The organism is Sorangium sp. So ce176 (genome assembly GCF_051519835.1).
Classification (GTDB): Bacteria; Myxococcota_A; Polyangia; order Polyangiales; family Polyangiaceae; genus Sorangium; species Sorangium cellulosum_G.
The window spans coordinates 806620-921962 of sequence record NZ_CP150371.1; the positions used below are offsets into that span (position 1 = coordinate 806620).

At 72.6% G+C, this 115343-nt stretch carries 83 protein-coding genes and 2 tRNA genes (1 of these 85 running past the window's edge); 40 read left to right on the forward strand and 45 right to left on the reverse strand.

What is annotated here, in order from left to right; all coding sequences use genetic code 11:
- The 3 genes from drmD to WMF42_RS03040 form a co-directional block, all read right to left on the reverse strand.
- Positions 1–2187, reverse strand: the 5' portion of a protein-coding gene (gene drmD / locus WMF42_RS03030; protein WP_437690036.1) for a DISARM system SNF2-like helicase DrmD. The gene continues 1173 nt to the left of window position 1, outside the view; 2187 of the gene's 3360 nt are visible here — the first part of the coding sequence; it begins with the start codon at positions 2185–2187; the stop codon falls past the left edge of the window.
- A gap of 749 nt (positions 2188–2936) precedes the next feature.
- Positions 2937–3308: a DUF1304 domain-containing protein gene (locus WMF42_RS03035; protein WP_437690038.1), complete on the reverse strand. Its 372-nt coding sequence runs from the start codon at positions 3306–3308 to the stop codon at positions 2937–2939.
- A gap of 246 nt (positions 3309–3554) precedes the next feature.
- A complete protein-coding gene (locus WMF42_RS03040) occupies positions 3555–3815 on the reverse strand; it encodes a hypothetical protein (protein ID WP_437690040.1) in 261 nt (86 codons plus the stop codon).
- Positions 3816–4127: 312 nt separating this feature from the next.
- On the opposite strand from WMF42_RS03040, the gene WMF42_RS03045 reads away from it, so the two are divergent.
- Both WMF42_RS03045 and WMF42_RS03050 read left to right on the forward strand, forming a co-directional pair.
- Positions 4128–4454: a hypothetical protein gene (locus WMF42_RS03045; RefSeq protein ID WP_437690042.1), complete on the forward strand. Its 327-nt coding sequence runs from the start codon at positions 4128–4130 to the stop codon at positions 4452–4454.
- 60 nt (positions 4455–4514) lie between these two features.
- On the forward strand, positions 4515–5654 hold the full coding sequence (locus WMF42_RS03050) for a D-alanine--D-alanine ligase family protein (protein WP_437690044.1): 1140 nt from the start codon (positions 4515–4517) through the stop codon (positions 5652–5654).
- A 122-nt stretch (positions 5655–5776) separates the two neighbouring features.
- Here the strand turns inward: WMF42_RS03050 and WMF42_RS03055 are convergent, their stop codons facing one another.
- From WMF42_RS03055 to WMF42_RS03065, 3 genes are all read right to left on the reverse strand, one after another.
- Complete coding sequence (locus tag WMF42_RS03055) at positions 5777–6313, reverse strand: hypothetical protein (protein ID WP_437690045.1); 537 nt, start codon at positions 6311–6313, stop codon at positions 5777–5779.
- 294 nt (positions 6314–6607) lie between these two features.
- Positions 6608–7702 carry a GHMP family kinase ATP-binding protein gene (locus WMF42_RS03060; RefSeq protein WP_437690049.1) on the reverse strand — a complete coding sequence of 365 codons (1095 nt, stop codon included), beginning with the start codon at positions 7700–7702 and terminating at the stop codon, positions 6608–6610.
- 304 nt (positions 7703–8006) lie between these two features.
- Positions 8007–8525, reverse strand: a complete 519-nt coding sequence (locus WMF42_RS03065; RefSeq protein WP_061610825.1) for a hypothetical protein — start codon at positions 8523–8525, stop codon at positions 8007–8009.
- A 281-nt stretch (positions 8526–8806) separates the two neighbouring features.
- Between WMF42_RS03065 and WMF42_RS03070 the strand changes: the two genes are divergently transcribed.
- The 4 genes from WMF42_RS03070 to WMF42_RS03085 all read left to right on the forward strand — a co-directional run bounded on the left by WMF42_RS03070 (position 8807) and on the right by WMF42_RS03085 (position 16246).
- On the forward strand, positions 8807–11146 hold the full coding sequence (locus tag WMF42_RS03070) for an ATP-binding domain-containing protein (RefSeq protein WP_437690052.1): 2340 nt from the start codon (positions 8807–8809) through the stop codon (positions 11144–11146).
- A gap of 136 nt (positions 11147–11282) precedes the next feature.
- Positions 11283–11359 (forward strand) — tRNA-Met (locus WMF42_RS03075).
- A 983-nt stretch (positions 11360–12342) separates the two neighbouring features.
- Entirely contained in the window at positions 12343–14271 is a 1929-nt protein-coding gene (locus WMF42_RS03080; RefSeq protein ID WP_437690054.1) for a globin domain-containing protein, read from the forward strand.
- Between the two features lie 88 nt (positions 14272–14359).
- Positions 14360–16246, forward strand: coding sequence for a protein kinase domain-containing protein (locus WMF42_RS03085; RefSeq protein WP_434045428.1), 1887 nt, complete (start codon positions 14360–14362; stop codon positions 16244–16246).
- An 87-nt stretch (positions 16247–16333) separates the two neighbouring features.
- On the opposite strand, the gene WMF42_RS03090 is transcribed toward WMF42_RS03085, so the two are convergent.
- The 3 genes from WMF42_RS03090 to WMF42_RS03100 form a co-directional block, all read right to left on the reverse strand.
- Complete coding sequence (locus tag WMF42_RS03090) at positions 16334–17011, reverse strand: glutathione S-transferase family protein (RefSeq protein ID WP_437690056.1); 678 nt, start codon at positions 17009–17011, stop codon at positions 16334–16336.
- Positions 17012–17302: 291 nt separating this feature from the next.
- Entirely contained in the window at positions 17303–17932 is a 630-nt protein-coding gene (locus tag WMF42_RS03095) for a hypothetical protein (protein WP_437690058.1), read from the reverse strand.
- Positions 17933–18260: 328 nt separating this feature from the next.
- Positions 18261–19544 (reverse strand): MFS transporter, encoded by a 1284-nt coding sequence (locus WMF42_RS03100; RefSeq protein ID WP_155798644.1) that lies wholly within the window; start codon positions 19542–19544, stop codon positions 18261–18263.
- A gap of 282 nt (positions 19545–19826) precedes the next feature.
- On the opposite strand from WMF42_RS03100, the gene WMF42_RS03105 reads away from it, so the two are divergent.
- Positions 19827–19964: a hypothetical protein gene (locus WMF42_RS03105; protein WP_155798645.1), complete on the forward strand. Its 138-nt coding sequence runs from the start codon at positions 19827–19829 to the stop codon at positions 19962–19964.
- 87 nt (positions 19965–20051) lie between these two features.
- Here the strand turns inward: WMF42_RS03105 and WMF42_RS03110 are convergent, their stop codons facing one another.
- From WMF42_RS03110 to WMF42_RS03120, 3 genes are all read right to left on the reverse strand, one after another.
- Positions 20052–20975, reverse strand: coding sequence for a glutamate--tRNA ligase family protein (locus tag WMF42_RS03110; RefSeq protein ID WP_434045432.1), 924 nt, complete (start codon positions 20973–20975; stop codon positions 20052–20054).
- A 93-nt stretch (positions 20976–21068) separates the two neighbouring features.
- The gene (locus tag WMF42_RS03115; RefSeq protein ID WP_437690061.1) at positions 21069–22931 is read right to left on the reverse strand and encodes a glutamate--tRNA ligase; all 1863 of its coding nucleotides are present in this window, start codon (positions 22929–22931) and stop codon (positions 21069–21071) included.
- Positions 22932–23052: 121 nt separating this feature from the next.
- Positions 23053–24702: an adenylate/guanylate cyclase domain-containing protein gene (locus WMF42_RS03120; protein ID WP_437690062.1), complete on the reverse strand. Its 1650-nt coding sequence runs from the start codon at positions 24700–24702 to the stop codon at positions 23053–23055.
- Between the two features lie 544 nt (positions 24703–25246).
- Between WMF42_RS03120 and WMF42_RS03125 the strand changes: the two genes are divergently transcribed.
- Complete coding sequence (locus tag WMF42_RS03125; protein ID WP_437690064.1) at positions 25247–25987, forward strand: hypothetical protein; 741 nt, start codon at positions 25247–25249, stop codon at positions 25985–25987.
- Positions 25988–26043: 56 nt separating this feature from the next.
- On the opposite strand, the gene WMF42_RS03130 is transcribed toward WMF42_RS03125, so the two are convergent.
- From WMF42_RS03130 to WMF42_RS03140, 3 genes are all read right to left on the reverse strand, one after another.
- The gene (locus WMF42_RS03130) at positions 26044–27702 is read right to left on the reverse strand and encodes a hypothetical protein (RefSeq protein WP_437690066.1); all 1659 of its coding nucleotides are present in this window, start codon (positions 27700–27702) and stop codon (positions 26044–26046) included.
- A 184-nt stretch (positions 27703–27886) separates the two neighbouring features.
- Positions 27887–28267: an Hsp20/alpha crystallin family protein gene (locus WMF42_RS03135; RefSeq protein ID WP_437690068.1), complete on the reverse strand. Its 381-nt coding sequence runs from the start codon at positions 28265–28267 to the stop codon at positions 27887–27889.
- A 95-nt stretch (positions 28268–28362) separates the two neighbouring features.
- Complete coding sequence (locus tag WMF42_RS03140) at positions 28363–28827, reverse strand: Hsp20/alpha crystallin family protein (RefSeq protein ID WP_437690070.1); 465 nt, start codon at positions 28825–28827, stop codon at positions 28363–28365.
- Between the two features lie 407 nt (positions 28828–29234).
- On the opposite strand from WMF42_RS03140, the gene WMF42_RS03145 reads away from it, so the two are divergent.
- Complete coding sequence (locus WMF42_RS03145) at positions 29235–29816, forward strand: YtfJ family protein (RefSeq protein ID WP_061610099.1); 582 nt, start codon at positions 29235–29237, stop codon at positions 29814–29816.
- Between the two features lie 52 nt (positions 29817–29868).
- On the opposite strand, the gene WMF42_RS03150 is transcribed toward WMF42_RS03145, so the two are convergent.
- Positions 29869–30750 (reverse strand): MerR family transcriptional regulator, encoded by an 882-nt coding sequence (locus tag WMF42_RS03150; RefSeq protein ID WP_434048834.1) that lies wholly within the window; start codon positions 30748–30750, stop codon positions 29869–29871.
- A 181-nt stretch (positions 30751–30931) separates the two neighbouring features.
- Between WMF42_RS03150 and crtI the strand changes: the two genes are divergently transcribed.
- Genes crtI through WMF42_RS03165 form a run of 3 tightly spaced genes read left to right on the forward strand, consistent with a single transcriptional unit; the run spans position 30932 to position 34939 of the window.
- Positions 30932–32524, forward strand: coding sequence for a phytoene desaturase family protein (gene crtI / locus WMF42_RS03155; protein WP_437690072.1), 1593 nt, complete (start codon positions 30932–30934; stop codon positions 32522–32524).
- Entirely contained in the window at positions 32505–33461 is a 957-nt protein-coding gene (locus WMF42_RS03160) for a phytoene/squalene synthase family protein (RefSeq protein ID WP_437690074.1), read from the forward strand. Before crtI ends, WMF42_RS03160 begins: the two co-directional genes overlap by 20 nt.
- On the forward strand, positions 33458–34939 hold the full coding sequence (locus WMF42_RS03165) for a lycopene cyclase (RefSeq protein ID WP_437690076.1): 1482 nt from the start codon (positions 33458–33460) through the stop codon (positions 34937–34939). The genes WMF42_RS03160 and WMF42_RS03165 overlap by 4 nt, the downstream gene beginning before the upstream one ends.
- On the opposite strand, the gene WMF42_RS03170 is transcribed toward WMF42_RS03165, so the two are convergent.
- The gene (locus WMF42_RS03170) at positions 34924–35466 is read right to left on the reverse strand and encodes a beta-carotene hydroxylase (RefSeq protein ID WP_437690077.1); all 543 of its coding nucleotides are present in this window, start codon (positions 35464–35466) and stop codon (positions 34924–34926) included. The two genes, WMF42_RS03165 and WMF42_RS03170, sit on opposite strands and share 16 nt — an antisense overlap.
- 65 nt (positions 35467–35531) lie before the next feature.
- On the opposite strand from WMF42_RS03170, the gene WMF42_RS03175 reads away from it, so the two are divergent.
- Positions 35532–36419, forward strand: coding sequence for a lysophospholipid acyltransferase family protein (locus WMF42_RS03175; RefSeq protein ID WP_437690079.1), 888 nt, complete (start codon positions 35532–35534; stop codon positions 36417–36419).
- Here WMF42_RS03175 and WMF42_RS03180 read toward each other — a convergent pair.
- The 3 genes from WMF42_RS03180 to crtD are packed head-to-tail and all read right to left on the reverse strand — an operon-like array spanning position 36376 to position 40063.
- Positions 36376–37599, reverse strand: coding sequence for a glycosyltransferase (locus WMF42_RS03180; protein ID WP_437690081.1), 1224 nt, complete (start codon positions 37597–37599; stop codon positions 36376–36378). The two genes, WMF42_RS03175 and WMF42_RS03180, sit on opposite strands and share 44 nt — an antisense overlap.
- The gene (locus WMF42_RS03185; protein WP_437690082.1) at positions 37596–38480 is read right to left on the reverse strand and encodes a carotenoid 1,2-hydratase; all 885 of its coding nucleotides are present in this window, start codon (positions 38478–38480) and stop codon (positions 37596–37598) included. Before WMF42_RS03185 ends, WMF42_RS03180 begins: the two co-directional genes overlap by 4 nt.
- Complete coding sequence (gene crtD, locus WMF42_RS03190; protein ID WP_437690084.1) at positions 38477–40063, reverse strand: 1-hydroxycarotenoid 3,4-desaturase CrtD; 1587 nt, start codon at positions 40061–40063, stop codon at positions 38477–38479. Before crtD ends, WMF42_RS03185 begins: the two co-directional genes overlap by 4 nt.
- A 99-nt stretch (positions 40064–40162) precedes the next feature.
- Between crtD and WMF42_RS03195 the strand changes: the two genes are divergently transcribed.
- The 5 genes from WMF42_RS03195 (at position 40163) to WMF42_RS03215 (ending at position 47292) form a co-directional block, all read left to right on the forward strand.
- Positions 40163–41074, forward strand: a complete 912-nt coding sequence (locus WMF42_RS03195) for a polyprenyl synthetase family protein (RefSeq protein WP_437690086.1) — start codon at positions 40163–40165, stop codon at positions 41072–41074.
- A gap of 320 nt (positions 41075–41394) precedes the next feature.
- On the forward strand, positions 41395–43164 hold the full coding sequence (locus tag WMF42_RS03200; RefSeq protein WP_081426706.1) for an acyl-CoA dehydrogenase family protein: 1770 nt from the start codon (positions 41395–41397) through the stop codon (positions 43162–43164).
- Between the two features lie 86 nt (positions 43165–43250).
- On the forward strand, positions 43251–44339 hold the full coding sequence (locus WMF42_RS03205; RefSeq protein ID WP_437690089.1) for a MaoC family dehydratase: 1089 nt from the start codon (positions 43251–43253) through the stop codon (positions 44337–44339).
- Between the two features lie 108 nt (positions 44340–44447).
- On the forward strand, positions 44448–46583 hold the full coding sequence (locus WMF42_RS03210; RefSeq protein WP_437690090.1) for an ATP-binding protein: 2136 nt from the start codon (positions 44448–44450) through the stop codon (positions 46581–46583).
- Between the two features lie 163 nt (positions 46584–46746).
- Entirely contained in the window at positions 46747–47292 is a 546-nt protein-coding gene (locus WMF42_RS03215) for a hypothetical protein (protein ID WP_061609962.1), read from the forward strand.
- A gap of 42 nt (positions 47293–47334) precedes the next feature.
- On the opposite strand, the gene WMF42_RS03220 is transcribed toward WMF42_RS03215, so the two are convergent.
- Positions 47335–48792: a cyclic nucleotide-binding domain-containing protein gene (locus WMF42_RS03220; RefSeq protein WP_061609960.1), complete on the reverse strand. Its 1458-nt coding sequence runs from the start codon at positions 48790–48792 to the stop codon at positions 47335–47337.
- Between the two features lie 195 nt (positions 48793–48987).
- Entirely contained in the window at positions 48988–49995 is a 1008-nt protein-coding gene (locus WMF42_RS03225) for a retropepsin-like aspartic protease (RefSeq protein WP_437690092.1), read from the reverse strand.
- A gap of 485 nt (positions 49996–50480) precedes the next feature.
- Between WMF42_RS03225 and WMF42_RS03230 the strand changes: the two genes are divergently transcribed.
- Together WMF42_RS03230 and WMF42_RS03235 are read left to right on the forward strand one after the other, a co-directional pair.
- Positions 50481–53270 carry a VWD domain-containing protein gene (locus WMF42_RS03230; protein ID WP_437690094.1) on the forward strand — a complete coding sequence of 930 codons (2790 nt, stop codon included), beginning with the start codon at positions 50481–50483 and terminating at the stop codon, positions 53268–53270.
- Between the two features lie 149 nt (positions 53271–53419).
- Positions 53420–53941 (forward strand): DUF2505 family protein, encoded by a 522-nt coding sequence (locus tag WMF42_RS03235; RefSeq protein ID WP_061611839.1) that lies wholly within the window; start codon positions 53420–53422, stop codon positions 53939–53941.
- Here WMF42_RS03235 and WMF42_RS03240 read toward each other — a convergent pair.
- On the reverse strand, positions 53895–54764 hold the full coding sequence (locus tag WMF42_RS03240) for a PfkB family carbohydrate kinase (RefSeq protein ID WP_437690096.1): 870 nt from the start codon (positions 54762–54764) through the stop codon (positions 53895–53897). The two genes, WMF42_RS03235 and WMF42_RS03240, sit on opposite strands and share 47 nt — an antisense overlap.
- A 554-nt stretch (positions 54765–55318) precedes the next feature.
- On the opposite strand from WMF42_RS03240, the gene WMF42_RS03245 reads away from it, so the two are divergent.
- On the forward strand, positions 55319–56452 hold the full coding sequence (locus tag WMF42_RS03245) for a substrate-binding domain-containing protein (protein WP_437690098.1): 1134 nt from the start codon (positions 55319–55321) through the stop codon (positions 56450–56452).
- A gap of 44 nt (positions 56453–56496) precedes the next feature.
- Here the strand turns inward: WMF42_RS03245 and WMF42_RS03250 are convergent, their stop codons facing one another.
- The 4 genes from WMF42_RS03250 to WMF42_RS03265 form a co-directional block, all read right to left on the reverse strand.
- On the reverse strand, positions 56497–57621 hold the full coding sequence (locus tag WMF42_RS03250) for a glycosyl hydrolase family 18 protein (RefSeq protein ID WP_437690100.1): 1125 nt from the start codon (positions 57619–57621) through the stop codon (positions 56497–56499).
- 455 nt (positions 57622–58076) lie between these two features.
- Positions 58077–58832 carry a hypothetical protein gene (locus WMF42_RS03255; RefSeq protein WP_437690102.1) on the reverse strand — a complete coding sequence of 252 codons (756 nt, stop codon included), beginning with the start codon at positions 58830–58832 and terminating at the stop codon, positions 58077–58079.
- A 45-nt stretch (positions 58833–58877) separates the two neighbouring features.
- A complete protein-coding gene (locus WMF42_RS03260; protein WP_437690104.1) occupies positions 58878–61997 on the reverse strand; it encodes a TonB-dependent receptor in 3120 nt (1039 codons plus the stop codon).
- 200 nt (positions 61998–62197) lie between these two features.
- The gene (locus tag WMF42_RS03265; protein WP_437690106.1) at positions 62198–64033 is read right to left on the reverse strand and encodes a vWA domain-containing protein; all 1836 of its coding nucleotides are present in this window, start codon (positions 64031–64033) and stop codon (positions 62198–62200) included.
- Between the two features lie 429 nt (positions 64034–64462).
- On the opposite strand from WMF42_RS03265, the gene WMF42_RS03270 reads away from it, so the two are divergent.
- From WMF42_RS03270 to WMF42_RS03280, 3 genes are all read left to right on the forward strand, one after another.
- Positions 64463–65281 carry an SIR2 family NAD-dependent protein deacylase gene (locus WMF42_RS03270; RefSeq protein ID WP_061610530.1) on the forward strand — a complete coding sequence of 273 codons (819 nt, stop codon included), beginning with the start codon at positions 64463–64465 and terminating at the stop codon, positions 65279–65281.
- Positions 65282–65412: 131 nt separating this feature from the next.
- Complete coding sequence (locus WMF42_RS03275; RefSeq protein WP_061610531.1) at positions 65413–65652, forward strand: DUF378 domain-containing protein; 240 nt, start codon at positions 65413–65415, stop codon at positions 65650–65652.
- A 279-nt stretch (positions 65653–65931) separates the two neighbouring features.
- On the forward strand, positions 65932–67284 hold the full coding sequence (locus WMF42_RS03280) for an erythromycin esterase family protein (RefSeq protein WP_437690108.1): 1353 nt from the start codon (positions 65932–65934) through the stop codon (positions 67282–67284).
- 96 nt (positions 67285–67380) lie between these two features.
- On the opposite strand, the gene WMF42_RS03285 is transcribed toward WMF42_RS03280, so the two are convergent.
- Positions 67381–68229: an alpha/beta fold hydrolase gene (locus tag WMF42_RS03285; protein WP_081426781.1), complete on the reverse strand. Its 849-nt coding sequence runs from the start codon at positions 68227–68229 to the stop codon at positions 67381–67383.
- Positions 68230–68427: 198 nt separating this feature from the next.
- On the opposite strand from WMF42_RS03285, the gene WMF42_RS03290 reads away from it, so the two are divergent.
- On the forward strand, positions 68428–69300 hold the full coding sequence (locus tag WMF42_RS03290; RefSeq protein ID WP_061610534.1) for an isocitrate lyase/PEP mutase family protein: 873 nt from the start codon (positions 68428–68430) through the stop codon (positions 69298–69300).
- Between the two features lie 10 nt (positions 69301–69310).
- Positions 69311–70486, forward strand: coding sequence for an acyl-CoA dehydrogenase family protein (locus WMF42_RS03295; RefSeq protein ID WP_437690111.1), 1176 nt, complete (start codon positions 69311–69313; stop codon positions 70484–70486).
- 114 nt (positions 70487–70600) lie between these two features.
- On the opposite strand, the gene WMF42_RS03300 is transcribed toward WMF42_RS03295, so the two are convergent.
- A complete protein-coding gene (locus WMF42_RS03300; RefSeq protein ID WP_061610536.1) occupies positions 70601–71221 on the reverse strand; it encodes a glutathione S-transferase family protein in 621 nt (206 codons plus the stop codon).
- Positions 71222–71244: 23 nt separating this feature from the next.
- Positions 71245–71907 (reverse strand): glutathione S-transferase family protein, encoded by a 663-nt coding sequence (locus tag WMF42_RS03305; protein ID WP_061610542.1) that lies wholly within the window; start codon positions 71905–71907, stop codon positions 71245–71247.
- Between the two features lie 987 nt (positions 71908–72894).
- Between WMF42_RS03305 and WMF42_RS03310 the strand changes: the two genes are divergently transcribed.
- Positions 72895–73470 carry a GNAT family N-acetyltransferase gene (locus WMF42_RS03310; RefSeq protein ID WP_437690113.1) on the forward strand — a complete coding sequence of 192 codons (576 nt, stop codon included), beginning with the start codon at positions 72895–72897 and terminating at the stop codon, positions 73468–73470.
- A gap of 77 nt (positions 73471–73547) precedes the next feature.
- Here the strand turns inward: WMF42_RS03310 and WMF42_RS03315 are convergent, their stop codons facing one another.
- On the reverse strand, positions 73548–74036 hold the full coding sequence (locus WMF42_RS03315; protein ID WP_061610538.1) for a GNAT family N-acetyltransferase: 489 nt from the start codon (positions 74034–74036) through the stop codon (positions 73548–73550).
- A gap of 489 nt (positions 74037–74525) precedes the next feature.
- Here WMF42_RS03315 and WMF42_RS03320 point away from each other — a divergent pair, with 489 nt between their 5' ends.
- Complete coding sequence (locus tag WMF42_RS03320) at positions 74526–75671, forward strand: hypothetical protein (RefSeq protein WP_437690116.1); 1146 nt, start codon at positions 74526–74528, stop codon at positions 75669–75671.
- Positions 75672–75859: 188 nt separating this feature from the next.
- Positions 75860–77365, forward strand: coding sequence for a serine/threonine-protein kinase (locus WMF42_RS03325; RefSeq protein WP_061610540.1), 1506 nt, complete (start codon positions 75860–75862; stop codon positions 77363–77365).
- 285 nt (positions 77366–77650) lie between these two features.
- On the opposite strand, the gene WMF42_RS03330 is transcribed toward WMF42_RS03325, so the two are convergent.
- Entirely contained in the window at positions 77651–81970 is a 4320-nt protein-coding gene (locus WMF42_RS03330; protein WP_437690118.1) for a tetratricopeptide repeat protein, read from the reverse strand.
- Between the two features lie 391 nt (positions 81971–82361).
- Between WMF42_RS03330 and WMF42_RS03335 the strand changes: the two genes are divergently transcribed.
- The 5 genes from WMF42_RS03335 to WMF42_RS03355 all read left to right on the forward strand — a co-directional run bounded on the left by WMF42_RS03335 (position 82362) and on the right by WMF42_RS03355 (position 94890).
- Entirely contained in the window at positions 82362–82961 is a 600-nt protein-coding gene (locus WMF42_RS03335) for a peptidyl-prolyl cis-trans isomerase (RefSeq protein WP_434045474.1), read from the forward strand.
- 51 nt (positions 82962–83012) lie between these two features.
- Positions 83013–83309 carry a polyhydroxyalkanoic acid system family protein gene (locus WMF42_RS03340; protein WP_061611500.1) on the forward strand — a complete coding sequence of 99 codons (297 nt, stop codon included), beginning with the start codon at positions 83013–83015 and terminating at the stop codon, positions 83307–83309.
- 442 nt (positions 83310–83751) lie between these two features.
- A complete protein-coding gene (locus WMF42_RS03345; protein WP_437690121.1) occupies positions 83752–88485 on the forward strand; it encodes a hypothetical protein in 4734 nt (1577 codons plus the stop codon).
- On the forward strand, positions 88482–94313 hold the full coding sequence (locus WMF42_RS03350; RefSeq protein WP_437690123.1) for a hypothetical protein: 5832 nt from the start codon (positions 88482–88484) through the stop codon (positions 94311–94313). Before WMF42_RS03345 ends, WMF42_RS03350 begins: the two co-directional genes overlap by 4 nt.
- Positions 94314–94473: 160 nt before the next feature.
- Positions 94474–94890: a YkgJ family cysteine cluster protein gene (locus tag WMF42_RS03355; RefSeq protein WP_061611459.1), complete on the forward strand. Its 417-nt coding sequence runs from the start codon at positions 94474–94476 to the stop codon at positions 94888–94890.
- A 19-nt stretch (positions 94891–94909) separates the two neighbouring features.
- On the opposite strand, the gene WMF42_RS03360 is transcribed toward WMF42_RS03355, so the two are convergent.
- The 5 genes from WMF42_RS03360 to WMF42_RS03380 all read right to left on the reverse strand — a co-directional run bounded on the left by WMF42_RS03360 (position 94910) and on the right by WMF42_RS03380 (position 99528).
- Complete coding sequence (locus tag WMF42_RS03360) at positions 94910–96592, reverse strand: phytoene desaturase family protein (RefSeq protein WP_437690125.1); 1683 nt, start codon at positions 96590–96592, stop codon at positions 94910–94912.
- Positions 96593–96701: 109 nt separating this feature from the next.
- A complete protein-coding gene (locus tag WMF42_RS03365; protein ID WP_233562340.1) occupies positions 96702–97097 on the reverse strand; it encodes a hypothetical protein in 396 nt (131 codons plus the stop codon).
- A gap of 68 nt (positions 97098–97165) precedes the next feature.
- On the reverse strand, positions 97166–98020 hold the full coding sequence (locus WMF42_RS03370; protein WP_437690127.1) for an MlaE family ABC transporter permease: 855 nt from the start codon (positions 98018–98020) through the stop codon (positions 97166–97168).
- 34 nt (positions 98021–98054) lie between these two features.
- A complete protein-coding gene (locus WMF42_RS03375) occupies positions 98055–98609 on the reverse strand; it encodes a hypothetical protein (protein WP_061611455.1) in 555 nt (184 codons plus the stop codon).
- Between the two features lie 136 nt (positions 98610–98745).
- Positions 98746–99528, reverse strand: a complete 783-nt coding sequence (locus WMF42_RS03380; RefSeq protein ID WP_061611454.1) for a rhomboid family intramembrane serine protease — start codon at positions 99526–99528, stop codon at positions 98746–98748.
- A gap of 62 nt (positions 99529–99590) precedes the next feature.
- Between WMF42_RS03380 and cysS the strand changes: the two genes are divergently transcribed.
- The 4 genes from cysS to WMF42_RS03400 all read left to right on the forward strand — a co-directional run bounded on the left by cysS (position 99591) and on the right by WMF42_RS03400 (position 105049).
- Complete coding sequence (gene cysS, locus WMF42_RS03385; protein ID WP_061611453.1) at positions 99591–101156, forward strand: cysteine--tRNA ligase; 1566 nt, start codon at positions 99591–99593, stop codon at positions 101154–101156.
- A 150-nt stretch (positions 101157–101306) separates the two neighbouring features.
- Positions 101307–102284 carry a DnaJ C-terminal domain-containing protein gene (locus WMF42_RS03390; RefSeq protein ID WP_061611452.1) on the forward strand — a complete coding sequence of 326 codons (978 nt, stop codon included), beginning with the start codon at positions 101307–101309 and terminating at the stop codon, positions 102282–102284.
- A 45-nt stretch (positions 102285–102329) separates the two neighbouring features.
- Positions 102330–103427: an AgmX/PglI C-terminal domain-containing protein gene (locus tag WMF42_RS03395; protein WP_437690130.1), complete on the forward strand. Its 1098-nt coding sequence runs from the start codon at positions 102330–102332 to the stop codon at positions 103425–103427.
- Positions 103428–103582: 155 nt separating this feature from the next.
- Entirely contained in the window at positions 103583–105049 is a 1467-nt protein-coding gene (locus WMF42_RS03400) for a serine/threonine-protein kinase (RefSeq protein WP_437690132.1), read from the forward strand.
- 30 nt (positions 105050–105079) lie between these two features.
- Here WMF42_RS03400 and WMF42_RS03405 read toward each other — a convergent pair whose 3' ends face one another.
- A complete protein-coding gene (locus WMF42_RS03405; protein ID WP_437690134.1) occupies positions 105080–106297 on the reverse strand; it encodes a chorismate-binding protein in 1218 nt (405 codons plus the stop codon).
- 77 nt (positions 106298–106374) lie between these two features.
- Here WMF42_RS03405 and WMF42_RS03410 point away from each other — a divergent pair, with 77 nt between their 5' ends.
- Positions 106375–107049: a TlpA family protein disulfide reductase gene (locus WMF42_RS03410; protein WP_437690136.1), complete on the forward strand. Its 675-nt coding sequence runs from the start codon at positions 106375–106377 to the stop codon at positions 107047–107049.
- Positions 107050–107088: 39 nt separating this feature from the next.
- On the opposite strand, the gene WMF42_RS03415 is transcribed toward WMF42_RS03410, so the two are convergent.
- Positions 107089–107697 (reverse strand): response regulator, encoded by a 609-nt coding sequence (locus WMF42_RS03415; protein ID WP_020732843.1) that lies wholly within the window; start codon positions 107695–107697, stop codon positions 107089–107091.
- Positions 107698–108143: 446 nt separating this feature from the next.
- Between WMF42_RS03415 and WMF42_RS03420 the strand changes: the two genes are divergently transcribed.
- Positions 108144–108217 (forward strand) — tRNA-Pro (locus tag WMF42_RS03420).
- A gap of 273 nt (positions 108218–108490) precedes the next feature.
- On the opposite strand, the gene WMF42_RS03425 is transcribed toward WMF42_RS03420, so the two are convergent.
- From WMF42_RS03425 to WMF42_RS03450, 6 genes are all read right to left on the reverse strand, one after another.
- Positions 108491–111238: an ATP-binding protein gene (locus WMF42_RS03425; RefSeq protein ID WP_437690138.1), complete on the reverse strand. Its 2748-nt coding sequence runs from the start codon at positions 111236–111238 to the stop codon at positions 108491–108493.
- A 191-nt stretch (positions 111239–111429) separates the two neighbouring features.
- The gene (locus tag WMF42_RS03430; protein WP_061611472.1) at positions 111430–112437 is read right to left on the reverse strand and encodes an electron transfer flavoprotein subunit alpha/FixB family protein; all 1008 of its coding nucleotides are present in this window, start codon (positions 112435–112437) and stop codon (positions 111430–111432) included.
- Between the two features lie 92 nt (positions 112438–112529).
- On the reverse strand, positions 112530–113357 hold the full coding sequence (locus WMF42_RS03435) for an electron transfer flavoprotein subunit beta/FixA family protein (RefSeq protein WP_437690141.1): 828 nt from the start codon (positions 113355–113357) through the stop codon (positions 112530–112532).
- A gap of 341 nt (positions 113358–113698) precedes the next feature.
- On the reverse strand, positions 113699–114019 hold the full coding sequence (locus tag WMF42_RS03440; protein ID WP_437690143.1) for a hypothetical protein: 321 nt from the start codon (positions 114017–114019) through the stop codon (positions 113699–113701).
- A gap of 252 nt (positions 114020–114271) precedes the next feature.
- Positions 114272–114895 (reverse strand): sigma-70 family RNA polymerase sigma factor, encoded by a 624-nt coding sequence (locus WMF42_RS03445; protein WP_437690145.1) that lies wholly within the window; start codon positions 114893–114895, stop codon positions 114272–114274.
- Positions 114896–114957: 62 nt separating this feature from the next.
- Complete coding sequence (locus WMF42_RS03450) at positions 114958–115275, reverse strand: hypothetical protein (protein WP_437690146.1); 318 nt, start codon at positions 115273–115275, stop codon at positions 114958–114960.
- Between the last annotated feature and the right edge of the window lie 68 nt (positions 115276–115343).

Genomic DNA, 115343 nt, shown 5'->3' on the forward strand with positions numbered 1-115343 from the left:
GCCCACGGCGACGCGATCGGCGTCCTCCAGGTCCGCGAACCGGCGCTGGAAGGCGGCGTCGAAGACCTCGCCCATCGAGCCGAGGTCCTCGCGGATGGCGTGGACCTTGGCCACGACCTTCCCGAGGAACTGGAGGTCGGCGTCGTTCTCGCTGGTGAAGTGATAGACGCTGACGTCGCGCGCCTGGCCGTGCCGGTCGAGGCGGCCGTTGCGCTGCTCGAGCCGCGCCGGGTTCCACGGGATGTCGTAGTGGAGGAGCAGGCGCGCCGTCTCCTGCAGGTTGAGGCCCTCGGCGGCCGCGTCGGTGGCGAGGAGGACGCGCACGGGATCGTCGGGATCGTTGAACGCCCGCTTGATGGCGTCCCGCTCTGCGAGGTCCATGCCGCCGTAGAGCACCCGCAGCGCGTCCGGGGGCGGGGCCCCGGCGCCCGCGCCCTTGGGGATCGCCGCGCCCTTGGGGCTCACCGCGCCCTTGGGGCTCACCTCGCCGAGCGCCTTCCGGAGCCGCCGCTCGACGTAGTCGAGCGTGGTCTTGTACTCGGTGAAGAGGATGAGGCGCTCATCGTCCCCCCACGTCTTGCCCTTGCGGAGCTTCTGTTCGATCAGCGAGAGGACCCGATCGAAGCGGGCGTCCTCCGAGGGCTCGCTGAGGACGAGCTCCGCCGCATCTCCCGCGCTGTCCAGGGGCTTGATGCCGAGCCGCGCGAGCGCCTGGTCGATGGCGGTGATCTCCGCTTCGAGCTGGCCTGCGAGCGGCTTGAGCCAGGCGCCGACGACCTTCGCGGCGTGCGCGGCGCGCCCCTCGCGCTCGCGGTCGTCGTCGAGCTCCTCCTCGGCCGCGCGCCTGGCGGCCGAGACCTCCGCGGCCTCGGCGGCCTCCGCCTCCGCGAGGCCCCGGCGGAACCGGATCCACGAGTCCGCGAAGGTGACCGGGCACGAGAGGAGGCGTTTGTTGAGCACCTCGACCGCGAACATCCCGGCCGTGCGGTCCCCCTTGCCGCGCTTCGCGGTGACCTCCTTGATCCGCGCGCGGAAGGCGGCGAACGCGGTCGCGAGCGCCCTCTCGCGGTTCCCGAAGAAGAGCGGCAGCGGCTCGGGGTAGCGCTCGGCGAAGCGGCGCGGCCGATCGAGGCTGTCGTCGAGCGCGTTGATGTCGCGCTTGAGCCGCCGCACCAGGACGTCCTCGATCCGCTTCTTCTCCTCCTCGGAGAGCTCGCTCTTCTGGGTGAAGCGGACCGGGTCGAGCTGCTCGAGGAGCCCCGAGAAGCAGCGGGTGTGGCCGTTGTGCGGCGTCGCCGTGAGGAAGAGCTTGTGCTCGAAATACGGGCTGATGAGCCGCAGCATCTCCGACAGGTCGCTGTCGTCGCCGAAGTTCGAGGGCATGAGGTTGTGCGCCTCGTCGACGACGAGGAGATCCCACGGGAGCTGGTAGGCCCCCGGCGCCTGCGCGCGGCACACCGCGAGGAACTGCTCGAGCACGTCGGGCTGGCGCAGGTAGTAGTACGACGCGATGATCCGCGGGAAGGTGCGCCACGGGTTGGCGTCGAGCCCGAGGCGCGCCTGGAGCGCGTGGGTCTCGGTGCGATCGATGACGTCGAACCCGAGCGAGAACTTGTCCCGCATCTCCTGCTGCCACTGCTTGCGGAGCGAGGCGGGCGTGAGCACGAGGACGCGCCGGATGCGGCGGCGCAGGAGCAGCTCGGTGAGCACGAGCCCGGCCTCGACGGTCTTTCCGAGGCCGACGTCATCGGCGAGGAGCAGCGAGACCCGGGGCATCTGCAGGGCCTTGAGGAGCGGGACGAGCTGGAAGTCCTCGACCTGGACCGCGCCGAAGAACGGCGAGGCGATGGGCAGATCCGAGGGCTGATCGGGGGCGTCCGGGCTGAGGAACGGCGTGAGCGCGCTCCAGCGGGTCGCGCGCACGAGGGCGTCGAAGTCTTCGCCGGGCATGGGCGGTTGATCGGCGACCCGGGGCAGCGCGGTGGGCTCGAGGAGCGCTCGGTGGGGTTCGCGCTCCCAGAGGAGGGTGTCGTCGGCGACGCCGTCGGGGTCCGTGTACTCGACCCGGACGAGGTGGAGGCGGCCGTCGGGGACCGCATCGAACGGGTCGACGGACACGACGAGGCCGCGGCGGTTGCGCACCGTCGCCATCATGCCAACCCGGGGGTTGCTAGCCGGTTCACTCATGGTCGGGGTTCACATCCTGCGGGTCGCTCGTCGCCGCTGGCTGCGGGATCGAACGACGGGTCGACCGCCAGATGTAACAACCCCGGCCGAGGTCCGGAGAAAAAAGCTGCCCCCAACCCTGGCGCGGGTGCGCGACCGAGCGATCACGGCAGCGTGGTCCGCCGAGCAGCGCACCATGGATCTGCGCGATGGAAGCGAGTGGCGGCGCATGCCCACGCGAACGCTGTCGCCGCAGGCGCCGACCTCCGCGACGAGCTGTCTGGCGCGCGTCGGGCGCGTCCTGCCCGAGCACGGCGGGAGGTCATTGCCCGGGATGTCTGTGGCGGCGGTGCATGCTTCCCCCGCGCCGAGCTGCGCCTGGGGCTCCAAGGGTGGGGGGTACCCCGGGGTGTGAGGCGAAATCGGCAGCCGTGAGGCGGTTCGGGGCAGCGGTGAGGCGGTTCGGGGCAGCGGTGAGGCGGTTCGGGGCAGCGGTGAGGCGGTTCGGGGCAGCCGTGAGGCGGTTCGGGGCAGCGGTGAGGCGGTTCGGGGCAGCCGTGAGGCGGTCGTTCATTTTTCTTGTGGCGTACCTGGAAACCTTCCTCCTGCGCTTGAGCTGTCCCTCGCCGGTATCGCACCGCTTTCCTGAAGCGCGGTGTTCGTGCTCCGGCGAACAGGCGTGCTTGCGAGCGCTTACATGGAATCTTCACGTACCCGCTCGCCACCGAAGCACGGGAGGAGAAACCAATGCCATCGAAGAAGAATACGCGTCAGGCGCCCCGCGAGAGCCACACGAGCGCGAGCGCGAGCAGCGCAGGCACGCCCTGCACGAAGAAGATCCTGCGCCCCACGGTCACGCCCCCGCAGATGCCAGCGACGATGACGCAGCCGAGGAAGAACGTCTTCCGCTCGAGCGCGTCGCCCGCGTCGTGCGAGAGGAGCGACCAGAAGAGCCCGGCGGCGAGGAAGCCGTTATAGAGCCCCTGGTTCTTCGCCAGCGTCGCCGTGGCATCGGCGAGCTCCTGCGTCATTCCGAAGGTACGCAGGCCGCGCGGCGTGGTCCAGAGGAACATCTCGAGGATGAGGATGTAGACATGCTCGATGGCAACCAAGAGAACGAGCAGCGTAGATGCGATGTGCATGGGCGGGCCTGTTCGTAGAGCTCGTGTCGCTCACGATAGGCTACAATCACAGAATGCGACTGGCCTGTCAACATCGCGCTTGACGAGCTGCACCGCGCCCTGAAGTTCGTCGGGTGCGCCAGCCACGCCATGGTCGCGTTCAGGCTCGCAACGCCGCTCCATGCAGGATGCCGTCCCGTTGTGAAGGATACCCGGCTTCGCAAGGGGCTGCGGCTTCGACGGTCGTCGAGCAGCAGAGACAGCCCATCACATCGATTCGATCGACTTGAGCATCTCCGGGACGAAGTGGAGCCTCGGCCGGAGCAGCCTGTCGCGATGCCCGGGCTGACGGACCTGGAGCACGGCGCCCCCCGCGTCGCGATTCGACGCATCCAGGAGGTCGTCCACGAACGTATAGCTGTAGTTCTCTCGCCTGGTTGAGGTCCTGTCCTGCGCAGCGGCCTCGGGGATCGAGACGCAGAGGACCAGCAGCGCGGCCTTGGCCGAAAAGAGCGATCGCGATTTCATCAAGCCTCCTCGCTCTCATCGGACACGAGCGAGGACCGCGCATTGGGCGTCTTTCGCTGGCCTCGATGACGGAGCCCGGTGAACGCCTGCGCGGTCGCGGCGACCGGAGCGCTCCTCTCCAGCCTCCCGCACCGAGGCCCCGTTCGTCCCGCTGCGGGGGAGGGGAGCGATGCGCCTCCGTGCGGACAGCCGCGCTCGATGTCGTCTCGAGGCGCCTCCTGGACGGAGCGCCGGAGCCCGCGACAACGCGGGTGACATCCCCCACATTCCGCGTAGAATCACCCCCTGATGCTCATCCGCGGTCGAAGGAGCATGGCTGGCAGCCTCATCGTCGTGATCGTCGCGGCGCTCGCCGCCGTCGTCCCCAACGGCGCGGCGGAGGCGTCCCACGAGGCGCCGGCGTCCGACGAGGCGCCCCCCAAGGTGTCGACCGACATCGCCGTCGGCGTTCGGCTGGAGGCGGTCGCGGACGTCACGGTCGCGCGGGCCGAGCTCGCCCGGGGCGCCACGGTGAGCGTCGCGCGGCTCATCGAGCGGCAGGGCCGGGTCACGGCCGTCGACGTCGAGCTCGCCGACGGCCACATCGCGCGCGTGGCCATGGCGACCGTCCGCGCGTCGTTCCGCGTCCTCTCCGAGTAGCGCGCGCCACGATCGCCGCTTCTTCGCCCCCGCGCCCGAACGCGGCTAGGGTGCCGCCCCATGCGGAACTCCGCGAAGGTGCGCGTCGCCGTGCTGTTCGGCGGGCGCTCGGCCGAGCACGAGATCTCCCTCCTGTCCGCGCGCTTCGTCGTCGAGGCGCTCGACCGCGACCGCTTCGAGCCGGTGCTCATCGGCATCGACAAGGCCGGCCGCTGGCTGCTCCAGGACGAGGCGCTGCTCCTCGGCGCCGCCCGCGACCCCCGCCTCGCCCGGCTGAACGACGCGATGCCGGAGATCGCGCTCGACGCCCACCCGGGCCCCGCCGGCGAGGCCACGCTGACCGTACCGGGCGGCGCGCGCTCCCCGATCGACGTCGTCTTCCCCGTCCTGCACGGCCCCACCGGCGAGGACGGGTGCGTCCAGGGCCTGCTCGAGCTCGCCGGCGTCCCGTACGTCGGCTCCGGCGTCCTCGGCTCCGCCGTCGGGATGGACAAGGACGTCATGAAGCGCCTGCTCCGCGAGGCGGAGATCCCCCTCGTGCCCCACGTCACGCTCCGCCGGGCCGCATGGGACCGCGACAGCGGCGCATGCCTCGAGCAGATCGCCGCCCTGTCCCCGGCCGGGAGCGGCTTCGGGCCGATCTTCGTCAAGCCCGCGAACCTCGGATCGTCCGTCGGGGTCCGGCGCGTGACGGCGCGCGCCGAGCTCGAGGCGGCCGTCGAGCACGCCTTCGAGTTCGACCTGAAGATCGTCTGCGAGCAGGGCATCGAGGGCGTGCGCGAGCTCGAGTGCGCCGTGCTCGGCGACGACGACCCCATCGCCTCGGTGCCCGGCGAGATCGTCGTGGGGCACGCCGACGGCTTCTATTCCTATGCCGCGAAGTACATCGACGCCGAGGGCGCCACGATCCGCATCCCGGCCGACCTCTCCCCGGCCGAGGCGAACGCCGTGCAGCTCCTCGCGCTCCGCACCTTCCGCGCGCTGGAGGCGTCCGGGATGGCCCGCGTCGACCTCTTCCTCGCCCCGGACCGCTCGCTCTACGTGAACGAGATCAACACCATCCCGGGCTTCACGGCGATCTCGATGTACCCGAAGCTCTGGGAGGCGAGCGGCATCCCCGCGCGCGAGCTCATCGCGCGGCTGATCGCGCTCGCGCTCGACCGGGGCGCGCGGAAGGCCCGCCTCCGGACGAGCGCCTAGCGCCGCGTCGTCCAGGGGCGACCCACGCCGCGCGCACGTCGCCGGCCCCGCCCTCCGCGCCGGCGCGCGTCTGCTGGCGCCGGCGCGGCTCGACGAGCCTGCGGGTCAGGGCCGGCGGGCCCTCAGAGGCAATCGACGAGGCCGTCGTAGAGCGACCTGTCCGTTCCCGGGAGCGCGGCGTCGATCGCCCGATCCGCCGGCGCCGAGAGCGCCTCGACGAGGTCGACAACGGCGGTGCCCGGGGCGATGGGCATCTCGCAGAGGAAGGTCCTGGCGTCCACCTCCACGGCGCCCGTGGAGGGCAGGATCTCCTCGCTGCTCGCGGCGAAGACCCAGACGCAGCGGCCTATCGTCCCTGTGTGCTCCTCGACGGAGCAGCGGAATCGAAGCGGCTCGTAGTTGCTGTAATCGCCTTCGCAGAACGTGTCGCCGCACACGGCGTCGAAGTCGTCGTCCAGCGCGCGAAGCAGCCCGTACCAGGCCTCGATCGCGTCCGAGCTCGTGAAGTACGACCCGGCATCGACGAAGCTCCTGGCGCCGGTCGAGCCGACCGGGGCCGCTGCGTCGCCGTGCTGCGGAGCGGTGCTATCCGGTCGCTCCGGGGCGGCGCCTTGCGGGGCAGAGCAGGCGAGCGCGAGGACAGGGAGAATCATGGACATGGAATGATGAACCGACATACGTGCCTCCATCCGAGCGCGGCGCGCGGCGCCGGCTCGATCCAGCGCGCCGCGTCCGGGTCCCCGCGCTGCCCCGCAACGGCGAGGTCAGCGCGAGGTCGGACCTCGCGGCGCTCCGGTGGACACGCATTGCGAGCGGTGTGCCGGGGCGCTTTTGCCGGGTTTTATGAACCTCCCCGCGCTCCGGGACCTGGCGGCCGCCAGGCGGAGCCAGACCCGCCACCCCGGGGCCATCGCGCCCGGCACGGCGCGCGTCGAGGCAGGCCTCTTCCGCCCTCAGGCGGGCTCGAGCCGCACCCCGGGCGCGCCGAGTGACGGCCGCCGCACGACGCAGGGGCCGAGCGCGTCGAGCAGGCGCGCGTGGCGCTCGGGGGGCGCCCACACGAGGATGTGCCCGCCCCCGCCCGCGCCGCACATCCGGAGCACCTCGACCCCGATCCCGTCGAGCCGCTGCTTCATGGAGACAGCGATGGCGCTCGCCGCCTCCGAGAGCCGCACCTTGGCAGCCGCCCCGCGGCGCATGCCCGAGAGCACCAGCGCGAGCGAGCCGATCTCGAAGCCGCGCGCCACGTCGCCGGCCGCGGCCACGAGCTCGCCCTTGGCCTCGCACGCCGCGCCCGCGTCCACCCGGTCCAGCACCTCGCCGGACACGCGCCGCACCGCCGTGTCCACCAGCAAGAGCCCCGCCGAGAGCGCCGGCACGAGCCCCGGGCTGCCGATCGCGAGCGGCCGCACCCCCGAGCAGCCCCGCGCGTCGAAGGCGAGATCGAGCAGCCCGCCGAAGGCCGCGAACACCTGATCCTGCGCGCCGCACGCGTTGCCCAGGCGCTCGCGCTCGATCGCGACAGCCTCGCGCGAGAGCTCCTCCGGCGAGGCGGCCTCGCCCACCGAGGCGCGCAGCGCGAACAGCGCCGCCACCGCCGCGGACGCGCTGCCGCCGAGCCCGGCGCCGGGCGACGTCTCGGCCTCGACCCGCAGCGCGACCCCGTCGCCCACGCCCGTCGCGGCGAGCGTCGCCTCGATCAGCCGGAACGCGAGCTCGTCGCGCGGCGGATCCCCGCGGCGCCGCGTGAGCACGCGCGGCACGCTGGCCTCGGCGGCCTCGGAGCCCCCGCCCGGCTGCTCCCGACCGCGCCCGCGCGGGGCGAGCTCCATCCGCACCCAGCCCCGATCGAAAGGCTCCACGACAACGCGGATGCGCAGATCGATCGCCGCGCCCACGACGCGCCCGCCGTCCTGCCGGGCGACGCCGGGCAGGTCGCTGCCTCCTCCGGCGAAGGAGACGCGCATCGGGGCGCTCGCGGCCGCGCGCCAGAGCGGGGTTCGCAGCGCTCGCGGCGCGAGGAGGGAGCCGGCGCAGGGGGTGCTCATGTCGTCTTCAACGCTTCAACGCTTCAACGCTCGCGCGCGGGCGCGACCGGCCGGCAGAGGGGGAGTCCCAGGGATCGACGCGGAGCGCCCGCGGCCGCACCTCGTGCAGGGAGCGAGCCAGTCATGGAGCGCCCGGCGTGCACGCACGCCCGCCCCCGAACAGCGCCCGATCCGCGGCTCCCCAGCGCCGTCCTCCGGAGGTGCATGCGCGCCGCGCGTCCTTCCTTGCAGTTGAGTTGCGGACGGAGATCACGGGCTCGCGCCCGCCGCGCGGCGCGGGCTCCGCGCCGCCCGCGGGTCGAGCTCAGTTCAGGTCCTTGCTCGCCGGCTCGTTCCGCGGCGCGGGCTGCGCGCGCGCCGCGTCGAGGATCCTGTCGATCACCCTGAGCCCGGCCGCGAGCATGTCCCGCTCAGCGCGCTCGCCCCCCGCGTGCACCTCGGCCGCCTTCTCGCGGAGCGTGAGCGCGTCGCGGCGGACGACAGGGAGCCGGGCGGCGGCCGCCGCCTCGGCGATGCACCCGGCGAGATCGTAGACGAGGAACGCGTCCTCCTCGCTGATCCGGGGCTCCGCGCGGCGCCCGCGGCGCGCCCCGGCGCGCGCCGGGGACCCGCCGGCGCCTTCCTCACGGAGGAGCGCGGCGACCTCGCGCTCGTCGTCACCTTCTCCGACGTCTCCGATCGATCCGGAAGAGACGCGGTCGAGCAAGCTGGTGAGCTCGACGCGGTAGGTCGCGAGCACCAGCGCGCAGAGCGCCCCGCGATCGCGCAGCGAGAAGAGGATCAGCTCGAGGAGCCGGTCGGACCGGGTCGCGCAATTTTGCATCGCCGCCTTTTACGGCGTTCCTCCACGGGACCTCAATCCAGAACGCCACCGCCCGCGGCGGATCGACCGGCGAGCGCGGGGCGCGTTACGCATCGAGGGCGCCCGCGTGGCGCCTCGCTCCGTCGAGGCGCCGGCGAGGTGGGGGACCCCACGCGGCGGTTGCGGAGCCGTGCGGGATCGGTCAATAGGTCCGACCCTCCTGCGCCGGCGGGCCGCGACGGATGTCGGGGCGCCGGTGCTCCCTGATCGGCCTGTCACCTGATCATCGTATCGGCATTCCCGTGACCGCGAATCGTCCCACGAGCCCCACGCCCTCCGAAGAGCAGTCCACCGAGCCGACCTCGGCCACCGTCGCGAGCGCCGCCGCGATCAGCCAGGTCAGCCCACCTGCGCCCACGGACGGCGCGCCCGGCGCCGGGCTGAGCGAGCAAGGCGAGGCGATCACGCGCGAGGAAGAGGCCCTGCTCGCCCGCGTGTCCGCGCACCTCGCCGCCGCGGCGAACAAGCCGTCGCGGCCGCCGCCCATCGAGAACCACGAGGAGCAGCTCCTCTCGCTGCGCGATCAGATCGCGGCGGCGCGGCTCGAGGACGTGCCGGCGCTCGTGCAGCAGATGGAGCGCCTGCAGGGGATCGCCGCGCGGCGGAGCGAGAACGTCGTCGAGCCCGTCGATCCGAAGTCGCCCTACTTCGGCCACCTGCGCCTGCGGGAGAAGGGCCGTCCAGAGCGCGACGTGCTCATCGGCCGCACGACGCTCGTCGACGCGAGCGCGGGCGTGCGCATCGTCGACTGGCGCCACGCGCCCGTCAGCCAGATCTACTACCGCTACGAGGAAGGCGCGGAGTACGAGGAGACCTTCGGCGAGCGCGAGGTCGAGGGCACTGTGCTCGTGCGGCGCACAGTCACCATCGACGACGGCGAGCTCTACCGCATCTCGGCGCCGCAGGGGACGTTCGTGCGCGCGCCCTCGGGGAGCTTCCGCGAGATCGCGACGCGGGCCACCGAGCTCTCCGGCGGCCAGGGCAGCGCCGTCCGACCCGAGGACATGCGCGACATCGCGCTCGCGGGCGCGGCGGCCGCGCGCGGCGGGCTCGGGACCGGGGCGACGTTCCACGCGCGCGAGGACCGGCACCTGCCCGAGATCGCCGCGCTGCTCGACCCGCGGCAGTTCGAGCTCATCTCGAAGCCGGACTCGGGCATCGTGGTCATCCAGGGCGGCGCCGGCAGCGGCAAGACGACGATCGGCGTCCACCGGCTCGCCTTCCTCGCCTACAACGGCGGCCGCCGCTTCACGGCCGACAAGATGCTCGTCATCGTCGGCAGCCCCGCGCTCCGCGCGTACATCGGCGAGGCGCTCCCCGCGCTCGGCCTGGCCGGGATCGCGGTGGAGACGTTCTCCGAGTGGGCGCGCGCGGCCCGCAAGCGCGCGTTCCCGTGGCTCGAGGCGCCGGTCGAGGAGAACACGCCCTCGGTGGTGACCCGCTACAAGACCCACCCGGCGATGCTCCACCTGCTCGAGCAGCGCGCGGCGGAGCTCAAGGACGACGCGCGGGCGCGGCGCGACTCACGCGGCACGCTCGCCTTCTGGGCGGACGTGCTCACCGATCTCGAGCGGGTCACGGCCGCCTTCGCGGCCGCGGGCGACCCCGAGTTCGGCCCCGAGCAGGTGAAGCGGGCGTGGCGCTGGTGCGCGGACCGCTGCCCCGCGGTGCTCGATCTCGACCCGGGCGATCGCGCCGAGCGCAAGGCGGCGATGGGCGACGAGCCCGCGGACGACGACGAGCGCGGCGCGGACAGGGCCGAGGTCTCGAACGACGACCGCGCGGTGCTCGACCCCGAGGACGACGCGCTCCTCCTGCGGGCGTACCAGCTCCTCCGGGGCGAGCTCCGCAAGGGGAAGAACGTGCTCGTCTACGAGCACCTCTTCGTGGACGAGGCGCAGGATCTCGCGCCGATCGACCTGGCGGTGCTGCTCGGCGTGGTGGCCGAGCCGCGCAGCGTGACGCTGGCGGGCGACACGGCGCAGCGGCTCTTCATGGACTCCGGCTTCCGCGACTGGCGCGCGACGCTCGACGACCTCGGCCTGTCGCGGGTCGACGTCGAGCCGCTGCGCATCGCGTACCGCTCGACGCGCGAGGTGCTCGCGTTCGCCCGCGCGGTGCTGGGCCCGCTGGCCGATCCGACGCCGCCGCTCGCGCCGCGCAGCGGCGCGCCGGTCGAGCACCACCATTTCCCGAGCGCCGGCGCCGCGGTCGCGTTCCTGGCCGACGCGATCCGCCCGCTGTTCGCCCGCGAGCCCCGCGCCACGCTGGCGATCCTGGCGCGCCACCCCGAGCAGGCGGACGTGTACTACGACGCCCTGAAGATGGCGGAGATCCCGAACCTCCGGCGCATCCGCGCCTACGAGTTCGCGTTCCGCCCCGGCGTCGAGGTGACGGAGATCCGGCAGGTGAAGGGCCTGGAGTACGACTACGTGGTGCTGGTCGACGTGAACGCGTCGACGTACTCGGCGGACGACGAGTCGCGGCACCTGCTCCACATCGGCGCGACGCGCGCCGCGCACCAGCTCTGGGTGATCTCGACGTCGGCGCCGTCGCCGCTCGTGCCGGACTGGCTGGGCTGAAGGCCGGGCGAGGGCGGCGGCCGGGCTGAAGCCAGGCCCGCCGCCCTCGGCAAGCTCGGCGAGGCAGATGGACACAATCGACAGGGGGCCCTGAGAGAATCCTTGACCAACCGGGGGCCGTGAGTAGATTCCCTCTCGCGCGGTGGAGCAGCCTGGTAGCTCGTCGGGCTCATAACCCGAAGGTCGTGGGTTCAAATCCCGCCCGCGCAACCACGACCCAAGCAGCAATGAGGACGCGAGGACCGGCCGAATCTGGCCACCTCGCGTTTTTCGTTTCTGGTCTCTGGTCTCTGGCCGGGGCACGCGGCTCCGGAGTTGCGGAGCGCGGTGCGGAAGGCTGACCTTGCCGAGCTGCACCGGCAGGTCGTGTGAGCTCGGAGCAGCGCTGGCCCCGATGACGCTTCCGCGGGCCATGGTCCACGATCGTGAACCATGCGCCGGTGCCGGGGGGCATGGTCAAGGAAACCGGCCTGTTGCTTCACCATGGCAGCGGGCGCGACGTCCTTTGCAGGGATGCTCGAGCGCGGCGCCGACCGCTTCTCCCGTCGGCATCCTCACCTGCGCGCCGCGGGGGGCCTCCGCGCAGGAAGTCACCCTCTGCGGAGATGGGAAGAAGAGGAGAGGTCACCCGCTCTCCGTCATCGAACACGCCTGCTGCGTGGGCGTGGCGCAATCACCTGGGTGAGGGCGAGCTCTCGGTAGAGCAGGCCAATCACCGCGAGGGGAATGCGGCGGCTCACCTCGATAGGGGTCATGGCTCGCGCTCTCTGGAGCGGCGTCGCGCCGGGGACCCCCGGGAATCAGTTCCACGGAACCCTCGGCGGACGCGCCACCCGCCGCCTCGAGCGCCGTGGCCGGAGCCGCCGCGCGGGTGACGGTTGCATAAGTGAAGCTTGCCAGGCCAGCGTCGCCCGGGAAGCGCGCGCCGCGCCACCGCCGGCGCGGGGGCCGCTTGGGACGCACGACATCCCCGGCGCGCTGACGCTCGCCGTGCTGCCGCGCACCGGTCAGGTCGCCGCTGTGTGCTCGCCTCCGCCGGGCGTCTGCCTACGCCGCGACCCGATCGCCGCGCCGTAGGCAGACGCCCGTTCCCTGATGTAGGATGGATGTAGCGGCGGCTCCTGTGCTCTGAACACGCGCCTCACGGCGCGCACCTCACCGAAGCAATCCCGGAAACCTCCAGCGGACAACCCACGATGGCCAAACCGAACGATCCCTTTGCGCCCCCCACCCATACGCGCAGCTCCGCGACCCCGGGGGACGCAGCGCGGCCGCAGCGCGGCATCAGCGCGCCTGCGCCCGCGCGCGCGGTGCCGGCCACGGCGGGGCCCGCCACCCAGCGAGGGCCGGGGGCGTACGGCGCGCCCGACTTCCTGAGCAAGGCCGCGCGCGCACAGCCGCCCGACCTCGTGAGCCCGCGGACGATCGAGCTCGTCCAGTCGTCCTGGGCCAAGGTGATGCCCATCTCGGACGCCGCGTCGGCGCTCTTCTATGAGCGGCTGTTCACGATCGACCCGTCGGTGCGGCCGCTCTTCAAGAACGATATCGCCGAGCAGAAGAGGAAGCTCATGCAGATGCTCTCCGTCGCCGTCGACGGGCTGAGCAACCTGCCCAAGCTCGTGCCCGTGCTCCAGTCGCTCGGCGCGCGACACCAGGGCTATATGGTGGCCGAGCACCATTACGATCTCGTGGGCGAGGCGCTGCTCTGGACGCTGCGCGAGGGGCTCGGCGAGGCCTTCACGAGCGACGTCGAGGCCGCGTGGAAAGAAGTCTACGGCGTGATCGCCGACGTCATGAAGAAGGCCGCCGCGGCGCACGCGGCCGTGGGCACCACGCAGGCGCTCCCCCCGGCCGCGGCGCAGCCGGCGCTCGGCGCCAGGTCGAGCCCCCCGCAGCCGGCGCATGGCCCCGCCGCCCGCCCGGGCGCCGCCGAGCGGCCCAAGTCGGTGCCGCCGCCGTCCTCCGCCCACCAGGTCGCCGCGCGGACGCTCGTCGGGGTCGTCCCCCCCTGGCAGCAGAACGAGCCGCCTTCGCCGCCCGCGAACGCGGGCGCGCCGATCAGCCCGCGCACCATCGAGCTCGTGCAGCGCTCGTGGGCGAAGGTGATGCCCATCTCGGACGCCGCGTCGGCGCTGTTCTATCAACGCCTCTTCGAGATCGATCCGTCGACGCGGCCGCTCTTCAAGAACGACATGAACGAGCAGAAGCGGAAGCTCATGCAGACGCTCGCCGTGGCCGTCGACGGGCTGAACAACCTGCAGAAGCTCGTGCCCGTGCTCCAGTCGCTCGGCGTGCGCCACCACGGCTACATGGTCGAGGACCGCCACTACGACGTGGTGGGCGAGGCGCTGCTCTGGACGCTGCGCGAGGGGCTGGGCGACGGCTTCACGCGCGACGTGGAGACGGCGTGGAAAGAGGTCTACGGGCTCGTCGCCGACGTCATGAAGAAGGCGGCCGCCGAGCACGTCGGCCGCTCGGGCGCCGCGGCCGACGCGCCGCCGCCCGCGCGCGAGCGCCCGCAGCGGCCGCCCATGTCCGAGCCGCGGGCGCCGGCGCCTCAGAGCGTCACGGAGGTGATGCCGCCGAAGAAGCGGCAGAAGAGCCCGCTCGACGAGGACGCCGACACGCTGCATTACCAGACGAACCCGGCCCATGAGAGCAGCGGAGCGAGCCTCGACGCGCCCCGGCCCGCGGCCGGCGCCCCGGCGCCGGCGGCGAGCCCGCAGGGGATCGTCATCCCGTGGGCGGGGCAGGACATGGTCGTCAACGTGCACGTCAAGCTGGACGGCCCGCTCGTGACGGTCCCGGCCGCGGCGCCGGCCGCGCCGGCCCTCGCCGCGCCTGTCGCGCCGGAGCCGACAGGGCCGAGCGGCCTCGTCGCGGGGCTCGCGATCGCCCTGCTCTCCATCGCCGCCTCGATGGCCACGGCCATCCTGTTCACGGTGGGCGGGCCGGACCGCGCCGCGGCCGGGGCAGGCGCCGCGGCGGACCGGGCCTCGCAGAGCGTCGCGTCCCTCGCCACCTACGCCGTGCCGATCATCGTCACCGTCCTCGTCCTCTCCGCGTTCACCATGGGCCACATCCTGGGGAGGGGACGGGCGCGGGGCGACGGCGGCGCGCGGTGAGGCGGGTGACGCGCGGGTCGTGACCTCGGGTGGACAGATGCGCCCGGCGAGCGCAAGGATTTGATGGCACCATGGGAATGAAAGTCCGATGATCGCGGATCCTGCGCCGACGCTGAACCACCTGGCGGGACAGTGGCTGGGACCATTCCAGCTCGTTCAGCTGCTCGGGATCGGCGCGATGGGCGCCGTGTACCTCGCCAGGGACAGCGTCCTCCAGCGCGACGTCGCCGTGAAGCTGATCGCGAAGGGGAGCGCGGACACCGATCCCGAGCGGCGCGACCGCTTCCTGCGCGAGGCGCGCGCGGCGGCGCGCCTCCTCCACCCGAACGTTGTGCAGATCTTCCAGGTCGGCGAGGACGAGGACGTCCGCTACATCGCCATGGAGTACGTCCACGGCCTGACCATGGCCCAGGCGGCCAAGCAGCACGGCGGCCGCCTGCCGGAGCAGTTCGGGATCGAGAAGATGCGCGAGGCCGCGGCGGCGCTGGAGCTCGCGGCGTCGTTCGGCATCTCCCACCGCGACGTCAAGCCCGCGAACCTCCTGCTCAACGCGTCGGGGACGCTGAAGATCGCCGACTTCGGCCTGGCGTCCCACCCGGGGAGCGGCCCGCTCGGGAGCAGCGCCGCCGCCCGCACGCTGGAGGGGACGCCCTTCTACATGAGCCCGGAGCAGTGGACCGGGCAGGAGATCGCGCCCCCGTCCGACATCTACAGCCTCGGCTGCACCTTCTATCACCTGCTCGTGGGCAGGACGCCGTTCTCGGCGAGGGACCTCGCCGGCTGCTTCCACGCGCACTGCCACGCGCCCGTCCCGGATCCGAAGCTGTCGATGCCGGACATCGATCCGCTCCTCGCGGAGCTCCTCCGCCGCTGCATGTCGAAGCGGCCCCAGGAGCGGCCGTCCGCCGCCCACATCGTGGCGTTCCTCGACGACATGCTCATGCTCCGGCGCAGCAGCGTCCGGCCGCGGGAGCTGCCGGAGGCGCACCGGCCGAGCCTGGGCTCCTCCACGATGGATCTCTCCGACACGCGGATAAGCCACGTCTCGCTGCCGACCAAGAGCGCGTCCGCCACGCCGACAGGCACGATCCTGGTGAACAGCTCGACCGCGATCGGGCACTTCACCGGCCAGTACAGCTACCGCAACCACTTCGGGCTGACCGGGTATCCGTTCAGCGACATCCGGCAGCCGAGCTTCTTCTGGGACGCGGGCCCGTATGCCTGGGTCCTCCGGACGCTGGCGTCGCAGATCGTGGCCGGGCAGCGCCCGGCGATCCTCGTGGGCGAGCCGGGGAGCGGCCGGACGTTCGTGTGCGAGATGATCAAGAACAAGGTGCCTCGCATCCAGGTCTCCTCGATCGAGCCGCAGCTCCTCTTCGGGACGCGGCCGCTCGTGGCGCTGTGCCGGCAGCTCGGGGTGGGGAACGTGTTGCCCACCATGACCCAGCAGGAGCTCCTCGACACGTTCCTCGGGCAGGTGCTCCAGCGCGCCGGGCTGGACGCGATCGCCGTCCTCGTCGTCGACGGCGTCGATCCGGACGATCACGATCTCCTGATGGAGCTCCATGACATCCTGCGCACCGCCCCCCCGGGCAGGCTGTCGATGATCCTGGTGGGCGCCCCCGATCTCCCGGCGACCCTCGCGTCGAACGGCGTGCCGCGCGAGCTCTACTCGGGCGCGCAGTCTCTCCTGCTCCCCGGCATGACGCAGCAGGAGATGATCGAGTACATCGACTTCAGGATGCGCTCGGTCGGGGGGAGCGGGCGGGGGATCAACCTCGACATCGCGTCACAGCAGCTCCTGCACGCGAGGAGCAGCGGCAGCCCGAAGCTCATCAACATCTTCTGCCACAACGCGCTGACGATCGCCGCGATCCAGGGCGAGAGCGAGGTGAGCCTTTCATCCGTCCGCCTCGGGATGAAGAGCAAGAGCTATCTCACCGCCGAGGCGGCCATGGCCCTGATCCGCGGCTGAGCCGCGCCTGCGCCAGGCGGTCTGTCGGGCGGGCGGTGAGCCCCGGGGACGCGCACGGGGCCTCCCTGCGCGGCGGCTCGCCGGTCGTCAGTCGGTCCACTGGTGCGTTTCTTCCGGCCTCCCGCCGAACGCGGCCATGGCGATGGTCCACGTGAGGGGGCGCCGGGCGCTGCGCACGTACTCGCGCACGCCGCCGGCCCCGAAGAACGCGGTCATCGCCCGATGCAGCTCCGGGTACTCCGTCACGAGGCCGGTGTGCACGGGCAGGAGGGTCTCGAGGGCGAACGCCATGGCGACGTCGGCCAGGGTGGTGCGTCCCGGGGCGATCCAGTGCTCGGCGTCGGCGCGCGTCCGGAGGAAATAGGCCTCCAGCCGGTCCAGCTTCTTCACGCTGGCGCCGCGGTGGTCGGCGCGGATCTCGTGGAATCGCGGGTTCCAGAGGAGCGCGCCCACGTCCAGGAGCAGCTCGGACGCCGTCTCGACGACCTCGTCGATGCGCGCGGCCTCCTCGGGCGTGTCGCCGTCGAGCTTCAGCTTGCGCGCCAGGTAGCGGTTGATCGCCTGCGACTGGCAGACGGTGAGCTTCCCGTCGTGCAGCACGGGGAGCTGCCCGAACGGCGTACACTGCAGGAAGCGCTCCTGGGTGCCCGGCTGCACCCAGCTCTCCAGAGACACGCGCTCGTCGTCATAGGGCACGCCGCAGAGCTCCATCATGAGCCTGGCGATCTCCGCTCTCCCGCGCACTGCAAAGTAGATGAGCTTCATCCTCGTCCTCCGGTGGTCGCGCGGACTCTACAGCAGCTCTCCTCCATGTCCAACCGACGATCCAACTCTCCTGCAGGGCGCGCCCGGAGGACTTGGCACCTTGGCGGTCGTTCCGCTGATCCGGGGCAGCTTCCCGCAGCAGCGCCAGGACACCCAACAGGCTGAAACCCCGAGACAACGAACCACAGAGGGCACAGAGGGCACAGAGTTTTTTTTGTTGTTCCTCTGTGTCCTCTGTGCCTCTGTGGTTCAAATCTCTTCATCCCTGGGTGTTTCAAGCTGATCGGCGCTCTAGCTGTCGTTCCCTGCTGCCGAGGGCGCGCTCTGCGGAGCGGCGGGGGCGGGCTTGACCATCGAGGCGAGCACCTGCTCGTCCGTCATCGGCGCGCGGGGGACCTTCAACGCGCGTCCGATGCGTGCTCTCGAGTGCTTGTCGTTGACGACACACCTGCCGCGCGTGTAGGCGCTCAGCCGGTCGCGCGCGTCCTGCTTGCGGCACGCCCCGAACGATTTCCGGATCAGCGCGAGCCCGGCGCGGAAGCATTTCTCGCGGTCCCCGACGAGATCCTCGTGCGACCACCCCTCCCGGGTCTTGCCGGCGCCGACGCGCACCTGGAGCAGGCAGGAGTCGACCCCCGAGCCGCGCGAGAGCTTGCCGAGGCCGAGATCGACGTCGCGCCGGTAGCCGCTCTCGTAATACGCGATCGACAGGAGCAGCGCCATCGTCTCTGCTCGCCCGCGCGGGCCGCCGAAGAGCGGCTTCGACTCGGGATCATACGCCACCTTCGCCGCCGCGCTCGCGATCTCGTGATAGCGCGCGCGGCCCGCCTCGGGCGTCTCGATCGCGTCCTTGATTAGGCTCGTTCCGGGCGGGGCCCATGTGACCATGATGCCGACAGCCCACGCGATGAGTGCATCCATGGCATATGGAAGGTCCCGGTCTCTCCCTGCGTCAAGCGATTCAGACAGCTTGACTGGATTATCGTCGTGCATTGTGCGATTGTGCGCACGCTCTGCTTGCATTATAACGTCCTCGTCAAACTGCCAATCGTGCGGACGGTAGTACGCGGTGCGCAATTATTTTCGCGCTCGATTCCGCACTCGAGTCGTCTCGCGCGCTCTCCGCGAGGGATCGCACATGGATTCGTTGCCTCGGAGCGCCCGGGACGACTCGCCCTCATCGAGCCCGGAGCGGCGGCGCGCTGCGCGCTCCGGGGCGGGCGGGCTGGCTGCCCCGGCGCCGCGCTCGTCACGCCTTGTCGGCGGCGTCTTCTTCGGAGGTCGCGCGCGTGTCCTCGAGCCGGTCCACCTCGCGCAGCTCGGGGAACAGCCACCCCCAGAGCAGCACGACGGCCATCGTCCCAAGGCCGCCGAGGATCACGGTGGGGACCGTCCCGACGAGCCTCGCGAGGGTGCCTGACTCGAGCTCTCCGAGCTCGTTCGAGGCGCCGACGAACACCATGTTCACGGCGCTCACGCGGCCGCGCATCTCGGGAGGGGTGGCGAGCTGCTCCAGGGTCATTCGCACGACGACGCTGACCATGTCGGTGGCGCCGATCACGGTGAGCGCGATGAGCGAGAGCGGGAAGCTGCGCGAGAGCCCGAACACGACCGTGGCGAGCCCGAACAGCCCGACGCAGAAGAGCATCTTCCGCCCGGCGCGGCGCCGGATCGGCCGGAACGCGAGGACCACGGCCATGAGCCCCGCCCCGGCGGCGGGCGCGGCGCGCAGCACGCCGAACCCCTGCGGGCCGACGTGCAGCACGTCGGTCGCGTAGATGGGCAGCAGGGCGACCGCGCCGCCCAGGAAGACGGCCACGAAATCGAGCGAGATGGACGCGAGGAGGATCTTCTTCCGGTAGACGTAGCGCAGCCCCGCGAGCGCCGTGGCGAGCGACGGCGGTCGCTTCTCCATGCGGCCGGTGCGCGCCCGCACGGCCAGGAGGCTGGCGCACGCCGCGGCGAGCGCGAGGCTCGCGGCCATGTAGACGGGCGCGGGCGCTCGCCAGGCGCCGTAGAGCAGCCCGCCCAGGCTCGGCCCGCCGATCGCCCCGACCTGCCAGAGCGTCGACTGCCACGTCGCCGCGTTCTGGAAGTGCGCCGCCGGCACGAGCGCGGGCAGGAGCGACGCGCCCGCCGGCCCCTGGAAGGCGCGCACCGTGCCGAGGAGCGCGAGGACGGCATAGATGGCCGACAGATCCGGGGCCGGCGAGCGCGCGAGGAGGAAGAGCGCCAGCGCGGCGAGCGACGAGGTGAAGTAGCAGATGGCGAGGATCCCGCGCCGGTCGAAGCGATCGGCCGTGTGCCCCGCGGCGAGGGACAGCCCCGCGATCGGCAGGAACTGCGCGAGCCCCACGTAGCCGAGCGCGAGCGGATCGCGCGTGAGGTCGTAGACCTGGAACCCCACAGCGACCGACTGCATCTGGTACGCCATCGTGGCGAGCAGGCGGGCCGCTGCGTAGACGCGAAAGTCGCGGGACTGGAAGGCGGCGATGGGCGATGACGGTTCCAGAGCGCTGGGGGCGTTGGCCATGAACAGGTCCGCGCGCCGTTCATGGCGCATTCCAGCGCGGGCTGCCAGGGACGCAGTTCCACCGGGTGTGTTTGAAACCAGTGGGACTGTTTCGATCCATGGGAAGCGCGTTTCGCGGCGAACGGTGCTTCAGCGCCGTGACGCTCGCGCGGCCCCGCGCAGAATGCTGGCGCGCCGGCCTGCTCCTATGGTAAGCGGCGGCCCCACATGATGCCCCCTGGAAGCGATACAACTCCGAGACGAGCGCGCGATCTCGCCGAGCAGGCGCGGCGCGCCTGGACGATGTTCGGAGCCCGCTCCCGCCGCGGGCGTGACGGCCGGCGCGACGATGACGACGATGACGACGATCTGCCGCGGCCGAGCGCGATCGTGACGCTGTTCCCGCTGCTGGGGCTCGGCGCCTTGCCGTTCCCCGCCTGATCCGCGCCCGGCGCGGGCGGAGCTCGCGTCTCCGCTCCTGTCGGTTCCTCTCTTCCTCTCGTCCTCTCTTCCTCTCTGTTCCTCGGCTCAGGGGACCGGCGTCACCGCGAGCGCCCCGTCGCTCCACCGCACGACCCGGTCCGCCGTCGCGACCTTCGCCCAGCCGAACTCCCGGAGCAGCTCCGCCGGCGTGCACGGCTCCGGCCGATCGCGCAGGCCGACGCAGCACGCGAGCGCCCCGCAGAGCGCCTCCGCGCTCCGGGTGAGCGCCGCCCCGCGCGCCGACCCGTGCGTCTTCGCGAGCTTGCCGCCGCGCTCTTCCAGGAGGAGCAGGTGGTGCCTGTAGACAGGCGCAGGCAGCCCGAGCAGCGCCTGGAGCGCCGCCTGCGTCGCGGTGCTCGGCGCGATGTCGCGCCCCCGGACGACGCGCGTGACGCCCGCCGCGCCGTCGTCGACCACCACCGCGAGCTGGTACGAGAACGCGCCGTCGCGCCGGCGCACAACGGGGTCGCCCATCGCGAGCGCCGGATCCTGCGAGAGGTCGAGCCCGCCCTCGTCCACGGGCCGGAACACGCCGTCGGGCAGCCGCGCCCGGATCGGCTCGACGCTCGCGCGCCACCCGCCGGGCGGCAGCGCGCGGCCGCGCGCGCGGTTGTCGTACGCCCAGCCGCCGTCGGGCGCGCGCCTGCCGATCGCGCGCACCTCCTCGCGCGTCGCGGCGCAGGGGTACAGCGCGCCGAGCGCCTCCAGCCTGTCCATGGCCGCCTCGTGGTGCGCCCGCCGGGCGTGCTGCTCGACGCGCTCGTCGAAGTCGAGCCCCAGCCACGCGAGATCCTCCTCGATGGCGCGCGCGAACTCGGGCCGGCAGCGGTCGGGGTCGAGGTCCTCCAGCCGCAGGACGAGCCGCGCGCCGCGCGACCGCGCGTCGAGCCAGCAGAGCAGCGCCGCGGCGAGCGTGCCGAGGTGGGCAGGCCCCGTCGTCGAGGGCGCGAACCGGCACACCTCGGTCATCGCGCCCCCTGCCGCCGTCGCCGCGGGCCGGGGAGCCGCCGCGGCCCGCGCCCTGGGCGCGCGGCCTCCGGGCCCGTCACGCCGCGCCCCGCCTCAGAAGAAGCGCGCGATGCGCGCCCGCACGCGCGGCTCACCGAGCACCGCCATGACCTCGGTCAGGTCGGGGCTGTTGCGCGTCCCGCAGACGGCGACCCGGAGCAGCATCGAGACGTCGCCGACATGGCCCTTGAACGCCTCGGGAGAGGCCTTGTACTGCTTCACCTCGCCGGCGTAGCCGGCGGCCACCGCGACCTGCCGGATCTTCTCGAACCACGCCTCCTTCGCGTCGGCCGGATCGAAGGTGTCGAGCATCTGCCGGAGCAGCGGCTTGCGGTCGCCCTCCGGGACGTTCTCGGGGAAATCGAACGTCTCGACGCGGCCGTAGAGCTCGTCGAAGAAGAAGAAGAGCTGGGGGCGCAGGTCGGGCCACGTGACGATGCGCTTGTTCGACTTCTTGCCGCCTCGCTCGATGCCGAGCGCGCGCTTCGTGTACTCCGGATCTCGCTCCATCAGCGCGGCGAGCTCGGCGTCGTACGCCCTCGCCCAGTCGAGGCCCTGGGCGTAGACGTCCTCGGCGCTCATCCGGCTCACGACCGCCTGGCTGACGCTCTTCAGCTTGACCAGGTCGCTCAGGGCGCCGCCGGGGGCGAGCTTGTTCAGCTTGAGGGGGAAGGCGGTATAGGGCTTGTCGGCGTTCGCCTTGCGCCAGTCCTCGAACGCGGAGTTGGCGATGTTGAGCAGGTACTCGATCGTGGCCGTCTCCGGGACGCCGATCTCCCGGTAATACTCGATGTTCGCCTCCGGGTCCTTGCGCTTGCTCAGCTTGCGCCGCGCGTCCGAGACCTTCGTCTCGCCCGTCTCCGGGTCCGCCTCCTCGACGCGATCGAGCTTCTGGATCGGCGGGACGTGGGCGTACTCGACCGGCCTGAACCCGAGCACGCGGAAGAGCTGCAGGTGGAGAGGCATCGACGAGATCCACTCGTCGCCGCGGATGACGTGCGTCGTCCGCATCAGGTGATCGTCGACGGCGTGGGCGAAGTGGTAGGTCGGGATGCCGTCCGACTTGAGGAGGATGGTGTCGAGATCGTTGACGGGCATCGAGATGACGCCCTTCACGCCGTCCTTCCACTCGACCCGGCCAGAGACGTCGTCCGGGGCGCGCAGCCGGAGCACGAACGGGGTGCCGCCCGCGAGCGCCTCCTTCACCCGGGCGAGCGGCGCGTCGCGCCACTTCGCCCAGCGGCCGTAGTACCCGGTCTTGATCGCGACGGCCCTCTGGTCCTGTACGCCCTTCTCCTGGAGCGCCTTCTGCTCCTGGACGGCCTTCTTCTGGAGCGCTTCCTGCTCCTGCCGGATGGCGTCGAGCTCCTCGACCGTGCAGAAGCAGGGGTAGGCGAAGCCGCGGCGGATGAGGTCGATCGCGTAATCCCGGTAGATGGCGACCCGCTCCGTCTGGACATAAGGGCCGTAGTCGCCCTGCTGAACGAACTCGCCCCGCGCCGCTCCTCCCTCCTTTGCCGGCGCGCGGAGCACGCCCTCGTGAGGGGAGAGGTCATAGCGCGCGAGCGAGTCGACGATGGTGTCGATCGCGCCGGGGATGGCGCGCTTCACGTCGGTGTCCTCGATGCGGAGGAAGAAGACGCCCTCGCTCTGGACGGAGAGCCGCTTGTTGATGAGCGACACGAAGACGCCGCCGATGTGCATGAACCCGGTGGGGCTCGGCGCGAACCGGGTGACCATCGCGCCCTTGGGCAGCGCGCGCCGGGGATAGCGCGCCTCGTACTCCTCGGGCCGCCTGGCCGGCGCGGCGGCGTCGCCGAACAGGAGGCGCACGAGCTCGTCGCGGTCCTCTCCGGGGCCCGGTTCGCGGACGGTGACGGGAAGAAGCGTCGTCTCGGTCGAGGCCTGCTTGTCCATGAGGGCGCGTCGCTCCTGGTCTGACATCGGGCGGGGGCGCAGCCATTGCACGCCCGCCCGGCCTTGTCAATCATGGCCTCGGGCGCGCGCCGCGCTCACGCCGCGCTGACGCCGGGCCGCGCTACTGCGGTGTCTTCTCGCCGATGAGCCAATACGTCTTCATCGCGCCCTTGCCCTTGATCGCCACGAGGCCTCGCTCCTCGAGGACGAAGTCCCGATCGAGCAGGGCATAGCTCGCCTCGCTCACCTGGATGCGCCCCGGCTCTCCGCTCGACTCCATGCGGCTCGCCACGTTCACCGCGTCGCCCCAGAGGTCGTAGCTGAACTTCTTCTTGCCGATCACGCCGGCGATGACAGGCCCGGTGTTGATGCCGATCCTGAGCCGGAAGGGCTCGCCGTTATCGGCCAGGAACCGGCGAACGGTGTCCGTCATCGCGAGGGCCATCTGCGCGATCGCCCGCGCGTGGTCGGGGCGCTGCACAGGCAGCCCGCCGACGACCATGTAGGCGTCTCCGATGGTCTTGATCTTCTCCAGGCCGTGCTGCTCGGCGAGCTGATCGAACGAGGAGAACATCCGGTTGAGCAGGCCGACGAGCTCCGTCGGGTTGAGCCGGGCGGCGAGCGGGGTGAAGCTCGCGATGTCCGCGAAGAGGATTGTCACCTCCTCGAAGTGCTCGGCGATGAGCCGCTCGTGCTCCTTGAGCTGCTCGGCGATCGACCTCGGCAGGATGTTGAGGAGGAGCCGGTCCGAGCGCGCGTGGGCCTGCTCCGCCGCCGCCTTCGCCTGCTCGAGCGCCGCCTTCTGCTGGCTCTGCCGGCGGGCGTTCACCTCGAGCGCGGTGAGCATGCCGTTGATCGATCCGGTGAGGCGCGACAGCTCGTCGTTCCCCGGCATCGCGACCCGCGCGGAGAGGTCGCCGACGCCGCCGATCGCCGTGACCTCCCTGCTGAGGCGGGCGAGCCTGTAGAGGACCAGCTTCTCGAGGAGCAGCAGCGTGACGCCGCCGAAGACAAGGCCGACGAGCACCGTCACGAGGACGAGATAGCGCAGCGTGTCGTTGCCCATCCTGAGGATCGCCCTGTCGTTGTCGACGCGCACGATCAGCGCCGGATGGCCGTCGATATCGTCGAGGACTGTATAGCCGGCGATCCGGTCCTCGCTGAGGGGCCGGACGACGGTGGGGCCGCGGCCTTCGAGGGCGGCGCGCGCCTCGCGGAAATCGGCGGGCAGGTCGGGGTCGTCGAGGCGGCGCACGGCGAGCGAGAGGCCGGCCGGCTCGGCGAGCCGCTGGATCTCGGCGTCGGTCAGGAAGCGACCGAACGTGACGGTGCCGGCGACCGGCCCGCGGCCGGCGCTGCCGACGCTCGGCTGGGAGCAGAGGAGCATCGGCCCGTCCGGCAGGAGGACGATGCCGCCGCGGACGGCGCTGGTCGGCGCGTCGCGCGCGAACAGGAGATCGCCGATGCGGAGGCGCTCCGCGATGCCCCGCGGGACCGGCGCCCAGCGCTTCGTGCCGTGATCGTACCCCGTGCTGTACACGGGGGTTCCGTCCGCGTCCGCGAAGATGGCGAGGTCGATCCGGGCGATGTCGAAGAGCTCGGCGACGAGGTTGGAGCGGACGAAGTCCTGATTGCCGTCCTGCACGAACGCGTACGCGTCGTCCCACTGGCTCCAGTCGGTCCAGCGGGCGTTGAAGTCGCGGCTGGCCTGCTGGAAGAGGTTGAGCGCGACCTGCGCGGTGCGGCGCGTGTCCTGGGCCTCGGCGGCCATCGAGTTGGCGAGGAGCGCCCGCGAGGAAACGCCGTACAGGGCAAAGCTGAGCCCGAGCAGCGTGGCGGTGATCGCCAGCAGCGTCTTCGCGCGCAGCGAGAGCAGGGCGTCGAGGGCGGGCTTGAGCGTCAGCGACGGCGAGCCTATCGGAACGCGGGACGGCGCGGAAGCGCCGGAGCGGGCTGGGCAGGCGGGGGCGAGGCGGCGCGCGGGGCGGGGGGAGGGGGACGGCGATGCGGTGCAGGATGGGCCGGGGCGCAGGGCCGGCGCTCGCTGGACGGGCGGACGTGAGCCCGGAGGCGAGACGGCATGTCGACCGGGACTGGGGAGGTGCCGAGTTCCAGACGTGTGTCGATGACGTTGCCGTCGGTCGCGCTGGACAGCGCCGTGTCCGGTCGCTTCCTCGGAAAATCAGGCTTATCGTAATGAATGAAACTCGGCTGGCCTGGGCATTACGTGGTCGTGATGCAGATCGCCACGATATCTCACGCTGCCCACGTGGCTTCCTTGGACCGCTCTCGCGAGACCAGATAGAATCCTGTCAATGCACACGCCCGGACGGCTGCTCCTGGTTCCCGCGCTCCTGCTCACGCCCGCCGCGTGCGCCAACGGCACCGACGATCTGCTGCCCGGGTACGAGGAGCAGGCCGGCGGAGGCGGAAGCAACGGCCGTGGAGAGGGCGGCGCTGGAGGGAGGGACGCGTCGGCGAGCTCGAGCTCCAGCGCGAGCTCTAGTTCCAGCTCGAGCGTGAGCTCCGCCGGAGCCGGCGGCGCCGGGGGCGAGGGTGGTGAGGACGGGAGCGGCGAGGGCCTTGGCAGCGCGGGCGGGGGCGGGGGAGCGGTGGCCGAATGCGACCATGCGGCGCCGAACACCTGCGCTGGCGCAGAGAATATCGGTAGGGTCTCGGGCGACGAGGGCGCCGAGTCGTGGACGGTGACGGGAACCACGTCGGAGTGGTTCAAGGTCTATGTCGCCGACGACCCACAGGTAAGATTGTTTAACGGCACCGAGAGCTTCAGGGCCACGCTCACCTCCCCGCCGGGGATGAACTTCGACCTTATTGTCTACCAAGGTATGCTCGGAATTGCTGCGCCGGACTGCTTCGTGTCCGGTGTGAGAGCCCAGGGTACGCCCGAGTCGTTCATGACCATCTGGGACGATGTGGGGGGGCAGGAAGACGGCACCTGGTTCGTCCTCGAGGTGCGTCACGTGGAGGGCACCGCGTGCGGCGAGGACGCGAGATGGGAGCTGAAGGTCGAAGGCAACCCAAACGGGGACGATTGATCCTCAAAAGCATGTCGGCCCATCCGATCCGGGTCGGATGGGCTTGAGCGACGCGCTCAGGGGGACATCCGCGCCAATACCACGCTGGCACGATCGGTCATCAGCGGGGGATCCACCATGTCGATCGCGCCGTCGCTGGTGCCTGCGACGACGATCTCGCGCGTTTCCGGATGGATCGCCGCGGACATCGCCCCTTGGAACGCTGAACCGCTTCCGTAACGGTGACTCCACCGGTGAGTTCCCGAGGCATCGAACTTGGCGATGAACCAGTCGGTGTCGTTGGCGGTAAGCTCCCCGCCGCCGAAATCCACCTTTCCGCGGAAACCACCGGCGAAGACGAGCTCGCCCTCGGTGTCGAGCGCGATGCCCTGGAGCGGCATATCCCAGCTCTGATCGGTCGCGTCTCCGAGCTGCTTCGACCATGAGTGAGAACCGGTCGCTGTCAGGCGGACGACGAACAGATCGATATCGTCAGCGCGGGTCGTCTCGCGCGTCACATCCACTGAGTCGTTCGTGCCCACGAATCTGACCGTGCCGGAGAAGAGTCCAACAATACCGGCATTGCCTGCAGGATCCACGTCGACGCCACCGATCTCGACCATGCTGCCGTCGCCGTGGGTGAAGGCTGTGTTCCAGATCAGCATTCCATTGGCGTCGTACTGGGCCACCCAGCCGGACGGCTCCATGCTGGACGACTGATGGGTGTGGCCAGCGCCGAGGTCGACCGAGCTCACGAATGTGCCAGCGACCACCGCGCGACCCATCGCATCAACCCCGACACCTTTACACCACTGTTCGCCCGGCGGAGAGCCCGCGCGGTCCCCGATACGGACGCTGTATACAGGGTCGCCGTCCTCACCGCTCAAGCGCACCAGAAAGCCATCCATATCCGGGCCCTCGGCGGTCTCGAACGCCGGGTCGCCGAAGGCCACGGCGCCGCTGAAGATCCCGGCAATCACGGCGTCGCCGTCCGGTGTCACAGTCACGTCAATCGGTGTTATGTAGCCCTCCGGGCCGCCGAACCGCTTGCTCCACACGTGACCGCCGTCCGCGTCGAGCTTGGCGACCAGCATGTCGCTGGTACCCTCGGCCGGGAGATCATCGCCGCCGAGGTTCACGGTGCCCGCGTACCTGGTCGCGAACAGCACATTGCTCTCCGCATCCAGTGCCACCGTGGCAGCGCTGTCCCCTCCGGTCGGCACCCCGCGACTGTACACATAGTTGCCTTCGCGATCGAACACGGCGAGGAAAGCGCCACCACGAGGCTGTTCGGGCAGAGCCGTCGTCGCATCCGGGCCGAAGTTGAGCTCGTCCCGATAAACGCCGGCCATCGCGATGCGATCCCCCCTCGGGCTGATCGCCACCGACATTGCCATCTGAAAGGACCCCCCGCCGAAGATCCGCGCCCACGCGACGTCGCTGCAGCCCACGCCGTCGCAGTCCTCGTCGCCCCGCTGGTTGCAGTCCTCCTCGCTCGGGAGCGCCTGCTCCTCGCACGCGCCCCACATCCCATCTCCGCCGCAGGTCTGCGTGCCGGGCGCGCAGAGGCCGACGCCCTCGGTCTCGCTCGCGCCCTCGTAACACGGCCGCGTGTCGCCCCGCTCGCAAGGCGCCGCGTCGCCGCCCCCGGCCCCGCCGGAGCCGGGGGCCGCGGCGTCGGTGAACTCGTCGAGGCCGAGCAGCGTGCCGCAGCCGGAGACGAGCAGCGCCGTCATGGCGATGGAGGGGATGGAGGGGAGAGGACGACGCAGGATAGGCACGCGGGAACCGTAGCCGATGCCGCCCCCTGCAGCCCAGAGGGCTCGTCGATCACGCGTCAGGCACCGCGCGCTGCGCCGGGCCCTTCCGGAGGGCCGCCGGTCGCCCGCGACGCGGTGCCTCGGTGGTCGGCCCGCCACGTCAGCTCGCGCTGATCGGGATCTGACGGGGCTTGAGCGCGGCGCTCTTCGGCAGGTGGATCCGCAGGACGCCGGCCTGGAGCTCCGCGGCGATCTTGTCCGAGTCGATGCCCTGCGGGACCACGAAGCTCCGACGAAAATCAGGCAGGTTGTCCGCGCTCCGCTCGCGCTCGGCCGCATCGGTGCGCCGGCCCTCGAAGCTCAGCTCGCCCTTCTCCAGCCGGATCGCCAGGTGATCCTGCGTCACCCCCGGGAGATCCGCCACGACGAGGAGCTCCTCGGCGCTCTCGTAGATGTCGACAGCCGGGGGCACCGCAGGGCGCTGCTGGATCTTCTCAGGGGTATTCTCGGCACGGTTGGTCAAATTGCGATCGGTGCTCATCGTCATCGCTCCTTCCTCGGTACATTCCAGATCCGCTCTTCGCGGTATCGCTACCCTTCTCTTCTCTCCTTCGACTCCGTCGAACCCACGATCCCTCAGCGAGCGGTCACCGTGATCTGCCGCGGCTGCGCCTCGGCGGCCTTGCTCAGCGTGAGCGTCAGCACGCCGTTCTTGAGGACCGCAGAGGTCTTCTCGGGGTCGACCTTGCTCGGCAGCGTGAAGCTCCGGCTGAAGCGCACCGCGCCCCGCTCCTTGCGGTGAACGAGGTAACCCTCCGGCGCGTCCGACTTGCGCTCGCCGCTCACGGTCAGGACGTCCTGGTTCAGCGAGATCTGGACATCCTTCTCCGTCAGCCCAGGGAGATCGGCCTTGACGACAAGGGCGCTGCCCGTGTCGAACAGGTGAATCCGCGGGCCAGGCGTGTACCGGGGCGACTGGTCGAACTCGCCGCGGAGCGACGCGCGCGGGGCGTCATAGTCCTCGAACACCCGGTCCATGCGCCGACGAAGCTCATCCATCATGGCGAACGTGCGATCGAAATCCGTGTAACGGTTCAGCATGGCGACTCCTCCGTGACCCCCGCGCGCGGCGCGCGCCGGGGCCTCGCCCACGGCGCCGTCACCCTGCTCGCGACGGCCGATTTATTGTAGCGTTACGGGACCTTGGCTCCAGGAGCCGGTCTCTTCGCACCGCCCAATCTTTGCACGGCGCCCGGAGTGTCAAGAGCCGGGCCAGCCGCCCTGCCCCGTGACAGACGGGCCGGAAACAGCACCGGAATGCCGCCAAGGAAGCCCCGGCGATCTCATCCGGAGAACCCCCGAGGACTCCTCGGGAGCCCCCAGGGAGAGAGCTTCCAGGGACACCCCCGGCCGCCAGAGCGCCCAACGAGCTCTACAACGGCGCCCGCCGGATGGTACGATCCACGTTGAACAACCCTGGGATAAGTTGCCGAAGAATGGTACAAACCATGGACATGAAGAACCGCCCGTCCTTCTCCCGCCGCTCGTGGCCCGCCCGCCTCCTCTCGGCCGCCTCCGCCGCAGCGCTGTCGCTGGCGCTGATCTCGGGGGCCGCGCTGGCGCTGCCGTCCGAGGGCGACCGGGCGCCGAACGCGCGCCTCGAGGACGCCGACGGCCGCGAGCTCCAGCTCAAGGCCCTCCGGGGCAAGCCGATCCTCATCGTGTACGAGGACAAGGACTCGGCGACGCAGAACCAGGCGTTCAAGGACGCGCTCGCCAAGCTCGCGAAGGGCGACCGCTACCGCAAGACCATCGCCCTCGCGGCGGTCGCCGACGTGAGCTCGTACGACTTCTGGCCGGTGAAGGGGTTCGTGAAGGACGCCATCCGCGAGGAGTCGAGGAAGGTCGGCGCGACCATCTACTGCGACTGGGACGGCGCCTTCCGCACGGCCTACCGGCTCCGCCGCGGCATCAGCAACGTCATCCTCGTCGGCAAGAACGGCCAGGTGCTCTTCGCGGCCGAGGGCAAGCTCAAGCCTGAGGCGCAGAGGAAGCTGCTCGAGCTGCTCCGCAAGGAAGTCGAGGGCTGACCGCGGCGTGCGCGGGCGCGCGGCCGACGCGGCGCGCGCCCGCGCGGCGCGCTCAGCTCGCGTCCTTGCGGCGCCGGCGCGAGAGCAGCGCGGACTCGACCTGCGCGCGCACCTCCGAGACCTCGGTGGACGCCACCAGGCCGCCGCGCGCCTCGATGAACGGCCGGAGCGCCTCCGCGCCCGCGCCGCCCACGATCCACGCGGCGTCCCGGCACGCGTCCGCGTACGCGTCGACAAGCTCGCGCGCGGCCGGCGGCGGCGGCGGGATCGCCACCGTCAGCGCGACGATCTCCGGCGAGAGCGACTCGACAGCGCGCGCGATCGCGGCGGGCGGGGTCCGCGGGCCGAGCACGACCGAGCGGAAACCCCACGCGCAGAAGCGCAGGCCGATGCCGAACAGCCCGAGCACGTGGTCCTCGTCGGCGAAGGCGGCGAGCAGGACGCGCCGCCCGCTCTCGCCCGGCTGCGCGAGCCGAAGGAGGTGCAGCAGCGTGGCGCCGAGCACCTGCGACGCGAGGTGCTCCTGCGCGACAGTGATCTTCCCCTCGTGCCAGAGATCGCCGATGCGCTCGAGCGCCGGGCCGAGCGCGCGCTCGAAGATCGTCACCGCGGGGCCCAGCGAGAGCGCGCGGTTCACCTCGGCCTCGAGGCCGTCCGGATCGAACCGGAGCGCGGCGTCGACGATGCGCTCGCTCGCGCCCGCGAAGACGTCCCCGCCGTTCGTGTACACCGGCGGCTGAGGCGCCGCCGTCTCGATCACCATGCGCGCCGCCTCGGCGGCCGCCATGCCGCCGTTCACGTAGTCGCGCATCTTCTTGATCAGCGCGACGTCGTCCTCGCTGTAGAGGCGGTACGCCGACGCCGTGCGCGCCGGGGACGGCACGCCGTAACGGCGCTCCCACGCGCGCAGCGTCGCCGACGACACGCCACACATCTTCGAGACGGCATGAATTCTGTAGCGGCTCAACTGGACAACCCTGTTAAAGGCCGGCGAGCCGCAGCCGACCCCGCCGGCACGAAGCGCCGGACCGACGGGCAGCGAGGCCCAGGCAGACCAACTTGGGACGATACTTTCGCCTTTGTCAAAGGCTGGGACAAACATTATACTCGGCGCCATGCAGAACACCAGCGCTTCTTCGGCGCATCCAGAGCGGCCCGGATCTCCGGCGGGAGGCGACGGGGCCGCCTCCCTGCCCGCGCGGCGGCCGGCGGGAGGCCGCCAGGGGAGGCCGCGCGCCGTCGTGATCGGGAGCGGCTTCGGGGGGCTCGCGGCGGCCGTGCGGCTCGGGGTGCGGGGCTACGAGGTCACCGTCGTCGAGAAGCTCGATGAGCCGGGCGGGCGCGCGTACGTGCACCGCCAGGACGGCTTCACCTTCGACGCGGGGCCGACCGTGATCACGGCGCCGTTCCTCTTCGAGGAGCTCTGGCAGCTCTGCGGGCGCAGCCTGGCCGACGACGTCGACCTGCGGCCGGTGACGCCGTTCTACCGGATCCGCTTCCACGACGGCGCGACCTTCGACTACACGGGCGACGCCGCCGCGATGCGCGCCGAGGTCGCGCGCCTGTCACCCGGCGACGTCGAGGGCTACGAGCGCTTCGTCAAGACGAGCGAGGCGATCTTCCGCGTGGGGTTCGAGGAGCTCGCGCACGTGCCGTTCGGGTCGTGGAAGGACATGGCGCGCATCGTGCCGGACATGGTGCGGCTCGAGAGCTACAGGACCGTGTACGGGCTCGTCGCGAAGCACGTGAAGGACGACCGCCTGCGCCAGGTGCTGAGCTTCCACCCGCTGCTCGTCGGCGGGAACCCGTTCTCGACCACCTCGATCTACAGCCTGATCGCGTTCCTGGAGCGCAACTGGGGCGTGCACTTCCCGATCGGCGGCACGGGCGCCCTTGTGCGCGGGCTCGTGTCGCTCATCGAGGGGCTCGGCGGATCGGTCCGGTGCGGCGCCGAGGTGCGGCGCATCGCCGTCGAGGGCGGCCGCGCCCGCGGCGTGGAGCTCGCGTCGGGGGAGCGGATGGCGGCGGACGTCGTCGTGTCGAACGCGGACTCGGCGTGGACGTACCGGCACCTCGTGCCGCCCGAGGCGCGCAAGCGCTGGACCGACAGGCGCATCGAGCGGCAGCGCTACTCGATGAGCCTCTTCGTGTGGTACTTCGGGACGCGCCGGCAGTACCCGGACGTCGCGCACCACACGATCCTCCTCGGCCCGCGGTACAAGGCGCTGCTCGAGGACATCTTCCAGAGGCACGTGCTCGCGGACGACTTCAGCCTGTACCTGCACCGCCCGACAGCGACCGATCCGGCCCTCGCGCCGCCCGGCTGCGACGCGTTCTACGTGCTGTCGCCGGTGCCGAACCTGCTCAGCGGCACGGACTGGCCCGCCACCCAGGAGCGCTACCGGCGCTCGATCGCGGCGCTGCTCGAGGCGACGCTCGTGCCGGGGCTCGAGGGCGCGCTGGCGAGCTCGCGGCTGCTCACGCCGCAGGACTTCCAGGACCGGCTGCTGTCGTTCCGCGGCGCGGCGTTCGGGCCGGAGCCGGTGCTCACGCAGAGCGCCTTCTTCCGGCCGCACAACGCGAGCGAGGACGTCGAGCACCTCTACCTCGTTGGGGCAGGGACGCACCCGGGGGCCGGTCTGCCCGGGGTGCTCTCGTCGGCCCGCGTGCTGGATCAGGTGGTCCCGGATGCATCGAAGTTCCTCTGAGCCGTCAGCGGCGGACTTCGCCGCGTGCAAGGCGCTCCTGCGCAAGGGGTCGAAGAGCTTCGCCGCCGCGGCGCTCCTCTTGCCGGCGCGCGTGCGGGAGCCGGCGTCGGCGTTCTACGCGTTCTGCCGGGTCGCCGACGACGCTGTCGACGAGCTCGGCGAGCACGCCCCGCCGGCCGCGGCCGCGGCCGCGGTCGCGGCGCTGCGCGAGCGGCTCGCGCGCGCGGCGGCGGGCGCCCCGGACGACAGCCCCGTCGACAGGGCGCTCGCGCACGTCATGGCGGAGCACGCGCTGCCGCGCGCGTTCATCGACGCGCTGCTCGAGGGGTTCGCGTGGGACGCGGAGGGGCGCCGCTACGAGACGCTCTCCGAGCTGAACGCCTACGCGGCGCGCGTCGCGGGCGCCGTGGGCGCGACGATGTCGGCGCTCATGGGGGCGCGGGGGCCCGACGCGCTCGCGCGGGCGTGCGACCTGGGCGTCGCCATGCAGCTCACGAACATCGCGCGCGACATCGGGGAGGACGCGCGGCGCGGGCGCGTCTACCTGCCGCTCGCGTGGATGCGCGAGGCCGGGATCGATCCGGACCGCTGGCTCGAGCGGCCGGCGTTCGACGACCGGCTGGGGCGGGTCGTGGCGCGGCTGCTCGCCGAGGCGGAGGTGCTCTACCGCCGCGCGGGCGCCGGCATCCCGATGCTGCCGCGCGACTGCCGCGCCGCGATCCAGGCGGCGCGGCTCATCTACGCGGACATCGGGCGCGAGATCGCGCGCCGCGGCTTCGACTCCGTGTCGACGCGCGCGGTGGTGTCGCCCGGCCGCAAGGGGTGGCTCGTGCTGCGGGCGCTCGTCGGCAGGCCCGCGGCGCCGGCGGAGGAGCGCGAGCACGGCGCGGCGCCGCCGCTCGACGAGGTCCGCTTCCTCCTGGAGGCGGCGCGATGAGGGCCGGGGCCGTCAGCCCGCAGGCCGCCTCGGCGCGGGAGCTCGACGCGGCGCGCGGGCGCGTGCGCGAGGCGGGCGGCGAGGCGCTGCTCGCGCGGCTGGAGCACCTCGACGCGGCGCGGGCCGCGTCGCCCGGCGCGCCGCCGCAGGGCGCGGCGGCGCGGGCGCCCGATCGGGGCGCGGCCGTCGACCACGACGTGGTGATCGCGGGCGGCGGGCTGTCGCTGCTGCTCGCGCCGCTGCTCGCGTCGGCGGGGCTGCGCGTCGCGGTGCTCGACCGGGCGCGGATCGGCGCGGCGCACCGCGAGTGGAACGCTGGGACGGCCGAGGTGGACGCGCTGTCGGCGTCGGGGCTCTTCGCGCGGGCCGAGGTCGAGCGGCTCGTCGTCGCCCGCTACGCCGAGGGGCTGTGCCGCTGGCACGGCGGCGGGACGTACCCGGTGCGCGGCGTGCTCGATCACGCGATCGACGCGGGCGCGCTGCTCGAGGCGGCGCGGGCGCGGGCCGAGGCGCTCGGGGTCGCGCTGCTCGACGGGCACGCGCTCGTCGGGCACGCGGAGGGGCCGGACGCTGTGGGGCTCGCCGTGGCCGAGGCGCGGCCGGGCGCGGCGCCGCGCGCGCTTTCCGCGCGGATCCTCGTCGACGCGCGGGGCGCGGCGAGCCCGTACGCGACAGCGGACCTTGTCTGCCCCACGGTCGGCGGCGTGCTCGCGGGGCTCGAGGAGGGCGACGGCGAGCGGCAGATCCGGCCCGACGTGGGCGAGATCCTCGCGACAACGGAGGACGTCGAGGAGGGCAGGCAGCACCTCTGGGAGGCGTTCCCGGGGCGGCGGGGCGAGACGACGGTCTACCTCTTCTATTACGCGCGCTCCGGGGACGTCGGGCCGGGCGCGCTCCTGTCGCTGTACGCGCGGTTCTTCCGGCTGCTCTCGCGGTACAAGGAGGGCGACGCGCGGCTCGTCCGGCCGACGTTCGGGTTCATCCCGGGCTGGTCGCGGCTGTCGGCGGCGCCGCGCGCGCCGGGGCGGCGGGTGCGGCTCGTGGGGGACGCGGCGGCGCGTCACTCGCCGCTGACGTTCTGCGGCTTCGGCGCGAGCGTGCGCGAGCTCGTGGCGACGGCCGCGGATCTGGCGCGGGCGGTCGAGGACCCGGGCGCGCCGAGCACGGCGCACGACGCGCCGGTGCACTCGGGCACGGGCGCGCTCGCGGCGCTCATGGCGAGGCCCGCGGGCGGGGCGAGGGCAGGGGAGATGAACGCGCTGCTCAACACGGCGTTCGCCGTGCTCCACGCGATGGGAAACGACACCTACGCGGCGCTGCTGCGCGACGAGATGCAGCCGGCCGATTTCGTGAGGTTCCTGAGGGAGACGGCGGCGCGGCGGCCCGAGGTGTACCGCGAGGTGGTGAGCGCGCTGCCGCTCCGGGCCATCGGCCGCTGGGGCGCGGGGCTCGCGCGGGAGCTCTACCGGGCCCGCTGACGGGCCGCGGCGGTCGCCGCGCGGGCGGGCGAAGCGGTCGCGGCGCCGGGAGAGGGGGCGGGCTCCGCGCCCGCCGCGCGCCGCGCGAGGACGAGGGGCCCGAGGAACAGGCCGTACGGCGGGCCGCCGGTGCTGTGGTGGACGCGGTGCGCGTCGCGGACGCGCGCGAGGTAGGGGACGCGCGCGAGGCCCGAGACAGGGAGCCGCCGGTGGACGAGCCCGTCGTGGACGAGGACGTAGGCGGCGCCGAAGGCCGTCATGCCGAGGCCGAACCCGAAGGCGGCCTCGCGCAGCGGGCCCGGCGCGCCCATGCAGCCGTACAGGATGAGCCCGGTGGCCACCGGGGCGTGGAGGAACGAGAGCGCGTCGTTCCGCTCGAACAGGCCGCGCCGCTTCGCGTGGTGGGAGCGGTGGATGCTCCAGAGGGCGTGGTGCCAGACCTTGCCGTGAAGGAAAGCGGCCCACCCCTCCATGGCCGCGAAGGCGGCGAGGGCCGTGACGATCCAGATGGCGAGCGAAAGCGTCATCGCGCGGTCTCCTCGAGAAGCGAAAGCGCGGGCAGGGGGGTGTAGGCTCCGCGCCGGGAGCCCGGATGATTCCAGCGCGCAAGCATCGGTGGTTCAACGCCTGGTTCGCGGCGCACGCGCGCGCGCGGATCCACGGCACGTTCGGCGCGGTGCTCGCGCGGGGGGTCGACGCGGCGCGCGCCCTCGCGGCCGAGGCGCCGCTCCTGCTCGTCGCGAACCACTGCTCGTGGTGGGATCCGCTTGTCGTCCTGCACGCGTCGCAGCACCTGCTCGGCGTCGACGGCCACGCGATGATGGACGCGGACAACCTCCGCCGGCTGCCGTTCTTCGCGCTGGTCGGGGCGTTCGGGGTCGATCTCGACCTGCCCTCGGACGGCACGGCCGCGATCCGGTACGCGGCGCGGCTGCTCGATCGCCCCGGCCGCGCCGTGTGGATCTTCGCCCAGGGGCGGGAGCGGCCCTCGGACGAGCGGCCGCTCGGCTTCCGCGCCGGCGCGGCCCAGATCGCGCGCGTCGCGCGGCGGGCCAGGGTGCTGCCCGTGGCGCTGCGGTACGAGTTCGCCGGCGAGGAGCGGCCGCGGCTCTACCTGGCGATCGGCGAGCCCGTGGCCGCGCCGCTCGGGCCCGGCGAGGCGGAGGCGGGGCGCGAGCCCGGCGAGGCGGGGCGCGGGCCGCGGGAGCCGGAGGCGGGGCGCGGGGGGCGCGACACCGAGGCGGCGTGCGCGGCCCAGGAGATCGCCGTCACCGCGGAGCTCGACCGGATCCAGCGGGCGATCCGCAAGGTGGCCGGGGCGAAGGACCTGCTCCTCGACGTCGACGGCTTCCAGTACGTCCACCGGGCGAAGCCCTCGGTCGTCGGGCAGGCGGCGGAGCGGCTGCTCGCTCACTGGACGCGCCCCCGCGAGCCGCTCACGCCTCGGCTTCCCGGAGGAGGCCGCGGCGATCGATCGTGAACCGGCCGCTCCGCCAGACGACGGTGCGGGTCGACAGCGCCCGGAAGAACGCGGCGCCGAGGACGAGGTCGGCGAGGCACGCGTCGGCGGCCGCGGCGAGGAGCGACGCGCGCCGGCCGGCCATCCGCGCGGCGAACGCGGCGACAGCGAGGCGGCTCGCGACGGCGATCGCGATCGCGGCGGCCGCCGGCGCCGGCGCGACCGGGGCGGCGAGCAGGGCGAGCGCGGCGATGAGCGGCGTCGCGAAGAAGAGCGCCGGGTAGCTCGCGAGGAGCGCGGGGCGCTGCGCGCGGATGACGCTGATCCACCGCGCGTAGCGGGCGATGACGTCGCGGAGCGCCCGGCCCGCGGCGAGCGAGGGGGCGACGAGGGCCGCCGCGGCGATCGACCCTCGCGCGCCGCGCCGCGCGAGGAGGCGGCGCGAGAGCTCCATGTCCTCGCCGAGGTGCGCGGTGAGCGCCGCGAACCCTCCCGCGGCGGCGAGCGAGGCGGCGCGGACGGCGAAGAGCTTGCCGACGAGCCCGCGCGGATCGAGCCCCGCGAGCAGCGGGAAGGCGTGGAGCGACCCGCCGAGGACCGCGGCCGAGGCGCGGTCGCCGAGCGAGGCCGCCGGCGCGACCTCGACAGGGGGCGCCCACACAGCGTCGAGCGGCGCGGGGAGCGCGCCGTCGCAGAGGGGATGGACGAGGGCGTCGAGGTCGAGGCCGGCGAGGTCGACGTCGCTGTCCGCGACGAGGACGACATCGAACGGGGCGGTCTCCGCGGCGACCACCGCCGCGAGCTGGGACGCCTTCCGGTTCGGGCCGGCGGCCGCTGTGAGCGCGACCTCGGCGGGGATCCCGGCGGCGCGGAGCGCCGCGGCCGCGGACGACGCCACGGGGAACGCGCCGTCGCCCGCGTCCGCGACGGCGAAGACGCAGCGCGCCGCCGCGGACAGGCGCGCGCCGGCGAGCGAGCCGAGGGTTCGTTCAAGGTGCGGCTCCGGGCCGGCGCACGGGCGCACGACGAGGACGCGCGGCGCGCGCGGGTCGATCGCCGCGGCCGCCGGCGCCTCGCCGGAGGGCAGCGCGGCCGGCGCGCGCCGCCGCGCCGCGCGCCGGATCGCCTCGGCGGAGACGCTCGCGACCACGAGCGCCCAGGCGAGGGGCAGGCAGGCGGCCGCGTGGAGCAGCGCGCTCACGCCTCCCTCCGCATGCGGAAGGGCAGGAGGAACTGCACCCAGGGGCTGGCGAACCGGTCGAGCGAGAGCGCCTCGTGGACGACCGTGGCCGGCTTGCCGGCGAACGTCGCCGCCGCGAGCGAGCGCGCGTAGAACGGCGTGTCCTCGTAGGTGCGCAGGAGCCGGGGCGACGAGCCCAGGTCGGCCGCGATGCTCCGCGCCATGCCCCAGCGCGTGCCGCCGAGCGGCCGCGGGAAGAGCGGCGGGAGCTCGCGCGCGCCGCCGGCCGCGTCGAACGCCCTCCCGACGAGCAGCCGCGTGCCGTCGCGGCGCTGGACGTCGTAGGTGAGGGCGACCCCGTCCGCCCCGAGCGCGCGCGACCAGGTCCAGCTCTCGAAGGCGCTGTCGAGCGGCTCGTCGCCGGCGTTCGTGTCGAGGTAGGCGCTGCCGGTGAAGCGGAGCGACGGGTGCTCGAGCTCGACCTCGGCGCGCGCGATCGGCGCGATCGGGGCCCACCGGTGCCGCCCCGGCCGGTCGAGCGCGACCCCGTCCCCCGCGCCGCGCGCGCCCGGCTCCGGCGCGGCAGGGCGGAGGCGCACCGTCCCGGCGAGCCGCGAGGGGATCGGCGCTGTGATCTCGTCGAACGCGACGCGGAGCTCGCCCCCGGACCACTCCATCAGGCTCGGGCCGATGGCGAGCGAGCGCGGCGACCGGAAGACGGCGTCCCGCGGCCGCTCGGTCAGGGCCCAGCGATCGGCGCGCGGCCCGTACAGCGCGACGTTCATCGAGCAATGCATGAGCGGGTCCGCGGCGCCGCGCGCGCGCGCCCGGGCGTAGTACGGCGAGAAGACGCTGCCGAGCAGCGCGATGATCGTGATCGCGCACCGGCGATCGTCGCTCACCGCATCCAGGTACCACCAGGCATAGCCGCCGTCCGGGATCTCGAGGTCGAAGCGAGGTCCTCCATCACGCTCTGCGCCGCGAGCCGGCCGCTCAGCGCCGCCATCGGCACGCCCGCCCCCGGGTGCACGCTCCCGCCCGCGAAGTACAGGCCCCGGAGCTTCGAGCGCGAGGCCGCCCGCGCGAAGGGGGAGTTCCATCCGTGAGACGCCGGCCCGTAGAGCGCTCCCCCTGTCGCCGGGAACAGGCGCTCGAAGTCCGCCGGCGTCGTCACCACCGGAGAGGGGCCGACGCTCTTCAGCGAGAGGCCATACCGCTGCAGTTGATGGAAGACGCGCTGCTCGCATGCGTGGATCTCCGAGGGTGAGGGGGGGTGGGTATCACCGGTGGCAGGGGCATTGACGATGAAGAACAGGCGCTCTCCGACGGGCGCGGGCGCGGGCGCCTCCGGGGGCGCGCCGGGCCCGGCGCCGCCGAGCTCGGGCGAGGGCGCGTTCCAGCGGTCCTCGGCGCAGACGTAGACCGTGGCGTCGCGCGGGAGGGCGTCGCGCTCGAAGAGGTCGCGGAACTCGGCCTCGTAGTCGCCGGAGAAGAAGACGTTGTGCCGGAGGAGCGGGAAGCCGCTCGCCTCGGCCACGAGCGCCCAGGTGACCGCCGAGAGCGACCGCGGCGCGCCCGCCGGCGCCCTGCGGGCGGCGCGCTGGCCGAACAGGCCGCTCCGCAGCGCCGCCGGGTCGGCGTTCATCACGACCGCGTCGGCCGCGATGCGCTCGCCCCCCTCGAGCACCACCTCCCTGACGCGGCCGCGGCCTTCCTCGATGGCGGCGACGTGCGCGCCGCAGCGCAGGGTGGCGCCGGCGCGGGTCGCGGCCGCGGCGAGCGCCTCGGCCACCTGGTACATCCCGCCCTCGGGGAACCACACGCCCTCGCGCTCCACGTGCGCGATCACGCTCAGCGTCGCCGGCGCGAGGTATGGCGACGAGCCGCAGTAGGTGGCGTAGCGCCCGAAGAGCTGCCGCAGGCGCTCGTCCGCGAAGAAGTCGGAGAGCGCGCGGTGGAGGGTGCGGTGCCCGTCGATCTTCATGAGCCCGCTGATGCCCAGGCTGCCCGCCGTGCTCAGGATCGTCTTCAAGGTGGGCCGCTCCGCGCGCAGGAAGGGCGCCTCCACCACCTCGAAGATCTCGCGCGCGTACCGGCAGAACCGGCGGTAGCCGTCCGCCTCCCGCGGCCCCGCGAGCGCGCCGATGGCGTCGGCGGTGCGCTCGACGTCGGCGAAGAGGTCGAACGTCGCGCCGTCCGGCCACGCGTGGCGCGCGAGCGTCTCGGCCGGGCGGAGCCGCACGTGGTCCTCGAAGCGGAGCCCGATCGACGCGAAGATCTCGTCGAAGACCCACCGCATCGTGAGCACCGTGGGGCCGACGTCGACGCGTCGGCCCCCGAGGACCACCTCGCGCATCTTTCCGCCGACGCGCGCCGCCCGCTCGAGTAACACGACGTCGAGCCCGCTCGATGCAAGGAGCGCCGCCGCGGTCAGCCCGCCGATGCCCCCGCCGATCACCACGACGCGATCCCTCGTGTCCGCCATGGCTCCGGAGTGTACTCGACGCGCCTGCATTGTCCATGCTTTGTTGAAGTGTTGTGCAAACCATTGACAATACCCCGGACGTCCTCAAAACTGCTCTCCATGGATTTCGACCGCCGGATCGAGCGGGTCCTCCTCGTTGCGATCGAGTCGCTCTCTTCCTCTACGTCGCCGCCCGGGCTCCTGGCAGCGACGCATCACGCCGTCTTCCCCGGCGGCGCGCGCGTGAGGCCGCGGCTCTGCCTGGCGGTCGCCTCGGCGTACGGCGATCCTGCGCCGGAGGTCGCCGACGCGGCGGCGGCGGTGGAGCTCATCCACTGCGCCTCGCTGGTCCACGACGACCTCCCCTGCTTCGACGACGCGCCGATCCGGCGCGGTCAGCCGTCGGTCCACCGGGCCTTCGGCGAGCCGGTCGCGGTGCTCACCGGCGACCAGCTCATCGTGCTCGCGTTCGAGGCGCTCGCGCGCGGCGCGTTCCACGCGGTGGCGAGCGGCGTGATCGACGCCCGGCGGGGGGTGCGGTTCTTCGAGGTGCTCGCGGCCGGCGTCGGGATGCCGCAGGGGATCATCGCCGGGCAGGCGTGGGAGTCGGAGGCGAAGGTGCCGCTGTCGACCTACAGGCGCGCGAAGACGGGCGCGCTGTTCGAGGCGGCGGCGGCCCTCGGCGCGCTCTCGGCGGGGCAGGACGGGGGCGCCTGGGGCGACCTCGGGCAGCGCATCGGCGAGGCGTACCAGGTCGCGGACGACGTGATGGACCTGATCGGCCGGCCGGAGGACATGGGCAAGCCGGCGGGGCGCGACGGGACGCTCGGGCGGCCCAACACGGCGCTGGAGCTCGGGCTCTCGGGGACGACCCGGCTGCTGCAGCGGCTCATCCAGGACGCGATCGACGCGGTGCCGCAGTGCCCGCGGGCCGATGACGTGCGGGCGTGGGCCGTCGAGCTGGGGGAGAGGCTTCTCCGGGCGTGCAGGGGGCGCGGGGCGGCGGGGGGGGCGGCGGTCAGCTCCGTGTAGCTCGGGCCCCTCGCCGGGGGCCTGCGGTGGATGAGCGGAGATCTGTTGGGGCCGGCTCGATGGTCCGCCCGAGACTCGGGGTTTCCCGGGGGGACACGTTGGTTGATGTGTCGCAGGACGGAACGGTGAAGGGGACTCGGGAAGGGCCTTAAAAGCGCGTCAATCGCGGTCAGCGGTGCTGCGCCCTGGCTCGACGAACGCGCTTCAGGGTGACATCCTCGGCGGGACTCTGGCGCCTGCGGGCGCGATGCCGTGGAGCGCAGAGGTGCTATGCCCTGCGTCCGCCAGACTGGCTTTTCGTCCGATCGGGGGGACTTGGGATGAGGGCGATCCGGGAGCAGCACGCCACCATCGTTTCTCGCAAGCTCGAGGCCGATAGCCCCGGGGGAATGCGCGAGGCGATCAGCGCCGTCGAGCAGCTCGCGCGGGTGGCGCGAGGACGGCTGCGGGACCGCGTCGTGGACGTCGGAGGGCCGGCGACAACGGGGCTCCGGAGCGCGCCGAGGAGCGCGAGCCTCGCCCGGGCGAGCAGCGCCGTGCCGCTGCACGTGTCGCGGCTGCTGCTCGATCGACACCAGATCGCAGCCCACGCGCTCGCCCACCTCTACGCGGAGATCGAGGCGTGCCGCGCGCTCGCCGGGTGGGCGCGCGAGGTGGGCGGCGGTGAGGCGAGGGCCGTCGCGGAGGCGCACACGGGGGCGCTGCTGCTCGCGCTGCGCGGGGGCATCGACCTGGGCGGCGGAGAGGTCGCGCCGCTCGGGGAGGTCGAGCTCCGCGAGGACGAGGTCGCGAAGGCGATCGGGCACCCCGCCGTGGCGGCGTGGGCGCGCGACGCGGGATCGGGCGCGGCCGTCGCGTCGCTCGCGCGCGCGGCGGCAGAGCAGGGGATCCAGGGCGCCGGGGGCGCAGAGGACGAGCGCGTCGGGTGGATACGGCACAACATGCGCGACTTCGTCGAGCGGCTCGTCGAGCCGCTCGCGCCGGAGATCCACCGGCGCAACGGGCTCATCCCGGAGTCGATCATCCGCCGCATGGGGGAGTTCGGGGTGTTCCGGCTGGCCATCGCGCCCGAGAACGGGGGCGACGGGCTCGGCGTGGCCGCCATGGTCGCCGCGATCGAGGAGCTCGCGCGCGGCTCGCTCGGGTTCGGCGTGCTCACCACGACCGCCTCGATCGCCGCAGACCTCCTCGCCCGATCCGGCACCGAGCCGCAGCGGCGGACCTGGCTGCCGCGCATCGCGGCCGGCGAGGCGCGCTGCGCCCTCGCGCTCTCGGAGCCCGCCTACGGCTCGGACCTGGCCCGCATCGCCACGCGCGCCGAGCGCCAGGCCGACGGGAGCTACGTCATCACCGGCAAGAAGGCGTGGGTCACCGGCGCGTCGCGCGCCGACCTCGTGCTCACGCTGGCGAGGACGACGACGCCGGGCGGCCAGGGGCAGCAGCCGCTCGGGCCGAGCCTGTTCGCGATCGCCAAGCGGCGCGGCGCCCCGGGCGCCGACTTCCCGGACGCGGGGATCGCCGGGGCCGAGGTGCGGGCGCTCGGACAGCGGGGCATGGGGCACTACGAGCTCCGGATCGAGGGGCTCCACGTCGGCCGCGAGGCGCTCCTCGGCGAGCGCGAGGGCGAGGGGATCAGCCAGCTCCACCGCGCGCTCGTGGTCGGCCGCATCTACGCGGCCTCGTGCAGCGTCGGCGTGGCCCAGGCCGCCCTGGAGCTCGCGCTCGAGCGGGCGAAGACGCGCGTGCAGTTCGGGTCGCAGCTCCTCTCCTTCCCGCGCGTGGCGCACCGCATGGGCGGGCTCATCACCCGCGTCGCGGCCGCGCGCCAGCTCGCGCGCGCCGCCGCGCAGGCGGCCGACAGCGGCAAGCCGTGCGAGGTCACCTCGGCGATGGCGATGCTGTTCGCGAGCCGCGCGGCCTGGGACGCCGCCGACGCCTGCGTGCAGATCCACGGGGCGAACGGCTACGCCGAGGCGTCGGTGCCGGCGAGGCTCCTGCTCGACGCCCGCAGCCTCTCCTTCCACCTGGGCACGCGCGAGGTGCTGGCGCAGGGCATCGCGCGCGCCCTGCTCGAGGGGGCGCTCCCCTGAGCGATCGCGGGCGGGCGAGCGCGGGCGGCGCTGCCGTCAGGCGCTGTCGTCAGGGGCGCGCGCCTGTGACATGATCGCGCGGACCGATGGTCCGCGTCCGCTCCCCTCGCTACGGCCGCAAGCTCGATGACTTCACTGTCGGCGCTGTGTACGCGCACCCCTGGGACGTCACCGTCGACGAGGGGATGCTCGCGCTCTTCGCGGCCTCATTCCAGGACGCGATCCCGACGTACGCGAGCCGCGTCGCGGCCCGCTCGGTGGGGCTCAAGGACAGGCCGGTGAACCCGCTGCTGCTCCTCAACCTCGGGATCTCGTTCAGCGTCCACGACGTCAGCGAGCAGGCGATCGCGCACCTCGCGTACATCGACGTGCGGTTCCCGGACGCCTGCTATCCGGGCGACACGCTGCGCGCGAGCTCGATGGTGATCGGCAAGAAGCCCGTCTCCACGGGCGACAAGGGCGTCGTGCACGTCCGGACGCAGGTGGTGAACCAGGACGGGCTCCTCGTCTGCTCGTTCGAGCGCAAGGCGCTCGTGCCCTGCGGCAGCGTCGCCGAGCGCTCCGCGGACGCGCCGCACGCGGTCGAGCAGCCCGCCGCGCCGCCGGCGCGCCTGCCGGAGGCGCTCGAGGGGCCGCTGCCGCCGGCGCCGCGCCACGGCGGCTTCTCCTGTTTCTGGGACGACTTCGAGGTGGGCGACGTGATCACCCACGAGGTCGGCAGGACGGTCGGCAACAGCGAGCACATGCAGCTCTCGACCCTGCTGCGCAACTCCCACCCGCTCCACCTCGACGAGCAGTACTGCCGGTCGAGCTCCTTCGCCAAGACGCGCGTCGTCCACGGGGGGCTCGTGCTGTCCTGGGTGCTCGCGCTCTCGAGCAGGGACACGGCCGGGTGCGCGGTCTGGGACCTCGGCCTCGACGACGGCGCGCACCCGAGCGGCGTGCTCGCGGGCGACACGCTCTTCGCGGCGTCGAAGGTGATCGCCCGCGAGGAGGCCGGCGCGGGCGCGGGGAGCGTCACCTTCCGCGTCGTCGGCGTGAAGAACACCCCGCCGCGCGCGCTGCTCGATCAGGGGGCCGACCTGTTCACCCCGGAGCTCGGCAAGACCGACGGCAGGGTCAAGGAAAAGGTCGTGGAGATCACGCGAACGCTGCTCGTGCGCCGGCGTGGCTAGGCGCGACCGCCGCCGGCGCCGCAGAAGAGGAACCCCCCGCGGGGACCGCCGCAGCATACAATGCGCCCCCATGAGCACCGCCGCGCGACGTCGAGGAGCAGGACGGCCATGAGCGCGGCGGCGAGCCGTGAGCTGGACGCCCTCCGCGCGCGCGTCGCCGAGCTGGAGCTGGAGCTGGCCCGCGTCCGCGCGTCGGGGCTGCCCGCCTCCACGCGGAGCCCGGGCGCGTCGGCCTCGGGCCCGGGCGGGGCGGCGCTGACGTCCGGCGCCACCGAATGGGAGGCGCAGCTCGACGAGGCCGAGGAGGTGGCCCAGATGGGCAACTGGATCTGGGATCGCGACCAGAACCACCTCACCTGGTCGCGGCAGCTCTTCCGGATCATCGGCTGCGATCCCGCGAAGCACACGCCGTCGACAGAGGCCTTCCTCGCGGCCGTCCACCCCGACGACAGGGAGCGGATGACGACCCTCCTGCAGCGGGCGATCGAGACCCGAGAGGGATCGGGCGCGACGGCGTTCCGCGTGCTCCGCCAGGACGGCGCGGTGCGGGAGTGCCTGCTGAGCAGCCTGCCCATCGTCGACGGGGCGGGCCCGCCGTCCCGCTTCTTCGGCGTCGTCGTCGACCTCACCGAGCGCCGCCGCGCCGAGCAGGAGCTCCGCCGCAGCGAGCGCATGCTGAACGAGGCGCAGCGCATCGCCCACGTGGGGAGCTGGTCCTACGATCTCGCGTCGCGCGCCGTCCGCTGGTCCGAGCAGCTCTACCAGATCCTCGGCGTCGCCCCCTCGAGGCGCCCGACGTTCGAGCTGCTCGCGAGCGTCATCCACCCCGAGGACCGCCACCGGGTCTTCGGCGGCGCGGAGAGCGCGTCGCCGCTCGGCATCGCGGGCCCGGTCGAGTGCCGCGTCGTGCGCCCGTCGACCGGCGAGCTGCGCCACGTGCAGATGGCGGCGCAGCTCCTCACCGACGAGTCCGGGGCGATCACCGGGCTGGTCGGCACGAGCCTCGACATCACCGAGCGCCGGCGCCTCGAGGAGCAGCTCCTGCACAGCCAGAAGCTCGAGGCCATCGGCCGCCTCGCCGGCGGCGTCGCGCACGACTTCAACAACATGCTCACGGCGATCTTCGGGCACAAGGAGCTCGCGGTGCGCAAGTCGCCGCCGCCGTCGCCCATCCTCGATCACCTCGCGCAGATCGGCACCGCCGCGGAGCGCGCCGCGGCGCTCACGCGGCAGCTCCTCGCCTTCGCGCGCAAGCAGATCATCCAGCCGACAGTCGTCGACCCGAACGCGCTCATCCTCGGGGTGGAGTCGCTCCTGCGCCCGCTCGTCGGCGAGGACGTGGCGCTCGACGTGCTGCCGGGCAGCCAGATCTGGCCCATCCGCATCGATCGGGGGCAGTTCGAGCAGCTCCTCATGAACCTCGCCGTCAACGCGCGCGACGCGATGCCCGGCGGGGGCCGGCTGACGATCGAGACGGCGAACACGCACGTCAGCCCGGACGACGCGGAGCGGAGGCCGGAGATCGAGCCCGGCGAGTACGTGGCGCTGACGGTCACCGACACCGGGCAGGGCATGGAGGACGCGATCCAGCAGTACGTGTTCGAGCCGTTCTTCACGACGAAGGAGCCCGGCAAGGGGTCGGGGCTCGGGCTCGCGACGTGCCACGGCATCGTCAAGCAGCACGGCGGCCACATCTGGTTCTCCAGCGCCTCCGGCCAGGGGACGCGCTTCACGATCTGGTTCCCGCGCGTGCGCGGCGCGCCGTGCGAGCAGCCCGCGCGCGCGTCGGCCGCCGTGGTCGGGGGCGCGGAGACGGTGCTCGTCATGGAGGACGAGGCGCAGGTGCGCGAGCTCTGCGTCGCCGCGCTGCGCTCGTTCGGCTACTCGGTCCTCGCGGCGCGCAGCGGCAAGGAGGCGGTCGCGCTCGCGGCCGCCTACCCCGGCGTCATCCACCTGCTCGTGAGCGACATGGTGCTCCCGGACGCGCGCGGCCCCGAGGTCGCGGCGGCGCTCGCCCGCGCGCGCGCCGCGCTGCCCGTCCTCTACACATCGGGCTACATCGAGGACTCCGCCATGCCGGGCGAGCTGGTCGAGGGCGCCGTGCACTTCCTCTCGAAGCCGTACACGCCGACGCAGCTCGCGCAGGCGGTGCGCGCCGTGCTCGACGCGTCGACGCAGGCGCCGCGGGCGCAGGGCGCCGGCGACGCGCCCCCGCCGGCCGCGGCCGCCGAGCGCCTGCAGTGAGGGCGCTCGTGTGCGATCGACGGCGCGCGCGTGGCAGCGGCGGCGCCTGGGTGGGCGCTCGACGCGCGCGGCGGTCCGCAGCGCTCGGCGCTGGCCCCGGCGGCGGGGGAGCCTCTATCCTGGACGAGCGGCTTTCGCGATGAAGATCCGGGGCTCAGCGCTCATGCACACGAGGGCCTACCTGCTGACGCGGTGGGGGAGCCACGCGATCTCGGTGCTCGACGCGAAGCTGCCCGCCAGCGTCCGCGCTGTCTTCTCGTCGCCCGATCTCGTGGCGCACAGCTGGTACCCCGTCGCGGTCTGGAACGCGATCGCGGACGAGATCTCGCGCTGGCCCAACAAGTCGGGTGTCATCCGCGATCTCGCGGCCTACGTGGCCGAGCAGGATCTGACGCTCGCGCACAAGGTGCTCCTCAAGCTCGGCACGCCCGCGCTCGTCATGCGGCAGGCCGGCGTGATGTGGGGCATGTATTTCAACGGAGGCCGGCTCGCCCCCCTGGCAGAGGGCGAGCGGTTCTTCCGCCTGATACTCTATCTCGGCGTCGACCCGCAGGCCGACCCGGGGCGCCAGACCTGCAGGGACGCGGTGCCTGCCTGGCAGGAGAACGCGCTCCGGCTCTCGGGCGCGCGCGGCGGGCAGAGCCTGCACACGAGGTGCCGCTTCGAGGGACACCCCACGTGCGAGTACGAGGTCCGCTGGCTCCGCTGACCCGGGCGCCGCGCCGCGCGGGCGCCGCGCCGCGCGCGCGCGTCACGACCTGGTGCAGAACGCGAAGAGGTTGACCTGGGCCTCCTCGGCGCGCACCTCGACGGGGGTGTTCCCGAACTTGGAGCGGGTGAACAGGGTCCTGAGATCGTCGGCGCTGCGGTGGATCAGCTCCCACTCGAGCACGTGGTCCATGAAGGCCTTGCTCGGGTTGTTCGCCCCGAAATTCCCCACGAGCGCGATGCCCCCGGGCAGGAGCTTGTCGTACATGCAGTTGAGGAGGCTCACGACGAGGTCGTCGCGCAGGTAGTCGGTGAGCCCGATGCTGTAGATCATGTGCTGGGGCTTGAGCACCGTCCTGCCGCGGCCGTGGGCGAGCCGCACGACGTTGTCCTGGGCGAAGCTGAAGCGGTCCATGACGCCGAGCTGGTCGGCGATGCCGGCGGCGTAGGCGAGGGCCTGGTTGTCGATATCGATGCACGTCGCCTTGATGTCGGGCGGCTCGCTCCCGTCCGCGAACAGGTCGAAGAGCTCCCGGGCGGGGCCGCTCGCGAGGCTGGTGATGAGGACCGGGCCGGACGCGTGCGCGCTGCAGGCCTCGCGGATGGCGCGGCTCATCACGCCCCTCCGGTTCTTGACGGCGCGGCAGGCCTCGATCGCGAGCCCCCACTGGTCGATGAAGCGGCCGAGCCGGCCGTCGCCCGCGGGCTCGTCGTTGTACATCATCTCGATGGTGTAGAAATCGCCCGCGTAGCCGCGCGGCTTCGTGTAGCAGCGGTCGACGGTGCGGCTCAGCATGAAGAGCGAGAAGGTCTCGCGGAACACGTAGGCGCCGATGCCCTTCTCGAGGTGGCGCTCGCGCTCGATGTGCTCGCGGAGCGCGGACACGATGGTCTGGCACGCGGCGCTCACCTTCTCCTGGATCTCCGCCTCGGGGTGCTTGCCCTCCTTCACCATCCTGTCGGCGATCATCATCTCGAACTTGAACTGTTCGACGGTGTCGATGAGCTTGGGAGGGATGTTGTTGGTGCCGGCCTGACCCGTCCTCGCCGCGTGAAAGCGGTTGACCTGCGGCACGTCCTCGACGAGGAGCGGCGGGAGCATCGCGGTGTTCTCGCGGAGGCGCTGGGCGAGCATGATCGCGAGCGACTGGTAGAAGCGCGCGGCGAGGCCGGGGACGGAGGCAAGGAGGGAGTGCACATAGGGGCCCTCGATGACGTCGAGGGTGCACTCCTCGCGGGCGACGACGGAGGCGCTCGCGGCGGCGCTCTCGAGGAACGACATCTCCCCGAAGATGGCGCCGGGGCCGAGCTGGCGGAGCGCGACGCCGCGCCCGAGGTGGGCGACCTCGACGCCGACGAGGCCGCTGCGCACGATGAAGATGCCCTGCCTGCGCGAGCCCTCCTCGAGGATCTGCTCGCCTGGCCGGTAGGTGACGCAGGTCGACTTCTCCAGCAGCAAGCGCTCGTCATCCTGGGTCAAGAACTCGAAACCTGTCGTCATGATGCCTCCGACCCCACGCGGGCGCGTCGACGTCGCGGGGAACCGGATCCCTCCCCCCGGGGCGGCGACGGGGGACGTCCACGCGTGCGCCCCTTCTACCACGACGCCTCGCGCCCCCGCTGGCGCATGGCGGTCCGCCGGGCGGCTCCGCGCGCCGCGCCGCTCAACGCGGCGGCGCGCGGCGCGTCGACGGCGTCACCGCGGGGCGCAGCCCGCGAGGCCGCCGTCCTCGGAGAGCACCAGCACACACGTGCGGAGCACATCCATGCCGGCAAATCCGTCCGACGGACAGGCCGCCCGCAGCGCGCCGGGGAGGAAATCGAGCTCGGCGGCGGCGTCGAACCCCGCCAGCCGGAGGCGAGCGCCGGAAAGGACGGGAACGGTGTGCTTGCCTGAGGCGGCGTAGGCGCTCCTGTCGCCGGTCGCCCGGCGCGACAGCGTCTTCCCCGCGGGGGAGACGGCGAAGAGCGAGCTCTGCGATGCACCCGAGTCGATCTTCAGCGTGACGGCGATCCCCTCGACGGTCGCCTTCGCGGTGAGCTCGCTGCCCTGGTTCGGTCCGCTGCAGCGGGCGAGCTCCGCGACAGCGGCGTCGCCGAACCGCGCCCGGAGCGCGCGGCCGGCCTCGTCGCTCGGCGCCTCGGTCATCCGGCCGTCGCGCAGGTCGAGCACGACGGCGCGGCCCGGCGCTGCGAGCGCCTGCGGCGCGATGACGCCGCCGATGCCGAGGCGCTGGAGGACGTCGGGCACGGGGACGACGAGCAGCGCGGGGGCCTCGACGCGGCCCCACCCGGAGAGCGCGATGCTCGCGTCCTCGATCCGGGAGACCTGCAGCGGCCTGCCCGCGTAATCGACGGCGACGTCGCCGGCGGTCGAGAGGGGCAGCGCGAGCTCGTCGGCGAGCCAGCGGGCGAGGACGTGGTGAGAGGCGCCGGTGTCGACGAGCAGCACGGTCGGCTGGCCCGCGACGACGGCGTCGATGAGCGGCGAGGGGAACGGCCGGTCGTTGACGTGGAACAGGAGGCTTGCCCGGCGCTCGGCGGGCTTCGCGGGGGCGCCCGCGATCCCGACGGGCGAGGGCGCGTCGGCGGCGGCGAAGGCCGGCGCGGCGCGCGGCGAGGCCGGCGCGGGGCGGACCGCGGCGGTCTCGCTGCAGCCGGCCGCCGCGAGCGCGCCGGCCGCGATCGCGTGAAGGAGCTTCACCGGGCCATCATTGGCTGGCGGGCGACTTCGGTCAAGCAGCGCTGCCGCCGGGCCCCGAGCGCAAGCGGGCTGTGGGCGACCGCTGAACCGCCGGCGCCGAACGCGTCCGTCCGCGGCCCCTCCGGCGCGCGCGGCGCAGGGGCGCAGCGCGGCGGTCGAGCCGTCGAGCCGTCGAGCAATGATTGCGTGCCCGCCCCGCCCCTGAAGGCAGCTTTTGCCGGGTCGGCAATCGTTGCTTTGCCGGGCGCGGGCGGCGCTGCGCTGGAGGCCCGCGCTCGCCGCGGCCGCCGGCAAGCCGACGCGCGGCATCGCGCCGCGGCGCGAGGGCACGCCGGTTGCGTGAGCGCGCAGGTCCTCAGGCAAAAGGAGTCCCCTTGAGATCTCGACTCGTGAACGGCTCGGTCCTCCTCATGACGCTCCTCGCTCTCCCGCGGTGCGGCGCCGACGCGCCGGCGCCGGACGAGACATCGGCGGCGGACCTCGCGATGCGGATACCACGGCTGCCGCTGGCGGAAGAGGCGCCCGCGCAGATCGAGGCCAGCTACCTCTTCGGCGTCCACAGCATCGAGGACAGGACGGACGAGCGGGCGGCCGCGAACCTCATCACGCCACCCGAGGGCTCGGCGCGGAGCAGCTGGACCGTCTTCGTCCACTACACGAAGCCGAGCCGCGGTGAGATCGACTACCAGCGGTACAAGCGCATGATCGACGACGGATTCAGCCCGATCGTGCGGTTCGACTACAGCTACGGTCAGACCCTCCCTCCGGCGAGCAGCGACGCCTGCGATCCCGCCTGGCCCGGGGAGGTCGTCGACACGATGAAGCGGATCGTCGACAACGAGGTCTGCAAGGGCCCTTGCTCCACGACGTTCATCCTCGGCAACGAGATGAACGCGGCCTTCGAGAACAGCGAGGATCCGGGCGAGGGGGGGATCACTGTCGCCCAGTACGCGAGCTGCTTCCGCGACGTCCGCCGCCGGATGAAGGAAGAGGGCGTGTCGGCCAAGCTGCTCGTCGGCGCTGTCGGCCCGCTCAACGCCGACACGACAGCGAGCTGCCCGGGCGCCGAGGCCCACGACATGGACTACAAGAAGTACCTGCACTGCCTGGTCCTCGAGACGAAGGACCACGCCGACGGCCTCGCGCTCCACGCCTACGGGGGGCGCGGCGGGGACCCCGATCCGCGCAGCGACAAGCCGCATGACGGCTTCCAGAACTACAAGCTGCAGCTCGACATCGTCGACGGCGCCGGCGGGGCGGCGCTGCCGATCTACATCACCGAGTTCAATCACGCCGGAGATCTCTATGGTCACGAGGGAGAGCATTACGCGGAGCAGCCGTACCGGAGCGGGTTCATCCAGAAGGCCTACCAGGACGTCGCGGCGTACAACGACAAGAACAATTGCCGGATCCAGTCGCTCATCTGGTTCGCTTACCAGAACCCGACGTTCGCCGGTCTCAACCTGACCGACTGGGAGTGCATGGCGCCGCCGAGAGACCGAAGAGTGCCCCTCCCCGGGGAGCCCGAGCCGCAGCCGCAGCCGTGCAACCTGAAGCAGGCGTTCGATGATCTCCGGGACACCGCGCTCTACCAGGAATACGGCACGAACTGCCTCGCGGTGACGAGGCAGTCGCCGGGCGATCCGGCGCTGGAGGGCGCGGAGCTCGGCGGGCAGGCGGGCGAGGACGCGCTGCGCGCGATCAAGCTGATCAACCGCGGCAGCGAGATCAGCTATACGATCGCGTCGAGCGTCCCGTGGCTCACGATCGAGTCGGGCGCGGAGGGGGCGCTCGCGCCGAGCGAGTCGGTCGCGCTCGCTGTGCGCGCCAGGTGCGGCGCCGAGCCGTCGACGGCCACGGGCGCCCTCACGATCTCGTTCAAGGACCGTTACCGTGTCCGCGAGAGGAGCCTCCCGGTGCGCCTCGACTGCCGCGCCGCCGCGCCGCCGGCCCCGCCGGGGACGCCGCCCGGGGGCTCGCACGGCGATCCGCACCTCCGGACGTTCGACGGCGTCTTCTACGACTTCCAGGGCGCGGGCGAGTACGTGCTCGTGGACGGCGGGAGCGACTTCGCCGTCCAGGTGCGCGAGCAGCCGCTCGGCGCGAGCGACGCGATCGCGGTGAACACCGCGGTGGCGGTGCGCGTCGGCGCGTCGCGGCTCGCGTTCCACGCGGGCGCCTCGCCCGCCTTGCGGGTCGACGGGGCGCCTGTCGAGGTCGCGGGCAAGCTCGATCTGCCGGGCGGGCACGCCGTCTATCGCGCTCCTCTCGCGGACGGCCGCTATGTGGTCACCTCGGCGGCGGGCGATCACGTGGAGGTCTCCGTGCGCGCCGCGCACGTCGACGTGCTCGTCTATCCGGCGCCCGGGCGCGCGGGGCTGCTCCGCGGGCTGCTCGGGAACGGGAACGGCGCGCCGGACGACGACTTCACCCCGCGCGCGGGCGTCGCCCTCGCGCCGCCGCTCTCGCGGGACGCGCTCTACGACGTCTTCGGCGACAGCTACAGGATCTCCGCCGCCGAGTCGCTCTTCGACTACGCGCCCGGAGAGAGCGTCGACACGTTCACCGTCCCCGGCTTCCCCGCGCGATCGGCGTCGGTCTCGGACCTCTCCGAGGCAGCGCGCGCGGCGGCCTCCGCGGCGTGCGCCGCGGCCGGGGTCACCGATCCTTTCCTCCTCGAGGCGTGCGTCCTCGACGTCGGCCACTCGGGCGATCCGGCGTTCGCCGACTCCGCGGCGAGCGCCGTGCCGCCGACAGAAGGCCTGCGCGAGCTCTACCGGAGCGACTTCGAAGGGCCTGTCGGCCCCGAGTGGTCGTCGAGCGCGACGAGCGTGACCCCGATCGGCGGGCGGTGGTTCCTGGGCGAGTTCAACAACGAGACGGTGACGCTCCGGCTCGCCGGGCTCGCGCCCCACGCCCGGGTGAAGGTCTCCTTCGATCTCTACGTGATCCGCTCATGGGACGGCGACGACGGCGACGTCTTCTCGCTCGGCGCGTCGGGGAGCCCGCGGACGCTCCAGATGACGTTCGCGAACACGACGTGGGCGTCCCAGTCGTTCCCTGACCTGCTCGGCGCGGGCAGCCACCCGCCGCGCACAGGCGCGGCCGAGTCGAACTCGCTCGGATACGACTTCTACGGCGACGCGGTCTACCGGCTCTCGTACGAGCTCCCTCACAGCGCCTCCGACATCGAGCTCCGCTTCGCCGGCAGCGGGCTCCAGTGGATCGGCGACGAGAGCTGGGGAATCGACAACCTGGACGTCGTCGCGCAATAGGCGGCCTCCGCGCCGGGCTCGGGCCCACCACGGCTCAGCCCGGCGGCCGATCTCCAGCAGCGACGGAGCGGGCCCGACCGTCGCGCCCCCCTCGACGGTTGTCAGGCGGCGCGTCCCGCTGCAAGGTTCGCGCAGGAGAAGGCAAGCGCATGATTCAGATCGAGGCGAGGCACCTGATTCACTGCGACGAGGACACCTTCTGGGAGCTCTTCTTCAGCCCCGAGGTCAACGCGCAGATCTACAGCGACGTCCTCAAGTTCCCCTCGTTCGAGGTGCTGGAGCAGCGAGAGGACGAGCGCGCCATGGTGCGCAAGGCGTCGGTTCAGCCGCGCATCCACGCGCTCCCCGGCGCCATCCAATCGATGCTCGGCCCGAACTTCCGTTACATCGAGGACAGCGTCTTCGACAAGGCCACGCGGCGATGGAGCTTCACGATGGCGCCGAGCCTGCTGGGCGACCGGCTGCACAACGCGGGGGCGCTGCGGGTCGAGCCGTCGGGCCCTGGGCAGGTGACGCGGGTGGCCAGCGCGACGATCGAGGTGAGGATCTTCGGCTTCGGCAAGATGGTCGAGGGCATGATGGAGAAGGAGATGCGCGCGGGGTGGGACGACAGCGCGGCGTTCCTCAATCGCTGGATCGCGGAGCACCCGGCCCAGGCGGCGGCGAGCTGAGGCGGCGCTCGATCTCGGCGCGCGTCGGATACGAGGGCTGACACCCCTCGCGCTCGACCGAGATGCCCGCCGCCGCGATCGCGAGCCGGAGCGCGTCCTCGATCGCCATCCCGGAGGCGAGGCCCCCGGCGAGCACGCCCGCGAGGGCGTCCCCCGCGCCCGTCGTGTCGACCGCGCGCGCGGGCAGGGCGGGGAGCTCCTCGCCCGAGGGCAGCAGCACAGCGCCGCGCGCGCCCCGCGTGAGCACCACGCGCCCCGGCAGGTGGCCGCGCAGCGCTTCGTGCTCGAGCTCGTTGACGACAGCGAGATCGAACCGGCCGACGAGCGAAGGATCGATGGCGTTGACGGGCGATGGATTGCAGATCGACAGCGCGCCGTCGGCCCGCGCGGCCGACAGCACGCCGTCGATCGCGTCGGTCGGGATCTCGCCCTGACAGAGCCAGACCGCGGCCCCGCACGGCGCGGGCGGCGCGACGAGCGCGTTGGCGCCGGGGATCGCGAGGATCTGGTTCTCTCCGGAGGCGTCGACGCAGATCAGGGCCACGCCCGTGGTCGCGCCGCGGTGGACCACCACGGCGGAGAGCTCCACCCCGTCGGCGGCGAGCGCCGCGGCGCAGCGCTCGCCGTGGGCGTCGTCGCCGCGCGCGCCCGCGAGCCGCACGCGCGCGCCGGCGCGCGCCGCGGCGACCGCCTGGTTCGCGCCCTTGCCGCCCGGCGCGACGAGGAAGGCGCGGCCCAGCACCGACTCGCCCGGGCGCGGCAGCCGCGGGCCGTAGCCGATGAGATCGGCGGTGATCGAGCCGCAGATCGCGAGCAACCCCATGGCCGCCGCATACCACGGACGGCGCCGCGGCGGCCGCCCGGACAGAGCTCGGCCTGCCGCTCGACCCGAGGGATCCGCTCGCCCGGCGCCGCGCCATGGCGTCGTCGCCCGGGGATGAGGCGGCGGCGAGGGCCCCCTGCGCAGGGGTGCCCCGCTGTCGCGCAAATGCCCACGTCTTCGCCTGAACGCCGCGATTCGCGGACATCGATCTCGGTCCCCGGGAATGGTAACGGGAGCGACGCGGAAGCGGTAACAACAGCAACAAGGGTAAGAGAGCACGGCGGACGGAGAAGAAGCACGGGGGACGGAGCGCGACGCCGGCTGTTGTGCTCTGCGTCGCAGAATGCAGCGTGAGCAGCACCCGGGTCCTCCATTCCAATTAACGAGCGTTCCTTTCAGCGATTCTTGACAGCGCGATCTGCGGCCGCGTACCGTGGACGATCTAGCATGGACCTGTTGGATGCCTGCCGCCGCGCATTGCTCTCGTCGGACAGCCATGAGGTTCGACCATTGCAGACGGCCAGCGACCGAGCTGATCATGGAGGAGGTGTCTCATGACGAAGACAGGGCAATGTTGGATGGTAGCGTTCGGGCTCACGCTGATGACGGCGGCCTGCGGATCGAGCGCACCCTCCGATTCGGGCGAACAGGTCACGCCCATCAAGCGAGCGGAGACCCCACAGAACGAGTTCACTCCCCTGGAGCTGGAGGCGACGGTCGACGCGCTCGTCGCCGCGATCAACGAGAGTCCGCTCGACGAGGCGCAGATGGTGGTTCTGCTGAAGAACCTCGACGACTTCTTCGCGCCGATCGCCACGGGCGCGAACCGCGCCATGGGTGAGCTCGGGGTCATCGGCAACGTGATCGGGCCCAATGTCACGACGGTCGATGGCCCCTCATCGCAGGAGCTGCAGAATCAGCAGATCGCGCAGGCGGTCGCGGACGGCGCCCACGGGATCGGCGTCTCGCCGTTCGACACAACCAACGCCGCCGCCGTCGATGACGCCGCCACGAACGGGGTCCCCGTTGTGACGCTCGACAGCGACCTGCCAGACTCGAAGCGCTCGCTCTACGTCGGGACCCTCAACGAGCCTGCCGGCGCCACGTCGGCGAAGACCCTGCTCGCGATGCTGCCGCCGCCGCCAGGTACGGTGGTGATCCACGGCATCCTCGGAGAAACGTGGCCCGACGGATACGATCGAACGCAGGGTGCCCTGGCGGCGATCGCGGAAGCCGGGTACAAGCCCGTGGTGAGCGAGGCCATGTTCGGAGATGAGAACGAGGCCAGCGACATCGAGCGGATGAGAGGCAATCTGGTGGCCGCGTCCCCGCCCGCCGTGGGGATCCTCGGCCTGTTCAACATCTCGTACCGGTGCGTGCCGGCCGCGGACGGCGCGGCCATGCCGGGCCTCCCCATCGTCACGTTCGACTTCGATCCGAGGACCGTCGACCTCATGCGCCAGGATCGCATCAAGGCCACGCACACCCAGCGGCAGTATTACGAGGGGTACCTCGTGCCGTACATCCTCTACGGCATGAAGAGCATCGGCCTCGACGCGACCCGGGCGATCCTCGACCCGCTGATCGAAGGGGACGAGAGCAAGGTCAACATCGGCATCGACGTGGTCCCGGCGGAAAAGATCGACGCCTACAACGACTTCCTCGTCTCGATCGGCTCGATCCAGTAGCGGCGCGGCGGCCCCCCGGGGGGAGGGCCGCGCGCGGCGCCGCTTCAATCCGTGACCAGCGGCCCGATGCGCTCGGCGAACGGCCACCCCTGGCTCTCGTCGGTGTGGATCTGCCAGTCGAACACCCCGCGGATCGCCGGGTGGTTGCCCTCGACCTCGTTCCACGTGGGGATCGCCTCGTCGATCGACATGTAGTGCTGCGCGTCCCAGATCCCGAAGCCCACGGCGACGTGCGTGGGACCGAGCAGGTCGACCCACTGGTCGACGTTGTCCACGATGTAGGACTGCTGGTCGAGGTCGGGGCCGTCGTAGTACTGCGGGGCGGCGTAGTCCATGGCGCCGGCGTCCACCATCGCCTTGCAGAAATCCTTGTCGCGCTGGTTCCAGGGCGCCGGAGGCGCGGTGATGATGAAGCCGGGGAAGCGCCGCTTCAGCTCCAGGCTGATCCAGATCATCTCCTCGGTGTCGGGGTTCTGGTTGGCCTCGAAGGTGTTCCAGTCGATCCCGTCGAACCCGCCCAGGTCGTTGTAGATGCCGGCCACGCTGTCGACGAACGTCTGCGACTTCCCGCGGTCCGGGAAGCTCATGCCCTGGCCGGCGCCGCCGATGGAGAGGATGATCCTGCGATCCTGGGTCGTCCGGGCATACTGGATGTCTTCCCTGAGGTGCGTCGCCGCCCCCTTGCCGTCGCCCGGCGGCGTCCAGGTGACCGCGCCGGTGGTGCCGGGCGGCCCTCCCACGGGATGCGCGGCGAACAGGTAGATGAGGTTGTAATTGCTGTTGACGTCGCGGATGCGGACGGGCGACGGCGTCCAGTTGGGGTAGTAGCCGGCGACGACCTTCGCGGGGAGCGCGCCGATCGGGCCGGGCTCGGGGGTGTCGGCGCAGGCGGAGTAAGGCTCCCAGAAGTACGTGCTGACCGTCGGGATATAGCCGGGATTGTCGTGCTCTGCGATGTAGGCCGACCCCTGGTAGCTCACGATGGTACCCTCCTCGTACCATTGACCTTCCTGCCATTCCGGAGAGCCAGCGCACGCGGCAGATTCGTTGTGCCCTACATCGGCTTCGCCCTGCGACGATCCGGAATCGAGGCACCCGATCCCGCCCGCGGCGATGGCGACAAGGAGGAACGACATCCTGGTAGCAGTGAAGATAGAATATTGTAGCATGATAAAACCTCTTCGCACATCGGCCCAGAGCACGCAGGACAGCTCGCCTCCCGGATCCGGGCAGCTCATGGACTTGATGGCGCGACGGGGACCAGCCCTTCAGATTATTTGCTCAGGCGCGCTCGGCCCGCTCGCCTGTCCGCCGCGTGATGATGCGGTGACGAACCCGAGGCATCCCCTCAAATTCTCGGGAAAATTCACAGGGATGCGGGGAGGGAAGTCTTCAAAATACTCCCTGTCTCCCCGACTCGCTGTTCAATTTTCTGCTGAAAAGGGCTGCGAAATAAGGGGATTCCTTGAGTCACGAACGGGTTCGCCATGTGCCAAGGCGTGGAGTTCCTGCCGCGACGAAACAATCCGTGGTCGCGGGACCACGGATTCACCTGGGTGACGCGGTGTCGATGCTGGGTGTACGAAGCGCGGCGGTCGCCGGGGCGGCGTGCCGCTGAGCGGCCTCAGCGCAGCGCTGCCGGCGGCTCCTTGAGCACGCAGAGCGCGATCTCGGGATCGCAGGTGACCTGCTCCTCGAGATCGGGGTTGATCCCGGACCCGGTGAGCCTGCCGGCCGCGATGTCTGCCTGCGGGTCGCAGAGGCCCGGGTCCGTCACGATCGCGTCCGAGCCTTCCATGGGCGGCGCGGCGCACGACACCGACGGCCACAGGCCCACGACGCTGTAGGACGCGGTGCAGCCGTCCTTCGTGTAGGTCAGATCCGCCGTCATCAGCGTTCCAGGGAACGTCGGCGTGACATGGACACGGACGTTGCTCCACGCGTAGCGGAGCCGCGTCGCGGGGCGATCGCCGAAGGCCGGGAGATCCAGCTCCGCGACGCTGAGCGACGCGACAGTGCAGACGTCGCCCTCGTCCGGCTCCACCGAGGCGAACTCGCCCATCGAGGTGACAGCGCCCCCGTCGATCGGGACACCGGCGCCCTCGGCCTCGGCGGCGAGCGCGCCGAGCTCGGTCGCGCGGATGGCGAGCAGCGCCCTCGAGAGGTCCTGCTCCTTCTCGTTGCCCGGCCGGGAGGGGTTGTACTTCTCGAGGCCGATCGTCTCGCCCCGCAGCGTGTCGCAGTCGCCCTCGCCCTGCTTCGAGCCGGGCTTCAGCGTGTAGGTCGCGGCGAAGCCGCCGTGCCCGGCCGTGCACTGCATCCTCGGCTGCTCGCAGGAGGCGACCAGCGATGCGAGGACGACCATCAGACCGGCTTGCATTCCGTGGGTTCGTTTCATGGCGTCTCTGCCGCGCGCGGCGCAGCCCTAGAAGGTCACCTTGGCGCTGATCCGGAACGTGCGCGGCGCCTGGTACGCCACCGGATTGCCGAAGTTCGGGTTCTTGTTCACCGGGTCGAACGCGCTCCCGTCGGCGTTCTGCAGCCCGGCGAGGCTCGCCTCCGTGCCCCCGGGGATGGGCAGCACCTGCGCCGACGTGTACCGCTCGTCGACCGCCGTCACGGCCTGGAAGTTGAAGAGGTTGAACGAGTCGACCGCCACGAGCAGCGCGCTGTCCTTCGCGAGCTGCACGCCGACGCCGACGTGGACGTCGACGTCGTGCACCCAGGGCAGGCGCTCGCCGCTCCCGCGCGGCAGGATGAAGACCTCGTCGGGGCCGTAGAGGAGGTGGGCCCCGAGGTACGACGTCGCCGCGCCGGAGCGGGCGCGGTAGGCGCCGCCGAGGTTCACCACGAGCCCGTTCTTGAAGACGAAATCCTTCGCGCCGTAGAGCTTGATCTGGTGCCGGTGGTCCCCCGGCAAGGCGCCTTCCCGGTTCGGGAGCAGCGACTGCAGATCGAAGTCCGTGTTCATGTTGGGATCGATCTGCGTCGTCTCGGGCTTGAACAGCCCGGACCAGTTGCCGCGCAGGTACGCGATGCGGTAGCTCGCCTGCGCGAGCCAGCCGCCCGCGAACACCTTCTCTGCATACAGGGTGAACGCGTCGTAATCGCGCGTCGCCTTCGTGAAGTCCCTGGCCGCGCCGTAGCCGGGGTTGGCGATAAAATAGGACTTCGCCTCGTCGCGGCTCAGGTCCTCGATGATCCGGTTCTGCCAGCGCTTCGTGTACTCGGCGCCGATCCGCACCTTGGGCGCGATCTCGTACTCGCCGCCGAGGACGATCTCGTCGGACGACTGCGGCTCGAGGTCCGGATCGACAGGCGTCTTGTCGCTCCCGATGACGCCCCATTTCTGGTTCGGCGCGTGGGGGCCGTCGGCCGTGAGGCGCCCGTCGTCGTCCTCGCACGCGCCCTGGGTCTCCTCCTCGTTCCTCGGATCGCACGTCGACGGGTCGCGGAAGGAGTAGAGCATGCGCTCGCCGGGGAGCAGGCGATCGGCGATGTTGAGCGGCACGCTCTCGTAGTACCGACCATAGTTCGCGTAGAGCTTGGACCTGCCGGACTGCGTGACGTCGTAGATGACGCCGGCGCGCGGCGACCACTGGTTCGGCAGGCTCAGGCCGAGCGCGCCGTCGTAGCCGTAGAGGAGCTGCGCGTCGTAGCGCACGCCGGCGTTCAGCGTGACGCGGTCGGCGATGCTCCAGCTGTCCTGCACGAAGCCGCCGAGCGTCAGCGACGTCGACACAGCCTCGTAGCTCGTGAGATGAACCGGGTCGTCGGGGCCGCTCAGGAACCCGTGGCGGCGGTAATCGTAGATCACCGATCCGTCGGGGAACTCGGTCAGGATCGTGCCGCCCGACTCGCCGCGCTGGCTGCTGTAGCGCATCACCTCGACATCGACGCCGGCCTTGACGACGTGGTGGCCCAGGGCCGAGAACAGGCTCGTCAGCATGGCCTTGCCCTGGTAGCGGTCGAAGACCGACTCGCTCAGCACGCCGGGGCCGCCCGTGTAGTAATAGCCGGGCACCGGGCACGGCTCGCTCCCCGCGGGGTCCTCCTGCGCGCACCGCTGCGTGGCGTCCCCCGGCTCGAACTCGCCGATCGAGCGCGGCGGGGATCTCTGCCAGAGCACCTGGACGACGTCGGACAGCCCCTTTCCGCTCCCGATCTTCTCGCCGTCCGAGGCGCGGATGGCGTTGAGCTCGTGGTGGATGCCGAGCGTCACGTCGAGCAGGTGGGTCTTGTTCTTGAACGCAGAGGACCACTTGAGCGAGGCGTCGGTCGCTGTGGTCACGTACTGGTGCGCGATCGCGCCGTAGCTGCCGTTGATGATCCCGCCGTTGTAGGGGTTGTCGAACTCGATCCTGCCGTCGCGCGGGTTCAGCCCGAAGGCGCCGTCTCCGCCCGACAGGGTCGGCGTGCCGTAGACGGAGAGCGCCAGGGTGTTGTCCGGATCGATGAGCAGCGTCAGCTTGCCCAGGTACTGGAGGCTCTGCTGCCTGGCGTAGTAGACGTCCGTCGACCCCGGCAGGCGGCTCCGCGCGACGCCGCCGGGCTTGTCGCCCGCCGGCTCGAGGATGTTGAGGTTCCGCTCCAGGCGGTAGGTAGCGAACGAGGGCGAGAGGCCGGCGTAGAACCACAGCCTGTCCTTCAGGATCGGGCCGCCGATCTCGACGCCGAAGTCGCGCAGCGAGGACAGCGTGACGTCGGTGGTGATCGCGCTCTCTTGCGCGATCACGGCGGCGCGCGGCCCCTCGAAGATGCCGGGCGTGATGCTGAAGAAGACCGAGCCGTGGTACTCGTTGGATCCGGACTTGGTGGCGACGTTGTAGTAGCCGCCCGTCGAGCGGCCGTATTCCGGCATGTAGCCGCCGGTGATCACGTTGAGCTCGTCGACGAACTCGACCGAGAGCGGCGTGCCGAGGATGCCGAACCCCGGGTTGTTCACCGAGACGCCGTCGATCACGAACTGGTTCTCCGGCGAGGTCGTCCCGCTGATCGAGACGCCGTAGCGGTCGGCGAACGCGCCCGGCGCGACCTCGGCGAGGGACTCGAACGATCGGGTGGCCGCCCCCTTCGCGCTCGGACGGTTGAGCGGGATACGGCTCACGAACTCGGAGCTCACGTTGACGCCCGTCGCGCTCGAGCCGACATCGACAGTCGGCGGGGCGCCGACGACGACGATCTCCTGGGCCTGGAGGGCCTCGGGGAGGAGCTGGGTGTTCACCCGGATCGTGCTGTCGAGCCGCAGCTCGACGCCGCCGCGCGAATAAGGCCTGTAGGCCTCCTTGTCGAGACGCAGGGTGTACGTGCCTGGCGGGAGGTTCGGGATACGGTATTGACCGGCGGCATCGGTCACCACGATCTGCTCCCCCTGGAGGGCGGGGGAGGTGACGGTGACCACGACGTCCTGAGCCGGCTTGTTCGTCGCCGCGTCGATGACCGTCCCCGTGAGGACGGCGGAGCCGGCCGCGAACGCCGGGGTGGACGCGAGCGCGCCGGAGAGCGCGAGCAGCGAAGCGGCCCAGCGGCCGCGCTTCATGTGCATGGGATTGACGTGGCTCCTCGAAGGCTGTCCATGACGACCTGCCGTGAGAGAGCTTATACACGGTTTCCCCCGGATCACGGATCGACTTGGAGCGGGTCGACGGGGGCGGGGGGGCGCCGCGCTGGCCCCGCGTGATTCGCGCACGCCCGGAGCCGGCGCGCGCGGATCGGCGCGCGCGACGGAGACCCGGGGCGCGCGGGTCAGTCGGCGGCCTTCGCGATCACGGCGTCCTTCCTGCCGCCGGCGAGCGCGCCGGCGCGGCGGACGAGGCCGATGAACTCCTGCTGATCGCCCTTGCTGGACGCGGCGCCGCGCGCGATCGTCTCGACGTCGGAGAGCCTCCACGAGCGCGCGTGCGGGCTGTGGCGCAGGATCTCGGAGAAGCCGGCCACGGCGGACGCGAAGCGGAGGTCGGCCGGCGCCGCGTCGAAGGTGGGCGCGATGGCGCCCGGGGCCATCCGGACCACCGTCTCTTCGGCCGCGTTCGCGCCGAGAGGCGCCTTGTGGCGGAGGCGCACGACGACCGGCGTCGCGCCGCCCCGCAGCGCGGAGGGCTTGAGCTCGACGTCGTAGAGGGCCGTCACGCTGTGCCCCGCGCCGATCTCGCCGGCGTCGACCTTGTCGTTCCGGAAGTCCCTGTCGGCGACATTGCGGTTCTCGTAGCCGATGAGCCGGTAGGTCTTGACGAGGTCCGGATCGAACTCGACCTGGATCTTCACGTCGCGGGCGATGACCTGGAGCATCCCGCCGACCTGCTCGGAGAAGACGCGCCGCGCCTGCGCCTCGCTGTCGATGTAGGCGTAGTTCCCGTCGCCCTGGTTGGCGAGCTGCTCCATCATCAGATCCTTGTAGTTGCCCTGGCCGAATCCGATGGTGGACAGCGTGATGCCCTTGTCCTTCGCGCGCTTGATCGTCTCCAGGATCTCGTCGTGGGAGGTCGGGCCGACGTTCGCGTCGCCGTCGGAGAGCACGACGACGCGGTTGACGTGCCCCCTCACGAGCGTCCGCGCTGCGAGGTCGTAGGCGAGGTCGATCCCGCTCGCCATGGCGGTGGAGCCGCCCGCGGTGAGGTCCGCGATGGCGGCGAGGATCTTCCCCTTGCTCTCGACGCCGGTCGGCGCGAGCACCTCGCGCACGCTGCCCGCGTAGGTGCAGAGGGCGACTGTGTCCCCGGGCTTGAGCGACTCGGTGAGCATCCGGAGGCTCTTCTTCGCGAGCTCGATCTTGTCCGGCGACTGCATGGATCCGCTCGTGTCGACGAGGTACACGAGGTGCACCGGCGTCCGGTCCTTGACCGGCACGCGCTTGCCCTGGACGGCCACGCGGACGAGGTGGTGGCCCACGGTGAACGGCGAGGGCGCGGCCGCGAGGTGCACGGCGAACGGGCCCGCCGCGGGGGGCGCATAGCCGTAGTCGAAGTAGTTGAGGAACTCCTCGGCGCGGACGGCCTGATACGGCGGCAGCGCGCCCTCGAGGATCTTGCGGCGCGCGATGGCGTAAGAGGCCGTGTCCACGTCGATCGCGAACGTGGAGAGCCGGTCCTTCGCGGGGTCCTCCACCGGGTTCACGCCGTAGTCGCGGTACGTCTCGCTGCCCTGGGGCTCGGGCGCGGCGACGGCGACAGGCGCGGGCGGCGGCGCGGGGCGCGGCGCGGCGGCGATCCGCTGGGGGGGCGCTTTCTTGGGCGCGGCGCTCGCCTGGCCGCGGCGCGCTTCCGGCTTGCTCGTCAGCGCGGCCCTGGGCGACGGGGCCGAGACCACGGCCGGCGGCGGGGGCGCGGCGGGCGCGGGCAGGGCAGGCGCAGCCGCCTCGGGCGCGGCGGGCGAGGCCCCGGGCGCGGCGTCCTCGGCCTTCTCGTGTGCGGCCGACGCGTGGCCTTCGCCCTCCGGCGCGTCGTACTCCGGCTGCATGGGCTTCGCGGCCGCGGCGCCCGTCGACGGTCCCGGCGCGGCCGGGGCAGGGGCCGACGCGCCGCAGCCGAGGAGCAACGAAGCGACGAGAGACGGGGCGACGACGGCGAACGACAGGGTGCGCATGAGGTGTCCTCCTTGAAGGGGATCGCGAGCGCGGATCCCCGCAGTGCGTTCTCGTGAGGCCCTGATCGCCGGGCCCCGGGCAGGTCTTCGGGAGGGCCGCGCGCGCAGCCCTCCATGGATCTCCTGGACAGGACACGTCCCCTCGCCGCCCTCGCGGATCGAAGGCCGCATGTGCCGGTCCTCCCCGGCGAGCCTACGAAGGGACGCTCGCGGCCGCGGCTCGCTGTGGCGGGCCCGGCGCGTCCAGGTGTCAGGGAAACGTTGTCGCCGCGGCGGGCTTACACCCGAAATGGGGGGACCGCGGGGCGCCTGCTGCAGGCGCCGTCCAGCGCGGTGCGCTATGTTGCGCAGGAGGTGGGGACGACGGCGCCGGGACAACCGTCCTCCGCTCTCCCGCCTTCTGCTCCCTCTCTCCTCAGGAGGTCCGCGATGAGCGCAGCCAGCCGCGAGCGGTTCCAATCCAGCCTGTGCCGCTCCAGGAAGATCGCCGTCCTGACCGGCGCCGGCGTCTCGGCGGAGTCGGGGATCCCCACGTTCCGCGGCGCCGGCGGGCTGTGGCGGCGCTACGAGGCGACGAGCCTCGCCTCGCCCGAGGCGTGGCAGCGCGATCCCGGCCTCGTGTGGGAGTTCTACAACCACCGCCGCGAGCGCGCCCTCGGCTGCGCGCCGAACCCGGGCCATCGCGCGCTGGCGCGGCTGGAGGCGCGGTGGCGGGAAGCCGGCCGCACGTTCACCCTGATCACCCAGAACATCGACGGGCTGCACGAGCAGGCCGGCTCCCTGGATCCGGTGCGGCTCCACGGCTCGCTGTGGCAGGTGCGCTGCCTCTCGTGCGGGAGCGTGACAGAGAGCCGCGACGTGCCCATCACGCCCGCGTTCGCGGGCAGCGGCTCCCCCGATCCGGACACCCGCGCCCGGCGCTTCACGGCCGCGGAGCTGCCTCACTGTCGCTGCGGCGGCGTGCAGCGCCCGCACGTCGTCTGGTTCGGCGAGGCGCTCCAGGAGCGCGATCTCGCCGCGGCGGCCGCCGGGGTCGACGGCTGCGATCTCCTGCTCGTTGTCGGCACCTCGGCCGTCGTGTACCCGGCCGCCGGCTTCGTGCCGATGGCCAAGCGCCATGGCGCCCTCATCGCCGAGGTCAACGTCGAGCCCAGCGCGGTGACCAGCCTCTGTGACGTCGTGTTCACCGGCGGCGCGGGGGAGCTATTGCCCTCGCTGCTCGACGTCGCGCCGGAGCCGGGGCCGTAGGAGCCGTACGAAGAAGAGCGCGCGTCGAGCGGCCTCTTCCGGCGCAGGCCGGCGGCGTCAGCAGGTCGGCGCGCCGCGGCGGGCGCGCGGTGCACGCATCGCGCGGCGCGGCGCATGCTTCCGCGGGGGGTATGGAACAGGTCAACCGTGGGATTTCAGGGCTAACGTGGGCCGCGATCGCGCTCGTCGTGATCGGCGCCATCAACTGGGGGCTCGTTGGGCTGTTCGAGTTCAACGTTGTCGCCGCCCTCTTCGGCCGGGACAGCGCGATCAGCCGCATCATCTACGTGCTCGTCGGGCTCGCCGGGCTCTATCTCCTCTACGCAACGGCCCAGCTCAGCAAGCGCACGCGGGTCACCACGATGCCGTGATGCCGTGACAGACATCCCTCGACGCTGCGCGCCGAGGCGATCCGAGGCCCCTGAGAACAGGGCAGCTCCCGAGGTCATGGTGCATTCCGGCGCGGGTCTTGCAAACCCTGGCGCCTGTCCAGAGACCCGATCCGGAACCATGGAACAGCGAGCTCAGCGGCCAACGAGGGGGTTCGCCGTTCGCCAGAGGCGTCGATCTCCGGCGGACGCGACGTGTCCAGTCACGGTGGGGGCGCCGTGGATGAGGCCGCAGCCGCGACGGTCCCAAGGAGTGACACCATGCCCAGCTCTCGAGAACGTGCGATAGCCCTCGTCCGCGACGCCGCCCGCCCGCTGCGGGGCGCCGCGCGCGACGACGACGCCCTGCTCGACGCCATCGGCGACCGCCGGTTCGTGCTGCTCGGAGAGGCAACGCACGGCACGCACGAGTTCTACGAGGCCCGCGCCCAGATCACGCGGCGGCTCATCGCCGAGAAGGGCTTCACCGCCGTCATCGTCGAGGCCGACTGGCCGGACGCGTACCGCGTGAACCGCCATGTCCGCGGGACGGACGACGACGGCAGCGCCGAGGAGGCGCTCGGCGGCTTCAAGCGGTTCCCGCAGTGGATGTGGCGCAACCAGGACGTCCTCGGGCTCGTCCGGTGGCTCCGCGAGCACAACGCCGGCGTCGCGCGCGGGCGCCCGAAGGCGGGCTTCTACGGCATGGATCTCTACAGCTTGCATGCGTCGATGGAGGCGGTCCTCGCCTACCTCGACCGCGTCGACCCGGAGGCCGCCCGGCGAGCGCGGCGCCGCTACGGGTGTTTCGACCGGTTCAGCGACGACCCGCAGGTGTACGGGTATGCGGCCGGCTTCGAGCTGAGCGGGTCGTGCGAGCGCGAGGTCGTCGAGCAGCTCATGGAGCTGATGAAGAAGCAGGCCGAGTACGCGAAGCGCGACGGGCGCGTCGCGGAGGACGAGTACTTCCAGGTCGAGCAGAACGCGCGGCTCGTGCAGAGCGCCGAGGAGTACTACCGCACGATGTTCCGCGGCGCTGTGTCGTCGTGGAACCTCCGCGACAGGTACATGGTCGACACAGTCGAGGCGCTTGTCGCGCACCTCGACCGGTTCCACGCGCCGACGAGGGCCGTGCTCTGGGCCCACAACTCGCACCTCGGCGACGCGCGCGCGACGCAGATGGGCGAGAGCGGCGAGTGGAACGTCGGCCAGCTCATGCGCGAGCGCTTCGGCGACGACACGTTCCTCGTCGGCTTCTCCACGCATACAGGGACGGTGATGGCCGCCTCGGAGTGGGGCGATCCCGCCGAGATCAAGCGTGTCCGGCCGTCGCTGCCGAACAGCTACGAGCGGCTCTTCCACGACACGGAGCTGCCGCGCTTCTGGCTCGACCTGCGGCCGGAGGCGGGCGCGCGGCGCGAGCTCGTGGAGGCGCTGCGCGAGCGCTCCCTCGAGCGCGCCATCGGCGTCCTGTACCTGCCGGAGACCGAGCGGGCGAGCCACTACTTCCACGCGCGGCTCAGCGAGCAGTTCGACGCGGTCATCCACATCGACGAGACGACAGCGGTGAGGCCGCTGGAATGGACGGCCGCCCGGCGCGAGCCAGAGGCGGAGACGTACCCGACGGGGGTGTGAGCGCCGGGATCAGGCGCGCTGGCAGAGGGCGACGGGCAGGGAGAGGCTGGCAGAGAGAGAGGGGCGATCCGCCGGCGCGCGGGGCCGCGCCCGGGCCTACGCGTCGGCGTCGACCCGCCCGCCGAGGCCGCGGGGGCGGGCGGCGGCCGAGCGCGCCTCGATGAAGCGCGACACGGCGTCGACGAACGCCTCGGGGTTCTCGAGCTGCGGCATGTGCCCTGTCGCCGGGATGAACGTGAGCTGCGAGCCCGGCAGCGAGGCGTGGAGCTTCATCGCGGCGCGCGCCGAGCTGCCCGCGAGCCGGTCCGCCTCGCCCCACACGATCAGGGGGGCCAGGCCGAGCGGCGCGCTGGGACCCCCGTGGAGCACGGCGTCGAGCACCGCATCCATCTGCGGCGAGCTGCCGCGCTCCAGGTCGTCCCGCAGCGCGGCGGGGGCGCGGCCGGGGTCGGCGAAGGCGCGGGCCAGGATCGAGGGGTTGTACGCCTGCTTCAGCGCGAGCGCGCGCAGCATCTGCCGGGGCAGCGGCCGCGCCAGCAGCCAGCCGACGGCCCGCGGCAGCGCGGGGAGGGGCGTGCCGTTGACCAGCACGAGCCCCCGGCAGCGGGCCGCGTGCTGCGCCGCGAAGCACGACGCCACCCCTGCGCCGAAGGAGTTGCCGACGCACCACGCGCTGGCGACGCCGAGGTCGTCGAGGAGCCGCTCGAGCCAGCGCGCGTAGGCGCCTACCGCGCCGAGCGCCGGGGTGTCCGTGCGGCCAACGCCCGGCAGGTCGGGCGCGATCACCTGGAAGCGCTCCGCGAGCCGCTCCCAGACGGACGACCAGTGCATCGACGCGCCGCCCCAGCCGCCGTGCACCAGCAGCAGCGGCTCTCCCCGGCCGCCGACGTGGACGCTGGCGGGCTGGCCGTCGATCGCGATTTCCCTCAATGAAACCGTGCTCATGCCTCTCTCCTGTGCGGATCCATCGCGGCCGCATCCTGCCTCTCGACGGTCGGACCCGGCAACAGAAACCCAGGGAGCGCCGCCCTGCCGAGGCCTCCCGGCGCGCCGCTGGAAGGCCGAGGGAGCGCCCGGGACGCCCGCGGCGCCGCGCGTCTTCCGCTTGCGCGGAGGGCTGCCGGTCGGGCTATCGTCGCTGTCGTGTCCTCTGCTCAGCAGCTCCGAGAGCTCCTCGCGACCCCCGGCCTCCTGGTGATGCCTTGCTGCTTCGACGCGCTGTCGGCGCGCCTGATCGAGCAGGCCGGCTTCCCGCTGACGTTCATGAGCGGCTTCGCTGTCTCCGCCGCGCGCCTCGGCGCCCCGGACACGGGGCTCATCTCGTATGGAGAGATGGTCGACCAGGCGCGCGCGATCTGCGGCGCTGTGTCGATCCCGGTGATCGGCGACGGCGACACAGGCTACGGCAATGCGATGAACGTGAAGCGCACGGTGCGCGGCTATGCGAAGGCCGGGCTCGCCTGCGTCATGATCGAGGACCAGGTGGCCCCGAAGCGCTGCGGCCACACGCGCGGCAAGCAGGTGGTGCCCCGCGACGAGGCGTTCACCCGCGTCCGGGCCGCGGTGGACGCGCGCGACGAGGGCGCCGGCGTGCTCGTCATGGCCCGCACGGACGCCCGGCAGACGCACGGCTTCGACGAGGCGCTGGCGCGGGCCCGGGCGTTCGCCGACCTCGGGGCAGACATCGTGTTCCTCGAGGCGCCCGAGAGCGTGGAGGAGATGCGCGCGTTCTGCCGCGAGGTGCGCGCGCCGACGATGGCGAACATGGTGGATCACGGCAGGACGCCCGTGCTGCCGCCGGCGGAGCTCGAGGCGATCGGCTACAAGATCGCGGCCTATCCGCTCACCCTGCTCTCGGTCGCCGCCGCCGCCATGCGCGAGGCGCTCGCGGCTTTGCGCGCCGGCCGGCACCCGGACCCTCGCATGAGCTTCGGGGCGCTCCAGGAGGTCGTCGGCTTCCCTGAATACTACGCGGAAGAAGCGCGGTACGCGCAGCCGCCGCCCGAGAAGGGGTGAGTCGGACGCCATGGTCATGATGTCTTCCACCCAGTCCGAGTCGCTCCTCGACGTGGCGCGCAGCCTCGTTCCGCTCGTCAAGGAGCACGCGCAGCAGGGAGAGCGCGAGCGCCGTCTGCCCGATCCGGTGGCGAGGGCGTTCAGGGAGTCGGGGATCTTCCGGATGTGTCGTCCGCGCGCTTCCGGCGGCCTCGAGGCCGACCCCCTCACGACCCTGCGCGTGATCGAGGAGCTCTCGCGCGCGGACGGCGCGGCGGGGTGGTGTGCGATGATCTGCGGTACGACCGGCGCGTTCGAGGCGTACCTCCCGGCGGAGGGCGCTGAAGAGATGTACGCGAGCCCCGATGCCGTCACCGCGGGGGTCTTCGCGCCGAGCGGGCGCGCCATCGAGGTCGAGGGGGGGTATCGCGTCACCGGGAGGTGGGCGATGGCGAGCGCCTGTCAGCATTGCGACTGGCTGGGCGGCACAGCGGTGGTGTTCGACGGGGCGGCCCCGCGCATGTCGCCGGCGGGCGTGCCCGAGGCCGTCGTGCCGATGTTCCGCGCCTCCGAGTGCAAGATCCTGGATACGTGGCGCGTCTCCGGCCTCGCCGGCACCGGGAGCCACGATTTCGAGGTCGCGGACGTCTTCGTGCCGAGCCGCCGGTGCATCCGTCTCCCGATGACCGCGCCGACGCATCCGGGGGCTCTGTTCGTGTTCCCTCTCTTCGGCTTCCTCGCGAGCGCTGTCGCGTCGACAGCGCTCGGGATCGCGCGTGAAGCCCTTGATGAGCTCATGCGGCTCGCGGCGACCAAGAGGCCGGCCGGCGCGATGACGTCGCTCGCCGCGCGGCCGTCGACGGCGCTCGTCGTGGCCGAGGCCGAGGCGACGCTGGGCGCGGCCAGGGCGTACCTCGTCGAGGCGGTCGGCGCCGTCTGGGATGCCGCGGTCGCCGGCGAGCCGATCTCGCTGCGGGAGCGGGCGCGCGTCCGCCTCGCCGCGACGAACGCCGCGCTCGGCGCGGCCCGCGCCGTCGATCTGGCCTTCACGGCGGGCGGCGCCACGGCGCTCTACGCGGAGAGCCCTCTTCAGCGCTGCTTCCGCGACGTTCACGCCGTCACGCAGCACGCCCTGGTCGCCCCGCAGACGCGCGAGGTCCAGGGCCGCGTGCTCCTCGGGCTGGACACCGAGCTGCCCATGTTCTGACTGGCCGTCCGCGAGGGAGAGAAAGAGAAGGAGACGGGCGGGCGATACAGGCCGTCCGTCATGCGCCGCGCGGGGCGCGCGCCTCACGTCATGAGCCCGCGCGGGGCGCGCGCCTCATTTCAGCGGGAGGTCCACCCAGCGCTCGAAGCCTGGCCGGCGCCTGACGCGGCCGTACCATGCGTCCACGTGCTGGAGCGCGGGCCGCTCGATCGGGAGGTTGTACCACCGCTGCGCCGCCACCCCGAGGGGGATATCGGCGAGCGTGAAGTACTCCCCTGCGGTCCACGGGTGCCGTGACAGCTCCTTGTCGAGGATCCCCAGGGCGGCGAGCGCCGCCTTGCGCGCGCCGTCGATCGCGCCCTGATCGCGGCGCTCCTCCGGCGTGCGCAGGAGCTGGACCAGGAGCGTCCGCACCGGGGGCCACAGCGTCCCGAACTGCCAGTCTGTCCAGGCGTCGGCGCGCGCCCTGTCCGCGATGTCGCTCGGCTGGAGGGGCGGCGAGCCGTAGCGGGTGAACAGGTACCGCACGATCGCGTGCGACTCCCAGAGCACAAGGGGCCCGTCCTCGAGCGTCGGGACCAGCCCGTTCGGGTTGAGGGTGAGATAGTCCGCGTCCTTGACGCGGCCGAACGGCCCGCCGGCGTCGATGCGCTCGAAATCGAGCTTGAGCTCGTCGAGCGCCCAGAGGACCTTCTGTACATTGGAAGAGTTCTTGTGACCCCAGAGCTTCAGCATGATGTCCTCGTCTTCGGTGCCGCTCAGGCGGCCGTCGCCGGCTTCACGAACTTCGCGTAACGCTCCACGTAGAAATCGACAGGGTTCAGGTTGGCGCGGACAGCGTCGCGCGCCTGCACGGCGTCGAGCCACGCCCGGAGCCGCGTGAGCTCCGCCGGGATGGAAAACCCGCGCAGGCGCCCCACCGCCGGCAGCCGCTCGAACCACGGATAGAAGGCGAGATCGACGAGGCTGACCTCGGCGCCGAGCCAGTAGGGCCCGCTCGACTTCGCCAGCGCCTCGCGCTCGATGAACGCGAGCACGTCGCCGAGCGCCTTGCGCCCCTCCGCCTCCTGGTCCGGCGTCTCGGCCCTGAGGAGCTGACCGAACGCGGGCACGAGGCGCGTGTTCGCGTGATCGATCCAGATCCTCGCCAGGGCGCGCCTGCCGGGCTCCCGGGGCAGGAGCGGGGGATCGGGGAAGACCTCCTCCAGGTACTCGTTGATGATCGCCGACTCCCAGATGCGGTGGCCCTCGTGCTCGATCGCCGGGACCTTACCGTAGAGCGAGGCGTCGACGAACGCCCGCGGCTTGTTCTGAAGATCGACCTCCGTCAGCTCGTGGTCGATCGCCTTCTCCTGAAGCACGAGCCGGGTGCGGTGAGCGAAGGGGCACGCCTTCGCGCTGTAGAGTCGCAGCTTCGTCATCCTGTTCTCCTTCGTGGCTCCGGCCACGCGAGATGCTCTCCTGCCGCGCGGAGCAGAAGGACGAGCGTCCGGATCCACCGGATGTCCCTCCAGGTCGCGCCGCGCTGGTTCAGGCTCGGAGCGCGCGCCGGCATCGGCGACGGTCTTCGATCGCGTTCGCGTCATCTCACGCGCCGCTGCTCGAGCAGATAGCGTGCCAGAGCGCTATCGCGGGAACGGATCGTGTTCCGTCATGGCGGACATGGACTTGCTGCGGCAGGAGCAGCGATTGCTGGCGACGTGCTGCTGCGGCAGCAGTCACGCCGGCGTGCGGTGGTGATCGTGTCGGAGGCCGGCGATGCTGCGCGGGCTCCCCGGATGGCCCGGTGGGCGCGTCGTGGAGGTGCTTGGGGGTCGGTTTGCTCGCGACAGGCGCTCCGCTGAGCGCTGGGCGCCGGGAGGGGTCGCTGCTGTTCGAACGGTCGATGAAGGCAAATACCCGGGAGACGTCGCGCCTCGCGGGATGGGGTTGTTCAGATCTTCATCCTCTTCCTCCTCGTGGTTGCTGGTCGCGGATGCGACCGGCAGAGCCGCAGTCCGCTACCCCGTCGAGCGGCACCTCGGCGCGAGCGGATCGGCCAAACGCGGCGGACGCAGGTATCCTCCCGGCCCACCGGGGGAGCGCCGCTGTTCTCTGTCTTACTCTTCTATGACGGACGCTAGTCTGTTATAGTGGATGTGTCAAGCCGCTCCTCGGGTCGGCGACGAGCTCGATCGGGCGTGCGCAACCCGCTTGCGGCGGGATAGCGCTCCCGGGAGGGGATCGCGCCGGACGCGCAGGGATGTTCAGGGGAGGCTTTCGTCGTAAGCTCCGCAGCGTGATGATCGCTCGCGTCGGCAGCGGAGATCTCGGTGGCTCCGGACACCGCAATCGCGGGGTCTGCCGCGCTCGACAGGGGATTGACATCGTTGTCCGATGCACGAGGGCGGCGGGCGTGGAGCGGGGCCATGGCGGGTGAGCGCCCTCCGGCGCGCATCGTGACCGATCGGCTGGTGCTGCGCGCGTGGCAGCCCGAGGATGCTCCTTTGATGAGGGAGGCGATCGACGCCAGCCTGGCGCACCTGCGCCCCTGGATGCCGTGGGCCGTGCACGAGCCATTGGCGCTGGAGGCCACGATCGCGCTGCTGGAGAGGTTCCGGGACGATTTCGTGGCAGGACGCGACTTTCATTACGGCATCTTCACGCGCGACGAGCGCGAGGTGCTCGGGGGCACGGGGCTGCACCCGCGGATCGGCCCGGACGCGATCGAGATCGGATACTGGCTCCGCGAGACGGCGACGCGCCGCGGGTACGCCACGGAGGCGGTGGAGGCGCTGACCCGGGTCGCGCTCGAGGATCTCGGGCTGAGCCGCGTCGAGATCCGCTGCGATCCCCGGAACAGCGCGAGCGCCGCCGTGCCCCGGCGGCTCGGGTATCGACACGTGACGACGCTCGAGGCGAATGCGCTCACGCCGGCCGGCGAGCCGCGCGACACGATGGTATGGGAACGGACGGCCGCGGAAGGCGCGAGCCCACCTCGATGAGGGTCAGTCCATGAGGACGGCTATCACGTCCTCCTGCGTGCCGTGATCATGGATCCAGAGATATCGAGGCGCCCGGATCAGAGCTCGAGCGTCATCTCGATCATCGTGCGGCGGAAGCCGAACCGCTCGAACAGGCGCTGCGCGGCGGCGTTCTGCGTCGCGGTGTGGAGCACGACGCGCGGCGCCCCGAGGGCGCGGAGGCGCGCGATCACGGCGTCGAGCAGGACGGCTCCCGCGCCGAGCCGGCGCGCGGGCTCGTCCACATAGACGTCGTGGAGCACGCCGCACGCGTCGAGCAGGCTGTTCCAGTCGCGCGGCTCCCGGCGGCCGTAGGCGTAGCCGACCAGCGCCGGCTCGGCGCCGCTCCGTTCGGCGACGACGATCGCGGCGTCGGGGTTGGCGAGCTCGCCGGTGAGCCACCGCTCGTAGCCCGGCTCGATCGGCTCCGGGCACAGGAAGCGGTGCGGATCCAGGGCGTGGTGGAGGCGGACGAGCTGCGCCGCGAAGCGCGCCACCGCGGGCATGTCGGCGCGCTCCGCGGGGCGAACAGTGATGGAAGGGGTCATTCGGTCAGGTATAGCGCGCGTGTGGTGGGATATCGACATGGCGGACGCGAGCAGACAGCCGAGTAGTCTAGCCATAGCAGAAACAGAGGTGGCGTTCGTGAGGTCGAGGGGCGAGCGCTCATCAGTCGATGGATCGAAGAGCTGGAAATGCTTCCGGCCGTCGGAACGCGTGCCCTACCGCGGCATCGACTACAGGAGCGGAATTTGCTCGGCAAGGACATCCTCGATCCGCCGGGCCCTGAATAGCGACCGGCAGGCGCGCGGGGCAGCGTGCCGTCACCGGTCCCGCTCTGCTTGCATAGAGGACGCCCACGTAGTTCCGACCGGCGGAGCGGCACTCCGGCACCTCCGGGCGGTACAGATGTGGTAGCCTCGCTCGCGTCGTCCCTCTGGGACGCCGCCGCTGATCTGAGATTTTCCTGGAAAGCAGAGTAGCCCGTGCGATCTACCCCTGCAGCCCCCCTTTTCGTGGTCGCTTGCCTCCTGCCCGTGCTGCTCATCCCGGTCCGTGCGCGCGCTCAGCCCTCCGGGCCGAAGGTCAGTGGGGAAATACAGAAGCTCTTCGACGAAGGCATCGCCGAGATGGATGCCGGCCAGTTCCAGTCCGCCTGCCCGAAGCTGGAACGGGTAGTTGAGCTCGAACCGGACGGACTCGGCGCCCGTTTGGCGCTCGCAGAGTGCTATGAGGGGATGAGCGAGCCCGCACGCGCATGGCAGACATGTTTTGATGCCAAGCGTGCGGCAGTACAGGCAAAGAATGGCCAGCGGGCACATGACGCAGCTCTTTGCATGACCCGCCTCGATTCAAAGATCGTGAAAATCGAGCTGAACGTGCCCCAGATTGTGCGCTCCTTGCCCGATCTGGAAATCACGCTCGACGGCGCTCGCGTCGAGCCTGCGCGCTGGGGAGCGCCGGTAGCGGTCATGCGAGGGAAGCACGTCGTGGTGGCGACTGCACGGGGAAAGCTGCCGTGGCGTAAGAACGTCACGCTACAGCGGAGCGGTGCCCCACAACCGATCAAAGTGGAAGCTCTGACAGATGCCCCGTCCGTAAGCCCCGGGAGCAATGCCGGCGGGCCGTCGGCGGGCACTAACGCTGGTGCTTCAGGGGCGCCGTCTCCGAACTCGCAGGCAGGGACTGCTCAGGAAGGGACCGCGTCAGTGAGCGCGGCGCAGCAGGGAGTACCTCCGCAGGGCACCGCGCGCCAAGGCGCACCTCCTGAACGCGCAGCACAGCAGGGCACAGTACGCCAAGGCGCGGCGCGGCAAGGTAAGATCCAGGGCACAGCGACCCAGAGTGCGGCGCAGCAAGTGGCAGGCGCGCCTTGGACCAAGCGCGTGGGCTCTACAGATCGCGACGGTGAGGACGGATATGACTCGCACCGACGTGCATTGGGCACCGTTGCCTTGGGTTTTGGGGGCGCGGCCGCTTTCGTGGGGACGGTCCTCGGCACGATCGCGCTCAGGGTTGAGGACAAGGGGAACGGGCTAGGCACCGCGTCGCTGGTCACCTTGGTGAGCAGCGGGGTACTATTGACGGCTGGTGGCGTTCTGGTCCTCACGTCCGGTCCTAGCGGTTCGAGCTCCAACATCTTGCTAAACCCGCAAGGCGTGTCTGCGCAGCTGAGGTGGTGATCGATGCTGCGCGTCCGCTGCCGTTTCTCATTGAGGACCTCCGCGTCGAGGCGGTTTCACTTCGGCCAGATCGCACCCGGGTTTGGGCTGTCTTCATCGCCGTCGTACGTGCCCTGCGTGGGACGGGTTGATGACTGTGGACGGGGCGCTGCTCGTACCCTCTGAGCATCGTGCCTCCTGGAGAACCTATGGAGCCCCCGCACTTCTCCGTCCTGCACCCCGGCGCCATCTTCTGCGGAAGATACGAGGTCGTCCGTTGCATCAAGGCCGGCGCGATGGGCGCGGTCTACGAGGTGCTGGACACGGTGACACACAGCCGCAGGGCCCTGAAGGTGATGCTTCCCGGCATCGTCGACGACCCCGATCTACGCGTCCGCTTCGCCCAGGAGGCGAAGATCACAGGCGGCGTGGAGAGCGACCACATCGCCCGGGTCTCCGATGCCGGCATCGATGTATCCTCCAGGACGCCCTTTCTTGTGATGGACCTGCTCCGCGGCGAGGAGCTGGGCAGCATGCTGAGGCGACGCGGACCGCTCCCGCCAGCAGAGGCGGTGACCTACCTCTTCCAGGTCGCGCTCGCTCTCGAGAAGACACATGCGGCGGGCATCGTGCACCGCGACCTGAAGCCGGAGAATCTGTTCGTCACGTCGCGCGATGACGGAACACCCTGCGTCAAGATCCTCGATTTCGGTATCGCCAAGGTGGCGGCACAGAGCAGCCAGGCCAAGGGAACCGTGCCGATCGGGACGCCGCTCTACATGTCCCCTGAGCAGATCCGCGGAGATGGTGACATCGGGCCGCGGGCCGACCTGTATGCGCTCGGTCACATCGCGCACGCAATCCTCTCTGGGGAGGCTTACTGGACTGCGGAGATGAAGGCGGCACCATCCATCTTCCCTGCGCTATCGAAGATCGTTGCTGGACCGCTCGAGCCGCCCAGCGTTCGCGCGGCGTGGCGCGGCGTGATCCTACCCCCGGCCTTCGATGCCTGGTTCCTCCGTGCAACGGCCCTACGCCCCGAGCACCGGTTCGAGGGGGCCCGCGCAGCGATCGGCGCTCTGGCCGAGGCGTTGGGGCTGTCGAGTCCGCGCGCGAGCCTGCCGTCGCATCCTCGTGCACTTCCAGAGGCGACGATCCCGATCGAGGGCGCCGGAGTCCGTCCAGCACAGGCGCAGGATCCTGTGAAGAGCCACGGAAGTGGCCCGCAGGTTCCAGCGGGCCATGCGACGGGGGCTCCCACCACGCTCACGACACGTATCTGGAGGCGGCGTCGTCGCGGGCTGCTACCTCTGGCGGTCGCACCTCTCGCGCTGCTCCTGCTCGGTCTCCTTGGTTTCATGGTATGGCGCACGACCTCTGGGCACGACGAAAGCCGCGGGAGGGAGGCTTCGTCGCATCGCGCTGACGGCGTCTCGAGCGCACAGGCGGTTGCGGGCTCAGCGGCCACCTCGTCGCCCTCGGAGCCCCCGGTATCGCCTCCGCCCCACCCAGCGCCTCTCCTCACAGCATCGGCCGTGGCAGCGTCTCCACCAGCTTCTTCGGCCGGAGAGAAAGCCGCGTCGATTTTGGTCGTCGCACCATCCAGCACAGCCTCTGCGCCAGCCGCAGTTTCGGCCAGTCCTTCACGGCCGAAGCCTGCGCCGAGCGCCGCGCCGTCAGCGACGGTCGTGCGCAAACAAAGAAGCATCTTTTAGCTGTGCTATACCGTTCTCAGGTGGAACGGGATACGGACTATCAAGACGCCAGAGAGAGAAGAAGTCTCTCTCTTCTCCTCGCATGCTTGGCCTATGGACGGCTTCTTGAGCCGGTCTGGTGTGCGCGACTCTGCCGAGCACTGCGCTAGAGGGCACGTGGATCTCAGATATCTTGTGTTCAGGGACCTCAGGTGCTCGGCGCGTCGAAACGCCGCCTGAGCCCGGATCTGCGCAGCCCGGGAGTGGCGCTGACGATGCCTTAGACCCTGCCAGGGGACGGGATGCTCAACGCCCCTTGCCCGCCCCCAGGCTCTCCAGCGCCTGCTGCGCGTCGCGCCGGTAGGCGTTGTCGGTCGGCGCCGTCTCCAGGAAGCGCTGGTAGTGGCGGATCGCCTTCTCGCGGTCGTTCGTCGCGCGGAGCGCCTCGGCCAGGAGGAAGTGCGCGTCGAACAGCCACGGGGGCGCCGAGCGCTCCGGCGCCTCGCCGAGGGCAACGGCCTGCTCCAGCTCGGCCGCGGCCCCGGCGCGGTTGCCGCGCGACGCGTAGATCTTGCCGAGGCGGTAGTGCCACTCGGGGACCTTGTCGTTCGACGCGATCGCCTTACGCCAGGCCTCCTCGGCGGCCGCCCAGTTGCCCTGGTCCTGGTAGCAGAGCGCCATCGTGGCGTAGGCCTCGTAGCGGGACGGCCGCTTCTCGAGCGCGATCTTCAGGTCCGCCAGCGCGTCGCGGCTCGCCCCCTGCTTCTGCAGGAGGACGCCGCGCTGCCAGTACGCGTCGCCGAGCTCTGCGTCGAGCTCGAGCGCGCGCCGCAACGCCACCTCCGCGCGCGCCGTCTGGCCCGTCTCGTTGGCGCCCCAGCCGACGTAGAGGTGGTACTCCGCGCGGTTCGGGTCGAGCTCCGCGGCGCGCTCCAGCAAGCGCAGCGCCTCGGCCATGTTGGTGCCGCGCACGAGGAGCGCGCGGCCGAGGAAGTGGTGCGCCTCGGCGGAGTTCGGGCGATCCTTGAGCACGTCGCGCAGCATCGGCTCGGCCTGGCTCGCGTGGCCCGCCATGACCTGCGTCGAGCCGACGCGCAGCTTCAGATCGATGTCGTTCGGCGCCTTGCGGAGCGCGTCCGCGTACATCTCCAGCGCGCGCTCGCTCTGGCCCGTCTCCTCGAACAGGAGCCCGCGCTCCAGGGCCAGGCCCGGGTAGTCCTTGTCGGCCGCCGTGACCTTGTCGAAGATCCTCGCCGCGTCGTCGAAGCGGCGCAGGCGGCGGTACGCCTCGCCCAGCTTGAACTGGCTGCCGAGATCGTCCTCCTTGGCGAGCGCCAGCTCGAGCTCCTGCCGCGCCTCGTCGTACCTCCCGGTCTGGAGCGCGACCTCGGCCTTGGCCTTGTGGAGCGCGGGCAGGTCCGGGAACTTCGCTGTCGCCTCCGACAGCCTCGCCGCCGCCGCCTCGTTGCGGCCCAGGCTCGACAGCAGCGAGGCCAGCGCGACGTAGGCGTCGACGACCTCCGGGCGGTTCTCGCTCGACTTCACGGCGTCGAGGTACGCCTGCTCCGCTTCCTTCTTGTTGCCGAGCGCGAGCTCGGTGCGCCCGATCCAGTAGGCCACCTGCGGGGCCGCCGCGTGGGTCTTCTGCAGGCCCTTCAGGAGGTCCTTTGCCTCCTTCATGCGCTCCTGGGCCAGCCACGTCTTCGCCTTGCCGATGTGCGCGGTGAGGTTCTGCGCGTCGGCGCGGGCCGCGGCCTCGAAGCGCGCCTGCGCCTCGGAGTAGCGGCCCGACCTGTAGAGGACCTCGCCGTTGCCGATCAGCGCGCGCACCGCCTGCGGATCGATCTTCACCGCGGCGGCGAACGCCTGCTCGGCCGCGCTCATGCGGGATCTCGTGAGGTGGACGGTGCCGAGCAGCGTGTACGCCTCGACGATCTCGGGGTCGCTCGCGGCGGCCCGGACCGGACCGTCGCCGGTGACCTTGACCAGGAGCTCGAGCGCCTCCTGCTCGCGCGCCGGCGTCTGCCAGAGGAGCGACGCGACCAGGGTGCGGGCGCCGACGTGGTTCGGCGAGGCCTCCATCGCGGCCCTGGCGCTCGCCTCGGCGGCCGCGGCGTCGCCGGCGAGGCGCTGCGCCCGCGCCAGGCCGAACAGCGTGCGCGCGCTCTTCTGGAGATCGTTCGCGCGCTGCCACGCGGCGACAGCCTTGGGCGCGTCGCTCGCGAGGAGCTCGATCTCGGCGGCGAGGACGGCGACGTCGATGTCGTCCTTGAGCTGGGCGCCGAGCGCCTGCGTGGCCTGGCGCGCGCGCGGGAGCTGGCCGGTGGCCGCGTCCTGCGCCGCGACCGCCAGCGTGAGCAGGTCGCTCGGCTCGGAGCTCGCGAGCGCGACCATCTCCTTGCCGAAGGCGTCGTCGACGGTCCGGTGCCCGAAGCGGACGCTGCGCGCGAAGGCGACGTACCCGGCGTAGGCCATTGTCGCCCGGTGCCGCGGCGCGCCGCCGCGCACGGCCTTCGCGTCGTTCAGCGCGCCGTTCGCGGCCGAGGCGGTGTCCTGGGCGAGGGCGGCCTGGGTGCGCTTCCTGAGATCGGCGAGCGCCGCCTCGTGCGCGGAGGCGTTGAGCCGATCGCTGATCATGTTCACGCCGAAGGCGCCGATGTCCGGCACGAGCGCGAGCGCGCCGCCGCCGACGGCGGCGACGGCGAGGACCGCGACGACGTAGCGCTTGATCTTCGTCTTCTGCTGCGGGGCTTCCTGGGCGGGCGCGGCCTTCTCGACCTGCGCCTCCGGCCCGGCGCTCAGGTCGCCGATCTCGGTGCCGGCGCCCGTGAGATCGACCTCGTCGCCGACGCTGGGGTGCGGCTCGCTGAGCTCGATGCCGCGATCGTCGTCGTCCGCCGGGGTCTGCGTGAAGTTCGCGGAGCGGTCGGACGGGTCGTACGCGGCGGGCGTGGCGCCGGTGGCGAGGCTCGTGACGCTCTCGCCGAGCGCGATCTCGTCGCCGAAATCCGCCGGCGGCATCCCGCCGCCGCTGGGCGGCTCGGGCGCCGTCGGCGGGAGCGGGCGCGGCCCGGGCGCCTGGAACGCGGCGCCGACGCGCGAGTCGTCGTAGTCCGGCGGTGCCTCGTCGAAGAGCTCGGCGCCGACGATGGTGCCCGGTCCGGCGGGCAAGCCGGGCCCGGTGGCCTTCGTGGGAAGCCCGGGGCCGGTGGCCTTCGCGGGGACGCCGACGGGCGCATGGGCGGGGAAGCCCGCGGTGGCCGGCGCGGGGAAGCCCGCGGGGGCATGGGCGGGGAAGCCCGCGGTGGCGGCGACGGGGTAACCCGTGGGCGCCGTGGCGGGGTAGCCCGCGGGCGCGTTGGCGGGGAGCCCTGCCGCGCTCGGGGCCGGGAGCCCGGCGCGGACCGGCGAGGGGAGCGGCGCGGAGGCCGGCATGGGCAGGCCCGCGTCCGGGAACGGAGAGGGCATGCCGATGACGCCCGGCACCGAGCTGGGCAGATCGCCGGCCACGATCGGCAGATCGCCCGACGAAGGCGAGGGCAGCTCGGGGTCGCTGTCGCCCTCGAGGGGCAGCTCGAGCTCGCCGAAGCCGAACGACATCGAGGCGCTGCTGGAGCGCGCCGGCGGCGCCGGGGGCACGTCGTCGTCGAGGTCCCCGAAGTCGTACTCCGGGGCCACGCGCGGGGGCGCGGCCTCTCCCATGCCGCGGGTTCGCCCGCGGCCGAGCGGCTGCGTGGCGGCCCCGGCGCGGCCGCTGGGCGCCGAGTCGCGCGCGCCGAACGCCGGGTCGCGGGAGCCGGGCGCCGAGTCGCGCGCGCCGAACGCCGGGTCGCGGGAGCCGGGCGCCGAGTCGCGCGCGCCGAACGCCGAGTCGCGCGGGCCGAACCCGAGGGTCCGCCGGCTGCTCGGAGGAAGCGGATCGACCCGCGCTGGCAGATCGGTCTCGGCGAACGCCGCGGGCGTCGCCGGGGCGGTGCGCGACTCCGCGCGCGATCGCGCCGGGAGCGGCGACGGCGCGGCGGGCATGTTGCCGTACACGACAGGCAGGTCGTCGGGATCGAGCCCTTGCGCCTCGACGTCCGCCGGGCTCGGGAGCTCGACCATCAGGTCGATCTCGCCGAAGCCGCGGCGCTGCGGCACCGTCTTGGCGTTGCGGCGATCGGAGGGCGCCGGGCGATCCGGCACGTCGGGCAGGCCGATCTCGCCGAAGACCTCCGGGCCCGGCGGCTCGGCGCGCGGCGGCGCTGGCGCTGCCGCCGCGATCGGCGCCGGCGCGGCGGGCGCCGTCTGCGCTCCGCGGCGCGGGGGGGTCGGCACCGGCGGGGGGCCGGCGCGCCGGGGCGGCGCGACCGCGGGGAACGCGACGTCCTCCGGGGCTGCCACGGGCAGATCGGCGTCGTCGTGCATCGCAGCTGCGCTCCGCTCCGCGAGATGAAGGCCCCCCGCGTCAGCCTGCGGCGCGGGCGCAGGCGTCGGCGCAGGTGTCGCCGCTGGCGCAGCGCCCCCCTTCGTCACCAGCAGGCTCGTGCCGCACTTCGGACAGCGCATTTTGAGCCCCGCTGGGGGAACGCGCTTCTCGTCGACCTGGTACGGCGATTTACATCCGTCGCACTCGACCTTGATCATGCTCCCCGACCCGATGCGGGCGCTGCGACTGCCTGCGCAGGCCCCTTCACGCTCGTTCGGCCTGCGAAAGGCCGGGATGCCCCGACATCCGCTCTCCTTACTAGCAGGGCTTGTGGTCCTTGGATCGCCTCTTCTACGGGCTCTCCTCAAATCGGCCCCGGCACCCGCGTCCAGCGCGTATCCCGCGCGCGTCGTGCCCACGCCCCGCCCACGCCTCGCCCCGCGTCGCGCGGCAGCTCGCGCGCCCTACGCCCGGAGCAGAGCCGGAACGCCGCCGGCGGCGAGGCGGCCGCGACCAGAGGACGTCGGGGGCGCGGGGCCGAGGACGCGGAGCGCCCCGTCAACGCGGCCTCGCCAAGCGTCCTCCACCTGTGCTAACGCGCTGCCGCCCATGCAGCGGTCGACGGCGGTCATCTACACGCTCTTCTTCGCGGGCGCCGTGGCGTTCGTCATCGCGCAGAGCGGCCCGAAGGGCCGCGGGGCGCCCAGCGCGCCCGCCGACGCCGGCGCGGCCGTCGACGCCGGCGCGCCCGCGGCGACGGCGCCGACGGCGGCGGACGACGGCGACGCAGGCACCGACGCCGGCGTCGAGGGCGCCCCGGGGAGCGGCCCTGAGCAGGCGACGCGATCCGACGCGGGCATCACGCTCCTCTCAGGAGAGGCTCCGCCCGGGCTGCCCACCGAGGCCCCGAAGAAGGTGCGCTTCGGCGTGGTGCTGGTCCAGTACCGGGGCGCCCAGGGCGCGCCGCCGAACGCGCGATCCAAGGACGCCGCGCTGGCGCTCGCCAGGGAGCTCACCGAGGTCGCCAGGACAGACTTCAAGGCCGCCGTCGACAAGGGCGACAAGGGTTCGACCGACGACCTCGGCTTCATCCCGCGCGGCGTGCTCGAGCCCGCGCCCGAGTACGAGCTCTTCAGCCTCCCCAAGGGGGGGGTGAGCGGCCCGGTCGACACGCCGCGCGGCTTTTGGATCACGCGGCGGATCGAGTAAGAAGGCGCACCGCGCGCGGCGCGTCGCCGCGCGAACGAGGGGAGATACCGTATGGCGACGATCGACATCCGCCGGCAGCACTCGCTCAGCAAGGAAGAGGCCCGGCAGCGCGCGGAGGTGCTCGCGCGGGGCATGGAGGACAAGCTCGGCCTCCAGTGGCGGTGGGATGGCGATCTCATCCGCTTCGAGGCCCCCGGCGGCGCCGCCAAGGGGACGAAGGGTCTCGTGCGCGTCGAGGCGTCGGCGGTGCAGGTCGAGATCGATCTCCCGTTCCTGCTGAAGGCGATGAAGGGCACGATCGAGTCGAAGGTCAACGAGAAGCTCGAGGCCGTCCTCGGCAAAGCCTAGCGAGAGCGCCCGGCCCCAGCTCGCCGGGCGGCCTCGATCGACAGGCGTCTCAGGCGGCTCGCCGCCTGGCCGCTCGCCGCGCACCGTCGTCCGGCGCTCCCTCCTCCTCGTCTCGTCGCCCTCGGCTCGCCAGCGAGCGACCTCCACCCTCGAGCGCCTCGCGCCCCTGCGCGCGGCAGCGCACCGCGTTCCTCGTCTTCCGAAGGTTCCGAGGACGCGCGCTCCGCGCCTCGCGCCCCTGCGCGCCCCTGCGCGCCTCGACCGCCGGAGCGCGAGCGCCGCGCGGCGCTGCCCGAGCCCACCCCCTGCCCGGCGCGCTTTACTCCGCGCGCTTCGGTTCGCTACTCTCCGCCATCGTCATGCGTTGCGCACAGATGAGACCCCCTTCGGAGGCGTCGCAGGCGAGATGACGGTTCAGGCACCCGAGGGGCAGGTGGAAAGCATGACGGCCCTGATCGCGCGTCTTCGCGCGGAGCAAGGCGACCAACCGGAGCGACAGCTCCAGGCGCTGTTGCTGCATGAGCTCGGCGCGCTCGAGGAGGCGCTCGGCGAGGAGCCCACGGCGGCGCGCGACTACCTCGCCGCGTTCAACGCGGATCCGCAGTTCCGCGAGCCGCTCGAGGCGCTCGTCCGCATCCTCACGCGGCGCAAATCGATCAAGAACCTCGGCAAGCTGCTCGACGCGCTCACGCGCGCCGCGGCCACGCCCGAGGAGCGGGCGCGCGCGTTCTGGGAGCGCGCCGCGTACCTCCAGGATCACGAGCAGAACCTCTCGGCGTCCAAGGAGGCGCTCGAGGAGGCGGCGCTCAGCAACCCGGAGGACGCGACGCCGTGGCTCGAGCTCGAGCTCATCGCGGCCAAGGAAGGCGATCTCGCCGGCCGGATGCGCGCGATCGAGGCCCGCGCCGAACTCGCGACCGACCCGACGTGGAAGGGGCTGCTCTTCATCGAGCTCGCCGACCTCGCCGCGGCGACCGAGAACGTGGAGCGCGCCTACGAGCTGCTCGACGCGGCCGCGGCGCTCGAGGGCCGGGCGCGCTTCAGGTCGCAGCTCGCGCTCGAGGCGATCGCGCGCCGCGAGGAGGACCTCGGCGCGCTCGCGCGCGCCCTAGAGGGGCAGGCCGAGCTCATCGCCGACGCGCTCGACGACGAGGCGAGCGGCGAGGCCAACGGCGTCCCGCGGACCATGCGCAAGCCGGAGCACGCGGCCGACGCGTGGCTCCGCGCCGCCGAGCTGACGCAGCGCGCGGGGACGGGCGGCTTCGCGTCGCTCCTCGAGCGCGCCGCCGAGCGGCTGCCCCAGTCGGCGCTGCTCGGGCGGGCGCGCATCGCCGCGCTCGAGGCCGCCGGCGAGGCGGAGGCCGCCGCCGGCCTGGCGAAGCAGGAGATCGCGCGCGGCGCGAACGGGCCCGGCGCCGCGGCGCTGTGGCTGCGCATCGCCGAGGCGGCGGCGCTCGCGAGCGATCGCGAGGCAGCGCTCGCGGCGCTCCGGAGCGCGCTCGCGGCCGATCCGCAGTGCATCCCGGCGCGCGCGCTGGAGATCGACCTGCTCGGCGACGGCCAGGATCCGTCCGCGTTCGCCGCGTCGCTCGAGGCGACCGCGGCGTCGTACGGCGGCGACGAGGCGCGCGGGCGCGCGCTGCTCCTCGCGGCGTACGTCTGGGCGGTGCGGACCGACGACGTCGGCGCGGCCAAGGCGGCGCTGTCGCAGGCCGGCATGGCCGGCGTCCACCCTGGCGTGCTCGCGCGGTTCGGGCGATCGTTCGCGGCGCTGCGCGGCGACGCGGCCTGGTACGAGGAGTCGACGAAGCGGCTGCTCTCGACCGGCGTCGACCCGGCCGAGAAGGCGAGCCTGTGGTTCGAGATCGGCCGGAGCCGCCTGCTCCGGGGCGACGCGGACGGCGCCGAGGGCGCCTTCGCCGAGCTCGCCGCCGCGGGCGCGGACGACGGCGCCGCGCCCAACGCGTGGCTCGGGAGGACGCTCGGCGCCTTCGCGGTCGACCTCGTCCGCAGCCGGCGCGAGCCCGGCGACGAGGCCGGCGCCGCCCCGCGGCGCTCGCCGACGGTGATCGAGGCGCTCGCCGAGGTCGAAGGCGAGGACACCGCGCGCGGGCTCTGGCTCGTCGCGGCCCTGCGCAGCGCCCGCAACGGCGAGCTGGACCGCGCGCGCACCCGGCTGCGCGCGCTCTTCGAGCGCTCCGCGGACGACCAGGTCGTCGCTGTGTTCCTGGCCGAGCTGGACCGGCGCGCCGGCAGCCCCACCTCCGCGGCCGCCACGCTCTCGACCTGCGCCGCGGCGATCGACGATGCCGATCTCTCCGCGGCGCTGCACATCGAGGCGGCCATCCTGCTCTGGCGCGCCGGCGAGCGCGCCCGCGCCGTCGACGAGCTCGAGGCCGCGCGCGGCAAGGCGGCGCGGGCGGGCGCGACGATGCTCACGTGGGCGCTCCGCGGCCACGAGGCGGACGACCTCCACAGCCGGCGCCGCGCCCTCGAGGTGGCGGGCGAGGCGGGCGAGGACCCGGCGGCGCTCGCGCTCTCGCGGTTCGGCCTCGAGGTAGGCGCCGCCGAGGGCGGCGACCCGGACGAGGCGCTCGCGGCGCTCGCGGCGCTCGAGGCGCAGGCGAGCGACGACCTCGCCCTGGCGGCCGCGCTCGGGAGGCTCCTCTGGCAGCCTGCCCTCGAGCAGCGGAGCGCCGTCGAGCGCGCGCTCGACTACATCGAGGAGCAGGGCGACGGCGCCGCGTCCGTCGCGCAGGCCGAGCGCTTCCGCCTCACGCGCACCCTCGACCAGGATCGCGCGCGCACCGCGGCGCGCGCCGCCGCGTGGGCCGCGGCCGACCCGAGCCCGCACGCCGACCTCGAGTGGCTCGGCGCGGCGCTCGGCGCCGAGGACCGCGAGGCGGAGGTCGCCGCGCGGAGCGCCCTCGCGCGGCACCTGGCGGGCGAGGCCCGCGCCGCGATGGAGGCCTCGGCCGCGATCGTCGGCGCGCTCGACCAGCCGAACCTGCCGCGGCCGTTCCTCTCGGGCGAGCACGCGCCCGCGCAGCTCGCCAACCTCGAGCTCGCGCTCCCCGGCTGCGATCCGCGGCGCCGCGCGGCGGCGCTGCACGGGCTCGGCGACGCGCTCGGCGAGGACGCGCAGCTCACCGCGCTCGGCCTCGCGGGCTGGTCGGACTTCGCCGCCGGCGATCACGAGCGGGCGCTCGCCGCGTTCCGCACCGTGGTCGAGCGGCGGCCCGACGACATCGCGGCCTGGGAGGGCGTCCGCGCCACGTCGGAGGCGCTCCGCGACCCCGTGTCGACCGCGCTCGCCGCGGCGCAGCTCGGGGCGCTCAGCAAGGACGACGCGCGCGGCGCGGAGTTCTGGGAGAGCGCCGGGCTCTTGCTCCTCGAGCACACCGACGCCCACGACGACGCGGAGATCGCGTTCGATCGCGCCTTCGGGCGCGACCCGCGGCGCGGCGTCGCCTTCGATCGGCTGTTCCGCCGGGTCCGCGCGCGCAACGAGGACGGCCGGCTGCTCGACATCATCGAGCGGCGGCTCGGCGTGGCGGACAGCGACCTCGAGATCTGCAAGCTGTTCTGGGAGCGCGCGCGCGTGCTCCGCAAGAAGGGCAAGCTCGACGAGGCGCTCGCCGCGCTCGAGAACGTGACGCTGCTCGAGCCGGATCACATCGGCGCGCTGGCGCTCTCGGCCGACATCTCCAAGGCGCAGGGCGACCTCGGCCAGGCGGCGGCCTTCTACGCCGAGCTCTCGCGCGTCGCGAAGGCGCCGGGGGAGCAGCGCCTCATGTCCGGGATCACCGCGGTCGACGCGTACGAGAAGCTGGGCGAGCACGACAGGGCGCTCGAGGTGCTTGTCGGCCTGCACCGGGCCGGCCTGTCGACGCTCCCCGTCCGCGAGCGCCTCGTCCGGGTCGCCGCCCGGGTCGGCTCCTGGGACGAGGCCACGCGCCTGCTCGAGGAGCTCATGGTCGAGCGCGACACCCCCGCCGGCCGCATCGAGGCGGCGCGGCTCGCGATGGCGATCTACCGCGACCAGCTCCGCGCCCCGCGCCGCGCCGAGAGGGCGGCCGCGAAGCTCCTCGAGGAGGCGCCGGACGACGGCGAGGCGATCGATCTCGTCCTCACGACGGACTACGATCCCGCGTTCCGCACCCGCGTGCTCGGCCGCGCCAAGTCGACGCTGATCCACGCGCTCGCGTCCGACCCGATCGACGCCGACCGGGTCGCGCTCCTCGCGAAGATCGCGGGCGCCGGCCAGGACGCGGCGCTCCGGCAGGCCACGCTGGGCGCCCTCGTCGCGCTCGGCCGGAGCGACGAGGGGATCAGCGCGGAGCTCAGGAAGATCGACGGCCGCGTCCCGGCGCGCCCGCAGATCGCCCTCGACGCCAAGGCCATGGCCGAGATCGCCGACCCCCTCGACACCGGGCCGGTGGGCGAGCTGTTCGCGAAGATGGCCGAGACGATCACCATGGCGCTCGGCCCCTCGCTCGTGTCGCTCGGCGTGGGCAAGAAGGACCGCATCGAGTCGCGCGGCGGCCACCCGCTGCGCGTCGCCGTCGCCGAGTGGATGGGCGCGCTGAGCTTCGAGACCGACTTCGAGCTCTACGTCGGCGGCCCGAGCCCGCGCGGCGCCACCGGCGTCTATGGCCAGCTCCCCGCGCTCGTGCTCGGCCCCGAGATCACGACGCCGCTCGACGCCGCCTCGCGCTCGGCGATCGCGCGCGAGGCGTTCGCGCTGCGCCGGGGCATCACGTCGCTCAGGACCCGGGACGACAACACCGTCGCCTCGCTCGTCGCGGCGGCCTGCATCGAGTCGGGCCTCGCGGTCCCGCACCCGCCCTACGCCGTCTTCGGCGAGGTCTCGCGGGCCATCCACAGGGAGATGCCGCGCGCGACCCGGAAGGCCATCGCCGAGGTGTGCCAGCGCATCGTCTCGAGCCAGCAGGACCCGCACCGCTGGGCGCAGGCCGCCCGCAGGAGCATCGATCGCATGGCCGTCATCGCCGCCGGCGACGTCTCGCTGGTGCTCTCGGACATCCTCGGCACCCCGCGCGAGCAGCTCGGCGGCGTCGTCGCCGAGAGCGAGCGGACACGCCAGCTCGTCGCGTTCGTCCTGTCGCAGAGCTACCTCGAGCTCCGGAAGAAGCTCGGGATGGGGGTCCGGTGAGCAAGAATCCGCAATCCAAGAGCTCCTCTGGCAACGGCGGCGAGGAGGGCACGCCGTCGCAGGAGAAGATCACCGTCCCGCCGCCGGCGATGTACGGCGCGGCGGTGTCCGAGGGCGACGTCGAGGAGGCCACGCTCCTCGCCAAGATCCCCGACGAGCTCATCAAATCGATCCGCGCCGCCGAGGAGGGGGAGCGCGTCGGCGAGGGCGGCCTGAAGCAGCTCTTCTCCCGCGAGCCGGTGCCGGTGCCCGCGCGGCCCGTGCAGAGCGCCGGAGAGAGCGACGCGCTCATCGACATGCTCTTCGAGGACCAGCGCGCGGACGACGCCGACGACGGCGTCGTGACCTCGGCGCCCGCGCTGACCGGCGCGCGCCGCAACGCCGCGCCGCCGCCCGCGCCGCCGCGGCTGCCCGTGTCGACGCCCACGCCGCCGCGGCCGACGTCGTCCTCGCCGCCGCGGCCCGCGTCGCTGCCCCGCCCCGCGGTCCCACCCCGCTCGGGCAGGCCGGGCGACGTGAAGGCGTCGCTCGGCGGCGATCTCACGCCCAGCGATCGCACGCCGAGGATCCCGCCGCCCGCCGCGCCCGCGAGGTTCACGGCGCCGCGGCCGCCGTCCGCCGCCGTCGCGCCGCCTCCGCTGCCTCCAGCGTCCAGGCGATCGGAGGCCGTGCACGACGAGGACACCGCCGAGCCGGGCGACCGCGCGACGCCGATCCCCGACGGCGGCGACCCCCCGTTCGAGTTCGCGCCGCCCAGCGTCGTCAGCAGCAGGCGCCCCGCGCCGACGCGGGGCTTCGAGGACGAGCTCGCGAGCGGCATCGAGGACGAGGACACGACGGGCTTCGACGACGAGGAGACCAAGGCCCTCGACGAGCCCGGGCCCACGACCCGGCCGTACGCCGGCGAGCCGTCTGCCCCCGCCGACCTCTGGGACAAGGCCGCGATCGAGAGCGATCCCGGCGAGCTCGTCGACGAGTCGAGCCTGATCCACGGGGTGGTCGACGCCGACGCCGACGACGATCTCGCGAAGACGCGCGTCGCGGACCGGCGGCCGTCGGTCCGGTCGGCGTTCGCGCCGCGCTCGGTCGCGCCGGCGAGCGCGCCCGAGAGCCTGCCGCCGCTGCCCTCCATCCCGCCGCCCGCGTCCGTGTTCCCCGGCGAGCAGGACGCGAGCGCGATCCTCGTCCAGTCGCAGCAGCGCGACGTCTGGGCGGCGCGCGCCGCGTGGCTCCGCGCCGAGGCCGAGCTCATCGAGGATCCGACCGCCAGGTCGCGCGCCCTCCTGCCGGTCGCCGAGCTCTACGTGATGGCCGGCGAGGACGCGACCGCCCGCGCCGTCGCCGCCGAGGCGCGCGACCTCGCCCCGGGCCTCGTCTTCGCGCACCGGCAACACCGCGGGCTCCTGATGCGCGAGGGGGATCTGCCCGGCGCGCTCGACGCGCTCGAGGCCGAGACCCGCATCCTCGGCACGCCGGACGCGCGCTGCCACAACCTGGTGCTCGGCGCCGAGCTCTCCCGCGTCTCGCTCGCCGACCCCGAGGGCGCGCACAAGCGCCTGGAGCTCGCGGCCCGGATCCACCCCGTCGATCCGCGCGCGCACGTGCAGCGCTTCTGCGAGGCGCTCGCGGCGCCGGACTCGGACGCGGCGGCCTCCGCCGCGATCGCCAAGTTCCGCCTCCCCGACGCGCCCGAGCTCGCGCCGCTCGCCGCGGCGTGCGCCCAGGTCGCCGCGCACCGCGGCGCGCCGCGCCGCGCCCGCGCCGCGGCGGCCACCCCGTACGAGGCGCTGCTCCGCGCCCGCGCCCTGCTGCGCGCCGGCGATCTCACCGAGGGCCTCGCGAGCCTCGAGCCGCTGCGAGACACCTCGCTCGCGCCCGCGGCCGCCTGGCTCACCGCCGCGCTGGGCGCCGCGCGCAGGGAGACCCGCCCGGCGGCGCTCGCCGCGCTCCGCAGCGTCACGTCCGGCTCCCACGGCGGCCAGGCGCGCCGCGCCCTCGCCGCGCAGGCGATCGAGCTCGGCGACGCCGCCGCGGCCCGCGGCGCCACGCTCGAGGGCGGCGGCGCCGGCGGCGCGTTCTCGCCGGCCGATCACGTCGTCCTCTCGGCGCTCGCCGGCGGATCCGCCGGCGAGATCGAGCCGTGGCTCGACGCCCTCGCCGGCGATCCCGAGTTCGCGCCGCTCTGCGCCGCCGCGAGCGCCGCCCTGAGCGACCCGGGCGTCGCGGCCGACGGGGCGCTCGAGGACGGCGACCCCGCGCCGAGGGGCGTGCGCGCCATCGGCGGCGCGAGCGCCCGCGCCGCCGCGAGCCTCGGCCGCGCGCTCTCGCGCGAGGCGATCGCCGCCGAGGGCATCGACGCGAGCGACGCCTTCTCCCGCGCGGTGCTCACCTACGGCGACAACGCGCCCGAGAGCTCGCTCTTCCGCGCCCTCGCGCTCGAGCTCGACCTCGACGGCGATCGCGGCGCCCGCGTCGCCAGGAGCGTGGCCGCGCTCCGCGACGTCGCGTCCGATCGGGACAGCGCGCTCGCCGCCGCCGTCATCGCCGAGATCGCGGGGGACCAGCGCGCGGCGATGAGCGACCTCGATCGCGCCCGCGCCGCGGATCCGCAGCACGAGGGCGCCGCGCGCGCCCGCGCCGCGCAGGAGAGCGGCGTCGGCGCGGCGCGCATCCTCGCGGAGCACGCGCTCACGCTCGAGGAGGGCCCGCGGGCCGCGGTGCTCGTCACCGAGGCCGCGATCCGCCTGCTCGACGGCGGCGACAACGAGGAGGGCGAGCGCCTGCTCTCGCGCGCCGCGCAGATCGACGCGAAGCTCCCCGTCGCGCTCCACCTCGGCGAGCGCAGCGCGCGCGCCCGCGTCGACCGCGACGGCCTCCTCGAGTGGCTCAGGACCCGCCGCGAGAGCGCGGCCGATCCGCTGGAGCGGGCCCACGACCTCGTCCGCGAGGCGCTCCTCGTCGCCGAGGCGGATCCCGCGTCGGCCGCGTCGCTCCTCGAGTCGGCGCACCGCTCGCGCCCGCAGGACATCGGCCTGCGCGAGCTCTTCGAGCGGCTCGCGCCGGAGCCCCCGGCCGACCGCGCCGCCTGGCGCGCCGAGCGCGCCACCGAGCTGATGCGCGCGCTCCACGCCGGCGGCGACGACGTCGCCGCGGCCGGCATCGAGGCCGCCCGCCTCGCGCTGGAGGCCGCCCTCGAGTACGAGCGCGCCGGCGATCTCGGCCAGGCCGCCGCGTGCGCTCGCCAGGCGATCACCGCGGGCGACGCGGCGCTCGCGCCGATCGCCCTCCACCGCGCCGCCGTCGCCGGCCACGGCACCGGCGAGCTCGTCGACGCGCTGATCCCGCGCGCCCGCGAGGCGACGGACGTGGTCGAGCGCCTCGAGATCTACGAGCGCCTCGCGGAGCTCGACGAGCTCGGGCGCAGCGACGCCGGCAGCGCGCTGCTCTGGCGCCGCTCGATCCTCGAGGAGACGCCGCACCACCTCCCGACGCTCCGCAAGGTCGCCTCCTACCTCATCAGCGAGGGGCGAGACGAGGAGCTCGAGCCGATAGCCGTCGAGGTCGCGCGCGTCCTCGACGGCCCGGAGGCGATCGCGCACGCGCTCCTGTCGGCGCGGCTGCGCATGCGCGTGCTCCCGTGGGAGGAGACGTTCGAGCCGGTCCAGATCGCGTACCGGAACGAGCCGCGGGGCATCTGGGCGCTGCGCCAGATGGCCGCCCACGCCCGCGCGAAGGCGGATCACGCCCTCGCGATCGAGGCGGAGCGCCAGCTCATCGAGCGCACCGATCGCCCGTCCGAGGCCGCCGCCCTGTCGGTGCGCGCCGCCAAGGACGCCCTCCTCGCCGGCTCGATCGAGGACGCCGTCGCCTTCTTCCGGCACGCGATCACGCTCGTCCCGCACTACCTCGTCGCGCACCTCGATCTCGCCGACGCGCTCGAGCGCGGCGGCGACGCTGCGGCCGCCGCCGCGGCGCTCGAGTCCGCGGCGGGCGCCAGCGTCGGCTCCGAGGGGCGCGCGCACTCGCTCTACGCTGCGGCCGTGCTCTGGCAGGACAAGGTCCAGAACGCCGCGCGGGCCCGCGACGTCCTCGAGGCGGTCGCCACGGTCGACCCGTCGTACGCCGACGTCTTCTCGCGGCTCAAGGCGATCTACGTCGCCGAGGGCGCGCGCGCCGAGCTGGCCGCGCTCCTCGAGCGCCGCCTCGACGCGGTGACCGATCCGGCGGAGCGCGTCGAGATGGAGGTCCTCCGCGGCCGGGCGCTCGCCGACGTGGGCGACGCGGCGGCCGCCAAGCGGGCGCTCGCCGCCGCGCTCGACGCGAACCCCGACCACGTGGAGGCCCTGTCCGCGTTCGCCGACGTCTGCGCCGGCGAGGGCGACTGGACCGGCGCCGAGCAGGCGTGGATCCGCCTCGCGCGCCTCGTCCCCGACCCCGAGATGCAGGCCGCGATCTACCTCCGCCTCGGCGAGCTGTACGACGAGCACCTCCCGAACGCCGAGCGCGCCGAGCTCGCGTACCAGGAGATCCTGAAGCGCGCGCCGGGCGACGTGGGCGCGCGCGAGCGCCTCGTCGCGCTCTACAAGCGCGCCGGCGACGGCGCCCGCGCGCTGGAGCAGCAGAACCTCCTCATCAACGCCGCGGAGGCGCCCGAGCTGAAGTGCCGCCGCACCGCGGAGCTCGCCGAGATCTACGAGTCGATGGGCGAGATGAAGAAGGCCGAGGCCACGCTCCTCACCGCGCGCAAGACGTGGCCGAAGGACGACTTCGCGCTCGGCGCGCTGGCCCGCTTCTACCAGCGCACCGAGCAGGCCGCCGCGGCGAACGTCCTGCTCGACCGCGCCCTCGCCGACGCGCGGCGGGCGCTCAACACCGGCCGCTTCGAGCCGTACCTGTTCTCGACCGTCGCCACGGTCGCCGAGCTCCGCGGCCGCGCCGGCGCGTCGCGGATCGCGCGCGCCACGGTCGCCGCGCTCGACGGCCGCGACGCCGCGATGGGCGGCGCGGGCAACGCCGCCGGCGCCGCCCGCCTCGACGCCCACCTCGCGCCGGAGCTCATGACCCCGGCGTTCCGCGAGCTCCTGCTGAAGACGGGCCCGCTGCTCGACACAGCGGTGGCCTTCGATCTCGACTCGATCCGGGCGACGCCGCTGCCGCCGCAGCACGCCGACATCACCGACCTGGCCCGCGGCGTCGGGGCGGCGTACGGCCTCCCCAACCTGCAGGTCTACATGACGGCCGCGCTCGGCGCCGTCTGCGTGCCGGCGTCCACGAGCCCGCCCAGGATCGTCCTCGGCCAGTCGCTCGTCACCTCGGCGCGCGAGGACGTCCGGCTCTTCCTCATCCACCGCGCGGTCAAGATCCTCCAGACCAACGCCTCGGCCTTCTCGCGGACGGCGCCGATCGATCTCTGGCCGCTGCTCGCGGCCTACCTGAAGGTCTTCTCCCCGTCGTGGTCGCCGCAGGGCGCGGACGCCGGGCGCCTCCGCGAGTACCAGGGCCGCATCGATCGCGCGATGTCGGGCGGCGCGGATCCGAAGCTTGGCATCCTCGCCGCGGACGTCATCGGCTCGATCGGCAACCGCGCCTCGACGCTCAACACGGCGATCAACGGCTGGGGCAACCGGGCCGCGTTCCTCGCGGTGGGCGATCTCAGCGTTGCGCTCACGGGCATCGCCTGGGCGGGCGGCCACGCGAACGCGCCGCCCGCCGCGGGCAAGGACCGCGTCACCTGGATCGGGCGCAACGCCGAGGCGCGCGACCTCATCGTCTTCGCGGTGAGCGACGGCCTGGCCGAGGCGCGGGAGCATCTCGGGTTCAACGAGTGACGCGGCGCGGGCGCTCCTCGTCGGGCGCCGCCGCGCTATGTTGAGCGCGCGTCTCGCGATCACTTCGCCATCGCGGGGGCTCGCTCGGCCGCGTATGCTCCGCCGCCCGCCAGCGCTCCGCCGCTCTCATCCAGCGTGGGCTGTCCATTCCTCACGAGCCATGACCACGACCCTCAAGGCCAAGCGCCGCGTCTCCTACGACTGCTCGAAGTGCCCGGCCTACTGCTGCTCCATCTACGAGCGGGTCGAGGTGACGCCCCGCGACCTGCGGCGGCTCGCCCGCCATTTCGGCCTCACGGTCGAGGCCGCCGAGAAGCGCTTCACGAAGCGCTACAACGACGAGCGCATCCTCCGGCGGCAGTCCGATCCGGTGCTCGGCCGTGTTTGCCGTTTCCTCGACCTCACGACGCGCGGCTGCACGATCTACGAGGCGCGCCCCGAGGTCTGCCGCGATTACCCCGGCAGGCCGCGGTGCGGCTACTACGATATGCTCCAGTTCGAGCGGGAGACGCAGGACGACCCCAACGTGATGCCGCTTGTGCAGATCACGTTCCGGTCGAGGACCCCGGCGGGCTAGCTCGTTCGGGACGCGGGCTTCACGCCATCTCGCTGAGCTCGTCGGCCACGTCGGTTACGTCGGTTACGTCGGTTACGTCCGCTTGCGCCGCGGCGCTCGCCTTCGCTCGCTCGTGCAGCCACTCTTCCGGCCGGTCGGCCGGGTAGACCCGGAGCGACCCGTCCGCCGGGCCGAGCAGATCGTCCATGCGCGCGGCGCCCGTGATCCGCTGCGCCGCCATCAGGCCAGAGATCGAGGCGCCGGCCACCCCGTGGCTCAGCGTGCTCGCGCCGCACTGGTACAGCCCCGGGATCCTCGTCCCGATGGAGAACGACAGCGGCCCGAGCTGCCACGGCGTCTTGGCGGTGCCGTAGGCGGCGCCCCGGTGCGAGGCGCAGTAGAAGTCGTTCGTCAGCGGCGTCGCCACCGAGCGAAACACGATCGCGCGGGAGATGCCGGGGATGATGTTCTCCGCCGCGGCGATCACCTGATCTCCGAGCGACTCCTTCAGCGCCTCGTAGTCTGCCCCCCGCTCGCCCGTGCGGGTCTCCTTCCAGCGCGTGAAGGGGCCGTGGGGCACGAACGTGAACATCTCGATCGTGTGGTGATCTCCCCGCGTCGGGTGTCCCGGGTCCTTCAGCGTCGTGATGGTCAGGAACAGGCCGTCCACCTCGCCGCGCGGCATCTGGTACTCCATCCGCTCGTAGATCCGGCCCACGTCCTTTCCGCGGTACCACCAGTAGTTGCCTGAATCATGGCCCATGGCCCGGAGGTCCATGTCCACGGCGCAGAACACGCTGAGCAGGCTGGTGGAGTACTCCATCCGCCGGATCTTGCGGCGCTCTCGGGCGGTCAGCTCCGGCGGGAGCAGCTCCCCGTAGGTGATCGCCGGGTCCGCGTTCGAGACGACGCTCGCCGCCCGGAGGATCTCGCCGCCTTCCAGCTCCACGCCGGCCGCGCGCCCGCGCTCGACGAGGATGCGCCTCACCCGCGCGCGCAGCCGGACCTGCCCCCCGAGCCGCCGCAGCGCCCTGATCATCGCGAGCGGGATGCGCTTGGCGCCGCCGCGCGGGTAATACCCACCGTCGAGGTAGTGGCAAACGATGCTCGCGTGGATCGGCAGCGCCACGCGCGACGGCGCGAGGCCGTGGTCACCCCCCTGCGCGGCCAGGATCGCGCGCAGCAGCGGATCGCGGATCGTCGCGTCCAGCAGGGCCTCCTGGGTGCGGAGCCCCCAGCGCACGAGGTTCGGCGCCTTGAACGGCAGGAGCAGCGCCTTCGGGAACTCGAGCATCGTGTCGATCCGCGCGAGGTCGGCGCTCAGCCCGCGGACGACGCGGAAGTACCTCTCCAGCCCCGCGGCCTCGTGGGGGAACCGCGCCGTGAGCCGGGCGAGCAGCCGATCGAACCCCTTCGGCACGTCGAACCGCTCGTCGCCGATGATCAGGTGATCGAGCCCGTCCGGGTTGAGCTCGCAGAACTCCAGATCTCCCGAGAGGCCGAGCCCCTCGTAGAGCCGCCTCACGGCGCCTCCGGGCCCCAGCTCGCCGATGTAGTGCACGCCCGGGCTGAACAGGTATCCATTCAGCGAGAAGCTGTGGGTCCACCCCCCGGGAAGGTAATGTTGCTCGACGACGATCACCTTCTGCCCCGCACGCGCGAGCGCGAGCGCGGCGGTGAGCCCGCCGGGGCCTGATCCGATCACGACGGTATCCGCGTGCATCCTGCGTCCCCCTGGGACTCCGATGCTCCGGGGAGGAGCCCGGCTGCGCGCCCTCGCACCCATCCCCCGCGCCGCCAGGACTCCTGTCCTGCCGCGCCAGCGGTTCAGCTCACTTGCCGCCGTCCGCCGGCGCCCCCGCGTCCGGAGGGGTCCTGTCCGCCTTCTCCATGTTCGTGAGCGGCAGCGGGCACACGACGGGCACGGCGCGCGCGGGCGTCTGCGCCGACTCGCGAAGGCACGTCTTGCCCGTCAGGCGGAGGCGCTCGCCTACCTGGAGGTCGGGCGGGCACGCGACCGCCTGGGAGGCCGAGACGAGGTCCCCGTCGATCCAGAACAGCTCGCACCCGTCGTCCGTCCTCCGCAGGTGGTAGTACCGGGTCGGGCGCCGCGGCGCGGGCGCGCCTTCTGCCGCGAGCGCCGCGCCGGCATCGCTGCTCGGCGCCCCCGCGTCCTGGCCCCCCGCGTCGCCCTGGCACGCCGCGGTCCCGGCGAGGAGCGCTGCCACGAGCAAGCGGCCCGGTCGGCGCTGCGATGTCGGCGGCGGCATGGGAGCGCCCTCCGGACCGGCCGCGATCAGCGGCTCGGGAAGAACATGATGGACATCTTCGTGAGGAAAAAGTCGGCGATCAGGATGGTGATCGACGTCACCACGACCGTGCGGGTCGTCGAGTGGCCGACGCCCTCGGTCCCGCCCCGCGTGATCAGCCCGAAGTGGCACCCGACGAGCGCGATGATCGCCCCGAAGACGGGCGTCTTGTACATCCCGCTGAAGTAATCCATGAACGTGACGGAGCTGAGCGCCGTCCTCAGGAAGAAGCCGGCGGGGATGCCGAACTCGGTCGCGGAGATCAGCATCGCGCCGCCGAAGCCCATCACGAGCGCGAACGCGCCGAGCACGGGCATCACGACGATGCTCGCGAGGAGCCGGGGCAGGACGAGCTTCTTCAGCGGGTTGGCGCCGAGGGCCCGGATGGCGTCGATCTGCTCGGTGACGGCCATCGACCCGACCTCGGCCGCGATGCCTGCGCCGATGCGGCCGCCGACGATGACGGCCGTCAGCGTCGGCGCGAGCTCGCGAGAGAAGGACAGGCCGATGATGCGCCCGGTGTACTCCATGCCGCCGAACTTCTGGAGGCCGATGGCGAACTGCACCGCCATGACCATCCCGACGAACAGCGCCGTCACGGACGCGATGGCGGCCGAGCGTACGCCCAGCGATTCCATCTGATAGATGGTCGAGCGGATCTCGAGCGGCCGATCGAAGATGGCCTTGATCGCCCCCCAGGTCATCCGCCCGAACTGCCCGAGGTGCTCCACGAACCCGACGGCCGTGTCGTTGATCTTGGCCAGCGGGGGAGGGAGCGGCGGCGGGGCCACGCTGTTCGGCGGCAGGCTGCTCGGGGCCACGCTGGCGGGACCCGGGTTCATCGAGGAGGACGGCGCCTCCGTGGTCCGTTTGGGCTCAGTCGTCATCGGCGGGCAGGGTCGAGAAGCCGCGGACCATCCGCGTGAACGCAGGTTCGCCGGCGGCGTAGCGGGCAGGATCTGCAATGAGGAGCATGTCGTACACGCACCCGTTCTTCTTGAGCACCCAGACGTCGAACACCTTCGGCACCCCGTCGAGCTTCGCCGAGACGACGGTGTGCATCGCCTCGCGCCCGTCGAACGGGACGACCTCCTGCTTCAGCACCTCGCGCTCGGTGAAGTGCAGGAACAGGTGGTTGGTCAGCGAGATGAGCGGGACGTCCTCCTCGTTCTTGCAGCGCCCGTTCAGCGCGATCGTCGCCCCGTTCGCGTCGTCGCGGTACGCCACCGCCGCGTCCGACACCGAGAGCTGCCGCCAGCTCGTCGGCGCAGGCGGCACGCGGAACGCCACGTCCGGGCCGCGGTAGATCGTCCCGTCGAACGACGGGCCGCCGCAGCCGGCGAGCGCGAGCGCGAGGAGCATGGCCCCGGGGACCGCTGTCGCGGTCGCAGGGCCGGCGGCGGTGGGGCGCCTTCGGAGGGGTCGTCGCATCGCTGCGGGCCGACGCTATCACGCTTTTGCATCATGGGCGAACCACGAGCGCCCTGGCCGTCCCGGCGCGGTCCTCCCCGGATCGCGCGCCTCGCCGGCCGTCCGGCGCGCGCCGCGCGCCGTGTCCGCGCGCCCCTTACCAGCCCCAGGGATCTCGCCGTCGCGGCGCGCCCCACGGCGCGTCGCGTCGCGGCGCGTCGCGGCGGGGTGTCGCGCGCCAGTGCTGCCAGCGCTCGTGCTGGCGCGGGGCGCGCCCCATCATGAAGAGGCGCACGAGGAAGAGCCCGGCGACGAACCCGCCGAGGTGCGCGAAGAACGCCACGCCGCCGCTGCGCACGCCGATCGAGCCGAGCCCGTTCAGCAGGTTCACCACGAAGTACTCGAGGATGACAAGCCACGCCGGGAGCTCCAGGAACAGGCCGAAGATGAACCACAGGAGGAAGATCGGGTTCAGCACCGTGATCGGCGACCGCGGGTACAGCGACGCGTACGCCGCCAGCACGCCCGAGATGGCGCCCGAGGCGCCGACCATCGGGATCTGCGACCCGGGGTCGATCCAGATCTGCGCGCCCGCGGCGGCGATGCCGGACAGCACATAGAACGCCGCGTAGCGGAGGCTGCCGAGCGCGTCCTCGACGTTGTCGCCGAAGATCCAGAGGAACAGCATGTTCCCCCCGAGGTGCGCCCACCCCGTCGGATCGTGCATGAACATGCTGCTGAAGACCGTCCACCACGCGTCGGTCGGCTCCCGGAGCAGGTGCAGCGGGACGAGGCCCCACACGGAGAGCACCCGCTCGGGCGAGATCCCTGCCGAGATCAGCGACCGCATCCAGAAGAAGCCGAGGAGGTTGAGCGCGATCAGCAGGTAGTTGACGACCGGCACCTTGCGGGTCGGCAGTTGGTCTCGGACGGGGAGCATCGCGCTTTACTTAAGCACGCGGGCCCGTGACAGCATCCGTCTGCCTTGATAGACCCGGGGCGATGTTCGAGCTGCGCCTCCACGACACGCTGACCCAGAAGCTCGCCCCGCTCGTCCCGCGGCGGCCCGGCGAGGTCCGCATCTACTGCTGCGGCCCGACGACCTACGACGTCGCGCACGTGGGTCACGGCCGCGCCGCGCTCGCCCCGGATATCCTCGTCCGCCACCTGAGGGCCCGCGGCCTCCGCGTCGTCTATGTCCGCAACATCACGGACGTCGACGACAAGATCCTCCAGCGAGCCGCCGAGTCCGGCGAGCCCCCGATGGATCTGTCGGCCCGCATGGCCCGCCTCTACCGCGACGACGTCGCCGCCCTCGGCTGCCTCGAGCCCGACGTCGAGCCGAAGGTCTCGGAGCACATCCCGGAGGTCGTGGCGCTCATCGAGCGGCTGATCGAGCGGGGCGCGGCCTACGTGGTCGAGCGGTCCGGCGACGTCCGCGACGTGTACTACGCCGTCCGCGGCTTCCCCTCCTACGGCAAGCTCTCGAAGCGCAACCTCGATGATCTCCGGGTCGGCGCCCGCGTCGGGCCGTGCGAGGACAAGCGCGACCCGCTCGACTTCGCGCTCTGGAAGGGGGTCGCCTCCGGCGGGTGGGGCTGGGACAGCCCGTGGGGCAAGGGGCGGCCCGGGTGGCACATCGAGTGCTCCGCCATGTCGAGCCGCTACCTCGGGGCCGGCTTCGACGTCCACTGCGGCGGCATGGATCTCGTCTTTCCCCACCACGAGAACGAGATCGCCCAGAGCGAGGCCGCCCATCCGGACGAGGCGCCGCTCGCCTCGATCTGGATCCACAACGGCTTCGTCAACGTCGACAAGGAGAAGATGGCGAAGTCGCTCGGCAACTTCGTCAAGCTCCGCGACGTCTACGCCCGCAACGACCCGGAGGCGCTCCGCTACTTCCTGCTCACGGTCCATTACCGGGGCCCGATCGAGTTCGACACCGAGCGGCGCGACGACGGCCGTGTCGTCTTCCCCGGCGTTGTCGAGGCCGAGCGCCGCGTCGACTACCTCTACGCGACGCTCGATCGACTGTCCGCGCTCTCCGCGCTCATCGGCTCGTCCGGCGAGGGCGCCTCGCCCGAGGTCCCGGAGAGGCTCCCGAAGGGCTTCGCGGCGCTCCTTGCGCTCGCGGACAGCGCCCCGGGCCGCGCCGCCGCGGCGCTGGACGACGACCTCAACACCCCCGTCGTGCTCTCGGTCATCGCCGAGGTCGCCAAGGCGGCCAACGAGCTCGCCGACATCGCGCAGCGGCGGCGGAAGGACCAGGACGTCGCCCGCGCCGCGCCGCCGCTCGCGCGCCGCCTCCACGCGGCGCTGCGGTCGTCGCTCGACGTCCTCGGCCTGCTGCAGACGCCGCCGTCGGTCTACCAGGCCCGCACGCAGGAGCGGCGCCTCGGGCTCCTCGGCAAGACCCGGCAGGCGATCGAGGCGAAGCTCGCCGAGCGCGCCGAGGCGCGCGCCGCGAAGGACTTCGCGCGGAGCGACGCCCTCCGGCGGGAGCTCGAGAGCGACGGCATCGAGGTTGCCGACTCTCCTACCGGGACGACATTCAGGGTGAGCGTTTGAGGCTCCCCGCCGCGCCGCGCTCCCCGGTTGCCGCGGGCCTCTGCACCAGTGGACGAAAACGGCAGGGAGATCTAGGTTTCCGCCCGATGCGGTCCGGCTGCGGCCCGCGTCCCCTGCAGCTCCTGCAGCCAAGAACGATGACGGACGACCATGGCTCGTGATCTCTACTCCGTGCTCGGCGTCTCGCGCGATGCGGACGAGGACACCATCAAGAAGGCGTTCCGCAAGCTCGCGATGAAGTACCACCCGGACAAGAGCCCGGGGAAGGCCAACGAGCAGAAGTTCAAGGAGATCAACCAGGCGCACGAGGTGCTGAGCGACAAGACGAAGCGCGCGCTCTACGACGAGTTCGGCGAGGAGAGCCTCTCGCAGAACTTCGATGCCGAGCGCGCCCGCGCCTACCGTCGCTACGCGAACGCCCGGGCGGCGGGCGGAGGCCGCGGCGGCCCCGGCGGCCCCGGCGGCTTCGACGTGCAGGAGATCTTCGGCAACACCCCCGGCGGCGGCGGCGATTTCAGCGACATCCTGGGCGACCTCTTCGGCCGTGGCCGCGCCGGCGGCGGCGCGGGCCGCCGCGCCCACCCGATGCGCAGCCGCGGCAGCGACGTCGAGCAGGACCTCACCATCGACTTCGTCTCGGCGGTGCGGGGCACGACGCTCCAGCTCCAGCGCGCTGACGACCCGGAGCCGGTGACGGTGCGCGTCCCGCCCGGCGCCGCCGAGGGGAGCCGCCTGCGCATCCGCGGTCAGGGCGGACCGGGCGTGGGCGGCGGCGAGCCCGGCGATCTGCTGCTCAACATCCACGTCACGCCGCACCCGTTCTTCAAGCGCGAGGGCGACGACCTCCACCTCGACGTGCCCGTCACCCTCGGCGAGGCGTACCGGGGCGAGAAGATCCGCATCCCCACGCCCGACGGCGAGGTCACGCTCAAGATCCCGCCGCGCACCCAGACCGGCCAGGTGATCCGGCTGCGCGGCAAGGGCATCGCCCGCAAGGGAAAGGAGCCGGGGGATCTCTACGTGAAGTTCCTCGTGCACGTCCCGACGGTCGACGACCCCGAGGTGGCGAACGCGATCGAGGTGCTCGACGGCAAGGTCGAGGCGCCGCGCGGCGACCTCAGGTTCTGAGCGCGGGCCGGCCATCCCGGCCCGCGCCGCCCGGGTAGAGCATCCATGAAGCCGCCCTTCGCGATCGATCCCCGACCCCTCCTCGCGGCGGCCGTCGCGCTCTCCGCGTGCACCGCCGCGGCGCCGCCGCGCCCGGCCCCGCAGGCGTCCGGCCTCCCCGCGCCTGCCGTTGTCCGGCCTGCGCCCGTCGCGGCGCCCGCGCCCGCGCCCGCCGCCGCTCCCCTCGATCCGCGCGCGCCGGCCGCGGCCTCACCGCCCGCACCCGACGCGCCCGCCGAGCTCTCGCCCGCCGTGGACGGCGAGGGCGGCGTGCCCCACGGGCCCTCGATCGAGATCGAGCCGCCCTACAAGCTCGGCCAGCACCGCGTGCCTCGCGGCCAGGCCGAGGCTGCCGAGCGCGATCGCTGGAACGCCGGGGGCAGGGGAGATCCTCCGGCGCCGCCGCCTCCGGCCGAAGGGCACCCGCTGCCGCGGATCATCGTGGACATCGGCAAGGTGAAGGGGCCGCTCAAGGCGCGCGACGTGGAGCGCATCGCGCGGCGGCACCTCTGGATCCACGTGTACTCGTGCTACCGGCTGCGCGCGTACCGGGACCCGTCGCTGCACGGCAAGACGACCGTGCGGCTCACGGTGAGCCGCAGCGGCAAGGTGACGGGCGCGCGCGCCACGGCCTCCACGCTCTCCGCGCCGGACGTCGTCTCGTGCCTCGCGGAGCGCGCGCGATCGCTCTCGCTGCCCAGGGCCAAGGCGGGCTCCACGGTGGTGGCCACGCTGCAGGTCTATCCGGGCGACGACCCGGTCGAGCCCCCGGCGTCCGTCCTCGCTCCTGGCACCGGCGAGCTCCAGCCCGAGGCGATCGCGGCCGCTGCGGCCGAGGCGTTGCCCGCGTGGCGGAGCTGCTACGAGGCGGCCCTCGCGGGCGCGCCGGCGCTCTGGGGCCGCCTCGCGATCCGCTTCCACGTGACGGACAGCGGCGCCGTCGACGAGGCGTTCGAGGCCGAGTCGCGCTTCCCGGACGAACGGCTGACCCGCTGCGTGCTCCGGCGCGCGCGCGCGCTCACGTTCCCGGCGCCGGAGGGCGGCGACCTGCGGTTCGTCGTGCCGCTCCGGCTTTCGCCCGACCCGCAGAGCCCTGGACGCTAGCCGCCTTACAAGCCCCGCTCGTCCGTCGCGCTCCCCCCGTGCGAACGCTCACAGCGCAAGCATGGCCAAGGCGGCCGCGCAAGCGAACCGTGCCGCGAGAAATTGCGCCCCGGAGTCTATGTGCAACTTTTCAACGGGGGAGGAGGCTCAGGTACATGGATCTCTCACCGGGCACCGTCATTGGGGGGAATTATCTGCTGGAGCGGCAGCTCGTGCGTCCTGGCGCGCGGGTCACGCGCGACCGAGGTTCGGTCTGGGTCGCGCGTGATCGGCAGCTCGGCGCGCGCGTCGCGCTCAAGCTCTTCTGCCCCGACCAGGTTGGCGCCATGGGGGATCTCCTCCGCATCGAGCGCTGGATCTGCGGGGCCGCCGGGCTCTCGTCGCGGCACGTCGTGCGCGTGCGCGATCACGGCGTCGAGGACGGCGCTGTCTACCTGGCGATGGACCTGCTCTCCGGCGAGGATCTCGCGGCGCGCCTGCTGCGGCGCAGCCGGCTGTCGCTCCAGGAAGCCGCGCGCATCGCCGCGCACGGCGGAGAGGCGCTGCGGCGCGCCCACGCCGCGGGCCTCCTCCACCAGTGCCTCCGTCCGGAGAGCTTCTTCCTCGCGCAGGAAGGCGGCGAGGAGATCGTGAAGGTGCTCGACTTCGCGCTGCCGCGGACGGTCACGCCGCGGCTCGTCTGCGAGGTCACGGCCGAGACCAGCGCGAGCTCGCTCCACTACCTCAGCCCCGAGCAGATCCGGTCGGAACGGACCCTCGATGCGCAGACCGATCTCTGGTCGCTGGCCGCGGTCCTCTTCCACGCGGTGACCGGTCACGTCCCGTTTCCTGGCGACATCGCCAGCGTCGTCGCCTCGAAGATCCTGCTCGCCCCGGCCCCCGCGGCGACGCAGCTCGTGCCGAGTCTTCCGCCCGCGCTCGACGACTTCTTCGAGAAGGCGTTCGCGCGCGATCGTGCCCGGCGCTTCCGGTCGGTGGAGGAGCTCGTCGAGTCGTTCGTCTGCATCGCGGATCTCGCCCCGCCGCCGTCGTCCGGCCTGCTGCGCCCGCCCGCCGCTGCGCGCGTGGCGCGCGCTGCTCCGGCGCGCGCGCTGGTCGCGGCGTTCGCGCGCGCGAAGGCCGCGGCGGCCTGCCCTCCTCCGCCGGCCGAGCCCGTCTCCGAGCCGCCGGGCGTGGATCGCAGGATGCAGCCCGACACGCTGCTCAGCGCGGCGAGCTCCGCCTTTCCGCGCGGGAGCGACCCGCCGCTCGCGCGCGGGCGGTGGACCCTTCTGGCCGCCCTGCTCGCGGTGCTCGGCCTGGCGTTCCTCGTGACGACCTCGCGGATCGAGCGCCCGACGCTCGCGGCGACGGCCGCGACCGGCGCCCGCGCGGCCGTGCTCTCGGCCGCCGTCGCTGCGGGCCGCGTCGAGGCGCCGCCGCCCGCGCCCGGCGCTGCGTCCACGGCGCCCTTCCGGCGAGCGCCCCTCGCGCCTCCGCAGCGCAGCGCGCACGCGACGGTGGCCGCGCCGCCGGGCTCCTCGCCGGGCCCCGCTGTGCAGCCTCGTCCCGTGCGCGTGGGCTCTCCCGCGGAGCCCGCCGCCGCGAGCGGGCGCGTTCGCCAGGGCCTCGTGCGCGACTGAGCGGGCGCGTGCGCGAGCGCCTCGCGCGCTCTACGTTCCCCGGGGCGCGTCGTCCTCGGCGGCCTTCTCGGCGGCGGCCTTCTCGGCGGCCGCCCTCTTCTCCTCGGCGATGTCGTGCGCCTTGCGCGCCTCCTGCGCCGCGCGGATCGCCGACAGCGCGCCGCGCGCATCGCGGTGTGTCCGCGCGGTCTCGGCGTGGGGCTCGCTTCCGTTCCCGACGCGCGCGCCGGTCATCAGCTCGAAGTACCCCGACTCGATCCACACGGCGCCGAGCGTGTGCGCGACCTCCGCGCCCTCCGGCCCGAGGTACCCGATCGCGCCGCCGTAGACGCGCCGCGAGCCGACCTCGAGCGCGCGGCTGATCGCGGTCGCGCGCGGCGCGGGCGCGCCGACGGCGCTGCCGCTCGAGAAGGCGGCGCGCAGCGCCTCGACAGGCGACGTGCCGCCGGCGCGCGGCCCTGCCGACGGATCCTGGTCGACGCGGACGAGCGTCTCCCCCGACGCGCCCGCGATCGCGAGCCCCGGCGCGAACGGCGACTCCGCGAAGTCGAGGAAGTAAAGGTGCGTCGACGGCGCGAGCAGCCGCAGCGCGCGGTACACGTCGAAGGGATCCGCGCCCCGGAGCGGGGCCCTGAACCTGCGGGCGAGCACGACCTCCTCCGCCTCGCCGGCGGCGACGCGCTGGCGCGCTGCGGTCACCTTCGCGGCGTAGTCCTCGTCGCTCACCGGCGTCTCGAGGTGCTCCGGCAGCGCCTCGGGATCGAGCGCGGGCAGGCTCTGCTGCTCCGGCCCGTGCGACAGCTCCCAGGCGCAGCGGTTCACCGCGCCCTGCGACAGGCCGGCGATGGTCATCGTCTGCGCCGCGCTGTCGAACACGACGACCGTCGCGTCCTTCATGACGCGCCCGAGGTACATCTCCTCGGGCCATGGCTCGATGCCCATGAGCTGGTGCACCGTGTCGTGGCAGAGGAAGCCGACCCACGACTGGCAGATGCGGGCCGCCAGCTCTCTCGATGTGTCCGTCGACGCTGGTTGCCCGAGCCCCTCGCTCAGCGTCGCGAACGGGTCGAACCCGCTCGGAAGGATGCTCTCCGAGCGGGCCCGGTAGCCGAGGATCGCGTAGCGACCCCAGCGCTCGCCGGAGACGGCGGACTCGAACAGGAACGACGAGCGGCCCGGCGACTGGGCGCGGAGCGCCGCGTACGCGCGGACCGGCGTGATGTGATCGGCCGGGAGTGTACGGGTCACGAGCGTGCTCATCGCGGCCCAGCCTACACGACGTTGCGCCCTCCGGCGAAGGAGGCCAATGTACGCGGGAGATCACGATGCGAAGCGCGCTCGCTCTCTCGTCGCTCCTGTGCCTGTCCGCCTGCGGCGGCGCTGATCCTGCGCCGGAGGGCGCGCGCACCACCGTCGTCTCGCTGCGGAACATCGACTGCGAGGAGTGCGGCGCCGAGCTCGTCACCGATCTCCGCGAGCGCCCCGGCGTCTACGCGGCGTCGTTCGACAGGCGCCGCGCCGAGCTCGCCGTGACAGCGTCGCCGTCGTTCGACGTCACCGGGACGGTCAAGCGGCTCGCCGCCGACGAGGGGTTCGAGGCGGTGCTCGGCGCCGGCAAGGGGCAGTACCTCGGCTGGGCGACGTTCCCCGAGGGCGCGGACGCCCGGACGATCGCGGAGGGCGGCGCGGACATCCCCGATCTCCGCGCGCAGGTCGTCCCCGGCAAGGTCACGGTCCTCGATTTCGCCGCGAGCTGGTGCCTGCCGTGCCGCAAGATGGACGCGCACATGGCCACGGTGCTCGAGGCCCGGCGGGACGTCGCGTACCGCAGGCTCGACGTCGGCGACTGGGACACGCCGCTCGCCCGGCGTTACCTGAAGCAGGTCTCGAAGCTGCCTTACGTGATCGTCTACGACACGAGCGGCGCGCAGGTGGACGCGTTCGCGGGCCTCGAGGTCGAGAGGCTCGACGCGGCGATCGAGCGCGGCGCGCGCCGCTGAGCCCGGCGGCCCGCGCGCTCGATCGACGCGCCGATCGGGTCAGTAGTGGCCGAAGAGATCCTGGATGCGCGACTCGAGCGCGACAGCGATCTTGTAGAGCGACGAGATGGACGCCGAGGACTCGGCGCGCTCGATCTGCGAGAGCAGCGACACGCTGAGCCCGGTGCGGCGCGCCATCTGCTTGAGGGTGAGGTCCTTGTCCTTGCGGAGGTTCCGGATCGTGTCGCCGATGACACGGTGGAGCTGCTCCTCCGGCGTCCGCGCGAGGCCCTTCTTGCGCATCACGCGGGCGAGCACCTCGCGGAACTCGTCGACGTTGAACGGCTTCTTGATGTAGTCGACCGCGTCGAGCTTCATAGACGCGACGGCGCTCTCTAGGTTGGGGAAGCCGGTGAAGATGACGACCGCGATGTCGTTGTCGACCTTGCGGATGCGCTTGAGGACCTCGATGCCGTCGAGCTTCGGCATCATCAGGTCGAGGATGATGAGGTGGTAGCCGCCCGCGCGTACCTCCTCCTCGACCGTCGTTGGGTCGCCCAGCGTCTTGACCTGATAGCCGTCGCGCTCGAGCAGCGTCTGCATGTAGTCACAGATCGCCCGGTCGTCGTCGACGATCAGGATGCGTACAGCGGGAAGCTCAATTGCCACCTGTTCCTCCTCTCACGACCGGCAAAGCCGGTTCGTCCTGATCCGTTCTGGAAGGGGCCGCACGGGCGGTCCCTGGCTCAACGTTGCCCGAGCAGGGGGCGAGATCCTCACCGGCGCCACAGGGGCCTCGCTCTCTGCAATGTATCGGCAACATCGGGATTCCAGTGACACTTTAACACGGCTCGGGCAAGGACGTCGCGGGGGTTTTTTCTTGCGCTCCACCGATTCTTGGCTTCGTGAAACGTCCGGGGCGCCGGGGTCAGCCGGGGGCAGATGTCGTCGAATTCCCGTGGTTTATCGACGTGCGGGGGCGTGAGGGGCGTGTAGGTGCGGCGCGGGCGCGGGGTGTCCCGGCGCACCGTTCGCAAATTCGTATTGACAAGAGGCTCACTCTTGGCGATGTTGCGCGCCCGCTGTTCGGCGGGCGTTGCTCTCGCAGCAGCGTACGGGGCGTAGCGCAGCCTGGTAGCGCACTCGGTTCGGGACCGAGGAGTCGGAGGTTCAAATCCTCTCGCCCCGACTACTTCTTCGACACGCAGGCAGGTGGAGCCGTCGCAGGACGGCCCCCGCCGTCCCCGATGGCCCTCCTGGTCATCTCGGCCACTCTGTGGCGGTTGCGCATCGCTGACAGGCGCCGCCAGGAATGGCCGCCTCGCTGCCGCTGCGGGCACCTTGGCGCTGCTCGGAAGCGCGCTCGCTGCCAAGGCGCGGGCCCTGGCGGCTGCTGCCGGCGCCGGGCAGCTCGGCAGCGCCGCCTCCCGCGCCGCCAGGGGTGAGCCTGGTCGACGCGGGATTACCCCGTGCGCCCCGCCAGGTTGGCGATCACCGCCGCGAGCTCCGATGCCTCGATCGGCTTGGGCACGTGCGACTGGAACCCCGCCAGCAGCGCGCGCGTCCGGTCCTGCGCGCTCGCGTACGCCGTCAGCGCCGCCGCCGGGATCCGCCCCCCGTGCTCCGGGCTCTGCGCGCGCAGCCGCCGGATCAGGCTGTAGCCGTCCTCCCCGGGCATCCCGAGGTCGCTCAGGATGACGTCGGGCTTCTCGCGCGCGATCGCCGACAGCGCCTCCTCGACGGTGGCGACAGCGGTGATGGTCGCCCCCTTGCGCTCCAGCACCGTCGTCACGAGCTCCCGCGCGTCCGGCTCGTCATCGACCATCAGCACGCGCACGCCCTGCAGCGTCGGCTCCGCGTCGGCCGCCAGGTTGCTGAGCCCGTCGACCTTCCGCAGCGCCGCGATCGCGCCGCGCGGCGCCAGCGGGATGTCCACCGTGAAGGTCGCTCCCTTGCCCTCCCCGGCGCTCTCCGCCCTCACCGTGCCCCCGTGGAGCTCGACGAGGTGGCGCGCGATCGCGAGGCCCAGCCCGAGCCCGCTGTGCGGCCGCGTGCTCGTGCTGTCGGCCTGCCGGAAGCGATCGAACACGTACGGCAGGAACTCCGGGACGATGCCCTGACCGCTGTCGCTCACCTGGACGCGGGCCACGCCCTCGACCCGGCTGAGCTGGATCGCCACCTTGCCGCCGCGCGGCGTGAACTTGATCGCGTTCGACAGGAGGTTCCACACCACCTGCTGCAGCCGCGTCTGGTCGCCCGAGATCGGCCCCGCGCCCGCGTCGAGCTGCACCCCGAGCTCGATCCCCTTCGCGTCCGCGCCGTGGCGGACAGCGTCGATCGCGGCGTTGATGATCGGCGGCAGGTCGATCAGCATCACGTCGAGCCGCAGCTTGCCGGTGATGATGCGCGACGCGTCGAGCAGATCCTCGACGAGCTGCGCCTGGAGCGTGCCGTTGCGCTCGATCGCCTCGAGCGCGCGGACGTGCGTGTCCGGCTTCAGCGAGCCCTGCCGGAGCATGCGCGCCCAGCCGAGGATCGCGGTGAGCGGCGTCCTGAGCTCGTGGGAGAGCGTGGCGAGGAACTCGTCCTTCGCGCGGTTCACCTGCTGCGACTCGCGGTAGAGCTGGGCGTTGTCGAGCGCGAGCGCGGCGAAGTTGCAGAGCTCCTCGGCGAGCGCGAGATCGTCGACGCCGTAGCGCCTGCCCGACTCGGTCGTGAGCAGCGTGATCGCGCCGCGCGTCCGGCCGCGGGCGCGCAGCGGCACGATCATGGCCGAGCGGACGCCGAGCTCGCGCAGCAGCGTGAGGTAGGCCGGGTCGTGCGCGCCGGACCAGCTCTCGCCGTCGGGCTCCGGCGACGAGGCGCGCTGCCACGCCATGCTCTCGACCTCCGAGACGAGGAGCGACTCGCCGCGCCGGAGCACCGCGTGCACCGCGCGCGGCACCTCCGGGTCGGTCGGGTAGCGGGCCGACAGGTCCTTCCCCAGCGTCTGCTTCGCGCTGCTCGCGTGCACGGCCGCGAGCCGCGTCAGCGAGCCGTCGGGCTCGACGATGTCCACCACGGTCGCGTCGGCGATGTGCGGCACCGCGAGGCGCGCGACGTTGGCCAGGGTTGTGTCGTACTCGAGGCCCGACAGCGCGAGCTGCCGGCTCGCCTCGCCGATGAAGTACCGCCGCTTGTCGGCGAGCCGCTTCTCGGTGACGTCGCGGAAGACCAGCACGAGCCCGACGAGCTCGCCCTCGTCGCTCCGGATCGGCGCCCCGCTCGAGTCGATCGCGAGCTCCGAGCCGTCGCGGCGCAGCAGCAGCGTGGTGTCGTCGAGCCCGATGATGCCGCCGTGCCGCAGCACCTCGGTGACCGGGTTGTCGAGGTCGTCGCGCGTCTGCTCCGAGATGACCCGGAACACCTCCGACAGCCGGCGGTCCCGCGCCTCCTCGAGCGACCAGCCGGTCAGCTTCTCGGCCACGGCGTTCATGAAGTCGATCCGCCCCGAGCCGTCGGTCGAGATCACCGCGTCGCCGATGCTCTTCAGCGTCGTCGAGAACTTCGTCCTGCTGACCCGCAGGTCCGCCTCGAGCTGCTTGAACTGGGTGATGTCGGCGAAGATGGAGACCGCGCCGAGCAGCTCGCCCTCCGGCGAGAGGAGCGGCGCGCAGCTCCCGAGCATCATCCCGTGGGTGCCGTCGAACCGCTGGAAGTGGAGCTCCTCCGCGGGCACGGTCTCCCTGCGCGTGAGGCACCGCGCCATCGACCAGTCCTCGGCCGCGAACGGCCGCCCGTCGGGGTGGAACGCGCGGTAGCGCCCCCAGCCCTCGACGTTCTCGGCGGTGGAGCTGCCGGCCCAGATCCGCTCGGACGCGCGGTTCTGGAGGATCAGCTTGCCCTGCGTGTCGGAGACGATGATGCCGTGCGGGCTCTCGCTGAGGAGCGCGTCGAGCAGCCCGCGCTCGTGCCGCGTGATCGCGCGCAGCCGCTCGACCTCGCGGCGCAGCGCCTCGACCTCGGTGTCGATCGGGGGCACCGACGCCGCGAGCGGCGTGAGCTCGAAGGAGGCGCTCGCGGTCGGATCGAGGCTCGCGATGATGCGATCGATCTCGACGACCGCCGGGCCGATGAGCCGTCGCTGCTCGGCGGTGCTGGCCGCCTCGTACAGCAATGCCCGGGCCTGAGCGAGCGCCGTGACGATCGGGATATCCGAACGTTCGGGCATGGCTCTATGGGATCCCACGGCCGCCGGACGCGAACAAGATGCTATGCGAGCGATCTGACACGGAAATTACGTCGAGCGACGTGGACTTCTTGTTGGACGGACTCTTCCAGTGGGCCGCGGTACCCCGGATCGCCGGGGTACCGCTTCCCCGGGGCGCCGTGAGCGCGCCCCCGGGGACGATCGCGGGGCGATCAGCTCCGGGCCGCCTGGATCTGCTTCACGAGCTCGGGGACGGTCGTGAAGAGATCCGCGACCAGGCCGTAGTCGGCGACCTGGAAGATCGGCGCGTCGGCGTCCTTGTTGATGGCGACGATGACCTTCGACCCCTTCATGCCGGCGAGGTGCTGGATCGCGCCCGAGATGCCGACGGCGACGTAGAGCGACGGCGCGACGACCTTGCCGGTCTGGCCGACCTGCAGGTCGCTGGCGGCGTAGCCGGCGTCGCACGCGGCGCGGCTCGCGCCGACGGCGGCGCCGAGGACGTCGGCGAGCGGGTCGAGGATCTCGTTGAAGCGCTCCTTCAGGGCGCGGCCGCCGGAGACGACGACCTTCGCCTCGGCGAGCTCCGGGCGCTCGCTCTTCACCTGGTCGAAGGAGACGAACTCCACGCGCTCCGCAGCCGCGCTCGGCGGCACGACGGCGACCTGCTCGATCGCTGCCTTCCCGCCGGCGGGCTCCGCGGCGGCGAACGCGCTCTGCCGGACGCTCACGACCTGGACGGGGGTCGAGACGGTGCAGATCCCGTACGCGTTGCCGGCGTACATCGGGCGCTTGTACTTGAGCGTGGAGCCCTCCGAGGGGGCCGCGGACGCGGACCCCCGACCCGCGTCGACGATGAGCTCCGAGATGTCGCTCGCGAACCCTGCCGAGAGCCGCGCCGCGACGCGCGGGAGCAGGTCCTTGCCGTAGGCGCTCGCGGTGCCCACGACGACCGCGTACCCCTTGGCGGCCGCGACCACGGTCGGCACGTAGCGCTCCGCGACGTAGTCCTTCAGCGCGCTCGACTCGGCGACGAGCACCTTGGCCGCGCCGAGCGCCGCCGCCTCGGCGGCCGCCTCGCCGAGCGCGTCGCCGATCACGAGGATCGAGTACGTCCCGCCGAGCGCCGCCGCCGCCTGCCTGGCGAACGTCACGGCGGAGTGCGTCGTCTTCTTCAGCTTTCCTTCGGCGGCCTCGGCCACCACGAGAACGTCAGCCATGATCCCTCCTGGACCTTCAACCCGTCGACGCGGGTCGGGGGTCCGCGTCCGCGGCCCCCTCGATGTCTTTTCGACCTGCCCTTGCGGTCCCGTCAGAGGACCTTCGCCTCGTTCTTGAGGCGGGTGACGAGCTCACCGACGTCCTTCACCTTGATGCCCGCCTTGCGCGCCGGGGGCGGCTGGAACGCGTGGTACTGGACCTTGAGCGCCTGGTCCGCGGCGAGATCGGCGAGCTTCACCTCGACGAGCGGCTTCTTCTTGGCGGCCATGATCGCGGGGAGCGCCGCGAAGCGCACGCCGTCGTTGTACTTGAACGCGGGCGCGGTCTTCATCGAGTAGACGCTGGTCGGCGCGACGATGCGGAGGTCGACCGTGACGACGGCCGGCAGGCGCACGCGGAGCGTGGCGACGCCGCCGTCGACCTCGCGGCCGACGAGCAGCGCGCCCTTCTCTTCCTTGATGGTCGCGGCGAACGTGGCGAGCGGCCACTCGAGCAGCTCGGCGAGGATCTGGCCGACCTGGTTCGAGTCGCCGTCGACGGCCTGCTTGCCCATGACCACGACGTCCGGCTTCTCGCGCTCGACGAGCGTCTTGAGCGCGCGCGCCACGAGGTCGCCGTCGAGCTTGTCGTCGGTGACGTCGACGCGGATGGCGCGGTCGGCGCCGGTCGCGAGCGCGGCGCGGAGGGTCTGCTCGGTCTCCTTCGGCCCGAAGGTGACCACGACGACCTCGCCCGCCCGCGTCTTCGGCGCCTTGCCGTCCTCGGTCAGCCGCAGCGCTGCCTCCAGGGCGTACTCGTCGAACGGGTTCGGCTTCCACTCGAGCCCGGTCGTCTCGATTTTGTCCCCTGATGCAGGGATCTTCACCTTGTTCGCGTTATCCGGATCGGCGACGCGCTTGAGCGGAACGAGGATCTTCACGGCTCGGCTGGCTCCTGTTGCTGTGGGGTAACGCAGAGCGTAGTCCGCCCAGGCGGGTGCGCGCTACGCGACAGACGGGCCGGCGGACCCAAGCGGGGGGCCCGGCGAGCCCGACTGGAATAGCACGCCCGAGGCGGAGGGGGATCGGTCATGGCAGCCCCGACGTGATGCGTCAAGCGGGCGCGGCGGGTCTCGTGGGATAGACGCGAGGCGCTGTGAGGGGGCTCGCGACGGCGGAGGGAAGTGGGTGATCCGGTGTGAGAGGGATTGCGGTGGGGGGGCGTGACGGATGCGAACCGTTGAGGGGGGCTGGCGGCGGGGGGTGTGACGGATCGAGTCCGTCACGAGAGCCTGGCGGCGGAGGCTGCCACGCCAATCCACGCCTGCACGGCCTTGAGCAGGTTGCCTCCCGGCGTCGGCAGCGCCTTGAGCGCCGCCTTCGACTCCGGCGTCAGCCGGTCGCGCGCGAGCTTCACCTCGCCCGCCTCATCGCTGTAGCTCGCCGAGATGAACTTGAGCCCATCGGCGAAGAGCTGGTCGCGGATCTCGAGATAGATGGCCGCGTCCTCGGGATCGATGAGGCGCGACCGCTCGCGCTCGGGATCGAGCCACGCGGCCGTGATCTGAACCATCGGACGAGGAGAGAGGTCTTTGAGCGCCATGGTGCCTCCTTGGTTGTCCTCCGGCGACGCTCGCCGGGGAATACACCATTGGGCAGGCTCTCAGGTCGAGCGCTGCCCGGGAAGGCCGCGCGTCCGACGCAAACGTGCCCTCTCCACCATCTCCGTGGCACCTCTCCCGTCGGTCTGAACCGCGGCCGCCCGGCGCCGCCCTCCAGATGTCGTCCCGACTTCGTCGCTGACTCTCGCTCTCGTATCGCGTCGACAGTGCAGCCTGGCCGTCGCTCCGTCTCCCTATCGCCGCTCGCTCGGCGGCGGCGCATCGACCTCGCTGACCCGCAGATCGCACCTGAGCCGCCTCCGTAGCTGCTCGTCCATGCGCAGGGCGTACTTCTCGTGCACGCCGAGCGCCGCGGCGACCTTGGCCCAGGAGAGGTCCTGCCAGTACCGGAGCTCGATGAGGCGCGCCTCCCGCTCGTCGAGGCCGTGGAGCGCCTTCCTGAGCGCCTCGAAGGCCTGGGTGCGCGCCATCGCGTCCTCGGGGTGCGCCCTGAGCCGCTCACCGGTATCGGCGACGAAGCGCGCGAAGACGAGCGCGCGACACTGGTCCTTGAGCTGGTTCAAGGCGTCGGCGTCGTCGTCGCCGAAGGGGTCGCTCGCGTCGCGCATCGACTCGGCGGCATCGAGCGCGGCGTCGAGTCCAGAGCGCCGGAATGACGCCTCGCGGGTGAGCAGCCGGATGACGGCGCCAGCGACCCTCTTCCAGGCATAGACGCCGAACGGGACGCCGCGCGCCGCGTCGTATCCGGGGCTCGCCTCGAGGAGCGCCTGGTAGGCCGCCTGCTCGCAGTCCTCCAGGCCCTGCCGCGTCCGCACGCCGTAAACCCGCGCTGTCGTCCGCGCGACGTGGCGGGCCATGGGCAGCGCCTCGAGCACGCGCTCGTGATCCGGAGGAGGTGGGGGCGGACGCCGGCTGCCTGTCACCGCCGCCCACCGGAGGTCCCGTCGCCGCGCTCCGGCGCGTCCAGGGGGCCCATCGCCCCTTCCGAGCCCGCCCCCTCACGGGCCACCTCGCCGCTCTCGGACAGGATAACGGGCCTTGCCCGCAAGCGATCGTGGAGCGGCGCCGCTGCTGGGTGCGTCGTGATGAAGACCGCGAGGAGCCTGCGGTACTCCTCGATCTCCTCGGGCGAGAGCGCCCCGAAGTAGGGGCTCAGCGCGTCGGCGACACAGGCATCGACGAGGGGATCGACGTCGCCCGTCCTGTCCAGGTCGTGCTCGGGAGCTTCGTGCGTCATGGGGCCTCGCGTGGCGGGGCCCCACGTGCGGTGCCCCTTCGTCCTTCCTCTTCTCAAATCACCATCGG

What these genes read in the sequence shown, in the direction of transcription:
- WMF42_RS03035 (WP_437690038.1), bottom strand. Translation starts at nt 3,308, where the DNA reads ATGCACATCGCATCTACGCTGCTCGTTCTCTTGGTTGCCATCGAGCAT.
- WMF42_RS03040 (WP_437690040.1), bottom strand. Translation starts at nt 3,815, where the DNA reads ATGAAATCGCGATCGCTCTTTTCGGCCAAGGCCGCGCTGCTGGTCCTC.
- WMF42_RS03045 (WP_437690042.1), top strand. Translation starts at nt 4,128, where the DNA reads ATGGCTGGCAGCCTCATCGTCGTGATCGTCGCGGCGCTCGCCGCCGTC.
- WMF42_RS03050 (WP_437690044.1), top strand. Translation starts at nt 4,515, where the DNA reads ATGCGGAACTCCGCGAAGGTGCGCGTCGCCGTGCTGTTCGGCGGGCGC.
- WMF42_RS03055 (WP_437690045.1), bottom strand. Translation starts at nt 6,313, where the DNA reads ATGTCCATGATTCTCCCTGTCCTCGCGCTCGCCTGCTCTGCCCCGCAA.
- WMF42_RS03060 (WP_437690049.1), bottom strand. Translation starts at nt 7,702, where the DNA reads ATGAGCACCCCCTGCGCCGGCTCCCTCCTCGCGCCGCGAGCGCTGCGA.
- WMF42_RS03065 (WP_061610825.1), bottom strand. Translation starts at nt 8,525, where the DNA reads ATGCAAAATTGCGCGACCCGGTCCGACCGGCTCCTCGAGCTGATCCTC.
- WMF42_RS03080 (WP_437690054.1), top strand. Translation starts at nt 12,343, where the DNA reads ATGGCCAAACCGAACGATCCCTTTGCGCCCCCCACCCATACGCGCAGC.
- WMF42_RS03085 (WP_434045428.1), top strand. Translation starts at nt 14,360, where the DNA reads ATGATCGCGGATCCTGCGCCGACGCTGAACCACCTGGCGGGACAGTGG.
- WMF42_RS03090 (WP_437690056.1), bottom strand. Translation starts at nt 17,011, where the DNA reads ATGAAGCTCATCTACTTTGCAGTGCGCGGGAGAGCGGAGATCGCCAGG.
- WMF42_RS03095 (WP_437690058.1), bottom strand. Translation starts at nt 17,932, where the DNA reads ATGGATGCACTCATCGCGTGGGCTGTCGGCATCATGGTCACATGGGCC.
- WMF42_RS03100 (WP_155798644.1), bottom strand. Translation starts at nt 19,544, where the DNA reads ATGGCCAACGCCCCCAGCGCTCTGGAACCGTCATCGCCCATCGCCGCC.
- WMF42_RS03105 (WP_155798645.1), top strand. Translation starts at nt 19,827, where the DNA reads ATGTTCGGAGCCCGCTCCCGCCGCGGGCGTGACGGCCGGCGCGACGAT.
- WMF42_RS03110 (WP_434045432.1), bottom strand. Translation starts at nt 20,975, where the DNA reads ATGACCGAGGTGTGCCGGTTCGCGCCCTCGACGACGGGGCCTGCCCAC.
- WMF42_RS03115 (WP_437690061.1), bottom strand. Translation starts at nt 22,931, where the DNA reads ATGGACAAGCAGGCCTCGACCGAGACGACGCTTCTTCCCGTCACCGTC.
- WMF42_RS03120 (WP_437690062.1), bottom strand. Translation starts at nt 24,702, where the DNA reads ATGGCCGCCGAGGCCCAGGACACGCGCCGCACCGCGCAGGTCGCGCTC.
- WMF42_RS03125 (WP_437690064.1), top strand. Translation starts at nt 25,247, where the DNA reads ATGCACACGCCCGGACGGCTGCTCCTGGTTCCCGCGCTCCTGCTCACG.
- WMF42_RS03130 (WP_437690066.1), bottom strand. Translation starts at nt 27,702, where the DNA reads ATGACGGCGCTGCTCGTCTCCGGCTGCGGCACGCTGCTCGGCCTCGAC.
- WMF42_RS03135 (WP_437690068.1), bottom strand. Translation starts at nt 28,267, where the DNA reads ATGAGCACCGATCGCAATTTGACCAACCGTGCCGAGAATACCCCTGAG.
- WMF42_RS03140 (WP_437690070.1), bottom strand. Translation starts at nt 28,827, where the DNA reads ATGCTGAACCGTTACACGGATTTCGATCGCACGTTCGCCATGATGGAT.
- WMF42_RS03145 (WP_061610099.1), top strand. Translation starts at nt 29,235, where the DNA reads ATGGACATGAAGAACCGCCCGTCCTTCTCCCGCCGCTCGTGGCCCGCC.
- WMF42_RS03150 (WP_434048834.1), bottom strand. Translation starts at nt 30,750, where the DNA reads ATGTGTGGCGTGTCGTCGGCGACGCTGCGCGCGTGGGAGCGCCGTTAC.
- crtI (WP_437690072.1), top strand. Translation starts at nt 30,932, where the DNA reads ATGCAGAACACCAGCGCTTCTTCGGCGCATCCAGAGCGGCCCGGATCT.
- WMF42_RS03160 (WP_437690074.1), top strand. Translation starts at nt 32,505, where the DNA reads ATGCATCGAAGTTCCTCTGAGCCGTCAGCGGCGGACTTCGCCGCGTGC.
- WMF42_RS03165 (WP_437690076.1), top strand. Translation starts at nt 33,458, where the DNA reads ATGAGGGCCGGGGCCGTCAGCCCGCAGGCCGCCTCGGCGCGGGAGCTC.
- WMF42_RS03170 (WP_437690077.1), bottom strand. Translation starts at nt 35,466, where the DNA reads ATGACGCTTTCGCTCGCCATCTGGATCGTCACGGCCCTCGCCGCCTTC.
- WMF42_RS03175 (WP_437690079.1), top strand. Translation starts at nt 35,532, where the DNA reads ATGATTCCAGCGCGCAAGCATCGGTGGTTCAACGCCTGGTTCGCGGCG.
- crtD (WP_437690084.1), bottom strand. Translation starts at nt 40,063, where the DNA reads ATGGCGGACACGAGGGATCGCGTCGTGGTGATCGGCGGGGGCATCGGC.
- WMF42_RS03195 (WP_437690086.1), top strand. Translation starts at nt 40,163, where the DNA reads ATGGATTTCGACCGCCGGATCGAGCGGGTCCTCCTCGTTGCGATCGAG.
- WMF42_RS03200 (WP_081426706.1), top strand. Translation starts at nt 41,395, where the DNA reads ATGAGGGCGATCCGGGAGCAGCACGCCACCATCGTTTCTCGCAAGCTC.
- WMF42_RS03205 (WP_437690089.1), top strand. Translation starts at nt 43,251, where the DNA reads ATGGTCCGCGTCCGCTCCCCTCGCTACGGCCGCAAGCTCGATGACTTC.
- WMF42_RS03210 (WP_437690090.1), top strand. Translation starts at nt 44,448, where the DNA reads ATGAGCGCGGCGGCGAGCCGTGAGCTGGACGCCCTCCGCGCGCGCGTC.
- WMF42_RS03215 (WP_061609962.1), top strand. Translation starts at nt 46,747, where the DNA reads ATGCACACGAGGGCCTACCTGCTGACGCGGTGGGGGAGCCACGCGATC.
- WMF42_RS03220 (WP_061609960.1), bottom strand. Translation starts at nt 48,792, where the DNA reads ATGACGACAGGTTTCGAGTTCTTGACCCAGGATGACGAGCGCTTGCTG.
- WMF42_RS03230 (WP_437690094.1), top strand. Translation starts at nt 50,481, where the DNA reads ATGCGGATACCACGGCTGCCGCTGGCGGAAGAGGCGCCCGCGCAGATC.
- WMF42_RS03235 (WP_061611839.1), top strand. Translation starts at nt 53,420, where the DNA reads ATGATTCAGATCGAGGCGAGGCACCTGATTCACTGCGACGAGGACACC.
- WMF42_RS03240 (WP_437690096.1), bottom strand. Translation starts at nt 54,764, where the DNA reads ATGGGGTTGCTCGCGATCTGCGGCTCGATCACCGCCGATCTCATCGGC.
- WMF42_RS03245 (WP_437690098.1), top strand. Translation starts at nt 55,319, where the DNA reads ATGACGAAGACAGGGCAATGTTGGATGGTAGCGTTCGGGCTCACGCTG.
- WMF42_RS03250 (WP_437690100.1), bottom strand. Translation starts at nt 57,621, where the DNA reads ATGCTACAATATTCTATCTTCACTGCTACCAGGATGTCGTTCCTCCTT.
- WMF42_RS03255 (WP_437690102.1), bottom strand. Translation starts at nt 58,832, where the DNA reads ATGCAAGCCGGTCTGATGGTCGTCCTCGCATCGCTGGTCGCCTCCTGC.
- WMF42_RS03260 (WP_437690104.1), bottom strand. Translation starts at nt 61,997, where the DNA reads ATGCACATGAAGCGCGGCCGCTGGGCCGCTTCGCTGCTCGCGCTCTCC.
- WMF42_RS03265 (WP_437690106.1), bottom strand. Translation starts at nt 64,033, where the DNA reads ATGCGCACCCTGTCGTTCGCCGTCGTCGCCCCGTCTCTCGTCGCTTCG.
- WMF42_RS03270 (WP_061610530.1), top strand. Translation starts at nt 64,463, where the DNA reads ATGAGCGCAGCCAGCCGCGAGCGGTTCCAATCCAGCCTGTGCCGCTCC.
- WMF42_RS03275 (WP_061610531.1), top strand. Translation starts at nt 65,413, where the DNA reads ATGGAACAGGTCAACCGTGGGATTTCAGGGCTAACGTGGGCCGCGATC.
- WMF42_RS03280 (WP_437690108.1), top strand. Translation starts at nt 65,932, where the DNA reads ATGCCCAGCTCTCGAGAACGTGCGATAGCCCTCGTCCGCGACGCCGCC.
- WMF42_RS03285 (WP_081426781.1), bottom strand. Translation starts at nt 68,229, where the DNA reads ATGAGCACGGTTTCATTGAGGGAAATCGCGATCGACGGCCAGCCCGCC.
- WMF42_RS03295 (WP_437690111.1), top strand. Translation starts at nt 69,311, where the DNA reads ATGGTCATGATGTCTTCCACCCAGTCCGAGTCGCTCCTCGACGTGGCG.
- WMF42_RS03300 (WP_061610536.1), bottom strand. Translation starts at nt 71,221, where the DNA reads ATGCTGAAGCTCTGGGGTCACAAGAACTCTTCCAATGTACAGAAGGTC.
- WMF42_RS03305 (WP_061610542.1), bottom strand. Translation starts at nt 71,907, where the DNA reads ATGACGAAGCTGCGACTCTACAGCGCGAAGGCGTGCCCCTTCGCTCAC.
- WMF42_RS03310 (WP_437690113.1), top strand. Translation starts at nt 72,895, where the DNA reads ATGGCGGGTGAGCGCCCTCCGGCGCGCATCGTGACCGATCGGCTGGTG.
- WMF42_RS03315 (WP_061610538.1), bottom strand. Translation starts at nt 74,036, where the DNA reads ATGACCCCTTCCATCACTGTTCGCCCCGCGGAGCGCGCCGACATGCCC.
- WMF42_RS03325 (WP_061610540.1), top strand. Translation starts at nt 75,860, where the DNA reads ATGGAGCCCCCGCACTTCTCCGTCCTGCACCCCGGCGCCATCTTCTGC.
- WMF42_RS03330 (WP_437690118.1), bottom strand. Translation starts at nt 81,970, where the DNA reads ATGATCAAGGTCGAGTGCGACGGATGTAAATCGCCGTACCAGGTCGAC.
- WMF42_RS03335 (WP_434045474.1), top strand. Translation starts at nt 82,362, where the DNA reads ATGCAGCGGTCGACGGCGGTCATCTACACGCTCTTCTTCGCGGGCGCC.
- WMF42_RS03340 (WP_061611500.1), top strand. Translation starts at nt 83,013, where the DNA reads ATGGCGACGATCGACATCCGCCGGCAGCACTCGCTCAGCAAGGAAGAG.
- WMF42_RS03345 (WP_437690121.1), top strand. Translation starts at nt 83,752, where the DNA reads ATGACGGCCCTGATCGCGCGTCTTCGCGCGGAGCAAGGCGACCAACCG.
- WMF42_RS03355 (WP_061611459.1), top strand. Translation starts at nt 94,474, where the DNA reads ATGACCACGACCCTCAAGGCCAAGCGCCGCGTCTCCTACGACTGCTCG.
- WMF42_RS03360 (WP_437690125.1), bottom strand. Translation starts at nt 96,592, where the DNA reads ATGCACGCGGATACCGTCGTGATCGGATCAGGCCCCGGCGGGCTCACC.
- WMF42_RS03370 (WP_437690127.1), bottom strand. Translation starts at nt 98,020, where the DNA reads ATGAACCCGGGTCCCGCCAGCGTGGCCCCGAGCAGCCTGCCGCCGAAC.
- WMF42_RS03375 (WP_061611455.1), bottom strand. Translation starts at nt 98,609, where the DNA reads ATGCGACGACCCCTCCGAAGGCGCCCCACCGCCGCCGGCCCTGCGACC.
- WMF42_RS03380 (WP_061611454.1), bottom strand. Translation starts at nt 99,528, where the DNA reads ATGCTCCCCGTCCGAGACCAACTGCCGACCCGCAAGGTGCCGGTCGTC.
- cysS (WP_061611453.1), top strand. Translation starts at nt 99,591, where the DNA reads ATGTTCGAGCTGCGCCTCCACGACACGCTGACCCAGAAGCTCGCCCCG.
- WMF42_RS03390 (WP_061611452.1), top strand. Translation starts at nt 101,307, where the DNA reads ATGGCTCGTGATCTCTACTCCGTGCTCGGCGTCTCGCGCGATGCGGAC.
- WMF42_RS03395 (WP_437690130.1), top strand. Translation starts at nt 102,330, where the DNA reads ATGAAGCCGCCCTTCGCGATCGATCCCCGACCCCTCCTCGCGGCGGCC.
- WMF42_RS03400 (WP_437690132.1), top strand. Translation starts at nt 103,583, where the DNA reads ATGGATCTCTCACCGGGCACCGTCATTGGGGGGAATTATCTGCTGGAG.
- WMF42_RS03410 (WP_437690136.1), top strand. Translation starts at nt 106,375, where the DNA reads ATGCGAAGCGCGCTCGCTCTCTCGTCGCTCCTGTGCCTGTCCGCCTGC.
- WMF42_RS03425 (WP_437690138.1), bottom strand. Translation starts at nt 111,238, where the DNA reads ATGCCCGAACGTTCGGATATCCCGATCGTCACGGCGCTCGCTCAGGCC.
- WMF42_RS03430 (WP_061611472.1), bottom strand. Translation starts at nt 112,437, where the DNA reads ATGGCTGACGTTCTCGTGGTGGCCGAGGCCGCCGAAGGAAAGCTGAAG.
- WMF42_RS03440 (WP_437690143.1), bottom strand. Translation starts at nt 114,019, where the DNA reads ATGGCGCTCAAAGACCTCTCTCCTCGTCCGATGGTTCAGATCACGGCC.
- WMF42_RS03445 (WP_437690145.1), bottom strand. Translation starts at nt 114,895, where the DNA reads ATGGCCCGCCACGTCGCGCGGACGACAGCGCGGGTTTACGGCGTGCGG.
- WMF42_RS03450 (WP_437690146.1), bottom strand. Translation starts at nt 115,275, where the DNA reads ATGACGCACGAAGCTCCCGAGCACGACCTGGACAGGACGGGCGACGTC.